This is a genomic window from Pedobacter sp. MR2016-19, assembly GCF_014947265.1.
Lineage (GTDB): Bacteria > Bacteroidota > Bacteroidia > Sphingobacteriales > Sphingobacteriaceae > Pedobacter.
In genome coordinates, this window is the sequence record NZ_JADCNK010000003.1 from 230,686 (window position 1) to 346,028 (window position 115,343).

Sequence of the window (115,343 nt, forward strand, 5' to 3'; positions counted from 1 at the left end):
CGTTTTCTTTAGCAAAGCAAAACCTGATAATTTTATGATCGGTTGCTTTTTGGTAAAATGCAGAAACCGGAATGGTGGCCACTCCAAATTCCTTAATCAGCCGCATACTAAAATCGGTGTCTTTTTCATCGCTAATGTCACTGTAGCTTGCGCATTGAAAATAAGAGCCGTTACACGGCAAAAGTTTAAAACGACTTTCGGCCAGAAGATTTCTGAAATAATTTCTCTTCTGTTGAAAGAAACTGCCTATTTCACTATAATTTTTTGGCTCTTTAATATATTCTGCAATAGCTTGCTGCATGGGACTATTAACGCTGAAAACATTAAATTGGTGTACCTTCCTAAATTCTTTGGTTAATGTCTCAGGTGCTAAACAATAGCCCAGCTTCCAGCCGGTAGCATGCAAAAGTTTGCCAAATGAAGCTACAATAAAACTTCTTTGCTTTAATTCCGGATAGAGCATTACACTTTGGTGCTTTTGTTCATCGTAAATTAAATGTTCATAAACTTCATCGCTCAAGATTAAAATGTCGGTACCTGTAATCAATTTAATAAGCGATTGCATATCATCTGATGATAAAATACTACCAGTTGGATTTTGTGGCGTATTTAAGATGATCATTCTGGTTTTGGCTGTAAACAACTTCTTAACCATATCCCAGTCAATGGCATAAGCAGGTGGCGCAAGCTCGTAGGTTTTAACCAGGCCTCCTAAAAGTTTAACGGTAGGTGCGTAACTATCGTAAGCCGGTTCGAAAATAATAACTTCATCACCTGCATTGATAATGGCTGCTAATGCGGTAAAAATAGCTTGTGTTCCACCAGCTGTAACCGTAATTTCTGTTTCAGGATTATACTTGATGTGATATAGTTTTTCAACTTTCTCTGCAATGGTTTCTTTTAAAAAAGCAGAACCCGGCATTGGTGCATATTGATTAAAACCATCTTTCATAGCTTTATTTACCAATTCAATTAGTTTTGGATCGCAGGCATAATCAGGAAATCCCTGAGAAAGATTAATGGCATTGTGTTCTGTGGCAAGTTTACTCATCACCGAAAAAATGGTGGTACTTACGCCAGGAAGTTTAGATTGTATATGAAGCATCTTATAAGCGAAAATAGGAAAAAAAGCTTAAAGCGTAAAAAGCTATGCCAAAGGCCTTGCTCATGTTCCGTGCCATTGCGGTTGTGCATCAAGAAATAACTTTTAGCAATCATTGAATCCTCTGGTTAATAACCATTTAATAAAAACAGCGGGTTATCAATGAATTTTAACCTGCATTTTGTATTATTTCAAATATAATGCTGCTTATTTAAAATTATTCCAAATAAACTCTTTTCTTTGCAATGAAATCTCAATGATCCATTAAATATGAAGTTTAAACACTTAACCGCTGCCTTTTTATTGGTAATAAGTGCATCTGCATTTGTTAATCCTAAAAAAGTCCTGAGAACATTTGTTTCCAATTATGAAAATGTATTGGGCACATCATTAGAATTAAAATTTAAAACAGTTAGCCAGGCCGATGCAGATTTAGCTGAAACGCGTGCATTAAATGAGATCGATAGGCTTGATGATATTTTAAGTGCATATAAAGCGAACAGCGAGTTTAGTAAATGGATGAGCAATGGTAAACAAACCACTAAAGTTTCGGCAGATTTGTTTGAGGTTCTAAAACAGTTTGAAAACTATAAAATATTAACCAATGGTGCACTTGATGCATCAGCTAAAGTAATAGGAGATGTTTGGAAAAAGGCAGCTGCCGAAAACCATTTACCATCAGCTGCAGCATTACAAAATGCTCTTACCTTGGTTAAACAAAAACATTACATCTTAAATGAGCAGGATAAAACCGTAACGCGTTTAGATGATGTACCATTGGCATTAAATTCTTTTGCAAAAAGTTATATCATTAATAAAGCTGCCGAAAAAGCTGTTCAAAGCCCCGGAATTGAAAACGTGGTGGTGAATATTGGTGGCGATATGGTTATCAAAGGAAATCAGCCGGAAGCTATTGAAATAGCAAACCCTAAAGCTGATGCTGAAAACGATGTTGCGTTAACAACCATTAAAGTATCGAATATGGCTGTGGCAACCAGTGGTAATTACCGCAGAGGTTTTAAGGTAAACGGCAAATGGTACTCGCATATTGTTGATCCTCGTACAGGAAAACCTGCTTCAGAAATAATTAGCGCAACGGTTATTGGCCCTGATGCCAGTGAAGCAGGGGCTTTGGCTACTTCTTTTAATGTACTTTCCCTAGCCGAGATTGAAGCATTAACTTCAACAAGAAATGATATTGCATATTTGTTAATCACGAAAGATGGCACAGAAATCAGAAGCAAAAAATGGGCTGATTACGAGGTTGCTTTAAATAAGCCAGTTGCTGTTTTAGAAAAAGTGAGCAAAGCTGATAAACTTTGGAATCCTAAATATGAGTTGGTTGTAAATTTGGAAATTGCCAATATCGAATCTACTGATGGTAAACGTATTCGTCGCCCGTTTGTGGCCGTTTGGATAGAAGATGCCGCTAAAACACCTATGCGCAATCTGGCTATTTGGTATAATAAACCACGTTGGTTGCCTGATTTAAAATCGTGGAATCGTGCCAATGGCGATGAGTTTAAAAAAGGAGCAGAAGGAAAACTAAGCTCAACGAGTTCTGCTACACGCGGTCCTGGTAAATATAGCTTATCATGGGATGGGAAAGACGATAGCGGGAAATTGGTTAAAGCAGGTAGTTACACCGTTTTTATTGAAGTAGCCCGCGAGCATGGAACCTACCAGGTAATTGCTCAGGAAATGAAATTTACCGGCTCAGCAAAAAAAATAGAATTAACGCCAAATACAGAACTAACCTCAGCATCTCTTGACTACAGAAAAATCGGAACCGCAAAAAAATAAGATAACGGCTGCACCCGGTGGCCTCGGAAAAAAGCGGGTTAAAAATGATAGCGGAAAGGGCAAGGGTAAAAAGCGGTTAGCTGGTTTATCACGCTGGTTGCACATTTATTTATCGATGGTGAGTTTTACAATCCTGCTATTCTTTGCAGTATCAGGCTTAACCCTAAACCATGCAGATTGGTTTACTTCCGGTAAGGAAGTGGTTACCAAAGATTCTGGATCAGTAAACTTAAAGTGGGTAAACCAACCCGATACCAATAAGATCAATAAGTTACAGCTTGTTGAGTTTTTTAGGAGCAAACATGAGGTTAAAGGTGCATTGAGCGATTTCAGAATGGATGACAGAGAATTGAGCTTAACCTTTAGCGGACCTGGTTACCTGGCCGATTCTTTTATAGATCGCGAAACCGGGAAATACGAATTAACCACAACCAAGTTTGGTGCTGTAGCTGTGATTAACGATTTACACAAAGGAAGGGATTCTGGTAAGGCCTGGTCGTGGATTATCGATATTTCGGCAGTGTTGATGACATTGGTGTCCATCTCCGGAATTATCTTAATCTGTTTTATTAAAAAGAAACGATTAAGCGGTTTCATCATCGCAGCAGTAGGTACAATTGTTTGCTATTTGATTTACAGGTTATTTGTACCATAGTTTTGCCACCAAGAAACGGAGACCGTATCATATTTGTGATTCCATTCGAACTTGTCAGGTTGAGCTTATCGAAATGCTTTGCAAGGTATTTAAAGAGATTCTTCGACAGGCTAATATTGATAGACTCGAATAGAATGGTCGTCATTGCGAGGCACGAAGCAATCTTAAAGCGCTCGCTACTAGCGATAGTTGTAAGATTGCTTTGTCGGCTGAAAAGGCCTCCTCGCAATGACGATTCCTGGCCGGCACATAGCACTAAAAATCCTCTGTCACTAATATTCATCTTCTACTATAAATTAACCCTCAGGATGAGATTTTATATTTATGATACCCCCTTTGTGTCTTTGTAGTATAATACTAGTGCGCTGCAACAGCAGCATCAGGCGATGCCTCCACTTCAGTTGTAATAAACCTTCTGCCAATCAATAAACAACACAAAGCAATAAAGGCCGCGGCAGTCATTACTAAAGGCATCGGTACAACCGAGTGTTCACTAAATAAACTTACCATAACCGAAGCCAAAGCACCCAATCCCATTTGTAAGGCACCCATTAACGCCGATGCACTACCCGCATTTTTGGTAAATGGTGCGAGCGACAAGGCAGCAGCATTTGGATTTATTAAACCTAAGCAAGCCAAAAACAAGGCAATAAAGCCTATCGTAGAATATAAACCCAGCCAATTGTTTAACGCAAAAACCAAAAAGATTAAACTGAAAATACATTGAGCAATAAGTGCATAGGTGACAATCTTTTTACTGGTAAACCATCTAAGTAATAAGCTATTTACCTGACTTGATCCAATAAACGATACCGATAACAGGGCGAAAATCCATCCGTAGCCAGTCTTACTTACTTCGTAAATTTTCATAAATACCTGAGGCGAGGACGATACGTAGGCGAATAATCCCGAAAAGGTAATTGAACTAATTAAAGCATAAGTATAAAATTGAGGTTCTTTTAAAACGGTAAAGAAATTGGTTAAAATTGGCTTTGGTTTTAAAGAGTAATTGGGATCAGGCTTATAACTTTCGGGCAGTTTGAAAATGGAAGCCAGGAGCATTAAAATCGCCATCAGTCCTAAAAACACAAATACATATTTCCAACCTAATGCAGCAATTAAGTAACCACCTGCAGTTGGGGCAAGCATGGGCGAAACCGCGATAACCAGCATTAAGGAAGCAAATACTTTCGGACTTTCCTCTACAGAGAACAAATCCCTAACCATTGCTACAGAAGCTACTGCAGTAGCGCAACTCCCGATGGCCTGAACAAAACGTAAAACAATCAATTGATTTACATCAGTTACAGCCAAACATAAAAAAGAAGCAAAAATATATAGCGCTAAACCGAAATATAAAGGTTTTTTTCTTCCAAATTTGTCCAACAGTGGCCCATATAATAACTGGCCGGCAGAAATCCCGATAAAAAAACTCGAAAGTGAAAGGGCTACAGTTGATTCGTTACTTCTCAAATCCTTTGCAATATCAACAAAACCAGGAAGGTACATGTCGATGGAGAAAGGACCAAGCGCCGCCAGCGAACCTAAAATAAGTATGAGATAGAAATGTTGTTTTTTAGCCATGAAGATTACCGGATTTTGATGGCGCAAAGATTGGGAGATTTAAGTTGTTAACCTATTTTTACAGTCGAACGATTGTAAAAATCAAATTTTTATATTGAACGATTGAAACAGGTGGCTACGTAATCTTTGTGCATCTGTGTTAAAAATATGATGATTGTTATACTAAATCTGCTATTTATTTATAGATTTATAGTCTATGACTTTTAAGACAAAAGAAAGCCGTTTACTACTCATTCTGGGTAGCTTTTTCGTGGCAAACGCTATATTATCAGAGTTTATTGGAGTTAAGCTATTCAGTGTCGAAGAAACGCTGGGTTTTAAAAAGTTCGATATTAATTTACTGGGGGTTCCGCATCTTTCCTTTGTCATGTCGGCAGGGGTATTAACCTGGCCGATCATTTTCATCATGACGGATATTATAAATGAATATTTTGGTGTAAAGCAAGTCCGTTTTTTATCTATCCTCACTTCAATTTTAATCGCATTTGCCTTTCTGGTAGTTTGGGGCTCTATGCATTTAAGCGCTGCCGATTTTTGGGTACACCAAAAAATTAATGGTGAAGACTTAAATATGAACAATGCATTTGCAGGGATTTTTGGTCAGGGCATGTGGATTATTGTAGGTTCAATTACGGCTTTTATTATAGGACAGCTATCCGATGTTTTGATTTTTCACCGGATTAAAAAGATAACGGGCGAACGCGCGTTATGGCTGCGTGCTACGGGCTCAACGCTGGTATCGCAATTGATTGATAGTTTTGTGGTCATCTTTATTGCCTTTTATTTAAACCCTCAGTATCACTACAGCTGGCAAATGGTTGCCGCAATAGGTTTGGTGAATTATACTTATAAATTCGCGGTGGCTATTTTAATGACACCAATTTTATATGGAGTACATGCCATTATTGATGGATACCTGGGTAAAGATCTTGCCCACAAACTAATTAAAATGGCGGGCAGAGGGTAATATTAAAATAACCAAATAATAAATTTATGAGAAATATTTTAGTGCTACTCGTAATACTTTCACTATTTTCTTGTACTGGTATAAACGCAAATGATCAGGAGCTTAATATTCAGGGCACATGGCAGTTACTATCGGCTACAACCATCGAAAATGGAAAAAGTAAAACCACAGATTATTCGGGTAAACTGAAAATGATCAAGATCCTCAATCACAGCCATTTTGCATTTTTAAGGCACAGCCTTGATGTTAAAGATAGCACAAACTTTGATGCTGGTGGTGGAACTTTTGTTTTAGATAAAGATGATTATACCGAGCATCTGGAATATTATAAGGATAAAAACTGGGAGGGTAAGACTTTTAAGTTCAAACTCACCATCCACAACGATACTTTGATTCAGAAAGGTGTAGAGGAGGTGGAAGCAGCAGGGGTAGACCGGGTGATTATTGAGAAATACATTAAGGTAAAGTAATAGATATTTTTTCACTTTGCATTTGTAAAAGTTTGAAGAGTAACATCAGAGCAATTTATCCAGGGAATAATTGTTGTTCTTAAATCTATCAATTCTTTGTTTTGTTTTAAAACATATTATATATTTGTAATATGGGAAACGAATTATCAAAAAAGCAAATTGGCGAGCGAATAGCTAACCTACGTTTAAGTAAAGGTTTATCGCAAGAAGATTTAGCAAAAAGTATTGCGATTTCAAGACCATCTTTAACCCAAATGGAGTTGGGAAATCGGGTTGTGAGTCTAAGTGAAATGCAAAAACTATCAATAGTTCTGGGTTTTTCTCTCGATGATTTTATGACCAAAGATTTTCTGGCCAATCAAAGCTTAACATTACCTGATGAAACAAATGAAGAGCTTATAGAAGAACGCATTTCTGTTCCAATTTTAAATATCAATAAGTTTAAAAACGTTTTGCTTTACATTTTAGAGCACTGCGCTGGCAAACCTAACGTTGGTGAAACCGTACTGTATAAACTCCTTTATTTTTCTGATTTTAATTATTACGAATTATATGAAGAGCATTTAACAGGTGCGAAGTATAAAAAGTTGCCGTATGGCCCTGTTCCCCAAAAGTTAGATGCGATTATCAATCAAATGATAGATGCGAATCAGCTTCAACGGATAAAAACAGAATTTAAAGGTTATCCACAAAAGCGCTATCTGCCACTCGAAAAAGCTGATTTAACCTTACTCAAGGCAAGCGAAAAAGATGTTATAGATAAAGTGATCGAACAAATGAGCGATTGGTCGGCTACCGCTATAAGTGATTATTCGCATAAAGATTTACCTTGGGAAGTTACAGAAGAAGGTAAGTATATTAGCTACGAACTCGCATTCTATAGAGAGTTGCCGTATTCTGTAAGGGTGTATGACGAAGATGATAATTAATGTATGCATTTCGATTCACTCACCGAATTTAATAGGGATTTGAAATTTCTATTAAAAAAGTATCGAACATTAAATGACGACTTGGAAATGGTAAAGACAATTATAAATGTTAGGCCAAGTCAACAGCCACCCTTTAGCTTTACAATAGATAACTTAGGTATTAGTACCTGTGTGATTAAAATAAAAAAGATGGCCTGCAAATCTTTAAAAGGCCGCGGGGTAAACTCTGGTTTGAGATTAATCTATGCTTATTTCGAAGAAGAAAAAAAGATAGTTTTTATTGAGCTTTATCATAAAAACGATAAGGAAAATGAAGACAGGCAACGTATTTTAGAAAATTTTAAGTAACGCAAAAGGCCGGACTCGCTCCGGCCTTTGTACTTAACAACAAAACAAATAAAAAAATAACCTTAAAAATAAGTTATAGGCTTGCCAGTTCCTCGGCAAAAACATTTTCACTCAATTGCTCTTGCTTGTAAATCTGTCTGCCGGTGTAGGCCACAAAAACAGATTCATCCAATAGTAAGTCGCGGTTTTTAATCAAACTTTCTAGCTTAACCGTTCCAACTACATATTTATAGCTGCTGGCCGCATAACGTTCGCTAATGTTATCAAATTCCAATAGGGAAATCAGATCTTCATCTGCATAACGCAAATAAACCTCTAAAAGAATTTCTTCTGTATGTTTCACTCCGTTTTCCGAATGGTATTTTTTATATTCGTAACGGTAATCGTAACGCAAGGCTGCAATATCAGATAGTACAGCTGCACCAGTAGGGTGACCACCCGCACCTTTACCATAGAAAAACTGTTTATCAGCAAAAGCCGCCTGAACTGCAACTGCATTGTATTCGTTTTCTACGTTGTAAAGAAAATCATCCTTAGCTACCAATTTAGGGAGTACATAAGTCACAATATCTTTTGTATTTACCTTACGTGCAGTAGGAACCAACTTAATTTTAAAGTTTTTCTCACGGGCATATTTAATGTCGTGCTGAGAAAGGTTTTGGATACCAATATTCAAAATGGCATCAGGATTTACAAATAAACCATAAGCATGTGCAGTAGCAATGGCCAGTTTATATTTAGGGTCGTAACCTCCCACGTCTAAAATCGGATCGGTTTCTGCGAAACCTAAATCCTGTGCTTCTTTTAATGCCGAATCGTAACTTTGTCCTTCGTTGAATATTTTTGATAAAATATAATTAGATGAGCCATTAAAAATCCCACTCAAAGCATGGAATAATTCATTGTCGTAATATTCTTCTAAATTGCGGATAATTGGAATACTGCCACAAACCGCACCTTCGTACAATAGGGAAGTGCCATATTCCTGTTGTAAATCTACCAGCTCTTTTAAGTGTGTGGCGATCATTTTTTTATTGGCCGAGACTACATTTTTGCCGTTTTTTAATGCAGTAGTTACAATTTCGTAAGCAGCATCAGCATCATTGATTAATTCTACGATCGTGTTGATCTCTGTATTGTTCAATATTTCGTTGCGATCAGTAGTAAACAGATCCTTGTTGAGGCTACGTTTCTTTCTTGGGTCTTTTATTGCGATTTTTATGATCTCTAAGTTCAGATTCTGGCTTTGGATGATATCCAATAAACCTTGTCCTACAACTCCGAAACCAAATAAACCGATTTTTAAATTCTTACTCATTGTTATAAAGTGATTACACAGATGGGTGGATTACACCGATATAGCTGTTCTTATTTTTTTAAATTTTTTCTGGTATCGAGTTTTTACCTTCTACCTTTATACCTTCAACCCTCTACCTCTTTAGGCAGTATGCTGTAATTTGATGATTTTTTTATTACGGCTTTCCTTCATAAAGTTTCCGATTACGTTAGTCAAAGCATCTGTTTCGATTAAAAAACCGTCATGTCCATAATCAGAATGCAAGGCGCAAAATTCTGCCCCAGGGATATGATCTGCCAGATATTTCTGCTCCGATAATGGAAACAAAACATCATTTTCTATCCCGATTACTAAAGTATTTGCCGTAATTAGTTTTAGTGCATCTGCAATACTTTTGCGGTTACGGCCCACATTGTGGCTATCCATTGCCTTGGTTAAATAATAATAACTGTAAGCGTTAAAGCGGTTGATCAGCTTTTCTCCCTGATAGTTCTGATAAGAAGAAGATCTGAAATTGTCTGTCTTGTCGTTTACACTTTCTAACTGTGTACTGCCGTAAGCACTATAAGTTCTATAGCTTAAAAGTGCAATGCTACGGGCGGTTTTTAAACCTTTGCTACCACCGTTTGGTTGGTTGGCATAAAAAGTTCTGTCTGTGGTAATGGCCAAACGCTGACTTTCATTAAACGCGATGCCCCATGGAGAATGCGCTGCATTAGTCGCAATTAAAATCAGGTTTTCAATTTTATTAGGTTCCGAAATGCTCCATTCTACAGCTTGTTGCCCACCTAAAGAGCCACCGATTAATAATTTAATATAATCAATACCTAAATGTGCAGCTAATAACTGGTGGGCCGATACTAAATCCCGGATCGTAAACTGCGGAAACGAAAGGTAATAAGGCAAGCCCGTTACCGGATTGGTACTTAATGGATTGGTACTGCCGTAATGCGAGCCTAAAACATTGGCACAAACGATATAATGCTCTTCCGGGTTGAACAAAGCATTTTGGCCGAACAAACCTTCCCACCATTCAAAAACATCAGCATTGGCAGTCAGTGCGTGGCAAACCCAAATTACATTATCTTTATTTGCATTTAATTTGCCATAAGTTTGATAAGCAATTTGCAGGTTGCGGATTTTCTTTCCGCTCTCTAATTTGAACTGTTTATTGTAATTATACGTTGATGCTGTACTCATTGTTTTATTGTATTCGGAAAATGAACGGGCTTAGGCTGATAAACTCTCTGTAGGGATCTGAACATTTATAGATGCAAAAGCCTGCTCGAAATCGGCCTTAATATCATCGATATGCTCAATACCGACTGAAACCCGTAATGCGTTTGGTTTTACACCTGCGGCTAATTGCTCATCTTCACTCAATTGTTGATGTGTGGTTGCCGATGGCTGGATAATCAACGTTTTTGCATCGCCAACGTTTGCGAGGTGAGAAACCAGTTTTAAATTATCTATAACCTGTGTGGCATTTTCTTTACTTCCTTTTAATTCGAAAGATAAAACTGCGCCAAAACCGTTACTTAAATATTTTTTTGCCAGGCTATTGTATTTGCTGCTCGCTAATCCTGGATATTGTACTTCCTGAACCAATGGATGGTTTTCTAACCAGGTAGCCAGTTCAAGGGCATTGTCAACGTGGCGTTGTACACGGAGCGATAAGGTTTCTAAGCCCTGCAATAAAAGGAAAGAATTAAAAGGGGATAGGGCAGGACCAAGATCTCTTAATCCCTCCACACGTGCACGGATGATAAACTGGATGTTGCCAAATGGCCCACCGATGCCGAAAACATCGCTGAAAACCAAACCATGATAACCTGCTGATGGTTCAGAGAATTGAGGGAATTTACCATTACCCCAGTTATAGTTTCCGCCATCAATGATCACACCACCAATGCTTGTTCCATGTCCGCCAATCCATTTTGTTGCAGATTCTACCACAATGTTTGCTCCATGTTCTAAAGGCTTAAATAAATAACCTCCTGCGCCGAAAGTATTGTCAACAACTAAAGGTAGATCGTATTTCTTTGCAATTGCAGCGATTTTCTCAAAATCAGGAACACTAAATGCCGGGTTGCCGATGGTTTCCAGATAAATGGCTTTGGTTTTATCTGTTATTTTAGCTTCAAATTCCTCAGGCACATCTGGATTCGCAAAATCGACATGGATACCCAGACGTTTAAAAGCAACTTTGAACTGGTTATAAGTTCCACCGTAAATGTGCGAAGAAGAAACGATACTATCGCCGGCTTCTAAAATGTTATTCAATGCAATAAACTGTGCGGCCTGTCCTGAAGCTACCGCCAAAGCAGCTACACCACCTTCTAAAGCTGCAATACGTTTTTCGAAAACATCATTAGTCGGATTCATGATCCTGGTGTAAATGTTGCCAAACTCTTTTAAAGCAAATAAGTTGGCGCCATGCTCAGCGTTTTTAAATCCGTAAGAAGTAGTTTGGTAAATCGGCACAGCCCTCGAGCCTGTTGTTGGATCTATTTCCTGGCCAGCGTGTAATTGTAAAGTTTCAAATTTATATGATGTTGACATGATTTCTGTTTTATTTATTGATGAGACGTAGTGATTTAGGTTGATTCTAAAACCTAGCAGGGCGTATCCCGATGTTTCGGGACCTTCCAGTTTGAAAGAAACAAAAAAGGAAGATTTTTTAGATTACTGTATGCAACAGCACATACAAGTAATTGCACAACTATTGAAAAAAGTAGAAATAGAAGTTTGTTCTAAATTTTTAAGGTTTGCACTGGGTTCGCTTAGCGATTGAAGATTTAATGTTTTCATCAGTTCTAATTTATATCTCCAGATAACACCATGTTATCCGGTCAGGAATTGGCACCTTCTCTTTCTGAGGGTTGCCAGTGGGTCATCGAGCCAGTCTCTCGCCACTTCTTTATAAATCAACCTGTGAAGATTGACTTTTATTTAGCTTTCTACCAAATAATATTTCAAATGTCTGAATTTAATTTTAATACACAAAATAAAATTTTGAATTTTTGTTAATCGTTTGGGAATGAGTAATGTATTTTATTGTATTGCGGCAAATTAAAACTTTTAATATAAAAATTAACACTTAAAATTCTAAGTTTGTGTGACCTATCTAAATATAATTATGATGAAAAATATAACAGTTCTAGGCTTAGGCCTGCTATTCACGGGGATGTGTTTAACTAATGCAAACGCCCAATTCGGAGGCTTAAAAGATAAATTATTAAAAGTCGGCACTGCGCAGGGTGCTAAAGCTTTAGGTGTAGACAGGTTTTTAAAGCAGCCAGCTGCCATTACCACCAGTTTTGAAGATGTAAACAGGGAAGGCGAAAAAATGCCCGACTTTGTTAATCCTTCAAAATTAATAGCACAGCCTTTATATTTATTGCCGAAAAATCCTGAGGGTGGTTTTGTTCTTTGCGAAGGATTGTACGAAATGACGAATAAAAGTTACTGTTTAAAAGCCGGAACTTTCGCGCCATCAAAGGGCGATGGTTACATGTTTGCCCCCGTTTTGGGCTCGAAAGAAGAAATTGTAGTTGCGATATTGAAAAGTGCAGAGAAACATCCGGAAGTAGAACAGCATGATATCCAGGCCTTACTTTGGACCATTATTGCCAGAACAAAATTTGCCGATTTTAACGGACAAGTGAAAGTAACTGCAATGAAATTGTTAACGACAAAACAACTTACCCAATTGGAAGGTGGCGCTTTAGGCATTTTACCTTTCGATGTAATGGAAAAAGCTAAGGACCAGTTACCTTCAGGTGTGAGGGCTGTTTTTGAAGCAGAAAATAATATCCGTCAACTGGTGTCGTCTGGGAATTATACTTATGCCGACATGGAAAGATATGCTATTATAGCGGGGATGGCTCCACCAAGAAGTGATGTGCCAAGTGGCATCTGGACGAAACACCCTGATGGTTATTATGTACGTTATTTTCCTTCTGGTTATTCAATTACCAAAGTGCAGGTTTATGTACCAAAAGGATTATTAGCAGATGGAAATAAATTGGTTTATGATGCAGCAGGGGATATTGCTTGTCCTGCCAATACCGGTTCTCAACGTTTAGCGCAAACTAACGAACCACTGGAGGCTAACTATTCGTTAAAGTTGACCACGATTTGTAATCCTAAGTAAGTTTTGGAAAATTAGGGTACTGTAGTCCTTAGGAGATTGCAGTCCCGCTTTACGCTTTATCTTTTTGGCTACCCTTCGACTTCGCTCAGGGTGACAGCCAAAAAGGATATCGCTGCAATCGGGTTTAGCAACAAAGGTTCGAAATAACTAGAAACCTATAAGGTCTTAAAGACCTCATAGGTTTTATACTTTAACCTAACGCCTGCGCTAAATCGGCGATAATATCGTCTACATGCTCTAATCCTACTGAAATACGGAGTAAATTTTTTGGCGTTTTACTATCCGGTCCTTCTACTGAATAACGGTGTTCTATCAAACTCTCTACACCACCTAAACTGGTAGCCTGTGCAAATAGCTGAACTTTATTTGCCACTTTATGAGCAGCTTCAGCATCGCCCTTAACTAAAAACGACATCATCCCGCCAAAATCTTTCATCTGTTTTTTTGCAATTTCGTGCTGTGGGTGACTTTCCAACCCAGGATAAAAAACGGCTTCAACATTCGGATGTCCGTTTAAATAGTCGGCTACTTTTTTGCCGTTTTCGCAATGGCCTTTCATGCGGTAAGCCAGGGTTTTAATGCTACGGGTTAATAAAAAGCAATCAAAAGGAGAGGGTACGGCACCACCGGTTTGTTGTATGTTTTTGATGCGCTCCCATAATTCATCTTTTTTGGCCGTAATTAAAATCCCACCAAGCACATCACTATGGCCTCCTAAATATTTGGTACTGCTGTGCATTACTATATCGGCACCCAATAATATTGGATTCTGTAAAATTGGAGAGGCAAAGGTGCTGTCGCAAACCAGGGTGATATTTTTTGCTTTAGCAATTCTGGCAATTTCTTCAATATCTGTAACCTTTAGTAATGGATTAGAAGGGGTTTCGATCCAGATCAGTTTAGTATTGGGCTTAATGCTTGATTGTATCAGATTTAAATCCGTTTGATCAACAAAATCAAATTCCAAACTATCGTTAAAAATAGTAAGTAATTGTTTTTTTATGCCCCAATACATATCATCTGGTGCTATAATGTGGCTACCTGGTTTTAAAGCCTGAAACATGGCTAATCCGCAGGTATTACCCGAAGAAAAAGCAGCAGCATCTTCGCCATATTCTAATTTTGCTATAGTGTTTTCTAAAGCAGACCGGTTTGGATTACTTACCCTGCTATACATGTGCCCACCGGGATAACCACCATCTTCGCCACGAAAAAAAGTGGTAGATAGATTAATCGGGGGCGTAACATCGCCTGTAGTACTTTTTACAAGATTAGAAGCGTGAATAGCAAGGGTTTCGGGTTTCATAATAATTAATTTTAATCGAAATGATATCGGGAGCAATTTAATAATTTGGCGCTAATTTAAGGTTCGTAATGGTTTTGGCAAGATTTATGTAACAAGTTTGTCGAAATTTAATTAAACAAAAAATGAAAAGATTATTTATAGCTATCGCAATAGCATGTTCTACTTTAGTAATGTTACAAAGTTGTAATACTGCAAAAAGAGTAACTGCAGGAGTAACAGGTAGCAGAGGTACAGTTGTTCGCGAATGGGTAGTGAGTAATGTAGCTTTAGAAGGATTGCCTGATGGCGCTGTTCAAGGATTATTTGGAGAGAAATCTTACAAATGTTTCCAGGGAAGTACATGGAATTTAACCAATAGTGGTAATGGTTCTTACACTTTACCAGCATCAAGCACTTGTGGTTCGGTAATGCAGACTATATTCTGGTCGGCTGCACCTAAAGACCAGACTTTCCAGTTCAAAAAAATATTTGAAGGTGATAAAGCTAAAAACGTAACAGAAGGTTATCGTTTAGTGTTAACTGATCTTTCAAGCACACAAATGATCTTAAAATCGCCAATCGAATTTGGTGGTAAAACTGCAAATATCGTATTAACCTTTACGCCTGCAGCGAGATAATTAGATTTACCTGTGAAAAAACATAATAAGAGCACTTCTGAAAAGAGGTGCTTTTTTTGTAACCGTTACTGATCTATCTTTATAGTTTCCTCTAAAGCGTCGTCATTTCGAGCGAAGTGCAACGAAGTCGAGAAATCTATAAAGATAGATCTCTCCATTCCACTGCGTTCCAGTCGAGATGACGATGCCAAGAGATTTTACAAAATAAAAGCAATCAATATCTGCGTTTATCCGTGTTCATCTGTGGTTAATTATTAAGATTGACATTCAAAAATCACGGTTTGTTACAAGAAAATGATTTTCAAATCGCCCCATTATTGTATTTTTGTTCAAAATAAATCAGGAATGAATACAACTGAGCAAGTTGAACAAATATTAGCTGATACCAATTTATCAACTGAATTACAAAACATAGCACACAAAGTTCTTCACGGAGAACGGATTACATTTGATGAAGGTGTTTACCTTTATGAACAGGCTGAACTAGGTTACCTCGGTGTCCTCGCCAATTACATCCGTGAGAAAAAACACGGCGATAAAACTTATTTTAACCGAAACTTTCACTTGGAACCAACCAATCTTTGCGTTTACGACTGCAAATTTTGCTCGTACTCTCGTTTAATTAAACAAAAAGAAGAAGGCTGGGCTTTAACGATGGAGCAAATGCTCGATATCGTTAAAAAATACGATGGTGAACCGGTAACGGAGGTGCATATTGTAGGAGGGGTGCTTCCACAATACGATGTGGCATTTTATTCGGCTTTGTTCACAGCCATTAAACAGCATCGTCCTGATCTGCATGTTAAAGCATTAACGCCTGTTGAGTACCACTATATTTTCAAAAAAGCTAAAATCGATTATGCAACAGGCATGCGTTTGATGAAAGAAGCTGGGTTGGAATCAATACCAGGTGGAGGGGCAGAGATTTTTCACCCTGAAATCAGAGAACAGATTGCCAAAGATAAATGTACCGGCCAGCAATGGCTCGATATACATGAAGAATGGCACAAACTGGGCATGCGCAGTAATGCGACCATGCTTTATGGACATATCGAAAAATACTGGCACCGTGTAGATCACATGGAGAAACTCCGTGAACTGCAGGATCGCACAGGTGGCTTCCAGACATTTATTCCATTAAAATTCAGAAATCAAAATAACCAGATGAGCAATGTACCCGAATCGTCGGTAATTGAAGATTTAAGAAATTATGCCATTGCCCGTATCTATATGGATAACTTCGATCATATTAAAGCTTATTGGGCGATGATCAGTCGCGAAACTGCTCAGTTATCTTTAAATTACGGTGTGGATGATATCGACGGTACTTTGGATGATACTACAAAAATATATTCCATGGCCGGCGCAGAAGAACAAACGCCTGCAATGAGCACTAAAGAGCTGGTTAATCTGATCAAGCAGGTAGGCAGAAAAGCAATAGAGCGCGATACTCTATATAATGTGGTTACGGATTTCGAGCAGGTTGTTTTCGAAGAAGAGAAGAAACCGCAATATTATAAATTACCAGTAGTGAATTAGAATTGTTATGATGACAGGGTTTTAAGATCTTTTCGCGAGGTTCAAAAAATATAATAAATAAAAAACGTTAATCCTGCAATCTTATAATCCAAAAAATCCCATTTAATGGTTAAAGAAATATACATCATACGCCACGGCGAAACGGAATTGAACAGACAAGGCATAGTACAGGGCAGAGGTGTAAATTCTGACTTAAATGATTTGGGAAGGGCACAGGCAGAGGCTTTTTATCAAAAATATAAGGATATTCCTTTTGATAAGATTTACACTTCTGATTTAAAACGTACCTGGCAAACTGTTCAAAAATTTATAGATGCTAAATTACCCTGGGAAAAGCTTTCGGGACTAGATGAGTTGGCCTGGGGTGTTTGGGAGGGAAAACCGAATACTGAAGATGCGCGTGATGCTTTCCGTGAGATGTTACAGAGCTGGGAGAATGGAGATTATACTGCTCATTTTGAAGGTGGCGAAAGCGTTCAGGATGTTTATGAACGTTTAAAACAACCGATGGATGTTCTAATGACCCGGCCTGAAGAAAAAACGGTTTTACTTTGCATGCATGGTAGAGCAATGCGTGTTTTCCTCTGCTTATTATTAGGCAAACCATTAAGCCTGATGACAGAATTCCCACACCAGAATACCGTACTTTATAAAATGGGATTCGAAGATGGAAAATTTACCGTACTCGAATTTAACAGCGCCGTACATTTAGATAGTTTAGTAATTGGGGAATAAACGGCCCCGTTTCGTGTCTCCACGAAACGAAATAAGCAATTGTTCGTGAGGACACGAACCATGGCGGAGGCCGTCCATTTAGACGGTTTAGTAATTGAATAATACGCTTAACGCCAAACGCGAAGCGCAAAACATAACACTTTGAATAAGATTAAAATATCGGCTGTTGCTTATACCAACACTAAAGCTTTTATATACGGACTAGAGCATTCGGACATTATAAATAAAATTGATTTAAGTTTAGATATCCCTTCTGATTGTGCAGCTAAAGTAATTAACGGTCAGGCTGATATCGGCTTAATGCCGGTTGCAGCTATTCCTCTGGTTCCAAATGCCAATATTGTGGCTGATTATTGTATCGGAAGTGATGGAGGTGTAAACTCTGTATTCATCTTTAGTGAAGTTCCTGCCCAGGAAATTAAAACGGTGAGGCTGGATGCCCATTCCCGTACATCAAACAATTTAGCCAAAGTTTTACTGAAATTCTACTGGAAAAAAGAAGTGGAATTTACGACTGATCCAACTGCAAAAACAGATGCCTTTGTTTTAATAGGAGACAGGACATTTGGTAAAAAAGAAGATTTTGCTTACGCTTATGATATGGGTGAGGAGTGGAAAAACTTTACCGGATTACCCTTTATGTATGCAGCCTGGGTGGCCAACAAAGAGATTTCGCAGGACTTTAAAGATGAATTTAATGCCGCTTTAAAATTTGGCCTTGATCATAGAAAAGAAGTTTTGCAAGAGTTACCGGAGGTATTGAATTTCGATCTGGAAGATTACCTTTACCATAAACTTCAATTTGAGGTTACCGATGACAGAAAGAAAGCGCTTAATCTGTTTTTGGGGTATATTGAGCAGCTAGTTTAAAAAACAGCTATAAGGTGATTAAAAAGATTAAAAGGAAGGAATGTCTTGCGAAATATCCAATATTTCCGCAGAGGAATTTTAATGAAAAAATTGAAGATTATGATTATTTCTATCCGGAAACCTTCGCCAATTATATTTTAACGATAGCATCAAAAACTAATAAAAAACATATTCAAGCACTAGGGGAAGAACTCAATCATCTTTTAGAGGGGATAAAATCAGACTGTTTTATATTCTTGGGAGATGAGAAGTTAGCATGGAGATTTCGGGAAGAAAAATATAAAAACTTTAAAAAGGGGATGGAATTTCTCAAAAATGAAGATATAGGTAAGGATTTTAAAGGGAGGCTTAATCCTAAATAAGCAAAATATGATTCAGTTTGTTAAGTACCTTTCGGATTTGATAAGTACAAATGGTATTGTTCAATATGTTTATTCTACTGATGAATCTCAAAGTATGCTCGGTTTAATTTGCAAAGAAGGTAATATTCATATAAGCACGGTTGACAAGGAAAATGATGCCATGTTTAGGAATGCTGTAGCGGGTACTAAATTTGAATTTCTAAAAGGCAAATGTTAAACTCTGTTTAACAATAAAGGCAAAAGGCTAACAGCCTGCTTAAAAATTAAACAAATTATTTCCTATGTCAGTATGAGCGCGGAGTCTAAGAACATTTCGACGCATTAATAAAAAGCAATCCATTATGCGCAGCGTGACAGCAAAAGGATATGTGATTTTTATAGCAAACTTTTTCGGAATAAGCTTTATCCGTCGCTTACATTATAAATTACGTGCCATTTATCAGGTATTTGCTCTCAAGAAGTTATTGAACTCGTACTATACATCTGTAACATTATTATTGAACGAAATTTAGCTATTTATCGTAGATAAGTATCTCAAATATTTGTACCTTGCTTTGAATTAACCTCAATCCATCACAAACAAATGACCAACCTGTTTTTTTTAAGTACCTGATATCTGCGGATAGCCGGCAGACCATGTATTTTATCAGTTAAACCGCATTCGCGGGCTTTTTATTTCAGTGCTGCCCCCAATTTATATTTTTACAGCAACCTCTAAACCAACATATACCTAAAGCCTATGACCAATAAAAAAATGAAAAATATTACAGGATAATTTTACTAACATCAAATTACATTCAACGGGCTGGCCGCAAAACGAAGGCGGCTAGCAATTGATCCTTTACATCAAAAAATATAACAATCAAAAAAAATGGACAAGATTTATAAAGATCACATAAACGAAAATGAGATAAAATCGCTTAACAAGTGCATTAAGGATACAAAAATCAGCCTTAAGGAAGCAAAAGAACGCGTAAGGCGATGGTTGCAAGCGATTAGCCTCATCCCTCAATTTAAAGATGAGCCTGAAACGATGCCAAGGGCAATATTCATCTCAATAAACGACATCGACCAATTGAAAAAAGATTATCCTAACACACTCGGAATAAGGTTGTATTTTGGCCTGAAAGGAGAAGGGCAGGCCACCGTTAACGATTTAAGCGGACTTTTAGTTCCGGTATTTTACAAAGGCGAAGCAATAGACCCGATTGAAAATGATACTACCAAAAAAGACCTCTTTGTATACGACTTTACTACCCCTTGTCCGCCGGTTTGCGATCGGACAAGTGAGCTACATATCCCTTTTTCTACATCCGACTGACCTTGCTGATCAATATTTATGCAGCTATTTTATATTGCTATAATAGTACCGGCACTGGTATTGCTACCCATAGTTGCCGGTGTGATAATGAAAGTTTATAAGACCAAAAGTTTTAAAATAATATTATTTTATGTGGTTTTTAGCGGTATAACTAATGTTGCTGAGCGGCTGCTGGGCATGCGGCATATCAATAATTTGCCATTATTGCACGTTTATACCATCATTGAATTTTTATTTATCATGCGATTTTTTCAATTAGCATTAAATCACCCGGCGGCGGTCAGGCTTGCCGGGTGGTTAATGGTTATTTTCTCCGTTTTTGGTATCATTAATTTTATCTTTATACAAGATATTTATCGGTTTAACTCGTACCCGCGGCCAGTTGCCGCATTAATTATTATTGCATTCTGTTTGTTTTATTTTTTTAAATACAGTGAAACCGAAAAACAAAAATCATGGGTACATTATCCGCTCACCTGGATCGTAAGCGGCTTGCTGGTTTATTTTGGCAGTTCTCTTTTTTATTTTGCATTTCTGAATGTACTCATCGATAAGGTGAGCTCTGCTGTGGCTTATCTTTTTGTTACCATACACGCTACCCTTGTGATGGTGATGTACCTTTTATTTACCGCCGGCTTTTTATATGCAAAAAACGAGCGATAATATTTTTATACTGTTGCTGCTAAGCATCGGCGGGGTATTCATGCTGGTTGTTTCATTTGTTCTGATTTTCATCAGGCACCAAAAAAAGCTGCTTCGGCAGCAAAGGCAAATGCAACAGGCCGAAATTGCCCATCAAAAAGAACTGCTGCAAACGGTTATCGAATCAGGGGAGACTGAGCGCAAACGAATAGGACAGGATCTGCACGACGATGTGGGCACCGCACTCTCTAATCTGCGAATCACTATCGAAATGTTTAACCGCAGCACATCTGCAGACCTCGGCAGTTTTAAAGACTCCTGTAAATCTATTATTGATAAGGTGATTTTGGATGTGCGTCATATTTCGCACAACCTGTCCCCGGCAGGTATCTTGCTTTATGGTTTTATTGGCGCGCTTGAAGAATTAAGCGAATTTGTAACATTAAACAGCGGTTTACAGGTAAGTATCAGCAATAAAGCCGAAGACCTCCCTGATCGCCTTAATGAAGCTACAGCTATTTCATTGTACAGGGTAATGGAAGAGTTGCTAAATAATACGATTAAACACGCAAGGGCTAACCGGGCATACATCAGCTTTGAAACCGAGGGCGGTTATATGGGCGTGAACTACCTGGATGATGGGCGCGGAATGTCAGGTAATACCAAAACAAAAAAGGGGATTGGTCTGCAGAATATTGAAAGCAGGCTCGGAATTATAGGCGCTGATTTTACTATGGATCACAACCAGCTTAGCGGGTTTAGTATGTCGATTAAAATAAAAATAATACCTGGCATTTAATATGGAAAATATCAGAATAGCCATTGTGGATGATCAAAATATTTTCAGGCAGAGTTTGGGAATGCTGATTAATAGTATACCTGGCTTTGAATTGGTTACCGATGCGCATAGTGGTCAGGACTTTCTGGAAAAATTAAAGGGTATGCGCATACTGCCCGATATCGCCCTGATAGATATGAGCATGCCAGGGATGAATGGTATTGAGCTGAATGAAATGTTACAGAAACAATATCCGCAAATAAAGATTGTGGTATTATCAGTTCTGGTACAGGAAAGGCTTATCTCAAAAATGATAGCCGCCGGTGCCGATGCCTATCTTGAAAAAAACTGCAATAAGGACGAATTAATAACTGCTATCAATACAGTGCACACGACCGGATTTTACATCAATCAGCAAACCATGGAGGCTATACAGCATACAGCAAATTTCAAAAATAAAAAAAATAGGGAATTGGCTGATATAACAGCAGATATTACAAAGCGTGAAAGGGAAGTACTTGAGATGATATGCAATGAACTAAGCGCTGCTGAAATTGCCGGAAAATTATGTTTAAGCGTACGTACGGTTGAAGGGCACCGCAATAACCTTCTTCTTAAAACCGGGTGTCGCAATACCGCCGGCCTTGTGTTGTTTGCTGTAAAAGCAGGTATATTTAGCCTGGGTATATAATTATTGCAAAACAAAAGTTTTCAATAATTATAAAAGGATAAGTTTGAATTCAGATTAGGGTACGCCATCGAAAATATTTAATGCTGATATAGCTACTTCAAGGTAAATTTGCGTACTGAGATGGTTTTGACGCAAATCGCTTTGAAAAAACAATAATTGTTTTCATTCATTTGCCTGAAATTGCGATTAAACAGTTGCTGTTTCAAGTTTCCGCACAGAACCTTCTCAAATAAAAACAGCAATTTTCTACCTGAAAATTGCTGTTTGAATTATAGTTTTTACTTTCGATACAGTCTCTTTGTTTTATCATAATGCAGTCCTGATTCTTATCGATCAGCATCTATTTATTCTCTAGTGACTTTTCATTTTTCCAGCCACTTTTTCCAGAGCACTTTTCAGCTTGGTTAAAGCGCCTGTAATGGCCAAATCGTAGGTATTGCCCATATTGGTAACGGCTAAAGGTTCTTTTCCAGTTATTCTGGCCTCCAACAAACATCTTTTATCGTCTAAACCATCTTTACTGCCGTTTTCATCAGATAGATGAACTTCTAAACGTGTAATTAAATCGCTGTATCTGCTCAAGCCTTCATTTAACTGGGTTTGGATTTTTTCATCATATTCCTGATGAATAGTTAAATTTTTGTCGGTATTCAGTTGGATCGTCATAATTAAAATATTAGGTTAAATTATATAAACGTAACACACAACTATAAGAAACGTTTTTAATTAGTGTTGATTTATACAATTGGGTTATAACGGACCATTGTACCTAAACCTGGTAGGAGCGAACACGAGTATAACGATTAAAGCGGATAACAGGACTGTATAACCCGAAATGCGCAGAACCCTTGATTTCCAAATGATGGTTAACTGTTTAAATTGTATAAACTGGTTAACTGTTGAAAACAGAAAACTATTATACAACTGGTTTATAACAGGCCATTGTACCTAAACCTGGTAGAAGCGAACACGAGTGTAACGATTAAAGCGGATAACAGGACTGTTTAACCCGAAATGCACAGAACCCTTCATTTACAAATCATGATTAACTGTAAATTGGTCAATTGTTGATGAAGTAAAATAATATACAACTGGGTTATAGCATTTATATATAAATTGGTTAACTGTAAAATCCTACGATTAACCGGTTAAACAACCAATTTTTTTTTAACTTTTCAACAAAACAGTTGTAAAATGCTTATTCGTGTTATCTTTATGGCTTTTGTAAATTAATTTCAGTTTTGGCTAAAGACACGAATAAAGAAACCCCGTTAATGCAGCAATACAACGCAATTAAAGCGAAGTATCCGGGCGCACTTTTACTATTTAGGGTTGGCGATTTTTATGAAACCTTTGGCGAAGATGCCATTAAAACGGCACAGATTTTAGGCATTGTACTCACCAGAAGGGGTACAGGACCCAATGGCGGTGCATTGGAACTGGCTGGTTTTCCACACCACTCGTTAGATAATTACCTTTCTAAACTGGTTAGGGCTGGTCAGCGTGTTGCGATATGCGATCAGCTTGAGGATCCTAAAACCACAAAAACCATTGTTAAACGTGGTGTAACCGAGTTGGTTACCCCTGGTGTAGCTTATGGCGATAATATTGTAAACCAAAAATCGAATAATTTCCTTGCCTGCGTTTTCTTTGATAAAACACAATTGGGCGTTTCATTTTTAGATATTTCAACAGGTGAATTCTTAATCGCTCAAGGTAACAGCGATTATATTGATAAACTTTTACAAGGCTTTAAACCGACAGAGGTTATTTTTCAGAAATCTAAAAGACAGGTTTTTACCGAAAACTTCGGCGACCATTTTTACACTTTTGGTTTAGATGAATGGCCTTTTACTACTGATTTCGGGAACGAAACCCTGATGAAACACTTTGAGGTTGCATCATTAAAAGGTTTTGGGGTGGAGCGTTTGCAGAGCGGAATCGTTGCCGCTGGTGTGATTTTACACTATCTGGGCGAGACTGAACACCGGAATCTACAACATATCAGTTCGATTGGCCGTATCGAGGAAGACCGCTACATGTGGTTAGATCGTTTTACCATTCGTAACCTGGAATTGGTGAACTCACCTAATGATAATGCGGTAACCCTTTTCGATATTCTGGATCATACCTGTACACCAATGGGTGCGCGTTTGTTGCAGAAATGGATCATTATGCCGTTAAAAGAATTGAAGCCAATCCAGGAACGACTTGGAATGGTGGAATATTTTGTAAAACATGAGGAACTACAAGGCGAATTTCTAAACAACATTAAACAGATTGGCGATTTAGAACGACTCATTTCTAAAGTGGGCCTGCAACGTGTTGGTCCAAGAGAACTGGTTGCCTTAAAACGTGCACTTTACCATATTGAAGCGGTTAAAAAACTGGCCGCTGATTCTAAAAACCCTTTCCTGATTAAAATAGCAGATCAGTTAAATCCGTGTTTGGCCATCCGCGAAAGGATCGAAAGGGAATTACAGCCCGAGCCACCTGCATTGCTGATTAAAGGAAATGTAATTGCGGACGGTATTGACGAAGACTTAGACCGTTTGCGTAAAATTGCCTTTGGTGGTAAAGATTACCTTGTGCAGATCCAGAAGCGTGAAGCAGAGGCAACAGGTATTCCATCCTTAAAAATTGCCTTTAATAATGTTTTTGGTTACTATTTAGAAGTTACCCATACCCATAAAGATAAAGTACCAGAAGGCTGGATCCGTAAACAAACACTTGTTAATGCGGAGCGATACATTACACCGGAGCTTAAAGAATACGAAGATCAGATTTTAGGTGCGGAAGAAAAGATACAGGCTATAGAAATCCGTTTATATAACGAACTGATGTACGAAACAGCCAGTTACATTAAACCGATCCAACTTGATTCATTTTTAATTGCACAGCTTGATTGTTTATTGTGTTTCGCACAGCTGGCTGTTAAAAACCACTATAACAAACCCAAAGTTACCGAGAATAAGGTGCTTGATATTAAGGGAGGCCGTCACCCGGTAATTGAAAAACAATTGCCTGTGGGGCAGGAATACATTACGAATGATGTATACCTCGATACCGAGAGTCAGCAGATTATTATGATTACAGGTCCCAACATGGCGGGTAAGTCGGCCATTTTAAGGCAAACCGCGCTGATTGTACTGATGGCGCAAATGGGTTCCTTCGTTCCTGCCAAGGATGCAGAAGTGGGTATTGTAGATAAAATTTTTACCCGGGTAGGGGCATCTGATAATATCTCTTCAGGAGAAAGTACATTCATGGTCGAAATGAATGAAACGGCCAGTATCCTGAACAATATTTCGGATGATAGTTTGATCTTACTTGATGAAATTGGCCGCGGAACGAGTACCTATGATGGTATTTCAATTGCCTGGGCAATTGCTGAGTTTTTGCATCAGCACCCAACAGCGCGACCAAAAACCTTATTTGCTACGCACTACCATGAACTAAACGAATTGGCCAATACCATGCCGCGCATTAAAAACTTTAATGTATCGGTAAAAGAAATGACCAATAAGGTGATCTTTTTAAGGAAACTGATTCCTGGTGGCAGTGAACATAGTTTTGGGATACACGTGGCAAAAATGGCCGGTATGCCAACAAAATTAATCGGTCGGGCCAATGAGATCCTGAAGAAACTGGAAATAGACAGGACCGAAGGGCAAAGTATAAAAGACAGCATTAAAAAAGTACAGAACCAGGCTTACCAGTTACAGATGTTCGCGATTGATGATCCTGTTCTGGTGAAAATCCGCGATACACTCAATAATTTGGATGTAAATGCGTTAACACCTGTTGAGGCGCTGTTAAAATTAGATGAAATACAGCGGTTAATAAAAAATTAGGAAAGGTTAGAGGTTTAGGGTGTAAGGTTTAAGGACAAAACATCTTTAATCTCTAATACATTAATATATTATTTATGCAGCTTACCTTAAACCTTATACCTTTTAACTTCCACCTGAAAAGGAATATATTATTTTTAATAGCAATCATATTTTTTCTTTCGTCATGCGGTACCCGAAAGTATACTGTTAAAAGTGACACCAAAGCTTCTAAGGCTGCTGATGCTATGGCGAATTTAAAAAGCAAACCACTTTATCGTTTCATCACCGATTGGACAGGGGTGAGGTACCGATTTGGCGGATTGGATAAAAATGGTGTTGATTGTTCTGGTTTTGCTTTTTTATTGGAGAAAGAAATATATGGGGTTACACTTCCCCGTATTTCACGCGAGCAGGCCAATGTGGTGAAGCGTAAAAATATAGATAATTTAAAGGAAGGAGATTTGGTGTTTTTCTCATTTGGCGGAAATGATGTAGATCATGTTGGGGTTTACCTCAATAATGGTTTTTTTGTGCACGCCAGTACTACCAGGGGAATAGTTGTTGATGATATAACTCTTCCTGCTTATCAGAAGGTATTGGTTAAATCGGGATCGGTTAATTAATTCTTACTGTCATTCTGAATGCAATGAAGAATCTTTAACAGATGAGCACTAACCAGTGATTTGTGATACTACAATAAAGATTCTTCGCTTTGCTCAGAATGACAATCTGTTATTAAAACAAACTTTATTATCTAATGTGAAATCGACTTTATGATACACTCTCTTTGTTTAAACATACCTTAACCACCACTGTTTGTGCTTTTCTTTGTATCGTTTAAACCATTTACATGGTAAATACAAGGCTGCTACTACACAAAACCATATTAAATACACTATTGGTAAACTAAAACCAAATGTAGCCGGCCTAAACCAGAACGGAATTTGTACAATCTCCTTACTTGTGTACCCTGAGGCAAAAAATACAATTACAAGTAGGGTATGAAGCAGATAAAAGTGTAGTATATAATAGAAGAAAGGTACAGCACCATACACAGCAGTTATCCTGGTAAACCAGTTATTCAGGTTTTCGGTGAAAGCCAAAAATAACATGGCCGGACCTAAAGTCATGGCGGTATACTGTAACGATGGTGGATATTTGCTCACATTAAAAAAAGCAAGCAAATTCTTAAACAGGTCGTGATATTCTTTTCGCGGAACAGGGTCGCCATATATATTGATCAATCTCAAAGAGATAAACACAAATATAGTGAGCAAACCTACAATTAATAAATTGCGCTTTCTGCGCTCGGCAGCGTAGCCTTTTTTATACCATGCACCAACTCCATAACCCACAAACATCACACCTGTCCAAGGCAGGATGGCATAAAATACACCAACAAGATGAGTACTTGAAACCGGCAAAATAGTTCCCGACGCCGTGAAAAATATTTTCAAGATCAAGCCACCATTTGTGTCTGTAGGCGCAGGAAATAAATCGAAAAGGTTATGTCCGAAAACCAATATTAAACCAATTATGAGCACAGTTTTATAAGAAATGCGGCTGAATAGCGCTAAAAAAATCATGCTAAAGCCAATTGCCCATATTACCTGAAGGATGATGAAATTGTAAAATGGGTTAAAGGTTAAACCGAGTGTAATTAATGTAATTTCAATTACAATTAACCATAAACCTCTTTTCAGCAGAAAAGAACTCGCCTGAGCAGGAGTTTTGCGCTGTGCAGATAAATAAGCCGATAATCCAGACAAAAAAACAAAGGTTGGTGCACAGAAATGGGTAATCCAACGGGTAAAAAATAACATTCCCGTAGTGGTTTCAGGATTTAGCGGATCGCCTGTCATGGCACTGATATGAAAGAAATCTCTCGTATGATCAAGCGCCATAATGATCATCACTAACCCACGTAATATATCGATGGATAAAATTCGCTTTGATAGGGTCATGTGATCAGCATTCATAACAATAGGTTTGGTTGTTTAAATATAGGCATTCAGAATTATTTTTACAGATATACTTGATTATCTTAGGACATTAGAATGTGAACTGAATCTATTTCAATATACTGTATAAGAAAATCGATTTAGGAATGGTTTAATTGACCATCATGATTTTGATGTTCGAAAAATTATCATAATATTTGTTAAGGACTAACCGAATAATATGCTATCATTACCATTTATAGGATTGATAATAGAATGCGTTCCGTTCCATAAAAATTAAACCAAAATATCATAATACATCATAATGAAAAGAAGAACATTTATACAAAACACAGGCTTGTTAGGGGCAGGAGTTGTTGCATCGAAATTTTCTTTTGCTGCCGATCTTGCACCAGAATTTCCTGTGGTACGTGTAGCTGCCGCAAAACGACATTTTCAAAGTAAAGCTGTAGATACTGCCATTAAAACTTTCCAGGCAAATGTTAAAAATCCTGAATTGGCCTGGCTGTTCGAAAACTGTTTCCCGAATACGTTAGATACAACGGTTTATCATTCAGAAAAAAATGGCAGACCAGATACTTATGTAATTACTGGCGACATCGATGCCATGTGGCTACGAGATAGTTCTGCTCAGGTTTGGCCTTACCTTCAATTTGTAAATGAAGACGAGCCGCTAAAAAAACTGATTGCCGGTGTAATTATCCACCAGACTAAATGTATTTTAAAAGATCCTTATGCAAATGCATTTTATGGCGATGCCAACAAAGTTGGTGAGTGGAAAACTGATGAAACCGCTATGCAGCCGGGTGTACACGAACGCAAGTGGGAAATCGACTCATTGTGTTATCCTATCCGTTTAGCTTACCATTACTGGAAAAAAACAGGTGATAAAACACCATTCGATGCCGACTGGAAAAAAGGAATTGAGGCCACTTTAAAAACTTTTAAAGAGCAACAGCGCAAAGCTGATAAAGGCCCATACCATTTCCAAAGGGAAACCACAAAACCTACAGATTCGTTACCAATGGCGGGTTATGGTTTTCCTGTAAATCCGGTTGGATTGATCTGTTCGGCCTTTCGTCCGAGTGATGACGCCACCATTTTTCCATTCCTGATTCCTTCTAATTTCTTTGCCGTATCAAGCTTAAAGCAGGCAGCAGAAATGATTAAGGCCCTAAACAGCGATAAAACATTAGAAAGTAACTTATTAAATCTTGCGGATGAGGTAAATGCTGCACTTCAAAAACATGCTGTTGTAAATCACCCGAAATACGGCAAAATTTACGCCTTCGAAGTTGATGGTTTTGGTAGTTCGTATTTAATGGACGATTCGAACGTGCCAAGTTTATTGGGTTTACCTTATCTGGGTGCCATGAAAATTGAAGATCCGATTTATCAAAATACAAGAAAATTTGCGCTTTCAAAAGATAATCCTTACTTCTTTAAAGGTACTGCTGGAGAAGGCATTGGTGGTCCGCATGTTGGTCAGGACATGATCTGGCCGATGAGCATTACCATGCGCGCCTTAACATCTAAAGATGATGCAGAGATTAAATATTGTATAGATACTTTGCGTAAAACGCATGCTGGCAAAGGTTTCATGCACGAAGCCTTTAATAAAGACAATCCTGCAAACTTTACCAGGGCCTGGTTTGCCTGGTCTAACACCTTATTTGGTGAGCTGCTTTGGAAAACTTATCATGAGAAACCAGCTTTATTAAAAGCTTAATATAATCAACCGTATTGATTGGTGTTATTGACTGAGTTTGATATTCTGTTCAATTCTAATCAATACGGTTTTGTTTTATCTTTAAATTTGATATTAATCCTGGACTTTATACGCAAATTAGGAATAAAGCATTCAATCTATGTAAAAGCTGTGTTAAAACACCGGTTACTGTTTTTTGCATCACGTAAATATTTGTAAATTGCTTGAAAATTATAGCCTTTAGTATTGCAAAATTCTAGTAAAACCATCCTTAACGATATCGAATCTATAAGTAAGATTCCTGCAGTTGCACATATTTTAGAAATTGTTTGTAGAACCACAGGAATGGGCTTTTCGGCAGTGGCCAGGGTAACATCAGATACATGGACTATTTGTGCTGTTCGTGATGAAATAAATTTCGGGTTAGCTGTGGGAGGTGAACTTAAACTTGAAACGACCATCTGTAACGAGATCAGGCAGCATAAACAGGCCGTTATCATTGACCACGTGGCAGAAGATCCCGATTTTGCACATCACCATACGCCGTTAATGTATGGTTTTCAGAGTTACATTTCAGTACCCATCAAGTTAAAAAATGGTATGTTTTTCGGCACACTTTGTGCCATTGATCCTAAACCTGCTAAACTGAAAAATCCAACGGTTACAGGTATGTTTACCATGTTTGCCGACTTAATTGCTTTTCATTTAGACGCACTGGAAGAACTTGCGAAAACAGAGAGAGAATTAAAAAAAGAACAAGAGATAGCTGTTTTAAGAGATCAGTTTATTGCTATTTTGGGTCACGATTTACGAAATCCACTAAACGCAATTTCAAACAGTGCACAGCTTTTATCGCGTTTGAATGTAGATGAACGCAGTGGCCGTATCACTAAAATTATAAAAGATTCTTCTTTTAGGATGAATGGTTTGATTGAGAACATGCTCGATTTTGCCAGCGGAAGATTAGGCGAGGGTATTACGATTACTAAAACACCAGACGAAGATTTAGAAAAGTTGCTGCTCCAGGTGGTCGAAGAGTTACAGGCCATTTGGCCATCAAGAGCTATTAAGGTAAACTTTAATTTTGATCATCCTGTTCATGCGGACGGGAAACGACTAGCACAGCTTTTTTCTAATTTGCTTGCAAACGCTTTAAATTATTCCCCATCAGATTCTACCGTAGAAATTACCGCATTTAGCAATACCGAAGAGTTTAATCTTTGCGTAGCGAATAAGGGCAAACAAATACCAGCCGCTGCTATGGAGCGCCTATTTCAGCCTTTTTCGAGAGGTGAGGTAGAACCCAATCAAAAAGGCCTGGGTTTAGGTCTTTACATTGCCTCAGAAATTGCCAATGCGCATGATGGTACCCTTGATGTATCTTCCACGCCTGAACAAACCTGTTTTACTTTGCGCTTACCTTCACAAAAATGATAACTGTTAATGATAGTTTGCCAACATCAACCCTTTTAGAAATTAAGGTGGGAGAGGTTATAACGGATGAAAAGATCCAATCTGGCACCGTTAAAAGTATTGAAATCAGTGAAACGGATGAGTTTTTAATGTTTCTTTTTCAATTGGAAGATAGCCACATTATTATTAAAAAGCTTAAGCAGGTTTGTTAACGCTTGTTACAATCGGTCATCTCGATTCGATAGCTATCGGATGTAGCGAAGCGAAATGGAGAGAGCTTTGTACCGCCTTATTGATATCAAGTTTAAAAGATTTCTCCACTGCGGTCGAAATGACGATACGGTCATATTGATTTTATAAAATAAATTATCCCTCTGTATGACAGTTACATAGATTAATTAATCTTATAAAATTGGTCTTGGATCAAATATTACCTGGAACGATTTAATCTTCTCGTCTTCGAGTTTGTACCAGCCGCTTGAAAAGATTGTTTTTTCACCCATGTTGATATCGTACCAAAGGCAAACTTCTTCCTGATCTACAAATACCTTTTTAACATCGTATTTGAATTTCATTTTCTTCATGTCTTCGATGTAAATATCAGCGCCATTTCTTTCTCCCATCACACCTTTAAAAGTCATATCATCCTGCAATTGTGCTCTGGCCATTTCAAAGTTTTCGGCGTTTAAGGCATTGATAAAATCAAGTACCACAGCTTTGGCATTGTGTTCGGTTATTATCTTATTGGATGTACTCATGGATTTCTTTTATGATAAAACGGAAATTTGCAAAGGAATGTTTGGGATGAAGAGACTTAATGATTAACTAAGCAGATTTTAATAGATTCTGCGCAGGCGCTATCGTGTGGACACATTTCTGTTAGCTGCATTTATTTTTTATAGTACATATTCCTAAGGCGATCGTCATGCTGAATTTATTTAGCATCTTTCCCGCCATTAACAGGTACTGATTTCTTAAGAAGCAATAGTTTTGGGAACAAATGTTGATTTTTTCCGCTCTTTGCCGCGGGGGCATGGTACTTTGGAGCGCCAAAGTACCCAAAGCGCTTTGTCAATCCAGCAATGTGGCTTCTCACTGCCCACGCTCATCAAAAAAATAGTGGCACTTCGTTTTGTGTTCAATTTATATTAAATTTTGAATTCAATGCGAATGAACACAAAACCACTGCGTTTCAGGTTTGGCAATGCTATTTGGACCATTATGCACCTATTTTTTTGATTCTCCTGCCACTTGGGATTGACGACGTCCTTCGATAAAGACTGTGGTCTATAAAAGCCAGCTAGCATGATGCCCAAAACCATTCTTAAAAAAGATGTGTTCACACGGTGGGCTCAGGTGGGGATCTTAATACAAGTGCTTTAAGATCCCCAATCGAATTGAGGATGACGATCTCCCGCGAACCTGGTATTCGCAAAAAAAAATGCCATTAAAATTAATTCAATCCTATAAATCATCACCAGATCTCCATACTATCCTTCAAAACGATACACTTTCCCAACCTGCGTTTTAAAACTGTATGTAAAGTCCTTTCCCGATTTTTCTTCATCGATACCCTTAACTGTATGTTTTAACGCATTGGGAGACCTCACAATACAATTCTCGCCCGATAAGGATTTGATTGATAGTTTAACAACTTTACCATCCTTCCATTGCAAATTGGTAATTTCGAAATTACCGCGGGCCCTTAAACCCTGAATACTTCCTGCTGCTGCCCACTGATCAGGTAAAGCTGGTAAAAACTGTAATTCGCCAGTTTGGCTTTGCAGCAACATTTCCGAAATACCTGCAGTATAGCCAAAGTTTCCATCAATTTGAAAGGGTGGATGTGCGCAGAACAGATTGGTATAAATGCCACCGCCTTTGTTATAATCGGTACCTGAACCACCAACCGGTGTGATAAAGTTTTGTAAGATTTTATAAGCATGGTTTCCATCCTGTAAACGTGCCCAGAAATTCATTTTCCAGGCCATCGACCAGCCTGTTGATTCATCCCCCCGGGCAGTTAAAGTTACCCGCGCTGCTTTTGCGAGTTCGGGCGTTTTAATGGTACTGATCTCTCTCCCCGGATGTAAACCAAAAAGATGGGAGATATGTCTGTGCTGATCCTTTGGATCATCGCGGTCGGTTTCCCATTCCTGCAGCTGACCCCATTTTCCGATTTTAGGTTTTAATAGATGTGCTTTAAGGTCTGCAATGTAAGTTTTGTAATCTTGATCAATACCTAATATTTCGGCTGCTTCGATATAGTTGGTGAATAAATCGTACACAATCTGTTGATCATGTGTTACCCCGTCTTCCGTTGGTCCATGTTCCGGCGACCAGCCCAATGGCGAAACCAAAGTACCGTCAGGTCTTCTTTTTAAATGATCGTCCCAAAATTCAGCGATTTCTTTTATAATTGGGTAAGCAAAATTCTTTAAATAATTTTTGTCTTTTGTAAAGGCATAATGCTCCCACAGTGCTTGTGCATACCAGGCACTTCCGGGGGTGTTCCATAGAAAACTCATGCCGCCAAAAATATTGTTCTCTGTTTTTACCGTCCAGCCCCTCGTATTGGGATATTGCTTGCGGGTGGCCATAGCACTAACTTCTCTCATGCTATTAATATAATCCAGGTACGGAATCTGGCACTCAGAAAGATTGGTCGGCTCAGCCAGCCAATAATTCATCTGGATGTTGATGTTCGAGTGGTAATCGCTGCCCCATGGTGGGGTATTACTTTCGTTCCAGAGACCTTGCAAATTAGCCGGTAAGCCACCTGGTCTTGACGAACTGATTAACAGATACCGGCCATATTGAAAAATTAAAGCTTCAAGTGCAGGGTCGGCTACCTTTTTATAATTGATCAGCCGCTGATAGTTAGGTAGCTTTTGGGTGTCGGCATTACTCGTTCCAAGATTTATAGCCAGACGGTTATATAAATGGTCGTAATCCTGGGTATGATTTTTTAAAAGTTTATTGTAACTTTTGGTTTTAACCGCATTTAATACGCGTACAATTTTAGGCGCAGGTTCTTCACCTTTCCAGTTTTGCTCACGTTTGTTGATGTAATTGGTGGCTGCAGTAAAAATCAGGGTAATCGCATCTGCATTGGTTATTTTTAATTTTTCGCTGTCACCATCTTTAACAGCCTCAAGTTTCCCATTTTCTACTTTAACTACAGCAGTAGCCTGGTAAGTCATGCCGTTTGGTAGTTTACCCCTGATTTGAATGGTATTTCCGCTGGCCGTTATCGTACCGTCATGCGCATCTTTTAAACTAATGATGGCAGAGTAAGCTTTCTTTTGGTTAGCGGTGAAATGGAACACCATCACTTTATCCGGAAAGCTGCAAAAATACTCACGTTTAAATTGGGTGTCGTTTTGTGTGTAATTAATAGTATGTACTGCATGATCAATATCCAGTTTGCGGCTGTAGCTGGTAAATGGCTGGTCTTTATTATTGAAATCAATAAACAGATCGCCAAAGGCCTGATACATGCCCCGGTCATTTTCGTCACCGGTCCACAATGTGTTATCGTTAAACTGAATGTGTTCCTGATCAACACCGCCAAAAATCATCCCGCCAATGCGGCCGTTGCCAATAGGATAAGCCTCGGTCATCCATTTTTGTGCTGGTTTATTATCCCACATTGTAAAAGCAGCATTTTCTTTGTTTTGGGCCAATAGCCTGTTAGTGAAGCAGAGGAGTAGTAAGCACGATAATACTGTGCAAACCATATATTGCCTGTAATTTAAAAGCATGTTGGTTATTTGATTAGTGTGTAAATCAAAGATATATAAAATAGAATAGGAGGCACGGAAAGCCAGGTAATAAAGCATCCCGATATTTGGCAAATTATTCAACTATTTAAGCATCTTATATTGCTGCGTTTCTTAACTTAAATTGGTAACTATTATGATATTTTGTGGATAGGACTGATAGATTTTATATATTTGATATTATACTAAAACGTTTTATTTAAATGAAGTTGCTAACCAAATCCTTAACCATTCTCCTAATGGTAGTTGTTGTGAGCCTGCACCAATCTCATGCCCAAACCAAATTAACCCAATACGTAAACACTTTTATTGGCACGGCGCCTTTAACCGATCCGAAAATTTTAGGCTATGAATTACCAGAGGGCTGGCGATCGTGGGCAGGTTTAACTTTTCCGGGTAGCTCGTTGCCTAATGCGATGGTACAATTAAGTCCGGTTACGGAATTTGGCTCTGGCGCCGGCTACGAGTACGAAGACGATACCATTTATGGCTTTGCACACACCAATAAAGGGCACTGGAACCTGTGTAATATTCCTGTTTTACCGCTATCAAACCCACAAGGTAAATTTGGATCAAAGTTTTCGCACAAAAAGGAAAGTGCTGCACCAGGGTTTTATCAGGTTTATTTGGATGATTACCAGGTAAACGTCAGGCTTACTTCAACCTTAAGATGTGGTTTTCATGAATATACCTACAAAAACAATTCCGACAAACAAATCCTATTGAGTATGGGTAAAGCCAATAGCAGCGTTAATACCTGGAATATCGCACAAGATGGTCCATCGGCCATACAAGGTTTTCAAGGGGGCGAAAACGTATACTTTTATGCAGTGGTGAACGGAAAGATAGATAAACTTGATATTACCGATGCCGGCAAACGCTCAGGTTATGCCATTCTTCATCTTGCAGATGGAAATAAAGGACCTGTAGAACTTAAGATCGGCTTATCGTTTGTGAGTATAGCCAATGCTAAGGAAAATCTGGCAAAAGAAATCGGCAATAAAACATTTACGCAGATCCGCCGTGAGGCTACAGAGAAATGGGAGGCGCTTTTATCAAACATTCAGGTTAAGGGTGGAACTGAGAAACAAAAACAAATGTTATACTCTTGCTTGTACCGGTCTTTTTTATGGCCAGCTTTAAGGAGTGATGTTAATGGTGAATTCAGAGATGCAAAGCACAATGTGGTAAAAGGAAATTTCAATTATTATACTGAACCATCGCTTTGGGATACCTACCGCAATAAAGATGTGCTTTTAGGTCTGATTACACCTAAAGTAACCTTGGATGTAATTAAATCAATGAAAGATGTTGGCGATAAAACGGGTTTTATTCCGACTTTTTTTCATGGCGACCATGGGGCGTCTTCTATTGCGGGAGCGTATTTGAGGGGAATAGATGATTTCGATATCAAAGGGACCTACCAGATTTTGTTGCGTAATGCCAATGTGGATGGTGGTGCCCGCCCGTTCGTGAAAGAATATATCGAGAAAGGGTATATTTCAGACCCTGATGTTAAAAATCCACATGTAGAAACCAAAGCCAGGGCAGGGGTTTCTAAAACGCTGGAATATGCCTATGATGATTATTCGCTGGCCCAAATCGCTAAAAAATTAGGCGATAGCAGTAATTATCATGTCCTGATGAGGAGATCGAAAAATTATAAAAATGTGTTCGATCCGGCTACGCGCTTTATGAGGGGCAGATTGGAAAATGGTGATTGGATTAAACCTTTTAATCCGCAATATCCTTATTACGAATATATGTACAGAGAAGCCAATGCCTGGCAGGTTTCGTTTTATGCTCCCCATGATATGAAAGGTTTAATTGAGTTATATGGTGGTGCAAAAGGCTTCGAATCCAAACTGGATTCCTTATTTACTGTACCCTGGAACCCAAAATATATTGCCCGTAATGTTGAAACCATGATTGGTCAGTACTGTCAGGGCAACCAGCCAGATCATGAAGCTCCTTTTGCTTACACCTTTATCGGCAAGCCGGAAAAATCACAAAAAATTATTGATAAAATACTAAATGAACTATATGGCATAGGAAGCGATGGTTTGGCGCTTTCGGGAATGGATGATGCCGGCGAAATGTCTGCCTGGTATGTGTTTTCTTCGTTGGGATTATATCCATTCTCAGCAACCGATCCAACTTACGTCGTTACTGCGCCGCTTTTTGACGAGGTAAAATGGAAAACCAGTAGTGGTAAAGTATTAACCATCAGCAAGCCTGGTAAAGGAAGGGGCATTACAGAGATTAAAGTAGATGGAAAAATAAACCAGGGTTATTTTATTTCTCACGATCTGTTTAAAAATGGGGGTAGGGTAGAAATCGGTACTAAATAAAGCCTGAATACTAATAGGAAATGAAAAAAGACGGGTAATTTAGAAGAATAATGTGCTAATTTATACTGTTCATTAAGGTCAAAAGATAGGGATTAAGCCAAGTTTTAGCGTTTATTTTTGAGGTGATATCTAATGCTTCAACTGCTTTTACCCTTAATTGCTACACCTTAAACATTTTATCAATTACGTTGTTCTACCTGATAATAACTTCTTGATTGATATTAAATACATTAAGAAATGCGCTATTTTTTCGTCTCTTACTCCATAACCTAAAAAATGAAACTAAGTATTAATAAGCGTGTCGGAAAAACGGCATTCATTGTTTTATTAATTTTTATCATAACATTTTCGATATCTATTCTTTTTTCAGAAACCAGGGGGCCGGATAGTAATGTAATATATAATAAAGGACAGAAAATAGGTGGGATATTTACCCTGTATCAGAAACAGGTATATGCATCTGTGCCTAGTAATGGAGACTATTTAGTTAAGGAAGCTGATGCCAATAGTTTCAGACTGGTTGATGACAGCTACCAAAATCGACAGTTTGGCATAGATAAAAATCATGCATACTGCGGCAACCTGATTGTTAAAGATTTCAATCCGGCTACAGCCAGGGCAATCGGCAATGATTATTTTACCGATGGAAAGCAAACCTGTTACTGTGCTTCAATGAGTGTGAGAAATGAGGATTTATCATTTTTCTCAGAATTAGGTCAGATGAGTTTATATGGGCTTGGGATAGGAGACAAGCCCCAGACCTATATTTACCCGCTCACTACACTTAAAACCAGCTCAGTTCCTTATCGTGCCATCCTGAAAACGGAAGTTGCGACTAACGGAAACTTAGCTTACTACCAGGGTAAAATTCTTCCTCAGGCACATGCTACGGGCCTCAGACAAATCTCAGAATGGTACAATGATGGAGATATTCGTGAAAATAAAAACTATCTGGCAGATGGCCAATATGTGTATTACAAAAATACCCGATTGCCACTTCAAGACCATCCTGATTTATATGCCATAGTGATTGACGCCCAAAACCAGGAGGATTATCTTGTAGATCCTAAACAAGGTATGGTTTATGTTAATGATATAGCCTTCGACAAGCAGCACAGCCCTTATCGGGTATTGTCTCTAAATGGGGCGCATGTTTATCATTCTTTATTCCTAAGCAAGGATGGGATTTTTTACTTTGATAAGAAAGAAAAGAAAGTTTTGAGAACCAGGGATAATCCCTTCAATAAAGGCAATTTCAAAGAAATTGCACCGCTGATTTTCTCAGATGGTCATCAAATTCTTTACACTGAGGCCAGTCAAGTCTGGGGCAGAAATAAAAGTCCTGGACTTAAATCCGAGTCAACCCATATTTACAGGTTGGATGAACCCACTAAAGGAAGCTGGCAAAAAATAGGCATGGTTGGCGGCAGTTATGGCTCCGTATGGAAAAATGAAAACACTTATTATTACTTCGACCAGCTTGGTGATTCTCAACTGATCCCTCAGACCATTTACCGTATTAATGATCAGTCTACAGTTGCCGCCCTGTTTGCCCCGCAAATCCGCACAGACGACATTCGTAATCTTATTGATACGGATCACATGATTAAAGTGAAACGCACAGAATTGGTTGAAATTAAGACGAAATTTTCAAGCAGGTTTGGAGGGATATTATGGATTATTGTAGCTTCTTTTATCGGTATTCAACTATTATTATGGGTACTTAGGAAATTGGGTGTAAATATGAAGCCTCTTAGTATCAAAAATCAGGAATTAAAGGAGGGAGAGAGGTACTTTATATAAAAACCTAATCCGGCCTGGTAAGGGCAGGGGATTAATTTATAAGCTTATAGTTTTATCTTCAAGGCCGTCAGGGTGGCTGGGGCTGCCTGGTTATAGCGCAGACAATCTAAGTTTAGCTCTGGTTAGCAGGCCAGGTAGCTACTAAAGACTAAGTTTCCCCGGTATGTGCTATCGTGTGGACACATTTCTATTAGCTTCATTTGTTTTTTATAGCACATATTCTTAAGGCTATCGTCATGCTGAATTCATTTCAGCATCTTTTCCGCCATTAACTGGTCCTCATTCCTTAAGGAGCAATAGTTTTGGGGATAAATGTTGATTTTTTCCGCTCTTTGCCGCTGGGGCATGGTAGTTTTTCGCAGTTAATGTTGTTTTAGCTGTACTCAAGAATGCTGCGCATTTTGGAGCGCCAAAGTACCCAAAGCGCTTTGTCAATCCAGCAATGTGGCTTCTCACCGCCCACGCTCATCAAAAAACAGTGGCACTTCGTTTAATCAGTTTTTGTTTGTGTTTTCTTTGGGCTGATTGAGCCCTTCGGGGTTTGTGTTCAATTTATATTAAATTTTGAATTCAATACCTAATGAACACAAAACCACTGCGTTTCAGGTTTGGCAATGCTATTTTGGGCCATTGTGCACCTGTTTTTTTGATTCTCCCGCCACTTGGGATTGACGGCGTCCTTCGGTAAAGACTGTGGTTTATTAAAGTCAGCTAGCATGATGCCCAAACCATTCTTAAAAAAGATGTGTCCACACGATAGGGTATGGGAGATGCTATGTTTGCCAGTATCTGTTTTTTTGACTTTCCGGTTTAGGGCAATTGCCCATTTTCCATCTTTCCAATTTAAACCCTGCACAAAAATGGTATTCATTCATTTTAGCAACCAAGTAGTTCTACCTGTTTTTACTTTCACGTATTTTCCCGGTTAAACCGATGTTTTTTATCGTGTTAATTTGAAAAGTCAAGCAGAGGACGAATCGGCTTAATAAAAAACGTGATGAAAAAATCTAAAATCTAACATTTAATAATCTTCAAAAATATTTCACAATGGCTAACAAAATTATCATTATCGAACCTGATGGAACACCTAAGTCACCGTCAATGAACCAGCGAGAGGCAGAAATTTATTTGGGTGGGTTTATATATGCTAACAGAATACCCTATCTCAAGCAATCATTAAACGATGTGACAAACGGAAAAAAGAAGGCGACAGGAAAATACACTTTTAATGGCCAACCTGTGTTACATGCATCTTCAGGCAAGCTTAACGTAATTAGCCTCTCTCTGTTTTTCTATAAAAAAGAAGACGATTACTACATTTTTGCCATGGGTGAACATATTAAACACACTAAAACTGACTATAAACTAAGCGATTATGGTCAGCGAACCGGGGAATTTAAGAAAAACGCGACCATCTCTATCTAACGCTAACATCAAATTACATACATATTCATCCAAACAAACTAAAACAACAAATTTATGACAACCACAGACACCAAAATGCTCAGAGAGCAGATTGAACAATCAAAGCCGAAGGATCTAATCTTGCGATCTTTCAATGCATTTAATCCTATCATTGCAAAGAACCCGGATTTATTACTCAGCCAGCTTCATGATCATTTACGTACGCCATTAAGTGATAGTGATATAAACAATCAAACGGCTCAGGAGATGTACTCTTCCACATTCAAAGAATATCAATCTTCCCAATCTTCCAATAGCGAATTTGCTGTGTCATTGGGTATTGAAGGTAGTTATGGTTTTTACAGCGGTTCAGTAAAAGCAAGTCAGCACTCTGAAACCTACAAGGCTTCTACTTTTTTTAGCAGCAGCTATAATGCTTTCATTAACTGCGGAACCGTAAGTTTAAATCAATCATCAGGCGATTACAAAGCAATAAGAGCATACTTGAGTATAGAACTTTGCAAGAGACTTGATAATATTACCTCACTTAAAGAAGCAGTCGATTTTATACAAGAATATGGTACACATCTTGTACTTGGTATAAACCTTGGCGGCTGCATCCGATTTAAAACGGAATCGCAAACAACGGATTATAAAAGCAAACAAGAAACGACCCTCGAAGTAGAAGCTGCGTATAAAGGCGTTAGCAATATAAGTGTAGCAGCCAAGGTTTCTCAAAAATTATCAACAGCGTCATCTTCGTCAAGCCTTATGCAGACCATTGAAGCTTCTGGTGGAAAGAGTAGCTTAGTGGCAGTGTTAGACCCAAATAAGCCGGAAACTAGTGTGGAATGGGCTAATAGTTGTACCAGCGAAACTTGTTATGGTATTACAAGTTCTTTAGAAATATGGAGACTTGCGGAAAATGATATAGCAAAAGACAAGCTGAAAGAATATATTTATCTCATAATATTGGCACAAAGCATCAATTACCCAACAATATTCACAGCAGAAACAGCATTAAGCCCTTATAATTTGGTATCTGTAACTGCTGTAACAGGTGATTCCCACTTCAGGATTATTGGTGGTGGTGCCTCTGTGGAAAAAGACAAAAGCAGTTTTTTAGTAAACTCCTACCCCCAGACAGATACAACGGGCAAACATATAAACGGATGGATAGCAGGATCGCATGATATTGCACAACCGGCCTCAAATGATGAATATTTAACCTCTTATGCTATTGCTATATACGACCCAAGTTATGTTGCAGGCAGCGAAAAAAATTTATTGGAAGTACAACTGCAAACCAAGCAAGGCGGTAACCCAAATATAGGGGCCGATGCCGCTGTTGCCAGGATAGATCAAGACTACTTAATTTCAGGCGGTGGTATTCAATCATATACATCAAGAGCTATACAAAAATTCATCATGCGTAGTTATCCATCTAGGGAAGGTACGTGGACTGCCTACAATCGCGATTATCAAACTGCAGCATCCGATGTAACGTTAACAGCTTATGCAATTGGCATCAGGAGTAAAAGAACTGAACTAACTATTCATCAAGAATTTGTCAATCCCCCCGGAGTCCGTGCTGAATATGGTGAGCAAATCGCAACTCTGGGTGATGGTTTTGCTATTGCTGGCGGTGGTGTATCTGTAAAGGATGCCACCGAAGAGGGTAACCTTGTGCAACAAAGTTTTCCGGCATCTTACAATAGCTGGAAAGAATATAATAAAGACCATGATGGTCGTGTATCATCTGCAGTTAGTGCCGCTTATGCGATAGGATTTAAAGCTTCGCTTGATTTCAGCAAATAAAAAAACTTTATACAAGAAATGCTCCCTGACGAAATGTTTGGGGCATTTCTTATTTGTATTGAACTTTACGATAACTCCTTAAGCCTTCTCTTATGTTTCAAGTCAGATTATATAATTAAAGAATGCTTTAGAATAGTCATTGATTCATATATCAATTGGTAGAATTGTTGGACGTGTGTTACATTTTTGCCCAAAAGGGTTGAAAAGATAAATAGAACTTTTTAATAGTGGCCAGATCACATTTATTTAAAACTAGACGATTATTTAGGAAATGAATTATATGCCAGTCATATTGCAACGTTGCTACTTATTGGAGGTACTATCTTAAAAAGATTCATTTTTTATAACTCTTAGCGAGAATATCTATTCACAAAGCGGCTTCATAAATGGGGAGCCGCTTTTTTGTTAATTTTAATTTCGCATTGATAAAGAATTATTATAGTAAATTCAAGATATACTGCAACACAAAGAAGCAGATACCCCCTTGTTTTTATTGAGATAGCTGGCATCTCGATATTTTCGGCTTATTGGCTGTGTAAACAGTATGGCTGGGATTGGATTATGGGCATTGCTATTTTCCTGACTTGTATTGTCGCTATTGGGATGCTGTTTTTTCGGTTCAGAATTTTCCGTTACATTTTTTCGATTGTGTTTTCATTGGCCTGGGGGTTTTTGGCTTTTACATTCGCTTCCAGTGCAAGCAAGTCTAACTTGAGCCATTGGATAGCCCTTATCTTAGTGTTCATTATAAGCCTTTTTATCCATCGTAGCTATTTTTATATCGAAACCAACAGTAAAAGGATAGACTTTAGGGCTTAATTAAAAATACACTCAGGATTTTAAGAATTAAGCGGGCAAGGATATTAAATCAATTCATAAAATATATTTATTTTGATGTTGAATCGCTAAACTTCCTTTTCAGATGATAATACCGAAATAACAGGCGGTCATACCATAGGGCAACCAGCAGCATTACAACAGGCAGTAATAATATTTTTAGCTGAAAATGCTGATATCCCAATCCACCCAACATTCCGCCTAAAAAAAATCCGCTTATGATCATGGTTTTAAGGAAAATACTCATGCGTATTGATTTATGCACAGCGTTTTCTTTATAAAACAATAATTGAGAAAGTTCTATACCTAAATCTGTGAAAAGTCCCGTCAGGTGGGTGGTTCTCACAACAGACTGCGAAACTTTGGTCACCAATGCATTTTGCAGTCCCATCGAAAATAATAAGGCCGAAGCGATAACAGATGGATACGTCTGATCCCATGTAGGAGCTAAAAAGCAGGTCAAACTTATGGAAAGCATGATGCCGATTTCCACAGAGATGGGGATAATATAAGAATTGTGCGATCTGTATTTTGATGCCCATTCCATAATCAGCCCTGATACAAACGCACCGGATAAAAAAAGCAGTATATAATACAGATAGGTAAGAGCCATATTATAGTTCTTCAGGAAAAGCTGTTCAGAGAAAAACGCAAAATGTCCGGTTACATTCGTTGTTAAGGTATGTACCGACAAAACCCCGGAGATATTCACAATCCCCGCCACAGCAGATAAGATCGAGGCTAGTTTTAGATTATGGGAATAGGTGCGGCCTTTCCCTTTGTGTCTGAACATCTGTAGATTCTTTACCCGCTAATTTACAAAATTCAATTGCAATCCCATTTAATAATGGTCTCCGTTTATATTTTGTATGCAGGAATCCGGATTCTGTGAAAAACTTAAGATACTACACATTTAAACATCTTGGCAAACAAATGCTGATAAAATGAACAGTATTGAAATTCGATATGCTGTTTTTAATTTTCCATTAAGCTTTGCATATTTACATATATCAATTATTCACACTAATTTTTAAATTATGATTAGATTCTGTTCAATACTTACCCTAATATTTTTCATGAGTTGTGGAAACGCCCAGGAAAATTTGATTCTCAAAAAAAAGTGGCGCATGGTAAAAGAGGTTGTTATTACCCAGGATAAAAACAAAACCAATATCACTGAGAAAGTCAAAAATTTTAGCTTGATAGACAATCTGTATTTTAATGATGCTTCTAAGCTCTCTATTTCCAGTCATGGAGCTACTGTTCAATACCCATATGAAATAATAGACAGTGCCCTTTCTTATGGGGTGAATGAGGCGTCGAAAAAACTAAATGAATACCGCATAAAGGTTTCAACAAAAGACAGTTTAGTACTCAAACGCGCCGAGACATGGGGTAAAGAAAGTCCGGTAAAAATTACCGTAATTTATCACCTTGCGGCCATAGATAAATAATATGCAAGATTAATGATAATAAGGATAATCCTTTACTAAAGGTCAGTTTGAAAATTTTAATGTATCGACTATTCTGTTATTTAAGGTTAATTAAATTTACTTATATTTACGAAGAGAATGGATGCTTTCTTATTGTTTTTCTGCTATCCACATTATATCTGATTTTCTAAATTTAAGCCATCCGGTTATTCATTACCGATAACATGATAATAAACGCAGACGAACCTCAATATTCAATTACTAATCCTTACCCATGGTATAAATGGGTTCAACAGGAAAAACCCGTTTATAGGACGCCAGAAGGTATGTGGATGATCACAGGCTATGAGGATTCAATGATGTTATTAAGCGATCCCCGTTGTTCGCATTGGGGGCAGGACAGCAGAACTTTTCAGTATTTGAGTCCGGTTGAAAAAGCCATTGCGCAAACATTACATGCGCTGGCACCTGGTAGTACACCCGCATTTCGCAAGCAGATCATGCACCAGCTTGCTGCCAGAACGCTCCAGGTTGATGAAGATGACATGAAGCGACAGGCAGATGAAATTTTAGATGGGCTTCGTTTTTCCTCCCGTATGGAATTTATGAATGATTATGCCCACCCATTTACATTCGGAACGATTTGCCGGGTTATGGGGGTGCCGCAAGAAGAGGTGGATGCATTTTCCAAAATAGTGAGTCGCTTACAAGGGGGATACCTGAGTTTTATTGATGAAAAATCATGGGCAAATGGTGAGGACGAACAAAAAAAAATATTCATCGATACGCTGCGAAGGCTGATTGGGTTGAAACGGCAAACACCTGGTAATGATTTGTGTAGTGCTATCCTCGCCGTTGTGCCAGCTGATAACCAGAATGATTCTTTTGTAATTTCACTAATGGTATTGCTTTTTTATGCCGGCCATCAGAATATGATGAATTTTATGGGAAATGCTTTGGTGGCATTACAAGACAGAACTGAAGACCAGTTAATGCTTCGCGAAAGCCTTCCGTTTGCGATCGCTAGCGTGGATGAGTTGATCCGTTATGATTCTCCGCTGCAATCCGTTTTGCTCATTACTCAGGAACCGATAAATCTTCACGGCACTACTATTTCTGCCGGTAGCCAATTGCTCATTAGTATAGGTGCGGCAAACAGGGATCCTGCAAAATTCGACAACCCGGATCAATTAATATTAGCGAGAAGGCCAAACCACCTTGGTTTTGGCGCGGGTGCTTTCAGGTGTATAGGCGCAAGACTTGCACAAATTCAGGGCGGTATTGGCTTGCATCGTTTTTTTGCGCATGTGAGCAATTACGCTCCTGTTGCTGATCATATAAGCTGGAGTCATTTCAGCGTTCAAAGAGGACCGTCTTCTATTTTATTGGATATAAACTGGAATCATGGAAAATGAATTGGCCACTGCGGGTGGTTTTATTGAGAGGTACGATCACATGATCCTGTCTGAAGCCATGAAAGCCATGTATGGCAATTCAGGTTTTTATAATGTAGGCGATTGGACCAACAATCCTGCAACCCTGGAAGCTGCATGCGAGGCGCTCGTCATAAAACATCTCGATCAGGTAGCAATGCAGCCGGATCCCATTAGGATATTGGATGCGGGATGCGGACTGGGAACGGGCTCTGGTGTCATTGCCCAACGATTTGGCAACGCGCACGTTGTTGGTATCAATATTTCTGAAAAGCAGATTTCGTTTGCACAGGAAGTTCATGCTGGTATTGATTTCCGGGTGATGGATGCTACACGAATGGAATTCCCGGACGAATATTTTGATTTAATCGTCAGTGTTGAAGCTGCATTTCATTTTGATACCCGAAAAGATTTTCTTGATTGCGCCTACCGAAAACTTCGTCCAGGCGGTCAGCTTATTTTTTCGGACATGTTGTTGAACAATACCGATTGGGTTGGAAACTGGTCTGTGCCGGCTGCAAACCTGATTACTGATATAAATAATTATACGAAACTATGCACCGACACCGGCTTTCAGCTACTCCAATGCATTGATATCAAGCATTTTTCCATAAAGGGATTTTGCAATTATCTCCGTACTTCAATGCAGCTGACAGATCTCGCCAATGGGCTTGAAAACTCGGTTATTGCCTACCTGCTAACGAGTTTGAAGAAACAATAATCATAAAAAATGATGGTCGTTTATAGGTACAATTAAAAGACCAATAGTTTGATATTCCGGCCACGCATTCATCAACCGGGATACCAAACTATTTAAGAATGTCTGGCTGCCTGGGTTATCTAAGCATAGCCCGTACATAGTCGTTCAGGAAGAGATTGTTGGGGTCCTGTTTGGCCCTAAAGCTTTCGAATGCGTTTACCCGGTCATTTTGTTGGTTTCTGCGCTTTGCGAGCGCCTTCAGAAAGCCAGCGTTGAATGGGGGAGAGTAAGACCCCGCGCCCGCAGCCGGATCATAAAATCCAAACATCTTTCCATTATGTGTGATACCGCCCATCGCTACCCATTCACGTTCAATACCGGCAAAAAACTGTAACATTGGAGTGGGATAGGCAGACGCTACTGTAGGTTCAATAAAGGCTATAAGATCAAGGTTCACAAACGTCGAATTTGGATTGTCGGTATAAGTTCCTGCCAATGCTGCATTCCCTCCTTTTATAAACCGGAACTCCATAGGTGCAACGACCAGGAAATCCTTTGATTTTTTCAAATGGTCCGTCACTACATTCAGGCCTTTCCACACCAATTGCATGCCTGCATCACTGAGATCCGGCAATTCCACAAAATAAGACATAAACATTACCCTTGCTGCTTTACTGAGCCAAAGGTCGGAGTATTTTGCTGCCGCAGCGTCAAAGAGTTTTTCTATTTCACCATAGGCGAGATCCATCACTACTGATGCCGCAAATGTACTTCCGGAAGCCTGAGCCAATAACCCAGCAGCCTGTCCAAAAGGTTCGGCTATACCTTCCAGCGGTGCGCCATACTCATCACTTTTGGCCATTTCACAGGCATTGGGAACTGTAGATGAAATGTTTGGCGTTTTTGTAACAGGATTCGAATCTACATCCCACCTTAAAGACAGATACTTGCTGGAGTAGGGGTTGTAAAAAGTCTCCATGCGTGTATGCTGCGCTACCAGTGCCTTGAATTTTGTAACAAACGAATTCTGATCGCTGACTACGAATGTTTCCCTTTCAGGTTTTATGGTAGTGGCCCATGGGCGATCCATCACATCTACTGTAACTGATGTAACAATACCCAATGCGCCCATAGAAACTCTGGCGAATTGTATGGGCTGCCAGCCGTTAATCGCCGGGGTATCTGAATCGATAGTGGTCACACTACCATCCGCGGCCATAATGGTAAAAGCTGAAGTTGTTTCCGAAAAGATGGGGGCGGCTATGGTAGCGCCATGTACATCTACAGCTGTCATCCCTCCCAGACTGAAAAAACCTCCGGCAGTGGCAGTAATCAGCATTTTGTTATTTGATGTAAGAAATGCATCAAGTTCATCTTCGCGGACACCAGTGTTTAGCGTCACCTTCTGGCCAGATGGGTCCATCATGATATGCTGGCTGCCTGCCGGACCAAGATCGGCATAGCAGGACATGTCGATCAGCCAGCTTACTTTATTGGAAGTATTACCGTTTCGGTTGTCGTCTGTAACAAGCGGTGGCTGCGAGTGCCGCTGGCCGGAAACGCGCACCTGGACACCTTGAGTAGAAGCACTCTGCACAATGGCCTGCAAATCGGTACGGTTTTTTGGGTAATAATAAGTCTCCGAATTTGCAGGAGCATTGTATACAATATTCCTGCTCCAGTTATGCCAAGGAAGTAATACAAGAACCGGATCCCAGGCGACGCTGCTTACATTGTACCTTACATTCAGGCTATTGCCTTTCTGGTACTGAAATATTTGCGGCGCTTCGATATCCTTGCCCCACATTACGTATACATACAGCTGCACTGTGGCGCCATCCGGTACCCCTAACTGCGCAGGATCTACCGTTTTTGAAGTAAGCCCGGTGATATCGCCGGTTTGGATGGATAATTTTTTGGGGTCGCTTCCAATCTGGTACCTGATCTGGATTCTTGCAACGAATGCCCCCGAGTTTTCCAGGGTGATCATTCCGATTTTTTGTAGTGACATAACAGTTGTTTTTGCGTGTTTTTAATGTTTACAAACACCTTATTGCTTAATAAGATATTTTTGTGAAATGGCTATACGATGATAATGTTGAAACTTAGCGCAATGCGCTCGCTTGATGAAAGATTCTGGCCTACTGAATGCGGAACTTTGCTGTTAAACAAAATAAGACGCCGATCCTTCGGTACATACCTTACCGTATTGAAGTTTTCGGGCTTTGTACGGGCTGATGCCCATAAATTGTCAGATAGCTCTTCAAATGAAAGATCACCACAACCCGGGGCCGTCCTGATGTAATAAACACCACTGATGTAAGATCCGTCATGTGTGTGCATACGTTCATAATTTCCAGGGGAGGAAATACTGACCCATGAATCAGAGATGGCGTACTTGTTGCCCGGCCGGGTTTCCAGGATATCAAGATATTGGCTGATCTCATTAATCAGTGCATGGTGCAAAACATCAAATTCGCTGCGCGCAAAAATGTCTGGGACAGATCCGTATGTAGTGTACAGGTTGGACCTTGTAGACAATGGAAACTCCCGCCTTAGCGAATGAGCGGCTTCGACCAGCCGCTCGTTCGCTTCGTTACTAATGAGGTCATCCTTATAATAAAATGCTTTTGGAAAGAAATATTCTACAGGCATATACCAGCCGATTAAATTATTGGTTCATTGATAAAAAATAGCGTCATGCCACCTGTTAAATCTTCAAAGGCAGCTTTCAATAATGTGCTCAATATCTGATCCGGTTTGAAACCTGTAATCCTCCAATTGATCCGCTGAGCGCCGAGCTAAATACAACCTGGCTAAGACCAGCATCCCAGTTATTGCCAAGTGCCAGGTTCTTGCCCGTATTGATGGAAATTCCAATTGCCTCGCTCTTGATGATCCCTGTTCCAATTCCCTTGGCCAAAGCTCCCCATCCGGATGCTACAGGCCCGTTTACAGCCAAGCCTGCAAGCGCTGCGCCTTTCTCGGTAACCCATGCTCCTGCTTTTAAAGCTGTGGCTGTTCCAGTCTGACCGAAAACTTCTAGTACTCCTGAAACAGCGCGCGCTGTAGCCGTAAATTCTGTAAGTGCTACCTGGGCTGATTTTGCTGCCATACTCAAACCAGCTCCAAAACCTCCGCTTAATGCGCCGGTAAGCGCACCAATGCCCATCTGGATACCATAATCTTTCCAGCTAAAATCATCGAAGTGAAAAGCCGAATAAGTAATCGAACTCACACCGGCTCCGTAGAAAACGCCGGAAAGTGCCGCCATTCCAATTGACACGGGTGTGCCCAATCCAACGGTAAGTACATCGATAACTGCAGCCACCACGTCGATAACAACACCGATCAGGATTTCTACAGCACCTATAAATATTCCTCCGATGGCACTGAAGAAACTACCGATAGAGAACATGCCGGTTGGATCAATAAACAACACCGGATTGTTGGATGCGTAGATATAAGGGCTGAAATACTGGCGACCAGGGTCGGTTGCGATAAACCTTCCGATGGCAGCACTGTAGAAACGGGCCCTGTAGTTGTACAATCCTATTTCCGAATCAAATTCCTGACCGGTGTACAGGTAAGGCAGGAACCCGGAACTCGGCTCATTGACATTCGACAAAGCGCCAAATGTGAGGTATTCGTATGAGGCAACCACATTTCCAGTGAGATCGATAACCGCCCGCGCAGACCCAAGATGATCTTTTAGGATATGATACAGATCAAGAGTAGCACCGTCAAACTTTCGCATAGCGATAAGTCCACCCGGACCATAGACATAGTTCACAGAGGACCTTGTTTTTCCATCTGCACTGATAAAGATCTCCTGTAGCGGCATTGCGCTCGTACCCCGGACGTATAATTTTGTACCGGCAGGCGTAGATCCTCCCGTAACGGTTTTTAGCAATCGTTCGTTACGGCAGCCGTAAGTAAAATTCAGCGTGGCACCACCTGGTGTGGTATCTGTAATATTTACAGCCAGCATAGAAGCAGGGTCGTAAGTAAAGCCCAGGGCAAATGGTTTGCTGATCTTTGAATCAGCTGTGTTCATGGAAATGGCGTTCCCGTTGTGGTTATAGCCAAACTGTGCGACCACCTGTGCGCTATTGATGTCACTAATGGTGTTTACCTGTTGGCTACCCTGGTTATAGGCGTAGGCACACGAGATACTGCTGCCAGAAAAGTTCTGTATATTACCGTTTGGATCATAATTCACATCCGGTGCCGCTCCCGGGCCGGCTGGTGGGTTTGTAGGGGCTTTCGCGTTCTGTAGCTGGCCAATGGAGTCGTAGGCATACTGTAACTCGTCATTGGCCTGGCCACTAACCTGGGCTGCAGAAGAGGCAATGGTGCCATCAAAATATGCTGCGCCGCCATAGCCTCCTGATGTATAAGTAAGGTTTTCCTGGAAAAGGCTTGAGCCGGCCTGGTTCTGATTGTTGATGTTCAGCAACCAATTTGGTGCATTGAAACCATAGGTCTGTTTAATAGTTGCATTTGTGAGCACCAGATGATTTTTCAATGGTGTACCCGCTGCATCATAGCTAAAATTTCCGATCGTACTGGTTCCCGATTGGCCCGGTATCTGGGATGATATCTCGTCTGTAATGCCGGTAATCTGGTTCAATGAATTTAGCTGATAAAATATAGAGTAGTCATAGGTTTCATTCGGATATTGAATTTGGGTAATGGTGCCAAAATCATTGTATTCGTAATTAACAACCCGGTCGTTACCGCTATCAAAAGAATTCACGGCCAGGGTATCGGAAATTGCATTGCCAAAAATATCGTAAGTGAGGCTTTCTGTTACATCTGCGGTTCCGGTAGTACCATTATTGGCTTGCATGGAAGAAATCCTGCCGATTGCATTTGAACCGGTACCACCTCCATCATACACGTTCTTTTGTCTCCACGTAGGCGTATTCTGTGGCCAGAGTGGGTTAGTATCGGCATATTGCTGCAACTGCTGCTGGTTCCAGGTCCCCGCGATATAGCCGGTTTCAACCGGGCGTGAGAGGAGATCATATTTTATATAAATGAAGTTTCCGTCTGCTGCCCCCTGCGGATCCTGTTTGAAGCGAATATTCCCAGCCTGGTCATAGATAAATGTAGCTGGTGCATTCGTCCCTTGCTTCAGTGTGAGCAGCTGGTTTAAATAATCAAAAGTCTGTAGTGTTACCCAATCGTTCTGCACAGAATTGGCAGGCGGGTTGAAATAGTTTGGAGAGCGGACGATTGTTGGGTTGCCGGCATCATCAAAGCCGGTTTCATTTCTGATTTCGGTGCCGTTGGCAGACACATTTTGGATCACCTGATCCAGCAATGTGCTTACCTCGTAAAAGACGTTGCCATTGGGATTCGTTGTTGTTTTTTTCGAATAAACCATAACTCCCGGCTGGCCGGCTACAGCACTATAACCCGTATAGGTGCATTTGCCACCATTTACCCTGAAATCTTCGCCAGGCACACTTTCCTGTACTACCCGGGCAAGTGGCGATGTTTCAAATGTTTGCCTTGCAAATGGATAACCATGATCAGCAGGGTAGGCCGTGCTCACCAGACCTGTCATGGTTCCCGCAGTCCAGTTCATGGCGGCAAAATCACTGCAGTAGCTAAACATCGGGTTTTGTTGAGGAGAAATGTATGCTTGTTTTGTTCTTACTGCCATTCTGCCCAGATTGTCGGATACCAGCTGACCAACCACCATTTGTGAGCCGGCATATTGCTGCGCCTGGATATTCATGCCATTTGCATCGTCGAATGAGATGGCAGCCATTGGTGTTACTGCTGTAGCAATTTGTGAAATGGCTACCTTGTTGCCAAAGAAAATGGTGGGTACACCAGAAAAATTAGCAGATGCGGTATAGCTGAAGATCATTTTTCCATCTGCCCAGAAAACAGCGGTTGACTGGCCGGCAAGTAATGTCCACTGCCTGTTCATGGTATACACTGCTATGTTAGCCCCATCCAGTTTCAGCGCATAGCGATAAGCGTTGTCTGGACTGGTAATCGTCCAGCCTTTGCCCGTGGCAGCGCCTGTGCTGATGGTAGATGTTGCAGGAAGCAGGAAGCCGGCATTATTAAATGCACTGCAAAGAGCGGCGGACAAGGTACCTGCATCAAGCTGGGCTGCAAACGGATTCTGGGGAAGGTTAAATGCACGTGCATCTACAGCAGGCAACACGTTTGCTCCGGTCGAATCCAGCAATTGCCAGGAAGTTAATTGCGGATTCCAAAGAATGGTAAGTGCTGATCCCAGTTGGATTCCCAATGGCGCAGCAGGCGTTTCGAGCAGATTGAATTCAACATCCAATGTATAATCTGAGTTCAAATTACCGTCGGCATAAGTGAGCGAGCCTGCTGTGCCAGCAGATTGCTGCGTAAGGACGGTACCCGTTACACTCCAGTTGCCGGCTCCTTGCTGCCATACAGATGACCACTCTGAGCCACGTGTAAATTCGGTGAGCGCACCGCCATTGGTCCCGGTAATAGTAAGTGAAGAATTAGGGTTTGTGGGCGCAAATGCCCCCAGGTTTCCACTACGGGACAAGTAACCATTTTGAATTTTCGAAGTCCTGTCTGCCGCATTGGTGGATAAAATTTCCTGCTGGAAACTGTCCAATACTTTACGGCTTGTTTCACCATTAGCGCCAAGTACGGCTGTAGGCTGTTCTAAAGTGTCATTATAGCTGTAAGCCTCGAGGATACATGCCAATGGTGTGAACCGCAGATTATCTATAAGCACGTTGCAGGAGGTGTTCGCATTTTCACATGTTATTGTAATCTGCGCAGTGCCCTCAGGGTTGGGAAGATCAATTAATTGAGATACGTATACCCACTGACCAACGGTATCAGGGAAGTTGAGAACAGAAGGGGTTCCGCCGGCAACCGATAGTTGCCAGGAGGCATTACCGGCGCTATTGTTAAATGTTGAAGGTTTTTTAACCCAGGCAGAAAATATATATTGCTGATCCTGACGGATCGGGGTAAATGAGCCTTGCACGCCTGCTGCGCCGTGGCTGCCTGCTGCAATGCTTAGGCTGTTAGTGCCTGTATGGGCATCCACCGCGGTATTTTGGCTATTAGGAACAATAGTTCCACCAGATCCGATTACCCAGCCAACTGGCGTTTCGTAAGTTTCAAAACCATAATAGCTCACTTCATTGCCCGATAAACTTCCATTTGGAAATTTGGCAACTAATGACTGCTGGTTTTTATCGTAAATAAATGACGAAACAAGTCCATTGCCATCTGCCTGCTCTGTTATGAGGTTGCCGGTACCCGATCTGGAAATGATTTTAGTCTTTAATTGCCAAGCAGCTGTCGGAGTGTCGGATGGAAATTGTGGTGCCACAGTGCCCGGCGTCGTCCAGTCAAAAATTTGATAAGCAGCCAGCCTGCACAAACCGGTACCGGTACAATCGGTATTCACTGTATTGTTCGCCCAGTTACGGAAAATGGTGGCCTGGCTCTTCACATAATTCCTGGAACTATTATCTGCCGGCGCTACACTTTGCGTTGTCATGGCCACTGTAGAGAACATATGCAGCTTGTTGAACGAAGCAGCATATGCCGGAACCTGGTAAGCGTATAAGGTTTCTACGCGGAGATTTTTCTGGACACCGTCTGCATCATAATAAGATTTCTCCTGAGATAATAATACGCCAGTTGTTTTGTCATAAGTGCCTGTTGACCATTGTACGATGCCATCTTTCATATTGGCCGTCTTTTCGCAACGTGCATATCCGCCTAAAAGATATTTACCCGATATATCTTTTGAATAGACCGTCCAGTAATTCAGCTGCGACGATACGAGGCTGCCGTCGTTTGCAAAATCTTTTTGGCCCAGTTGAATTCCATTAAGAATATTCTGAAAATTCTGGAGCCCACCGGAAGGATAAAGCGTCGATTGCTGAGCCAGTCCGTTGGAATAGTAAAACTGACTGCTTCCTTCTGGTGTGGATGTTGGCAAGGCAGCTTTCTCTTTAACGCCGGGAACCACAATTACCTGTGGATACTGCGCCACGCCCATTAAGGCATTGTAGACAATCTGCGATTCGGGGGAGTTAGCATAATAGTAGGATTGTGTAAAACTTTGTGTGGTGTCGTACTGATCCTCAATCACAAGGTATGCCACAGGTGTATCCGTCACCGACTGGTTGAAATTAACTTCATCCAGGTTCCATAAATCCATTGTCGGGCTCGCATCGAAAGAAGCGGCAGACGAAGGGTAAGTAACCAGGAAGCGGCCGGCAACCAACATTGTTCCGGCGGTGCCATTGGGTACGTATGATTTTACATTATTAAGCTTCTGCGGCACTTGGGTAGTCCCGTTTTTTAAGGCTGCGACGTAAGTGGAAGCGGTGTTGTCGCCGGCATCCTGGTAGCTAATAAATCTCGGGCCCCGGTTTTGGAGACTTTGGGGATAATTGAAACTGCCGAGTTGTGTTGGCAATGCCCGCCATGTGCCGTCTGTGCCGCGGAAATAAATGGTTTTTCCAACCGTCATATAATTCCCCGAAATACTCGGGTTATTTCCGGAGGGTGCATTTGATAATACAGACCAGGAGCCGACATTGGGATTGAACGCTGCCCATTGATTTGCTGCAGAACCACTGGCAGGAGAAAGCATGGATATATCCTCACCAGTGGCCATGTTCAGACCAATTGTAGCGCCGGGAGACGAAAAGCTTTTCTGATTCCAAACTGAGCCATAACGCTGATCGCCGCCGGCATCCCGCAACAGTGCGAGATTATTATTTACGGTGGATCCAACAATGGATGTCTGGAATATTTTATAGAGTAGATTTCCGCTTACTATTGGAGAAGACAAATCAACAGCGCCTGGTGATGAGGTGTTCAGGACAAAGAAATTCTCATCCCAGTTAAATAATCTAAGGCTATAATTAATAGCCGTATTGGTAGTAGTTGTAGCAAATGTAAGTACCAATGAGCTTGGCGTAGGGCTTACGGCGAGGTAGGCCATATTGGTTGGCTGATCCACTACTACATCGATATTGTTTAAAGTCCACGTGCTGCCGGCTTTCCATGTGCCATCTAAAGCGCGGTAAAACAGATAATTTTTCAGTTGCCGGGAACCCGGGAGATAACAGGACACGGCATAAAAATTCTGAGCTGCGGTAATGGCAGCCAGTACACAATCAGAAGAATTTGGCAACAGCGGAGATCCGTTCCCGTTCCACATTCCATCCTGCCAGTTATACGAGAATCCTTGTACCCGGTTGGTGGTATAATCGGTGTTATAAGCCATTACAAAACTGTCTCCTGCAACAAAAACGGACTGAGCTTTTGAATTGGCCTTTACGGTAAGCACGAAAGGCTGGTTATTGTACATCACCCAGTTTCCGAATTTTAAGTCCTGTCCTGCGTCATCGTTACGGAACAGGTACAATTCATCATTGCCGGTGGAACTATTGCGGAGGGAAAGCGCGAAGAAATTCTCTGTTGTTTGTACCATCAGGCTACCGGTTGCTACTGTCTTGCTAATGCTGACGGTTTGGTTAACCCACTGTCCGTTCCACGACTGTATTTTTACCTGTACCTGGTTGCTGCTCTGGTAAGTGAATACAACGTAATTGGAACCAAACCAAACCCGGGGAATACTGCCGGTGATCGGATTTTGTAGCTGTACTTTTTTTGATGAATTAGCAGATGTTATAGTTTGTGCCTTGTATTGAAAGGACGCTTTGCCGCCTTCGGGATATATAACTGCACTTAGGGCGCCAGGGTTGATGCTGGACGAATTTGTTGGGAAATATTCAAAATTCATTGCCGGAAGCGTTTCGCCGTTATGGGTGTACTGAAACACCGACTGGAGACACCGTTTGTACATCAACGAATAATTGCTGTCTGATGGTGCAGCATTATTCATGAATTCGTAGGTGAACTTCATACCCGAGAGTGGGTTACCATCTGCATCTGCCACGTCAACAGCATCTAAAAAATAGGTTTCATACCTGTCCTGATAGGCGTTGGGAGAGGGGGGCGCTATTTGGGTGTGCAGTGGCTGGTATTCAATGATCGGAGTGCCATCACTTGCACTGCCGGGATTAAGGATACCAAATTTCTTTCCATAATTCAAGGTAATGACCCGGCCATAACTGTCAATTACCTTTCCAAGGTAAGATGCCTGGGTATACGCAAGTCCGGAGGAAATTAATTTCTGTGCTACATTGATGTATTGATAGTTAACTGAACTGCCCATTGGGGTTACAATGGATGCGAGATTCCAGGATGTGGGATAGCGCACCTGCGTTGCACCCACATTACTGGAACCGATCCAGTTTCCCCAGCTTATACCCCATTGGGTTGCATTGGAAGCAGTATCGTTTCCCTCGCCATAAGTGTAGGTGAACCCGTCTTCTTTTATGATGATCCAAACCTTTAGTGCAGGATTATACTGTACTGACCAAAACTGGAAATTCCGCAGTTGAAATATCCAGTTGCCGCTTACGGTTTCCCCGGTTTTTACCATTGGGTTGGCGCTACCCCCGGAAATCAGGTAGTAGGTGTCAGACGTTACCGATGCACTTCCTCCTTTGTCTACTGTAATCATTTCAATAGGCATTTGCCAGCCCAACCCAAGAATGCTTGTAGGAGCCTCTGTATTCCAGGTATTTAAATTGTTTTTTATATTGCTGGAATAAAGAACAGATAGCTTTACATCAAGGCCTTCGAGCCCCGGTAAAGTCATCAGGTCCAATGGCATAGATACACAGCCACGAAATTTGTTGACACTACTCTTAATGTTGCCTATTGCCGTTTTATCAAACTCAAAAGAGTGTAATGCAGGTACTTCAGATTGCGCAGCACCGCTGCCATTATTTGATGGTTTAGTAGACATAACAGGATGGGTTTTATTTGAGAACTTTTAGTGATTGAAGTTGGAGATGCGTTATTTGGCTAAAAAATGTAGGCTTAGTATTTTAATTCAAAACAGTAAACTGTTTCTCTATCTTTTCTGGGGAAAGTTGTTCTATTTGTCTTGGAAGGGTTTTAAAACAGGTTCCTTCTTTAGGAAGGGTAGTCATTATATGCCTCAGATAGAAGTCATCAGGAACATGGAATACACTTGTTTGTGCAGGTTCTGCCTCTTCATCTACATGGCAGCAAAGCAGTGGTAAATGGGCTGGTATGGCTACACCTGCAGCAACGGGTCTCATAGCCGTGCTTAAATTGGGCGGTGAACCATGTATTGCTCTCGTATTCATGAATAACACTTGTCCAGCCTTCATAGGAATATAATGCATGTGTCCGGCTTCAATAGTGTCTACCCATTCGGGATAAGGCAGCATGGTAGGTGGACGGTAAAGATTTTTTAAGCGATGGCTTCCAGGCAAAATGCCAAGGCAGCCATTGGTTTTATCCACGTCAACGAGCGGGCACCAGATACTAAGCCCAATGTGGTTTTCTTCTTCTACAAAAGTGGGGTCCTGATGCAGCGGGAACTTACCATATTCTGAGTCTGCGCGCTTGGCCACGAAACTCCCTAAAACAAATTTATATTCATTTAGTGCAGGTAGCAGGCTCCGTTCAAAAACCGGTAAGATGTTTTGATGGATGAAACGCCGCATTTCAATATCCTGAAGTACCACCGAAGCGACAATATCGAACGTATGTTGCGCCTCCACAGCTGTAAAAACTGACTTTAATTCTGCTATATCTTTTGTGCTAAGAAGGTCCATAACCAAATATCCCTGCTCCTGGAAAGTTGCATCATATTTTTGGTCAGCGAATACGTTTTGTGCCATAATTTGTTGAATTAAAAAAAATGGAAATCACATCCAGTTATACATAATATCGCTGTTGTGTGGTGCTTTTGAGGAAATAATTTTTGAAAGTACCCGCATGATAGTTGCAGTCGTAATGATGGATTTTTTGTCTTCGTAGTATTTTCCCGAAGGGTTGTTCCAGGGCTCGTAACAGAAGTTATCTGTCACACGGAGATTTGCCGAACCATACCACTGCCCATTCCCCGCCTGCCAGTTGAGTAAGGCCCGGAGATGTGCACCTATTTTTTCATCAGCATAACCTCTGATGCATTCAATGCCGATATAACAGGCAAGATCAAAAGCATTGTCGATCTGGATGGAGGATGTATCATATTCATAAGTATCCAGCGGTTCCTGTAGGCCCAAACGGTCCAGTACTTCCAGTGTAATAAATGTGCTGTAATAGGGATTTCGCCACCAGTAAGAGCGCCAAAAGCCGTTGTCCATCCGGTGGGTGTGTAAAGCCTTTTGAAACGGATCAAGAAATGTGGTCCTGTCTTCTGTCGACATGCCGTGATAACCCCAGGGAGTAACATCCCAATGACCTTTTGCCCATGCATCAGGTTCGGTATAGGTGGCAATACAATCATCTTCCCGCCAGTGTTCCCTGAAAAATAAACGATCAGCTGCATCAACAGGCATGCCAAGTTCATCGAATAATGCAACAGCCATTGCGGTTGAGTCTGCATCAGGTCCTGTTCTGTTATTGAATCCCCATCCTGAATGATAACTTCGTTGTTCTGTCAGCCAGCTGGCAGCTTTGGTTGCCGCATCAATAGCTTCGTTATTGCCGCTTTTTTTGCCATACTGCGCCAACGCCTGTGCTGCGTATGCAGTAACCCATTGGTCTGATGTACCTACAGGCAAGTGATAATCGTCCCAGCTGCCATTTTCGTTTTGAACCGATAGGAGGTACCGCATCGAATCTTTGAGCGCTCCCCATATTTCATCTGATTCCGGCATGCCGTTTTGTACATCATGCTTAAGGTATAGATTGAGCCTTGGTTTTTGATCCGTGGTTAGTCCAAACCCAATGAAAGCTATCTGGTATTCCTGACAGTTGAGCATCATGCCGGTATCTACAGGCGTAAGTGAAAATCGCGTTGTTAATTGGCTAATAATCGAGGACCATTCTTGAGAAGTATATCTGAGGCAATGGCCACACAAGTCTGCTTTTACATCGGCATGCGCTCCGGTTTGGAGATTAAAGCCAATACTCATCACCAACCCATTCAAATCTGTTTTATATTTTTCTGTTGCAATGGCCAGGAAATCTTTCATTTCCTGAGATGAAAACAGTTCGATTCCTAAATGCTGAAAGTCTGTAGTCTCGCGCATCCGGAAGTAGATCTTCGCCCTTGAATTTTCAAGCGTGCTCCCTTCCAATCCCGCACTTGCAACAATACAGTGTTCCTTTAATTTATTTATTATGGTTATTGCATCATTGGCCGAAGGTAAAATTGCTTTAAGCCAGTTGGTTACCGTATTCCATCCTTTTTCTTGGCTAAGGGGTGCCATTTCCAGGTAGAAAGCAATTCCAGCCTGTTGCGGGCTCGTGCCAATCCATACAAATCCTTGTTTGTAAATGTTGCGGTCATCCTTGTTTTTTGGTAACAGCATTTCAATCGTCTTTTCAGCAACTGCTTTCAGGTCACTGCTTCCGCTGCTGTCAATAGCATGCCGAAGTGTTTTGATAGATGAATGATAACGTGATTCAGTGGCAGTATGAAATGCGCCTGGATCGCCAATAACGCGGAGTGATGTTCCCTTGGCGGAAGTTGTAAGACAAAGCTGCAATGGTGAACCGTCGTTGTTCAGGCATGAAGCGCCGGTAATAAAATCTTCAGAACAAGAATCAGAATCAAGAAGCTGGTAACAGCTATCTGTTAAAGAGTTAGCCGTAGGTTGGAGCCGCTCAGCAAGCGAAATAAGCCGTTGAACTTTTTGGCCGAGGCGTACACTACGAATCATATCAGTATTAAGGTTGAGCGGACAGGATAAATTAGATTTTGGTTTAGGAGCTTATAAACCCCACGGTTGATTTGAACATCAGCCGCGGGGCTTGAATAGTTTAAATTGCGATTGCAATCGAAGAATGTTACAATCGTAAATTATGCATTAACTACCTGGTTGAATATTGATCTGTGGAGTCTGACCCGTATTGCTGCCTGTTGAACCGGATGTGCCATTTGAACCAGTATTTCCTGGTGTTCCGTTTGCGCCACCTGATGAGCCGCCAGCACCCGCTGTGCCGCCTGTACCGCCAACACCGCCGCTGCCTCCATTACCAGGAAGACCAGCTATAGGATGGCCAATAAGCTGAGAGCCAGCATCCAGACTTCCGTAAGTGATATTGATCACATTACCATTGCCACCATTGCCACCATTGGCTCCGCTGCCTCCCGCTCCGCCGTTGCCACCGTTACCGCCGCTATAGCCATTACGGGAATAAGCTCCTGAACTGTCGCCGTTGCCACCTTTACCACCATTACCACCGTTACCGCCATTACCGCCGATACCGCCATCGCCACCATTGCCGCCTCCGCCTACAACAGAGAAAGTACCGGTAACTTTGCCAATGTACATGGTAGTAGCGGGAGAATCGCCGCCGTTGCCGCCACTACTGGCATTACCACCATTACCAGCAATGGCACCACTGGTACCATTGGAACCGTCATTACATCCGGAAGCCCAGTTGCAACTTGCGTTCTGACCAGCAACGCCATTCTGGCCGTTTCCACCTGCCTGGCCATTTGTGCCTGCCTTACCTGGCGCACCAAGAATGTTGATATCTCCGGTGGCTTGTTGTGCGGCTAATACTTTCGCAGCGTTAGCAGTTGATTTGATTAGGGCAGCAATAGAAATTTTACCTGTTGTCTGGACAAAAATTTGTCCGCCAGGTAAAACGGTTACTGTTCCGAACTGATTGTTAGTATCCGTGATGTACAGCGGATTTGACGGACTTACTGTCACGTCTACTGGTGTAGAATTTGATGAGGTTGACATAGAAGGTTTTTTAGAGGGTTAAAAATTTAGTAGAAAAGAATTGTAAGATAATATTTGAAAAAAAAGTAATATTAATGTATATACGAATTGTATTCCTAGAATTATTTGGTTGTATAAAATTAATGTATTTATATTTTAATTTCCTAATATTTAATTGTTTTTTTTTAATTAAGGCTGACGATTTCGATGATAATTAGTGAAAACAGCCCATTAAACGAATCCTGGGCAGTATTTCTATGAAAAATAATTATCGATTTTTCTTTCCATCAACCTTTTGTGGGTAGATTTTGTTAAACTATATTCTCTTTCCTTCGGGCGTTAGCTCTTGCTAACCTGTTAATGGTAAGGATTATATAACTTGAACTCGATTAATCATTAGCGCTATTCTTTAGGTATTTTAGTATTAGTGTCGTCAACCTGACCTGTAGCGTAGCGGAAAGCTACGAAGTAAACCGAGCCTTAAGCAATTTCACCGATGGTAATTCATTTCAGGGGCTTAATAGCAGGAAAGATGCTGACCACGTAGTAGTTATTAGATCTTTAAAATAATGAAAACTGCTAATAAAATAAATCCGATAGCTATCGGTTCAGCATGACGATCGCGTGAGGTAAAGCAGCTGTAAACACTCACTATTCTTCGGGCCTTTATATATCTGTTCAAAAGTTGATTTTCTGTTATTGAACGACAATTCTTAGCATATTAATCATAGAAATGTCATTGTGGCCGGGGATTTGCAGGGTGACAGCTGAATTAATAATCTTCCTGATATGATCAAAAATGTCCTGTTTATGCTTCTAACCATCTCCCTCACATCAACAATTTTCATTTCCTGTACAAAGTCAGTTGACGAAAAGCTGGAAGATCTCAAAAAAGAAAAGCTTGCTTTTGAAAAGAAAGTAGCGGCAATTAAAAACGATAGTCTTAGACAACAAGCCAAAAAATTTGGAGGAATGCTTTTCTGGCTCCAGGAGATTGACCTTGAGAACGAACGTCCGCCAAAGGATACGGTATATGACGAAAATCCATTCGTCATTCTAAACGATTATGGATCTACAAGCGACCTGGCAAATAATTATTTAGATGGCATAGTAGTAGAAAAGGACGAATCTCGTGGCGATAAGATTGAACTCAAACTTCATTATCCCTACGCGCTTCCATTTGCCCAAAAGGCATCCTGGAAAAGTGTGAAATTTAATGACAATTCCAGCACAGACATTATTGAGGATGAAAATGACTCCCTCATCAACAGACAAGTGGTAAGAACCAATTGGAATAACGAGGAAGGATTCGACATCCTTTATCCCGATGAAAAATCCTATTCAGCAAAACCAGCTTTCCTAAACGGTTCTGTTGAAGCACAAGTCCCTAAAGCCGTCTTAAAGTTTACTTTCGCAAGCAATGAAACAGGTGACACCAAAGAACAGAATGGCATTAAAGTGAAACTAGCAAAAGTTAAAGGGCATGCGGTAAGTATAGAGGTTGAAAATCCTAATAAAACAGACCCTGCGGTAGATACCGAGAAAATGGATTTAGTAACCATTTTGGCAACTGACGAAACGAAAAAGTTTTTGCACCAAAGCGGATCTTCCAGCGGTTCAGGCGAAATGTTTGATTTTTACAAAAAACTTTTAAATGAGGTTGTAGAAAATCCTGAAAGGGTAACGAATTTAGAAAAGGATCTGGACAAAGAGCAACATAAGTATGATGAAAAGCACAAAAATATGTCGTACTATTCCGCTTACTTTAAAGGCACGGTAGATGATGTGGTAGTTTATGTGATGGATTATTCAAAAGCTACCATTCGGAAAAAGAACTTTTCGTTGCCGGTCTATTCATTTAAGGCAGAGGAAAGAGCTTACAACAGCACCGCACCTTACCAGGAAGTATTTGATATTCCTATTTTTGCCACAGCTTACGACCCTGCAGTGAGCAAGCTTTTAAGTGCTAAAATGGAGTTGTCTGCTGGTGAACTCCCTGGTAAAATCAAGATTGATCAAACTTCCATAACATCTTCCTCATCAACAGGTGATAAAGAAAAATGGCAGGTAAGTTTTGAATATCCGGAGATGATCAGCTCCCTTTTTATTGATAATATGTTCCGGTATGATGGGGTTAAAGAGGCCGCCTTTTTTGAGGAGAAGGACGGAAAACAGATAGCTGTTCCTAAAGACTCTATCGACTACAATAATGGCGAGTTTAATGGCACCAACCCAATAGTTGACTTTGGCAGTTCCAGCGTAAATTATGATCCTGCCCGTTTGCCTGCCAAAGCGAAATATTTAAAGGGATTGATCCGGGTTAATCTTGCAGATATCACCAGGTCAAGTTATCCGGTTAATAAACTTCCTGCGGGCATCACTGTTTCCGGAAACAAAGTGATGGTAAACGAAGCGATTGTGAAAGATAAGATCTTTGTGTTTGCTAAGAATGCAGCTGGAAAGTATCTAAAAAAAATCACCTCGGTGAGTTTTAAAAGAGATGACAATCCGGGACGGGAAATCAATGTAGACTATTATTATGGAAAACCGTATTTAATAGAATGTTATACAAAAAAAGGAGATCACCTGGCTGATTATAAATTTGAAGTGAAACTAACCTATGATGAACATCAAAAAGAGGAAAAAGCAAAAGCAAAATAATGATAAGTGGCTAGATGAGCAGGCTAGCCACTATTATTGCAACTGCAAGTCCTGAATCTTTACTGAAATGCTCCTTTAAGAACTTGCTGGCCTGGAATAAGTGACTGTTTATCGTTTTTGGACCAATGCCCATAATCTGCTCTACTTCTTTGTAGGATTTACCTTCCAGTTTGCATAAAGTGAATACTTGTCGGCGCTGTGGTGGCATCATTGCCACAGCTGCCCTGAGCAAGTCAGAATTTTCTTTAATCAGCAAATCTTCTTCAATATAAGAATAGAGTTCTGTGCTGGTTTGGATGATATTGAGCTGCATTTTGGTATCCCGGGCTGCTTTACGGTAATAATCGTAGACCATGTGCTCGGCGATACGGAAGAGATAGGCCCGAAATGATTTTTCCGGATCAATTTTTTCACGGTTTTCCCATATTTTCAGGAAAAGATCCTGAAGTAGATCTAAAGTGAGTGCTTCTGATTTGAGTAATTTGAATAAATTAGCAGTGAGTGGCTTTTTGTAGCGTTCATAAAGCTGAGCAAAGGCATTTTTGTCTCCTTTCTTTAATAAAAGACTGAGATCTCCCTCTGTAAGCTCATTGTTTGTCATTTTCGTTGCCTTTTTTTATCATTATGACGTCTTAATAATCGCCTTAGAGGATAATGGTTCTTCAATTATAGGGATTAAAAATTAATTATTGATTTTTTTTCATTTCAGACTAAGTACTTTTTCCTTTTCAGACGTATTGGTTAAAAAGAGATCTTGAAAAATTTTAACCATATCACCAAACTTTATCAAAAATACCTTGACAATGCCTGTAACCCGCAGGAGTTGCAGGAATTGTTGCATCATTTTGAGGATGATGAGCCAAATGCGGAATTGGTTCAAATGATCAGAACTGAACTTGAAATAGATGATGAACGTTATGTCGCTCTTCCTCAGGTACAGGCCATCCTTTCGAAGTTAGATGAATCGATGCAGGTAAATGTAATCAATCCAATAGCAAAGCGCAGATCTTTGTTTACCACCAGCATGCGGTATTGGTCGGCTGCGGCCTTACTGTTCCTGTCGCTACTGTTGTATTACGGCAATGAGCGCCTGAATTTTTTCGGTACTTATACTTCAACCTATAAAAATGATATCCCGGCTGGAGGCGATAAAGCCTACTTAATCCTGGCCGATGGTAAACGAATTGCATTAACAGATTCGATGGTAGGTACGATCACCCCGGCGCCAGGATTTCGCATCAGCAAGACTGCAAAAGGTCAATTGCGTTATGAACTCGCTAAAGGTGCTTCAGGTAATGGCTATAACACCATTACTACACCTAAAGGTGGCAAATACGAGGTCATCCTTGCCGATGGTACGCATGTTTATTTGAATGCGGCTTCATCACTTCGCTTTCCGGCTAGTTTTACTGGTGTTGCTGAACGGCGGGTGACTTTGACCGGCGAAGGTTACTTTGAGGTATCCCATCGTAATGGGCAGCCTTTTTATGTGCAGAGCGGCAAGCAATTGTTGCGTGTATTGGGTACGCATTTTAACCTCAAAGCTTATCCCGATGAACAGTCGGTAAAGACCACCTTGCTACAGGGGTCAGTTGAAGTTAGCAGTTCCGAAGGCAGCAATGCCGTGTTAAAACCTGGTCAGCAATCTCAGCTGGACCAGGGGAAGCTGAAACTGGCGGAAGTAGATGTTATGGCTGCTACCGATTGGCAGCGTGCTGAAATAAATTTGAAAGCTGAAGACTTTCAGTCGACCATGAGAAAGATTGCGCGCTGGTATGATGTGGAAATTGTTTTTGATGAAACCGCACCCAGCGACCTGACCCTTGGCGGTTTGGTATCACGCGATAAAAGCCTTGTCGCAGTTTTAAAAGTAATGGAATTAACAGGTAAGGTCCATTTTAAAGTGGAAGGGAGGAGGGTGACTGTGATGAGATAACTACTTCTTTCACAGGCCTTAATTGAAAAGGCCAGAAGTGCGCTAACACCTCTGGCTTAATTATTATGGTCTGCCTTTGCCAACAAATTTCTGAACATATCAACTGAACAAACCACAAACAAATGTATAAATTTTATACCACACGAACCGGTATGCATTCCGGTTGGATACATAAATTTCTGCTGATTATGCGAATAACCACCGTATTATTAATCACTGCCATTATGCAGGTTAGCGCAGCTACCTACGCCCAACGGATTACACTGAACCAAAATAACGTTCCTCTCGAACGTGTATTTATAGAGATACGAAAGCAGAGTGGCTACGATTTCGTATTCGATATTAAACTGATGAAAAAGGCAAATCCGGTGAACATTCGCGTGAGCAATGCCTCCATAGACCAAACGCTAAAACTCTGTTTTGCAGACCAGCCTTTTGAATATACCCTGAATGAAAAGACCATCATTGTGAAGGAAAAAGAGAGATCTGCAATAGACAAGATCGCCGCTTTTTTCAATACCATAACAGTGACAGGTCAGGTAACCGACACTTACGGAAATGTCCTGCCCGGTGTGACGGTCCGGGTGAAGGGTACCGATAAGGCCACCAGCACCAACCGGGTCGGAAGTTTTATCCTGCCCAACCTGGATGAAAATGCAACGCTCATATTCAGTTATCTTACCAAGGAAACCTTTGAGTTGAAATTGAACGGAAAAACCAACGTCAAGGTTGTGATGAAAGAGAAAACTGTGGAGTTGCAGGAGGTGGTAGTTAATACCGGTTACCAGATCTTAAAGAAAAATAGCATGACCGGGGCATCAAGTTCAATAAATGCAAAAGATTTGTACCTGAATGGTTTTACCACTATAGAACAGGCGCTTCAAGGCAAGCTTCCCGGTGTCGTTGTTACCAATACAAGCGGATTGATCGGAGCACGCCAGAAAACCAGGGTTCGCGGTACTTCTACGCTTTTGGGTACGCAGGAGCCGGTATGGGTAGTTGACGGCGTGATACAGGAAGACCCGCTACCCTTCAAAGCCGATGTGCTGAATAGCGTTGGTACAATTACCAGGGATAATTTCGATTACATCCGCGACTTTGTTGGAAATTCGATTTCCTGGTTAAACCCGAGCGATATTGAAGACATTACGGTATTAAAAGATGCGGCTGCAACGGCTATTTATGGCGTACGTGCAGCAAATGGAGTAATCGTAATCACGACCAAGAAAGGACAAAATGCGCCAGCTACCATCAGCTATTCATTCGGCTTAAATGTAGCTGACCGCGTAGATTATCAAACCTTAGAACTTATGAATTCCAGTCAAAGGGTCGATGTTTCAAGAGAAATCTTCAACCGTGGACTCACAGGGGCTTATGTGAACTCAGAAATAGGTTATGCCGGTGCAATGTCACAATACCTGAACAAAAGTATTAGTTATGAAGCGTTTAATTCCAGGGTGCATGCTATGGAAACCCAGAACACCGATTGGTTCGACCTTTTGTTTAGGAAACCACTAAGCACCAATCATGCCTTAAGTGTATCAGGTGGCAATACAGATACAAGGTATTATGCCTCCTTTGGCTATAATGCTACTAACGGAACTGCCATAGGAAATGATGGTAAAGGATATACTGGTAATATGAGTGTGAGCTTCAAAGTCGGTCCTAAACTAAGTATCTCGGCAAGGCTTTCAGGGTCTCAAAAGACCACGAATGGTTTTTACCTGGTGAATCCTTATGGATATGCTTCAACTGCGAGTAGGGTAATTCCTGCCTACAATCAGGATGGAAGTCCGTTCTTTTATCAAAATCCAAAGAGTAGCTATTTGTACAATATGATTAATGAGCGCGACCAGACGGGTTTGATCAGCAAAGTACTTAGTGCAAACACGAGTATTGATGCCAATTACGATATCCTGAAAGGACTGAGGTTCCAGACGATTTTCAGTTACAATACAAGCAGTACTACGGGTACTTCGTACGCTACTGACCAAACGGAATACATTACCCGGAATTTCAGGTTTTTCGAATATGGAACGGCGAAGCCGAATTCTGCTGCTTACCTGAATGCTAAATTGCCTCTGGGTGGAGAATATAATGAAGACAACAATAGGAATGAGAACTGGAGCTGGAGGAATAGTATCTCGTACAATACTTTACTAAATAATAAGCATGCCATTTCTGCCATGTTTGGTCAGGATCTGAATAGTACGAAGTATGTGGGTTTCTCTTCTACTAATTATGGTTATATGAAAGGCCGGGGCAATACTTTCGCCCCAATACCCCTAACCTACGGTTCGCAATTTCCTACTCCAAACGTATTGTTAACGGAGAATCAAAGACGCAATATCATTGATAGGACGACAAATACCATGGGCTTGTACCTTACCGGAAGCTATTCTTATGATAACAAGTATGTGGCTAGTTTTAGCGTTCGTACAGATGCGTCCAACCGGTTCGGTCAATTCAGTAATGAGCGTTTCAATCCGGTTTGGGCTGGGGGCCTCCGCTGGAATATGGCCAGGGAAAAATGGTTTGAAAAAAGTTATTGGATGTCTGAAATCAGTTTCAGGCTTTCTTATGGTTACCAGCGGAACATCCTCACGAGTGTAAGTCCGGAATTGATACTCAAAATACCGAGTGGAAGACAAACAGCGTCTGTAGATGAGTTAACTGGTGAGGAAATTCTGGCCATCAGTTCCTTGCCCTATGCAGATCTGAGGTGGGAAAAAAACTCCAGTATCAATGCAGGCGTTGATATGAGCCTTTTTGACGGAAAAATTCAGGCTTCATTTGATTATTACGACAAACGAGGGAAGGATTTGATTTCCTTATTAGACGTACCTGCCGAATATGGAATCCCATCTATGCCGGTAAATGGCGGATCAATGAGAAACAATGGATGGGAGATTTCTACGAGCTTCGTACCTGTCCGCACGAAGAATTTCACTTTTTCTATGTCCTTAAGTTCAGCGAAGAACTATAATAAAGTAACTAAGACGGGTATTCAGAATGTGAGCTGGCAAACCGCTGCCGGAGGCACATTGACGAAAGCGGGGTACCCTGTCTCTGCCTTCTGGGTTTTTGATTTTCAGGGAATTAACCAAAGTAATGGCTATCCTATTATTGGTCTGAATGTGGCTGAAGGAACAGATCCATCTGCTGACCCGACTGCATATATGAAGTATATGGGGAAGCTGGATCCGGATTTTACCGGGAGTATGGGACTGAATTTCCGTTACAAAAAGTTAACCCTGAATACTTCTGTATACCTGCAATTGGGAGGAAAGAAATTCCTGTCTCCGGCATATCCGCTTTCTGCTACGCTGCCTACCGAGTATGAGAATCTGTCGGCAGAATTATTGAACAGGTGGGTTCCGGGCAGTACCGGTGCTTTATTACCTGGCTTGCCAGATAGCCGGGTACCGATCATCTCATTACCGAGTTCAGATGTAAACAGTTCAGGTAACCAACGTTATGTTTCCCTTTACGAGATGTATAATTATAGCAGTGACAGGGTGGTGAGTGCCTCAACGTTGCGTATGAACAATCTTTCCGTTAATTATTCTTTACCAGATCAATTGGCTAAAGCAATAGGTTGCAGAACAATTAACGCCGGTGCAAGTGCGTCCAACATCTTTTCTGTCAATAGTAAGGGTTTTAGAGGACGTGATGCCGAGGTAGCAACGGGTGCGCAGCCACGCACAAGGGCTTATACGCTAAATATTAACGTGAGTTTTTAATCTTAAATCATAGAAACATGATAAAATATACGATATATGGATTGCTTCTTTTGCTCAGCTCCCTGACTTTTTCCTCCTGTAAAAAGTTTCTGGAAGAAAGAAGCCCGGATGAAATTAAGCCAGAGACGGTTGCCGATCTGCAATCCCTGATGAATGGAGAAGCTTATCCTTATCAGATTGTAACAGACACCTATGTTGATTTACTGACAGATGATATACAATCGAATGGATTGGGAAGAACTTTTGATGGGAATCCGGATGATGTTTATCTTCCTTACCTGCAGAACGGTACACGTGTATTTAAATGGGATGCCAGGATGTTCGATGGCGACCCCATACTTTCGTTGGGTACTGATTCCTGGAGTATTTACTACACTAAAATCAAAGGTTGTAATACGGTTATTGACAACCTCGTGAAAGTTTCCGGCTCAACAGAGCAAAAGAACGCACTGTTAGGGCAGGTACTTTTCTTACGTGCTTACTATTATCTGAAACTGGTAACGTTATATGGACAACCTTATAGTGGTGCAGGCATTGATCCTAATGTGAGCCTCGGCGTTCCTCTGATCCTGAATAGTGTGGTTACCGACCAATACCCCGTACGGAATACGTTGAAAGAAGTATACGGACAGATTGAAAAAGATCTGCTGGAGGCAGCAGGCTTACTGAAAGCCAATTTTACAGAAGCCTCGACTTTTCGTGTGGGACATATCGCTGCTTATAGTCTTTTAACCAGGCTCTATCTTTATATGGGAAGGGCGGAAGATATGGATAAAGTAATTCAGTACGCAAATCTGGTACTGACTGAAAGACCCGTTCTAACGCAAATGAAATCATTTTTTGATGCAGGTGGTTTTTCAGGCGGAAAAATATACGATGTTACGGTAAGTCCGGAGGTAGTATGGGTGTACGGAATTAATCCAAATGCCCCAAATGGTTATTTCCCGGAACAACGGAATGATCGTCCTCCATATACCGTATCCGGATCTCTTGCTGCACTTTATGAAACCAGTACAGCGAGTGATGACAGGAAAGACCTGAGGTATCCTGGATATTTCAGAATGGGATTTGTCAACAACGCAGGTTATCTGCTGGGCAACGGGAAAATTGGCTCTATACCTAAATACGGCACTGATGGGATCAGAATTGCGGAAGTTTACCTCAACAGAGCGGAGGCTTATGCGAAGAAATTTCTGAATGGAGATGTGAGTTCGGCAGCGAAAGCAAACGCAGATCTGAATACCTTGCGCGCCAGTAGGTATGATACACGAAATGTCGCCTATCAACCGGTTAACTATAGCAACGCAAATGACCTTTTTAAATTTTGCCAGGATGAGCGCCGTCGTGAGCTTTGTTTGGAAAGCGGACACCGCTGGATGGACATCAAAAGGTGGGGATTGAGCATTAGCCATCGTTTCATTGATGCTGACGGTACTACGACTGACTACACATTGCGTTCAGGTAGTTTAATTTATGCCCTGCCTATTCCATTTACCGCGACATTGAAAAATGGCAGGCTGGCTCAAAATCCACGATAATCAAACCAAAACGAAGAGAACCATGAAAAGATATTTGATATATGCCATAAGCCTGCTTTTACTGTCGGTGATTTGGTCTGGCTGCAGTAAAAAGGAGGCTCCTTTGTTGCCAACAGAAGGAAATGAAGGATATACGCTGCCACAGGGTAATCATGATTATGATACCAGAATTCTGAATTATTATAAGAAGTACGGCACCTATTTTTTATACCAATTTTCAGAAAAGGATGCTTACTGGACCCCAACAGGCTACAAAAATGCGATAAAGCAAGGACAATATTGGTCAGACGGATTTGAAATGAAGGCTGCAGATCAGACATTCATTAACCAGCAGCTGGATCTTTTTGAAAGCCAGTGCCTGAATTTCTATTCTGAAAAATTCCTGAAAGCATTTTTGCCTTCGAAGATCTTACTGTGCAGTGAAGTGGATTCTATTTATAATGAATTTGACTTTTCTACTAGTCCGGCTACAGTAGTGAAGGGTGTAAGATCCGTGGCTGCCTGGTACAACTATAACAATTTACTGCTAAACTACGGGAATGCTAATGTTTTAACCATTACACCAGAGGAGAAAAGAACATATCTGGCTAAGGTGAACTTAAATTTGATCAACAGCATTACGGAAGCAAAAAAAACAGCTCCTACAACTGCATTTTCAGGTTCAGCAAATTATACCATCGCTCCTACAAGTGATGCTGATGCTTATGCGAAAGGGATGTTGACACCCTATTACAATGGACCTACTGCTACTTCAGATTGGTACCTCTATATACAAGCCATGGTCAGCTTTTCCGAAGACAACCTGAACAGGCTGCCTGATAGCTGGGATACATCTTTTACGGGAATACTGAATCCGGCTAAGGACAGCAATGGCATAATCAAACGAAGATATGATCTGGTAAGGAACTACTTCAAAGAGAATTATAATGTAGACCTGCAACTCATAGGTAATGCAGCACAAGCAAACTGATACAAAAGATAATTAAACAAACAATTATGAAATTCATTTTTCCGATTCTGCTTTTGATGCTGTTTTCCTCAGTATCAAAAGCACAGGATCAGCACGCAACAACCATTAAAAAATTCATTAAGGCAGAAGCGAAAATGCAAAAAGGCATGTTCAACGTGTATGTTCAGGATGATAAATACCTGTTGGAGATACCAGACAGGTTGTTGGGAAGAGACATCTTAACCAGTATCAGCATCATTAGAGGCTCTGCCCAGCGTAAACGAAATCCATCGATGCGTTATGGTTTCGCTGGCGATGCGATCAACGACCGGGTAATTCGATTCAACAAAGGGATAAATGGCAAGATCAACATTGTGGATCCGGATTTTGTACAAGCTACAGATACCACCAGTTATTATTTTAACAGCTATAGGTTACAATTGAAACCCGCTTTATTGGCTTTTGATATTGTGGCTACCGGCGATTCGAGTTCCTTAATTGATGTCACTAATCTGTTTAATGGTGACAGTGATCTGTTTTCCTTAAAAGGAGCGGCAACCGAGTTGAAGCTCGGTGCCTTTGAGCCGGAGAAATCAAAGATTCTGGGCGTAAGTGCCTACGATAATAACCTGGTATTCCGCTCTGTAAAAAGTTATGCAGCAGGTGATCCTCCCCAAATGCCACCTGCTGATCCGACCTCAGCGCCTGTAAAGGCACCCGAGATGAACCCCACTATGTGGGAGGTTGGTGCATCGTGGTTTTTGCTGCCAGAGGTACCTATGGCGCAACGCTATGCCGACACCAGAGTGGGTTACTTTTCTACAGGGCTAAGGAACTATGATAATCCTGAGAAAAGCGAGTTCACGGTTATGGCCAACAGGTGGCGCGTGGAACCAAAACCTGAGGATTTGGAAAAGTACCTGAAGGGAGAACTGGTAGAGCCAGCTAAGCCTATCGTCTTTTATATCGACCGGAATACTCCAGCCTTTCTGGTTCCATACATCATTGACGGGGTAAATGCCTGGAGAAAAAGCTTTGAAAAAATTGGCTTTAAGAATGCCATTACAGGTAAACTATCGCCGACGAAAGAAGAGGATCCTGACTACAGTATGGAGGATGCCAGGTATGCTTATATTTCTTACAAGCCTTCAGAGGTTCCAAATGCCTATGGTCCACAAGTGGTAGACCCACGTTCGGGAGAAATTCTGACCTCTCATATCGCCGTGTTTCACAACATCATGGAGCTCTTGCAACGCTGGTATTTTTCAATGTCTGCGGCCAATGATCCCGCTGCGAGAAAGTTCCCTGTTAATACCGCATTAATGGGTACTTTACTGAGAAATGTGATTACCCATGAGGTAGGACACACGCTGGGATTGCGTCATAATTTTGCGGGAAGTTCTTCCTATTCAGTAGATAGCATCCGTAACCGCGATTACGTACGGGCGCATGGTTTTGGGCCATCTGTAATGGACTATATGCGTTTTAATTATGCTGCCCAGCCTCAGGACAAAATGGATCCGAAGGATTTGCTGCCAGTGGTTGGGGTTTACGATGATTATGCCATAGAATGGGGGTATCGTTATTTTCCACTGTCTAAAGATGCCAGTGTTATAGCAGATCAGTTGAAACAATGGGTATCTGAAAAAAGAAAAGACCCTAAATATTTTTATTCTGACGAAGCTGATATGTACGATCCAAGGGTACAGAGTGAGGATGTGGGCGACAATAATATGAAAGCAAATGCACTTGGGGTAGAGAACCTGAAAAAGATCATGGCGAACATCGAACAGTGGAGCTCCGTTGATGATGGATATGGAACGTTGCGGTCGATGTACAGAGCTGTCGAAGGTCGTTACCACAACTATCTCCAGCACGTAGTGAAAAATATAGGGAGCGTTTTCAGCGATAAACCATTGCGTGAGGAGCAGAAGTCAAGCTATGTTCCGGTGAGCCGGGCGCAGCAGAAAGAAGCGATGGATTATCTGTCAAAGTTCATGTTTACTGAACCGAAATGGCTCTATCCTGAAGACGTGATGGCCAGGACCGGATTCAGTTTCGACACAGATGTAGAAGATACTTATGGCGACCTGATGGGTCGTTTGATGGGGAAATATTATGCTATGGCTAACATAGAGAATATTTCCGGCAATGCAACTTACCCGGCGGCTGAGTTTTTAACTGACCTGGAGCACATCGTCTTCAAAGATCTGGATCGGCCGATTTCCCGGTATAACCGCATGTTTCAGCGCAAGTTTATCACCAGCCTTTTGATGAATGCTGATAGCCGGGAAGTTTTAAATAATGACGTATGGTTCACCATGAACAAAATGGTGTTGCGTATTGAAGAACAAAGCAGGGCTGCAGCCGAAAAGCAAAAGGACTTTATTTCCAAAACCCATTTAATGGCGATTGCGGATATGGTTGAAATGTGGCGTACAGATAATGATGCAGCTTACCTGAGTAGATAATTTAGTATAAATAATTAAACATAGAAATGAAGTATATCTTATCAATCTTTTTTGCAGTAGTGCTGAGCCTTCAGGCGAAGGCGCTACCGCTGGATGAACCAACACCTTTTGAAAAATTCTATAAAAAACAGATGAAAGTGACGCCTGGTTTATTTACCGTATACCAGGATGGTTCCAATTATTTCCTGGAGATCCCAGCCAGCACTTTAAATACCGATCTTCTGGTCATTGGCGACATCGCCCGTGGTTTTGCCAACAATATTGCCCAGTCATCTGGCGTAATCCGTTTTGGTGTGGGAAACGGAAATGTGCTCAATGTAACTAAAGAAGTATATAAAGAAGAAACCTCAGCCGACTTCAATCAGGGTTTTGAAGAGCTGGTGCAAAAATCTAACCTTACTCCGGTAAGTTATGTAATTCCCGTAGTGGCCAGAGGGAAAGACAAGAAAAGTTATATTATTGAGCTGACCCGCGAATTGATAGAAGGTGGCAATTTATTTTCTTTCAAGGATTTTAGTGACTTGAGTAGTTCTGATCCTGCCCGCTCCGGTGTACAGGAAGTAAAAGCTTCGGGAGAAGGTGTGGTATTTTCCGTGTTACGTACGCAAACTGTTCCGGGAAACAGCGTAAATGGGAACAAAGCCGTAGATAAGGCTGTAGCTTTTGTACTCAATCTGGGGCTCCAGCGCCTTCCTGTCTCAAAAATGAAAGTCCGGGAGTCTGATCCAAGAATAGGATTTGCTACAGTGGCCTACAATGATTTTGGAAAGTATCCATACGGGGTGAGAAACGTTAAGGTAATTACCAAATGGAACCTTAATGTACGCCCGGCAGACCAGCAAAAGTACAATGCGGGTGTATTGGTTACGCCGGCAAAGGCAATTACAGTTTATATTGACAAGAATACCCCCGCTTTATTTCTGCCTTATGTGAAACAAGGCATTGCCCAGTGGAATGCTGCCTTCGAAAAAGCGGGATTTAAGGATGTGTTGGTGATTGCCAAAGCTGAGAATGAGAACTGGCTATCTGCAGGAAAGATCCAGATCAAATGGGGAGGAGGCGCTAGTGATGTGCCGGTAAATTTGCTGAGCGACCCACGCACCGGGGAAATTTATACGGCCAAGATGAGCATTTCAGACCAGGTGGTGAATGATCTGCTTCCCTCTTATTTTACCAAGTGCAGTATGAAAGACCCCAGGGTTTTGAAAGACTTGTATAACCCTGAAGTGCGTGGGGAAATGATGCGGTGGAAAGTTGCCCAGGCCATGGGAGAGGTTTTGGGAATGGTGCCCAACCTGCATGGAAGTGCGGCTTATACGCCTGCTCAACTCCGTTCTGGTAATTGGTTAAAGCAACATAGTTTCTCTTCGTCTGTAACTGATGATACACAGTTTAACTTTCTGGTTCAGCCTGAAGATGATGTTGCGGTAACAGATTTAATGCCCAGGGTTTCCGCTTATGACGAGCTGGCAATTGGTTGGGCTTACCGCGTATTTGCCGATCGCAATGCCGAAAAGAAAAGCCTGGCTTCCCTGAAACCTTCCAACGCTGCACTAATGTTTCTGGAGGAGAATAAAAGTGATCCCTTTACCCGTAAAGGCGATGTTTCTGCTGATCAGCTGGAAGCTGCAGAACTGGCAATGAATAACTTAATGCGCTACTATCCGCAAGTAGAAAAGGTTTCTGAGGAGATGAAAGGAGGCGATGATGACTGGAGAAAATTCAAATTGCTTTCTTCCGCCTATCAGAAAAATTTCCAACTCTATACAGACAACGTGGCGAGCTATATCGGAGGGATATCCTTACGGCCGGTATTGCGGAATTATAATGAGGTACCTGTAATATATACCACTAAGAAAGAACAGAAAAAGGCAATGGCCTTATTGAATAACTGGTTTTTCAGCGGAGTTCCTTCCTGGATGCAGAACAAAAGAATGAACCTGGAGAACAATGAGTCTGAGGATACCAAAATGCAAAACAGCATGCAGGATTTATTGCGCAAATTAATTAGTCCCGAAGTATTGAACAATCTGATTACAGCAGAGCATGAGATGGGAAATCAGGCCTATACCAGTCTTGATCTTTTTGAAGACCTGGATCGTTATGTGTTCAAAGATTTTGATTCGGTGAATCCATTGAATGAACATACCAGGCTGATGCAGAGCAAGTTTATATTCGACCTGGCTGATGCAACAGTAAAAAACAATTTTGCTGCGGGCTTGAGTGATTCAAGTGAAGTTATTCATTTTTATTTCGTCAGGACCATGAAACATATTAAGGAACTGTCAGAACAACACCAGGACCCAAAAGCGAAAGCGCTTTATCAGATGCTCAGGGAAAAAGTTGAAAAAGGAATGAACCAAAAGAAAAGCTAGAGATGAAAAAAATATTCTTATTCCTTTTGTTCCTGACAGGTGCATCAGTCTATGCGCAAAACAGAGAGATTACTTTTGAAAAAGGAAGTCTGCAGTTGGCTCTTAACAAAGCAAAGGCAGGTAATAAATTGGTTTTTGTCGATTGCTTTACCGAGTGGTGCGTACCCTGTAAACACATGGCGAAGAACATTTTTACAATTGATTCTGTGGCCGACTTTTTCAATCAGAATTTCGTAAATGTGGGTCTGGATATGGAAAAGGGAGATGGTATTCCTGCTTTGAAAACCTATAAAGTGGGTGCATTTCCCTCGTTTTTGCTCCTGAATGGTAACGGTGATCTGGTTTATAAGTTTGTGGGTGCAATGGATGCAGATGAATTCATATCAAAGGTGAAAGAGGGGATGAATCCTGAAAACAAAATAGCCAGGATGAACCGGGAATATGCAGCCGGCAACAGGGATCATGCCTTCATTAGGGATTACATCAAAGAGAAGATCAATATGATGGAGATCAATCCCGCGAAGGAAATTGCCACTACTTATTTCAACAGTCTTACAGACCAGGAGAAAGTGATGCCCGAAAACTGGTTTCTTTTCGGCGCCAACCGGTATGACATGTACTTGTCTAATGTACACAGCAAAAACTTTGATTATCTGGCAAGCAACTGGAAGGCCTTTGTGAAACACAATGGGAAGGATACGGTAGAAAAGCGAATGGGAGATATGTTCAGAAAGGTAGCCGGTTATGCGTTAAACGGTTTTTATTTTCAAGAACATCCTTATGTTAAAACTGAATTTGCACATTACCGCAAGCAGCTCATCGCAACAAATCTGAAAGACAAAGATCAGTTGATCCTGATGATGAACATGGCCGAAGCTGCGGGAGAAAAAAACTGGCTGAAGGTATCCAATATCCTGGCCGATCACATTCAGGATTTCAGTCCGCAAAACCAGCGGATCGCTTATGATTTTTGGTCGGGATATGGCGTGTCCAAACGGGAGAAGCTGCCAAGGATGAAAGAGATTTCCGAAAAGATTATCCGTACTTCGAAAGACCCATTTATCATTTCTACTGCAAAAATGTATGAGAATTACTAAGGTAAATATGTTCCGGTTTAAGAAATATGTATTTATTGCGCTCTGCAGTGTCTCCATCTGTCTGCCAGCCTTTGCTCAACAAAAGCTGGCAGATACGGCGGGGCATTTTAGTCCAGCTAATTTGCTAAAACAGGTAGGGACAATGCAGGTGATTCCGTTTTTTATCAAAGGCACCGGGAAATTCTGGATGATCGACAATCCTCCGGAGGGAGAAAACCAGTCAGTCAGCAACTACTACCTGGTTGATCCTGCCAAAAAAACGAAGCAGCCCTTATTTGACAAAGCGAATATTGAGAAAAGCCTGTACAGTATACTTAAACAGCAAGTAGAGGCATCAAAAATCCAGTATCAGACTAATTTTTCAGCTGATGGACGGACGGTTGAAGTCGGTTATCATGATCAAATCTATGATTATAATTACCTGACAAAAAAGCTAAATAAACGCGCTACAACAAAGCTGGAAACGCCTGTATACCATATTGGAGATCTTTCGCCTGATAAACAATGGTTATTATATGCGAGGCACCACAATCTTTACCTGAAAAGAATAGCCGACAGTACAGAAAAGGTATTGACGACTGATGGCGCGGAGAATTTCTCTTTCTCGATTAATGGAACGGACAATTTTGCGGAGACCAATACGCCCACTGATGCGTATTGGCTGCCCGATTCGAAGCATTTCTATGTATTGCGTAAGGATAACAGAAAGGTAGGGACAATGACGGTGACCAATTCCCTGATGTCGCCCAGGCCTTATGTAAATACGTATGTTTACGAACTGCCAGGAGATAAAGAGGTGGCGCAATATGATTTTTTTATTGGCGATGTAGCGGAGCAGCGCTTGCAAAAAATAGACATAGCCCTATGGCCCGATCAGGAAGTTTCCGTGGTGAGGGCAAGTGGTTTAAAGGACGAAGTTTTTCTCCTGCGCCGGAAGCGGACGCGGGATGAGCTGGATTTGTGTGCGGTTAACCTGCATACCGGGAAAGTTCGTTCTATTATCCATGAGGTGAGTAAGCCATTTATAAATGAAGATCTTTTTAATGTAAGTATTCTTCAAGCGGGAAAAAACATCATTTGGTGGTCTGACCGTTCCGGTTGGGGGCATTATTACCTTTACAACGGTGCTGGTGAGCTGCAACATGCCATAACCAGTGGCAACTGGACTGCTGGGAAAGTCGTGGCGACAGACACGCTGAAGCAGGAGCTGTATTTCTATGGCTACGGCAAAGAGAAAGACCGGAACCCGTATTATGCTTTTTTGTATAAGGCAGATTTTGGGGGCAAAAAGCAGTTGTTATTAAGCCCCGAAAATGCAACGCATCAGGTATTTATGTCTCCGGATCTTCAGTATTTTGTCGACAATTATTCAAGGATTGATCTAAAGCCTAAAGCTGTGGTGAGGGACAATGAAGGCAAGAAAATGCTCGAGGTTTTGGATCCGGACCTAACCAAGCTTTACGCTTACGGTTGGAAGCCGGCTGAACCTTTTACCGTAAAGGCTAAAGATGGCGTGACGAATCTCTATGGCCTGATGTGGAAACCCTTTAATTTTGATCCGAACAAAAAGTATCCGGTGATCTCTCAGGTTTATCCCGGCCCTTTTACAGAAACGGTATGGACACAGTTTACACTAGTAGATCGTTATAACAATACCGAACTGGCGCAGGATGGCTTTGTGGTAGTGGTGATGGGGCACCGTGGGGGTTCGCCTTATCGCAATGCAGCTTATTACAAGTATGGTTATGGGAATATCCGAGATTATGCGCTGGAGGATGATAAGTATGGTTTGGAACAATTAGGCAAACGCTATGCTTTTATGGACATGGACAAGATTGGTATCTATGGACATTCTGGCGGCGGTATGATGGCTGTAGCTGCATTGGGAACTTATCCTGATTTTTATAAAGCCGCAGTTTCATCTTCAGGTAATCACGACAACACCTTATACAACCGCACCTGGGGAGAAAGTTATCAGGGTTTTGATAAGCCCTATGATTTAAATCAAAGCCTTGCAAAGAACATCAAAGGGCCTTTGCTGCTTGTTGCAGCAGAGTCTGATGAAAATGTGAACCCGGCAGCGACGATGCGTATGGTTAATGCATTGATTCTGGCAGATAAAAATTTTGAACTTCTGATGCTTCCAGGGCAGCACCATACGTATGAAGAGCCATATAAAACTTATTATGAGAAAAGGACGCGACAATTTTTTTCAAAGTGCTTTTTTCATGCTTATTGAAAAAGATGAGGTTGTCTCGAAAGTAAAATCTTGCTTTAAGGTCAGAATTTTATTTCGTTTCCCGTCATCCGATAGCTATCGGATCTCGCGCAGGCCTATCGTGTGGACATATATTTTTTAAGGTTTTTTAGGCGTTTTGCTAACCAACTTTAATAAAGCACGGATTTTAACCAAGGACGCTGTCAATCCCAAGAGCCGGGGAAATCAAAAAAACAGGTGCACAACAGTAAAAATGGCACTAACAAACCTGAAACGCAGTGGTTTTGTGTTCATAACCGATGATTTAATTTTAAAAAATATTGAACACAAAACGAAGTGTCACTGTTTTTTTGATGCGCGTGAGATTGCGCAAAAGGCTCATTGCTGGATTGACAAAGCGCTTTGGGTACTTTGGCGCTCCAAAGTACCATGCCTCGCGGCATAGAGCGATAGAAGAATGTTATAATTAATTGTGTCCACACGATAGGCGCAGGCGGGAACCACGAAGTGCTCAGCGAAGCGGTATGTCTCCTTTAAAATTCAGATCGCTTAACCGGAAGTAAAAAAACGGCACTTGTAGTTAGGGAGTCTGTTGTCATTTGATTTAAAGAGAAACCATTTTCCGATTTGTTTAAAATAGCTGAATTTTAACTTTTCAAATACCCACTGTTTTTTTGGGTACTTGAAAAGTTTTGAAATCTAAGAAAATGGCAAATATATCCCATCGTTTAATAACAAATTGTGCGGAAAGGGCAAAACAATATTGTCGTGGAAAATAGGCGTAATACTTAAATAAAGTAGCTGGTATCCACAACATTTTTCTCCACTGTGATTATTTTTTACTGAGTAAGTTCCATTTTAAAGAACAAAAATTACTTACTATATAGGTTTCTTAAAAAATCTGGCAAACTGGTTGTAGCCCTGCCCAGTAGTTGTTTTACATCACTTTTATTAGTATCGAATTCTCCTCTGGCTATCGCTCCGGCGAACCTTGACAGATACGCTGCATCATCTTCAGAAACCCCTTGCTGAACAAGTTGCCCAACATAGACCATTACCTCCGTTGGGTTATAAGTTATCGTTGTCCCTGTGATCTCTGATAGTATGTCAGCAATCTCAGCGAAGGAGAAAGCGGCCTCTGCAGCAATAACATATTCCTTATTTTCGTGGCCCGGAGTAGTCAGTACAACAGCTAAAGCTTCAGCCATTTCTGTTATTGGTAAAAAAGGCACTTTGCCAGCTCCTGCCGGGATGGAGATACCATTCTCCAAAATATTTTTTCCAGAAATTATCGGAATCATATCGGCATAGAGTGTATTATTCATCAATGTATAAGGAACGGCCATTTGTTTTAAATAATCAGTTGTGTATGCATGGTATTGAACATCTTCAGCCATTGAGCTTTGCTGTAAATCTTTCATATCAAAACCCGTGTAGACGATATGGCTGACACCAGCTTCACCGGCTGCATCAATCACATTTTTGTGCTGGTTGAACCTGTTTACGATAGCTGATGAAGAAGATATTAGCAACAGCTTGTCTACACCCTCGAATGCAATCTTCAATGACTCAAAATCCTGATAGTCGCCAGGCTTCACCTGAATTCCATTCGATTTAAATGCTGTCGCCTTAGTTTCATCTCTTACCAATGCAGCAATGTCTTTTGCATCTGTACCATTGTTTAAGAGCGAATTAATGGTGGCTTTACCTAAATTGCCTGTTGCACCAGTTACTAAAATCATAATTTTTGTTTTAAGATTAATAATCAATTACTTTTGTCAGGCAAAGGAAGTAATATTGATTCTGAAAGTAACGCTTGTGATCTGATATCAGAACAAATAGTGGTAACCTTAACGTAACTAATGGAAAATAACTTAGATCATGCTGGATGTCCTGCTATGGAAACCATAGCGCTTATTGGAGGACGGTGGAAAGTGATTATTTTGCACGTGCTTTCCAAGCATGCCAGGCGTTTTGGGGAAATCAATGTCCGGATACCCGCTATATCAAGAAAAGTATTAACTGAACAACTGAGAGAACTTGAAGCGGATGGCTTAATTAGCAGGAAGCAGTACAAGGAGCTTCCACCTAAGGTGGAGTATGCACTCACAGATTTTGGAAGAAGCCTTTGCCCTCTGTTGACCTATATATCAGCCTGGAATAAAAAAGAGGAGGGCAATTCATCTCAAGAGATCATACAACTCCCTGATTGAAAAAATTTTAAATTCAAAATCACATCCCGCCTGGATAACAACCTATTGTCGCAAGCGATAAAAAAGAGCAAGTGTAACTAATAAATCAATATCATCACTAATGGCCAAATCCTGTCGTTAACTGTAACCTGGAGGTGATGATCGACCTTATTTGCCAGTTGGCCGGAAATACCAGTCATGTTGGAATTGGTTCTGATCTGGATGATGCTTTTGGAAAAGAATAATGTCCTTACGACCTGGAGACTATTGCAGACTTACAAAAAATACCGGCTTTATTTAAGAAGAGAGGTTACATCGATACCCGATGTCGAAAACCTGATGCATGGCAAACGGTTAGGTTTTCTAAGAAAGGCCCAGGCATAAATACAACCGCATAAAAAAATAAGCAAAATAAGATTTGTAAAATAACGTCAATGGTAGACGTTAGAATTTTTCAAATACATCGGAGTGTTGATGGCAGGTTTTGGCGGTTCGTCATTCCCAACTTGATTGGGAATCGTAATGCAAGCGCTTTAAGATTCCCGCCTGCGCGGGAAAGACGACCACTCTGTTGATTCTGTCATTGATAGCGTTATCGAAGGGACCTTAATTTCGTATTTGTAAAAAAAAAACAAAATCCAGTTTGCCTATTAATTTTGATCATTCCATTCCGGCTAGCCATAAATTTTGTATCTTAGCATAACCAAAAGGGCTAATCACCCAATTTAATCCATCTGATTAAAAAATCCCCAAAAAAATATCCAAAATTCCACCTTCACGCCACATTTACCCCACGTTTCGGCCGCCTTCCGGCCAGGTTAGCGTATGGCTTGCTTGCACACTACTTCACCCTTACTTCGGTTGAGTTGTAGCCTTGTTGTAGATCAGGTAGGTCAAAGATTTACCTCGCTTTGGGTTGGAGGGTAAACAATAACTCAATAAGAGGTAAGGAGAAAGTTACCGTAAGGTATTATTGGTGTATAGCTGTGTCGGAGTAGCCTGCACAAAAGGGCGATAAACGGCTGTTCGGGATTTTAGCATAGTGAAATCCTTTTTAAATAAAAATCCTCCAACGAAAGTAGGAGGATTTCTGTGACCCGCTGGGATAACATCTGAATATTCCAATCGGTACTAAATGAGTAAGTTATAAATAATAGTTACTGATCATTTTATAGTGGGCACTCGTTACTTTAACATGATTTAACTTCTTTTGTAAGAACAATTTTTTTGCATAACGAAATATAAGTTATTGATTTGATATTTAATAACTTATATTTTTTTTCTGATTTTCAATTAAATTCAGGACAGGTAGCTAGTTTGCCCGGAAACAGAGAGGGAACTTTCACAGTTCTTCGTCACTTTTGGTGAAGGGCGCATATCCCACTTTAAAAAGAATAATTTTTTCAAGCTCAAAAAAGTTCATTGTGCTGCTAAGAATCTATCACATAGAGTATCATTTATAGGTTTTCACTAAAAGTGACGAAGAACACTTTCAACGAAATACACGTCCTTGTAGATCTAACTTAACTAACCAAGCCCATCAATTGCCTGTTTCTATTGTAAAATAGGAGGTAATTATCCTGACTGGAAACCTTACAGGATAAGTGTAAAACTAAATAAGTGAATCGGGAAATAGATGATAAGGCAGCCCAATGAAAATGTCAAATCTTACCGAATTTTTTCTAAATCGTCAATAATATCTATACCTTGTGTAATTCTAAATTACGCAATTACTAATGAGAAAACTCTTTTATCTATTTCCATTGCTCCTTCTACTAGGGTGCAAGGATTCCGCGTTTTATAATGTTGACAAACTATCGCCTGATGGAATTTTGATAAATAAATGGCGGGTCGTAGGCCCTTTCAAAAATGACACTTTAGCCAACAATTTTGAAACCCGCCATTTAGAAAAACTTGGATATGATGAATCTACCCTAGATTATAATGATTTTGAGGATATGAATTCTAAAAGTGACACAAGCTTTAAGAATATTATCGCTATCTCTCCCGATCACAAAATCGATTTTAATAAGATATTCAATAAACCGAAATCGCATCAAATAAAAGGAGTAGCTTATGCCGGGTGTTTAATAAAATCTACTGATAAGCAAAATCTTAAGCTAAATTTTTCAAGCAATGAAGGCATAAAAATATGGTTAAATAATAAATTGGTTTTTTCAGACGAAAAAGGAGAAGCATTGAGGATTTATGAGAATTATATTGACTTAAATTTAAATAAAGGCTCTAATTTTCTGCTTATTCGGGTAAGTAATTTACAAAATCCATGTGAAGTGTTCGCGGCCATCGAAAAAGGGAGCAAGGAAGGACTCATGCGTCATGAACAAAATTTCCTTCTGGATTTTGGTAATAGTTTTTTATATAGAAATGTGATAGAGAACGATAGTATTAAACTCATTTGGGAGATGCCAAAAGGAAAATATAAATTGGATCTTGCTGGTCCTGAAAAAGCATCTTACGAAATAAAAACAGATGAATTTATTAACATCAGTCACTTACCGGACGGTCTTTATACAACAAAATTTTATGCTCATGGCAATACATTCGACAGTCGCTTCTATAAAGGTGATATTATAAGTAAGATAGATCAGCTTATTAAAAGCATCAAGGTGCACCCTTTATATAAAAAGGATAATACCATAAATGCATTGGAATTTCGGTTTAAGCATTTAACGAAGCCAGAGAACATTGGTAAAGAAAGTTACGAAAAACGTGCTTGGGGTAAAAAAATGACATCTTTGCTCATAAACCTAAACATACAATACAATGTATTAAATAAAAGAATTAAGCCTGGTGAAGCCGTCGGAGGATTATTAAGGTCCTACGTTTCTGAAATTGACGATGGAATTCAATATTATCAATTACATGTGCCGGTTAATTACAATCCTGAAAAACCAACTGCAATGGTAATTGAACTTCCTAAATTTATGAAACGGTTTGAATCTCCTTTACAATCATTTCGATTTGCTAATATTGACTTATTTGAACAATTTACAGATTTGGCTAATAAATATAACATGATTGTCCTTGATCCAGGGAGCAGAATTATAGACAAGCAAAATCATAACGGTATTGATGAGGCTGATCTTTGGGAAGCTATAAAAGATGTGAGAAAAGACTTTAATATAGATACTAACAGATTATATTTAAGAGGTGCGTGTTTATCAAGTCATAGTGCTTTAAATTTAGCGGTCCGTTATCCGGATAAATTTGCGGCGATTTCAACTATTGCACCTCAATTTAGCATCCCCGTTGAAAACAATATTTGGCTGCAACAAAATCTTCCATTAAATTTTCTATGTAATATTACCAATCTTCCATTTTATAACATTCATAGCGAAATTGATCCTCACAGCCCAATTAAAGTAAGTAAACAACTGAACATGGATGCGAAAAAAGCTGGATTAACAGGATATCATTATAAAAGATTACCTATGGAGTTTAAAACTTTTTACTCTGAAGAGCATTTGGATGATATTTTTCGGTTCTTTAGCAGCATAAGATCACCTCAGGCCCCGAAAAGTATAAATTTTGCAACTAACCAGTTAAAATATAATAAATCATTTTGGATTACTTTAAATGCAATTTACAATGGTAAAAAGGCATTAATTAACGCACGCATTCAAAATAATGTACTCAAAATTCATAGAGAAAATATAATAAGTTACTCTGTTGATTTAAAAAAACTTCCTTACAATAAAAAAGCCCAACTGACAATTATAGATAATGACACTGTCCTCAAAGTAAGTAGCAATAATTCTGCGAAAATGTTTACTGTAGGTAAAGACCTTTCCGGTAATAGAAAGTTTAAAAATAAGGAGATTGAAGGTCCCTTTGCTCATGTTTTTACAACATCTTTTATTGTGGTACCTGGTACTTCTGGCAATAAAGAAGAAACAGCTAAAATTAAATCCGTTGTGGATTCCTTAAATAGTCAATGGACAGATCGTTATTATACAGGTTTCCATATCAAGTCAGATAAGGATCTAACTGTGGATGATATAAAAAGGTCAAATATCATATTAATAGGGTCACCAAAATCAAACTCAGCATTTAAAAGCCTTCTTAGTAGACTTCCTTTAAAAGTTGATGTTAATTCTGTCATAATTGGCAATAAAAAATTGACGGGAAATAGGTTAAACTATTATTTTGTATACCCCAATCCAAATAACCCGAAAAAATATGTCGCCATTATGGGATATAATAATCATGCTGGATTCTCACTTGCGGCTGAGGGCAACCTAAGCAAGGCGTTTAATGATATTTCAGATTACGGTTGGTATGATTATAAAATTTGGGTTCCTAATTCAACAGGAAAAAATATTCACGGATACTTTAATTATAATTGGAAATAGGTGGTTAATCTAACCAATTAGGTAAAAATTCATTCAAATTAATAAAAATAAAGAAATCACTTCAAAATGAGTCCATTTGTTAATAAATACATATTATACCCTTTTTTAGTACTGATTTGTCTTGTCAGTTGCAAATCGCAAAATACCGATACAGACCTTGAAAAGGCACTCGGTATAGCGGGAGACAATAGAGTTCAACTGGAAAAAGTGCTAAAAAGGTATTCCAAATCTTCCTCTGATAGCCTTAAATACAAAGCTGCTGTATTCTTAATTAAGAATATGCCCGGCTACATATCCTATTCAGGCAAAAATTTAGTTGACTACACATCTTATTTTCGAGCATTGCGGCAAAGTAAAACCGAGCCTGTTAAGATTTTAGATTCTATTAATGCTGTATATGGAGGCTTCAAAAATAACCTAAACCTTACTTTAACGGATATTGAAACACTAGATTCCGCCTACCTCTGCGAAAATATCGATTATGCCTTTAAAGCGTGGACAATTTTCCCTTGGTCGAAAAAATATGATTTTGAGCAATTTTGTGAATATATACTACCTTACAGAACAGATGATGAAATGACTACAAGCTGGCGTCGTACAATTTTCGAAAAATATCTTCCGTTAGTTCGTAACATAAAAACTACCGATGCTATCGAAGTTGCAACCATACTTAGAGATAGTTTGATAAATAGAACAGGTAAACCCATATTTACGATGACACGCCCCAGAGACTATCCTGCACTTGACGCACTCACATCTCAATATTTAGCCGGCTCATGTGATGACCTGGTGCAGTTTACACTCAGTCTTTTCAGAACATTTGGAATTGCATGTTCCAAAGACTACATACCCCTTCAGGGAGCAGAAAATGTTGGTCATAGTTGGGTTTCCTTGACTAACGATGACGGAGATTACCATCTTATTGACTTCTTTGGAGAGATCGTATATGTATCTGAAATGATCGGTAATAGAACAATAATGAAAACGAAAGTTTATAGAAGAAAATTCTCAAAAAACAAAGAAGACTATGAAAGGCTCTTAAGCTTCGGAGAAAGTATTCCCTATGAGTTTTCTGAAAATCGGTACCGCTTTGTAGATGTAACCGGCCTTTACTCAAACAATTTAACAGATTTGACGATAACTAAAAAACACACTTACGAAGGATTTCCTCATGATCGAGCAGTTTTCCTGTGTGCACCCTCTTGGTTAAGTTGGATTCCAATGGACTGGAGTACTTTTGACGAAAATAGTAATATTCATTTCAAAAACATTGACGCTGGCAGCATCTTAAGGCTGGCATACTTTGATGGACAATACATCAAATTCATCACCTCACCTTTTATCGTAAACAAACAGAGCCGACTTCCAATTTTTATTCAGGACACAGGTAAAAGAAATGACCTCACATTATTCAATAAATTCAACGTCGACAAAGATATTTTTTTTAGCAATCGTATGATTGGCGGCATTTTTGAAGCATCAAACAATACCGATTTTAGAGACGCTGATACATTATATAAAATTACAAACAGCCCTAAACGACTTTTTACTGAAATAAACATTACATCCTCAAAAAAATACTGTTTTTTTCGCTACAAAGGCGGAAAGAATAGCTATTGCAACATCGCTGAAGTTGAGTTTATACCTAATAATTCGATGTTAAAAGGGGTCAAAATAGGAAGTTTAGGATCGTACGACAATAATAAACAGTATACTTACCAAGCTGCGACCGATGGGCTGACCGAAACTTCCTTTGACCACTCTAGTTCTGACTCTGGATGGGTAGGGATAAAGTTTGAAAAGCCTTTAGCTCTTAAAAAAATAAGATACACTCCTCGGAACTATGATAACTATGTGAAACCAGGGAATGATTATGAATTGTTCATCTCCTCCGATAAGGGATGGAAAACTCTTGGACGGAAAAAAGCTACGTCCGACTCTCTATTCTATAAAAATGTGCCGATTAACGGATTATTCTATCTTAAAAATCATTCGGCAGGTCAAAACGAAAGGATTTTCACCATTAAAAAAGGTAAAGCTGTTTTTAAATGATTTATTTTGCCTACGGCTTATTTCAAAATTTAACTTTGGATTTATAATATTATACACTTGGCTCAACAAAGAGCAATTTGCCTGTTCTTTAGGAAGCATTTAAGTCGCTGAAATAAGAAAAAATATTGTCGTAAAAAGAAATATGTCAATTTTAATGTTTTAATTTCATTACGCGGAAGCCTATCGCTATTAACGTTATAACCTCACTGCCATAAATCTATCAATAAATCCATGGCTTAGGTGGTGAACCTTTATTTCTATTCAGGAGCTCTGAAGTCACTTAATTAAATTTACTTCAGCCACTTATAAACTTTATACTTACTAGCACTACTATCAAACTTTAGCAAGTCGCCACCATAGTTTACGCTATAAACGTTGATTTGAGAATTGTTTTGATAAGTAGTGGCGACGGCATTAATAATACATTATTTTAACCTTTGAATAATTTAAAAACGTAATCGCTTTTTTAATTTATTTTTTTAAAAAACTTTTATTATTGAAAATAAAATATAGCTTTATAGAAATAAATTAAATGCTATGAAAAATAACAAAAAAGCGATCTTAGGATTTGCATTCTCAATGCTGGCGTCGCTAGCTTTCCTTCAAGGTATGGAAATGAGTGCAAAAAATCCGTCAACAAACCAAGTAGGTGGAGCTGTTGCAGGCTACATGGCTACCGGTGAAGCAAGTGGTGCGGCATTAGGTGCGGTTGCTGGTGCAGCTACCGCAGGAAGCGGATTACTAACTGGTGCTGCATTCGGGGCTGTAATTTGTCCTTGGTGTGCTGTTGGTGCAGTTGCATTAGGCGCTTAAACTGTAAATGAGCCGATTACGGCTCATTTACACCATTTGATTCATGAGAACTTTCAGCATCTTTTTCATTTCATCCATATTGTTATGGTTGATACCTTTCGGTCTCCGTTTCGCATTTCGTGAAAACTTCAGAGTTAAAAATGATAGTCCTAAGAACTTTGTGAACACCCACGATAAGATTGCGGATGCAATTAAAGCAAAAGATTTAGACGCCACTTTTCATTCAATTTTATCTAATAATTTAAAAGTTGGCTTCATCAATATGGCAGGTGCTGTGATTTTTGGAATACCGACCTGTATTAACTTAATGTATAATGGGTTTTCTTTGGCTGATACGGTTATAATTGCTTTAGATAGTGGTATTCCTTTGAAATTTCTATTTCGGTCTTTGCTCGCACCCCATATCATTGAGTTAATTGGAATTTGGTTAACTGCCTCTATGGGTCTTTTTGGTGCTGTAACTTTTATTCGATTCATCGTGTGGGAAAAGGTACCAGAAAGAGGAAAAATTATTTCTTTTATATATTGTGGGGCTGGAGGATTGATTATCATTGCCATTGCAGCATGGCTTGAAACCTACATTACGATAAAAAATTTTTTATAATTAACTTAACGCTTTTATGAACACATCTCTCGTTTCTGGTGTTAAACCAGAAACAACATCAAATATCTTCCCATTTCTGCTAGTCTTAGCATGTGCAATAATGGAACCAATGCTGATCAACAACTTAATGAGCCGGCTAAATTTTGAAAATACTCCGATGTTTATCTGGCTTTCCCACATCATTATCGGACTATGGATCATTGTTATTTGGGTATTACTTGCAATAATACCACATCTATTTTCGTTGCTCTATGACGCTGAAGGAAAATTTAAACTATTTTTATTTAATGTAGGATATGGATTTATACCGATGATTATAGGAATAGGAATTTCTTACTATATTATGAATCATCATCCACTGCCTAACACTACTGACTTGGTGCAATTGAAGAAAGACCCCACTATTAAGCTTATTTCAATGGTTAATATGATTTCAATGACATTAACTATCCCATGGGTTATATATACGATTTATCTATTCAAACGTTTGACATTCGTTCAATCGCTAGTTTGTGTACTGCTACCATTCTCAATACTTTATTTATTGAGTAACCTTATTGCTAGTCTTTTAAGCTGATTAGAGTAGTTAATTTTTCCTCTTCATTGGTAAGACTGAAAAAATGGTTAGAACTATTGATCCCAAAACACATACAAATCCACCGATAGCCAATAAAAAATTTGGCGTACTTGCATTTTTAAGTAAAAAATACAACGATATACAAAACAATGGAAGTGTTACGAGTATAATAGGAAGTATTACAGCGGATTTATTTTTCATAATTTTATAATTTTAACTAAGTTATAAATAAATGTTGACATTTTTTTACCGGACTGACAAAATATGTGACAACATTTTATATGCTGTTTTTACAATTCCCTTTATTGCATATTTTTTAGACGTAGATAAAATTTCCTATTATCTATTTTCAATTATAATGTTCTCAATAGCTCTTATTTGGTCGTCAAATATCTTTAATGCCAAGGAGAACAGATTTCACATGGATTGGGTGACGATTTCCTTGTTAATCCTATTAATTTATATAGCAATTCGAATGTCAATAATCTTACCCCCCTTCAGAATTTGCCAATATATATTGATAGGGATGTCTATATTTGTATTCTTTTTAAGGACTCGTATTCATCAGAACCCAGGTTCTATAGTTCTTGCGATTTTAGTCGCCGGGTTGCTGCAGCAGGCAATAGGATTACTACAGATGATAGGTGTTTTGAATAACGGTCATCCATACTTTAGAATAACAGGTACCTTTGGAAACCCTGGTGTTTTTGCAGGTTATCTGGTATCTCTCCTGCCGTTAGCCTGTTACGTAGTTAAAAGACATATTTTCGAATGGGGGCTACCATTTCCAAACTTTGCCCGATATGGGTGCTATATGTATCTGATTCTTTGTTTTTTTTTACTTCCACTACTTGACTCCAGAGCATCTTGGATTTCAGGGTGTCTGGCAATATTTATAGTTTATAGGAGCGAGATATGGCGTGTGCTTACAACGTTTTTAAATAAAAGGTGGAAAAAGTCTATTTTTTCGATCCTTACAGCTATACTATTCTTAGTAGCCATTTATATAATTCATTTGCATAAAGAGGATTCCTCTTTAGGGCGAGTCCTTGTTTGGAAAATCACTATAGGCATTTTTTCGAAAAATCCAATTTTTGGGATAGGTTTCTCAAATATTCTGAATCATTACAATGACTATCAACAAAATTATTTTGCGACACAGACTTCGGCAACGGCATTAGAGAAGTTGAATGCCGACAATGTGTATGTTTCATTTAATGAAATTATAGAATTCCTGACTGAGGAAGGGCTAGCGGGGATGCTATTGCTGGCTGCATTTGTTTTCGCTGTTTTTAATAGTGCTAAACACTTTTCAACACTTCGGTCAATGTTTGTTGCATGCCTTGCTGTGATCCTTCTATTCGCTTGCTTTTCTTACCCTTTCCATGATCCCGCTATTCTAATAAATATCTGCATTTTTTGCGCTTTGATCGTTGGAAGACCAGTAGTTTTCTATTGCAAGTCTATTTCGTTTGCTTGGATTACTGCCGTACGTGTAACAATATTTGCAGGTATGTTGACCTGCCTTATTGCCTTGTTTTATGTTCTTCCTGATGTTATAAGGTTAAGACAAATTGCTAAAACGGTAAATGTAACCGATCCGGATTTCTCCAGAAGTAATCTGAACAGAATTTCATTGTTACTCAGTCATGACCCAGAATATCAAACCTCTAAAGCCATTATTTTGTACCGGAAAGGTTTATTTGGTGAAAGCTTGGATCTGTTAAACGCTGTTTGCAAAAGTTCCAGTAATAGTGATTTATATCTACTTAAAGGGCAAAATCTTGAAGCATTAAAACAATATCATCTTGCAGAAGCTGCATACTATTATGCCTTAAATATAGTTCCAAATCGCTTGTTACCGAGGTATATGCTGTTTAAACTATATCTTAAACAAGGGGATTTTAATTCTGCTGCATTTGTTTCTTCTCAGGCGGTGAGGCTTAAAGAAAAAGTGCCCTCAACCACTACTAATGCTATCAAATATGAGATGAGTAGTTTTTTAAATAAGTTAAAAAAAAGTCGCTGATCAAAGTATGTTATACGAAATTTTTCATTCTATATATAGTAATAAGACAAGATCTTTACTTACCGGCCTGGGGATAATTTGGGGTATCTTTATTTTAATTATTCTTGTTGGTGTTGGAAAAGGCTTTCAAGATGGGGTTTTGGAACAATTTGATGGCTTTTCAAAAAAAACCCTTTACGTTTTTAGTACACATACTACGGGTTCAGAAATTGACGAAACTGCAAACCGTGAGATATACTTCAATGAAAAAGATGTAGCTAACCTCCATCGTCTTTTGCCGCCGATATCAAATATTTCCCCACAGATCCAGCAGAATCTGACATTGGTTTCTGGAAAGCTACGCGCTTCCTTCGATGTAAAGGCAGTATATCCAACTTTTTTTAGCATCAATATGCTACAAGTAAGTGAAGGCAGGTTGCTCAATCAAAATGATTTTTCATTCAAAAGAAAAGTAGTTTTATTAGGTAAAGATGTTGCTGAGGTGCTGTTTGGGAAATCGAAAACCTGTATAGGTAAATCTGTGAGAATAAGTAATGAATATTTCACAGTAGTAGGAGTAATTAAAACCAACCTGCTAACGGCGCTTGAAAGCCGATCGGTTTATCTACCGTTCTCTAGTTTCAATACATTTATTAACAGTAGCGCAAAAATAAAGTTGTTAATTATTTCATTGTTTCCTGGTACTAGTACAACTGCAGTCGAATCCAAGATCCGACTTTATATGGCGGATCATTATAATTTTCATGCTGGGGATAAAAATGCTTTTATTTTCAATAGTGTGGAGGAGCAGGTTAAGGCATTTAATAGTTTTTTTTCCAGTTTGAAGGGGTTTCTTTGGTTTATTGGAATAAGTTCTCTTTTAAGCGGCATAATAGGAGTTGGAAATATAATGTATACGGTTGCGAAAGAGCGAACTAAAGAAATTGGAATAAGAAAAGCAGTCGGAGCGAGAAATATTCAAATTATGTGGTTATTCATTTCTGAATCGATCATAATTACATCAGTGTCCGGTCTCTTAGGCTTAGGAATGGGAACATTAGTTCTTAAGATGATTAAGTTGGCCATGAATGAGGGAGACGGGCAGGGAACTAATCAGATCTTTAAAAATCCTAGCATTGACTACCCAATTATCATATCTGCTTTAATAATACTTATTATATCAGGAACTTTGGCTGGAATAATCCCGGCTACCTTTGCCGCAAGATTAAAACCAGTAGACGCTTTAAAACAGGAATAGTGAAAAAGAAATTAAATAATATCGTAATATCGCTACTGATTGCAGTGATCGTTTTCGTGGTATATAGCGAATATGCCGCTACCCCACGTGTAAATTATAAGCATACTTTGCCCACAAAGAGAAATATCAGCAAAAAAATTATTGTCCCAGGAAAAATTCGGGCCGCAAGAAATATAGAAGTAAAGTCTATAATTGCAGGAGTAATAGAAAAAGTTTTTGTTCAGGTAGGTGCCCATGTACGAAAAGGTGATCCAATAATTCAAATCCGAACAATTGCGGATCCTGTCGAATTCCAACGTTTAACAAAAAGGATGGAAGCAGCAGCCGCGCAGTTGGAAAATACCACAAAAACTTTCAACGCCTATAAAACATTGTTTGAAAAACAAGTGATTGCGCGTTCAGAATACAATGAAGTAACAAAACAATTAAAGATACATCAGGCAGAATTTCAGTCACTTAAATCCGAATTATCAATCATAAATGGCAGCGCATTAAACAGTGATGGCAATATTATTAGAGCTACCGCAGATGGAACAATATTGAACTTACCAATAAAGATAGGTGGATCTGTCATGGCGAGGGGTGCATTTAGTGAAGGGACAACCATCGCATCCGTTGGAAACCTAGATGAATTAAATTTTGTTGGAACTATCTCAGAAATTGAAGTTGCAAATTTAAATGAGAATATGATTATTAATTTGGCCTTGGTTGCATTGCCCAAAAGGCGCATCACGGCAAAGATTACCATAATTTCTCCAACTGGAACGTCTAATGATGGGGTCACAAATTTCGAAATCACAGCATCATTATTAATTCCCAAGGATTTGCGAAATACTATCCGGGATAGTTATAGTGCTAACGCAGAGATCTTAGTAGATCGAAGGATACAAGTATTGGCCATTGAAGAGGGAAATCTTCAGTTCTCCAACGATTCCATATTTGTAAATGTGTTAACGGATAAAAATGTTGTCGAAAAAAAGCTTGTAAAATCAGGACTATCAGACGGTATATATACTGAAATTGTATCTGGAATTTCGATGAAAACCAAAATAATAAAACCAAACTATAATGAGAAACAATAAAAGCATGTCATTAATGTTGCAATTCTGCTATCGCAGAATTGCCTTACTTACCACCCTATTATTAATAGGAACGTTTTATAGCTTTGCGCAAAAAAAGTATGTAAGTGCTAATCATTATTCATTTTCTTATCCACTTACTTGGAAAGTTATCGATCCACAGGTATTAAATGCTACTGTTAAATCCAATGAATTACAGAATGCAAATTATGAAGTAGGTTTTAAGCTAAGTAACGATACGTCTCAAAAAATTCACTATCCATATTTTCTTATCCAACATCAAGTTGCAAATATTGACTTTGAAAAATTATCTTTTACTGCTACGGCAAATCTTGTTAAAAAGAAATTCGAAAACGAAGTTTTGAGTTATCGCTCATCAGAAGTGGATACAAGTAAGGTTAAATTAGTGAAGTTTGATTCAGTCAAAATAGATTCACTTAATAAAGCTGTTTCTCAGACATTACATATTCGCGTTTCAGGCACAAGAGAAATTATTTATATCAAACATGCGTTTATCGGTAGATTTGGGATCACGGTTCTAAATTATTACCTAGACAATGACAAGGGAAGAACACTAATTCCTGAGCTTGTAAAAATTAATAGTTCGTTCGTTTATGACAAAGGATATGAACCAATTACCCTTATAAAGCCACCAAAAAAACATGGTTTGATTAACTTACTTATTGCAGTTGCTATTGGAACGGTGGTCTTTTTTGCAATAAGATATTTTTCAAAAGGAAAAGCCTAGCTAATATTTTTTAAATTTTATTCCGAGAATACCTCAAGTCTTGCCTCGGGGGTCAAAGCGGAAAGTTTGAAAACGAAGTGTTTTCAAATACATTGGCATGGTGGATGAACATATTTATAAACGTCACAATGAGACCCTTTTGTTATACCATCTGGTATTTCCTCTGAAATATAGACGGGAGCACTTTAATTATATGCTACTGATCAAGGAATAAATCAGTTTTACATTAAGCTGGTAACGCATCTCTCGTTCTAACTTATAGTCCTGTAAAACTACTTCTAGTAAGTCGCTCAATATCAGCAAACCTATAAGTTCCTTGTTTTTATAAACTGGAAGGCTGGATGCTTTTGATTATAGGAAGAGATTTAGTGCATAGTAAACCGTGTCAAGGCGGCACTTTATTGACTATCAATTCGGCAGAGAGTTTTCAACTACAAGGGACTGCGTAACGCAATATTTTCAATAAAATCTTTACTACCAATAGCTCATTGATAAGTTGGCTTAGTGTAAATGTAGGTATATTAAAATTTAGCTTTTATACGCGTTGGTGATCTTTAGGATATTTCAAGTTTTGCACAAAGTAAAATGTGTGCCTTGTAAAACTTTATCTTAGCTAAAAATTAACCTTGAAATATAAATTCAATACCGCTCCCTATATCGGCACGGCCATATTGCTGGCGATACTTTTACTGTTTAAAAATCCTATTGACAAATTGCTGGATGCAATCATTGTCAAACCCTTGTTCGCTTCATTTGAAGCTAGTGTTTTGATCGATTCGGTAGTAATTCTTTGCTTGGCTTTTCTAGTGGCCTGGACGGTTAGGGGGCGTGCCTGTAAATCCGTGCTCAGGTTTGTGCTATTTGCCCTTGCCTTTTACGGTTTTGAAAGGTTGAATGCTCATTGGAATTTTACACCGATGGCGAGTATCCCGAAATTGGCCTATTGGGATTTGGTCGCTATTGCACTTCTTCTCTTGATACCGCTTTGTTTTCTGTTAGCACCTAAGTCAGAGGTTAGTAGTGCCCAGTCATCAAGAAATGGCTTCGTTGAGGATAATACAGTGACCGGTTATGAAGATGATCATTTCAAGCGTAAGGTCGCCGCAACAGAGATTGCCCGTCTAGTATTGGACACGTCCAATAAAAAATCGTTCGCCATTGGTATCCTGGGACAGTACGGAAGCGGTAAGACCTCTTTTCTCAACTTGATCAATCTAGCCCTTGGCGGGGAAAAGGTGCTGAAGGTATCCTTTGACCCCTGGAGTGCCACCAATCCAGAAATGATCCGCAGGGAGTTTTTTGACCTCTTGGCTGATAAGGTGGCCGGAGTGGACATGAAAATGTCTTCGCTTATCTACAGTTATGGACGCAAACTGGCTAGCTTTGATGGAAGGTCACAATCATGGTTTAACTGGTTGGGATTTTTAAGGAGCCACGGCTCCGTGCAAAGTTCTGGTGAATATCAGCAGATTAACAACATGCTTGGAGCGACTGGCCATAAGCTGATTGTGACCATTGATGACCTTGACCGGCTTTATCCTGCCGAAATCATCGAGGTGCTGAAGCTGATCAGAAATACGGCCAGTTTTTCAAACATAGTATATCTTGTTGGTTATGATAGGGAATATGTACAGTCCGCAATAGGGACATTGAACGGCGCTGCTGCGGATTTTTTGGATAAAATCTTTCAACTGGAAATCCCACTGCCCAAACGTGAGCAGGATGATCTTTTGTTCAGTTTGAAAAGTAACTTAAAGGAATTGGTATCTGAAGCGCATTATGCAGTTTTTGAAAATGAAATGATCCCGAACGGTTTTCGAAGTCGTTATGAGAAGGCCTATAGTGGCATACTCAGGCAGGGACGGGATGTGGTACGTTTTCTGAATACCTTCAAGATCGCCTATAATCTGATCGCTGAGGAAGTTGACTTTGAATGCCTGCTGCTGCTGGAACTTATCAAGTTCCGGTTTCCAGCCATCTATGATCTGATCTACACCAAGCGCGATATGTTCCTATATGAAACCCCGCTTCGCGCTACACATGAACAATATTTTTCCCCACGTCTTGCTAAACAGAAGGACTTTAAGAACCATACTGATGAAATCTCGGTATTCAGGACGCACCTCGAAAAACTTGGGCTGAGCACGGAAGACGTTTCGCTGTTGGATGGCCTTTTTATGACCCTTTTCAGGGGCAGCCAGTATCATAGGCCGGATTCTAAGAACTCGATTTCTTACCCGCTATATTTTGAAATCTATTTCCGTTACCGTTTGTCCCAGACTGACCTGTCGGATAAGGATTACCAGGCTGCAAAGTCTTCGGGGAAAATGAGGGAATATATGGAGTACTGCGCCACGCAGGGATTACACAAAGAGTTGATGACACGTTTCATGCAGGAAGATATTACTAAAGACCAGCGCCATTTTGAGCAGGTAATCCGCTGGATTTTTTCTTTCGGACGGACGGTTGTGGAAAAGGATGGCATGTTACACTTTGATTACGAATCACTGGTAAATAAGATAGATAATTACGGCAACAATATTACTGATAAACTCTATCCGAAAAATGTGCATTCCTATAAAGACTTTATCAACCATCTGTTCAGTGTTTCAATGGCGCCTTTTTTGTTCGATAACGAACTGATTTATCATTTGAAGAAAAAAGGCGACGATTTTGTGGTTCCGGTGATAGAACTTACAGCACATCAATATTCCTATTTTACGCAAATGGCCACCAGCGGACATGGCCTGAGTGAAGACACGCTCTGGCTATTTTGGGGTGCAAGGGAACATTACCGAACGCCGGCAGATGAGATGGGCGCATATTATGAACACTGGCGATTCGAGCCTGAAATGGCTGAAAGAATGAAGCTTTACCTGGCAAGTAAGGATCCAACGGAATTTTTGAAATTTAGCATCAAGCGTGACATGCGTGAACGGTCGCGTGCCTTTATCTATCAGCAGGTATTAGATATGTTCGATGATAGGAATGATTATCGTAAACTAGTAGCTGATAACCCTGCTCTGGATGAATTGGTCAGGGCAGAGTACCTTGAACTCTTCGACAAGATAGCTGCTACGGATTTCAAGCAATATGTTGAAATGGAGTTCAAGTCAATACTTTACAAGCCGGAAACATCGTAATTTATCTTTGGTTCAGATAGCTGCCTGTCCTAGAAAATTCTGACCTAACTTGTTTATAATTATGGGAATCAGTAAAAAATATAATTGCTTATGAAAGCAAGCTACTTCAAGCCGCCCAAACTATTCTGATTTGCCGTAAATCAATATGATATAGGAACGTTCATCGGTCTATTGCACGGCCCTGCTGTTTTTTCTCTGGTGTCTACGGAAAAGGTTTGGCGGTTGCCTTACTTTTCCGTTAGGCCGTTCGCTTGGTCGAGACGGAAAATAAAATTTTAATTGCCATCTTTTACGCGCTCACTAATCAGCCATGTAGCTTCGAACAGTTTGACCAATTGTTCGTAAACTGTGATTACTTCAGATTTGGAAAGGCTTTCTTCTATGAAGGAGCTGCTTAGTGCATTGTGAAGCCATGTGTTCAGGATTTTTTTATACCCGTCCAGTTTATAGGTCCTGAACATTTTCTTTAGTACAGATGAAGGCTTTACGATCTCCCGAATACTCAGATTTTCAGGATAGTCCCGTAGCTTTTTCCTTTCCGTTTTGATGTACCATTTTGCGATATCACTTTCCTGTTTGTCATCGAAGTCAAGTCTGCCAAGCTTGTGGCGCTTTAAGAGCCAGGCAGCCTCTATCAGCTTTATGGTTAGTTCGTAATGATAAACAAGGTAGTCCGGGCTACATTTTTTCGATTCTTCGGATTCAAGCGCAGCATCGTTTCGCCAGCGTTTCAACATCTTTAAATGATTGGGCAACCATGAGTGACTAAAAAAATCGTGTACCACTTTTATCGGATCTGTTATTTCATCATGGTCAAGATAAACGATCCTGTTATCTGCTGTTTTTTTTGTTTGCTTTTTCATTGGTATATAATTTGTTTTTTATCGGTAATGAAGCTATCATGAGCAATATTCGTTTCTGTTTGCGAGCGTTTGCTCATGATGGTTTCATAGCCTTACATATTAGTCTGTAAAATTCCTTCAATCTGTACATCATCGGCATTTTTTAAGACTGCGTAATCTGATGCCGATTTGGCCAGCAGTTCTATTTTTTCGCTGCACATCTCCTTGGCCAACAAAAGAAAAGATGCGACCCGTTGATAAAGACGCTCCGCATCCTGCCGGGAAACCATAAAATCATCTTTATAACGCGAACCAGAATAACTCTTTGCCATTATTTCAAATAAGCGCTCATCTTCGGGAGTAGAAAGGAAAAGCTGAAAAGGCTTTTCAGAAAAGCAAGTACACAAACGGAGCAGGCGGTAAAGGTTGTGGAACTCCGAACGGTAGGCGATATGAACCCTCACCAGACAGATACAAGTCTGTTCTACGGCCTGATGGAGCATAAAGGTACAAATCCCGAACTGTTCCTTCTCCAGACATTCGGATGCGCACATCAGAAATCCGTCAGCCAACGGTATGCGATGTTCATAATGTTTGAGCGCCTTGATTGCGCCCTTTGTGGGGATAAACGCAGCTATTGGATCATTGTCTAACAGTCCATCATTACTGTAGAGCAGTTTTCCAGAGGTAAGCACCCCGATAAAAAAGCGGCTGTTTTGCTGTACCGCGTCGATAACGGATTGCCTGCCATGGGAGATCACCGTAATCGTTCCATGCTGATAATAGCTGTTGGCAAAATCCTGCATTTCATAATCTATTCGGGTTGCCGTTTCGGTAACTGCCAATAGGCAATAGTCGCAATTAAAATGACTTTGATTGTCATTAAAGCAGCCCTGGGAATGATGAGTGGAGCTGTTCTGCGAAAAGCTGAAGATCTGGAGTGGTTCGAACTTCTGGGCGAGCCGTTGGATAAACTCCCTGAAATGGACAGCGTGTTCGGCTTCTGGTGATAATTTGGGTTCCATATTGATCTCATTTAAATTTCTTTCAAATGAGTCTTAGGATGAGCAGAATCATAAATGTGGGATCTGCCAACCATGGTTACATAAAAGTTTCTGAAGCCTTACGTCAACATGGATTTACAGCAGATCCCACATCTATGCGGATATACAAATATAGCACATCCAGCCATAGATATGGTATTTTTCTGCTGTCTTGCGTTGACGGCTTCAGATTTTGTAACCGCAAGACTCTTATAATTACTATTGTTATTTCGATACTAATATAAACAAAAAACAATTACCATGCTATGGCACGGCAAATATTTTTTATTTATTCCTTACTTAGCTATTAAATGGCGCAACTTACCGAAATAGAACAATATGTTATTGATAGAGTCAAGGAGAAAAGAATTCAAGCTGGATTAACGCAAGCTGTACTGTCGGTAGCCATGGATCTAAATCCTAAGTTTGTGGGTAACGTCGAACGTTCTAAGACTGATGATAAATATAACATCAACCACTTAAAAAAGATTGCGGAAATTTTGGGCTGTTCAATGAGGGAATTCTTTCCAGAGTAAATTGAATATCCATATAAGAAAAGTGCTACATCAGAATTCAACTAAATTAATCATCTCATAATGATGAAGTATTTCAAAAAAGCACTAGATAACATAATAATAAATGGAGACACGGATATTTTCCCATTTCCATTTGGACGATATCTTTTTGATTCCGAAATTAACTATTTAATGTCTCCCAAAGAGGCGTAAGACTTTAATTAAAAAAACTAATGCTTTCAAAACCAAGTAAACTAACCATTGCGATACTACTAGCATTTTCATTTGTACAGAATGCTTGTTCTCAAGCCAAGGTAACACAAACACTAAACCTAGATTTCGAACAGCACCGAAATGGTTTCCCTTCACAATGGACAACATTTGGAGATAAAGAATATAAATTTTACGTAGACTCGGTGCACAAAAAAAGCGGAAAGTTTTCTGCTGTTGTTGAGAATACTGGTAGCAAAAAGAATTACGGAGCGCTGTCGATAACCCTTCCCGCTAACTATGAGGGCAAATCTATTCGCTTATCTGGTTTCATAAAAACAGAAAACGTAACTGAGGGATATGCTGGCTTATGGATTCGTATAGATCCACAGATCGGTTTTGATAATATGTCTAACAGAGGTGTTACAGGGACTACAGATTGGGCTCCTTTTGAAATAAATTTGCCACTTAATCCAAAAGAAACCAAACAAATAGTTATCGGCGGTCTATTGGTAGGTAAAGGAAAAATGTGGCTAGACGATCTAAAGATAACAATCGATGGAACAGAGTTAGGCGATCCAAAAATAAAGACCTTCCAAAAAGAAATATTTGCTGCCCAAGCAGATAAAGCTTTTGATGATGGTTCGAAAGTTACTTTTCCTACATTAAATCAAGATTTAATTCATAACCTTGAGCTTTTGGGAAAAGTTTGGGGACTAATGAAGTATCATCATCCAGAAATTGCAAAAGGCAAATATAACTGGGACTACGAACTTTTTAGGTTCCTGCCAGATTACATAAAAGTAAAAGACAAACAACAACGAGATAACCTTCTTGCAAACTGGATTAAAAATTATGGTGTGCTGTCGGCGTGTAAAACCTGCAAAGCCACTCCATCCGATGCCGTGTTAAAACCGGACCTATCTTGGATTAATGATGCTGGTTTATCAGCTAACTTAAAAAGCCAACTTACTGATCTATACAATAACCGAAACCAAGGCAAGAACTATTATATAGCACTTGAACCTGGAGTACGAAATCCGAACTTCTCTAATGAGAGACCTTATTTAGAAATGACCAATCCAGATGCTGGCTTTAGGTTATTATCTCTCTATCGATACTGGAACATGATCAATTATTTTTTCCCGTACAGGCATCTTACAGATAAAAAATGGGATACCGTATTGGAGGAGTATATTCCAAAATTCCTGAATGCCCAAGATAAACTCGCGTATGAACTTACCGCCGCACAGCTGATAGGAGAGGTGAACGACACCCACGCAAACTTATGGGGAGGACGCGAGAAAAGCAATGCGCTGAGAGGAACCAAATTTGCAGCCTTCAAGGCAGAATTTGTGGAGAACCAATTGGTGGTTGTAGATTACTTTAATCCAGAATTTTCAGGATTGGCAAAAGTGAAAATCGGTGATGTAATTACACATGTTAATGGAAAGACGATTAATTCACTAGTTGATAGTTTAAAACCTTATTATCCTGCTTCTAATAGCGCGGCCAGGTTTAGAGATATGTCTATTGACCTTTTACGTAGTCCAAACAATACGATTGCTTTGAATTACCTGTCTGAGGGTCAGAAACGACAAGTTAATGTGCCAACCTATGAGCGGAAGGATCTGCGCATGTACCATTGGTACAAAGTAGATAGCAGCCAAAAATGTTATAAGTTATTGCCTGGAAATATTGGCTATATCACACTTGCCAATATTAAACAAGAAGACATTCCAGAAATAAAGAAGGCTTTTAAAGAAACAAAAGGTATTATCATCGACATCCGTAATTATCCAAATACATTCGTTCCATTTTCCCTTGGTTCTTATTTTGTTACCAAACCGACTTCATTTGTAAAATTTACAACTGGAAATCCAGACAATCCTGGAGAATTTGTGTTTCTGGAAGGGCCGAAAATTACCAGCGACAATAACAAATATAAGGGGAAGCTTGTTGTACTTGTCAATGAGAATTCGCAAAGTCAAGCGGAATATACGGCAATGGCTTTTCATTCGGTAAAAAATTCAACCATAGTAGGAAGTACTACAGCAGGCGCCGATGGTAACGTTTCATCTATCTTTTTACCTGGTGGACTTAGAACCATGATCTCTGGCATCGGTGTATACTATCCGAACGGAAAGGAAACACAACGCGTTGGTATCGTTCCTGAAATCGTGGTAAAGCCAACTATAAAAGGGATTCTAAATGGAAAAGACGAAGTGCTTGAACGAGCAATTAAAGTTATCAGCCAATAGTTGTTAAGATCGACATTTGGGTATTTCTGGCAGTAATAATCCAATATTTCATTCAAAGGCATTTCTTTTAGCAGGTAATGCATATCGATACCGTTTTGCCTTAACACCGAATCCCCCTCTGTCCGTAAAGTTAAGCATAGCGTCTCTACGGATATTAGAATAGAATTTAACTTATAAACTCAAATAAAAGCGAGTCACAGACTCTTTTCTATTTACTAATCCGTAAGAGCCCTGCGGAACTCTACGGACAGGCATGGCTTTGGTGATTTTGATAGCAGCTATGCCTTAAACGCTTCTTGTACCGTCTGCGAATGCTTGAGTATCTATCAGATAAAGATAAGAGTCATATTTTTAATATCAGTACTTATATGACTGATACAATAGATTTCAAGTTGGGTGAAGCCGATGCAAATTTGACAAATGAAGAACTAGAGAACCATTCGGATTTAATTAGAGAATGGAAGTATCAACTCAAGCTATTAGAAACTGCCTAATAACCTGAGTTCGATTAATGTTTAAAAATTAATGTACTTTATTAGGACGAATTGCCTAGCCGTTTCGTCATGCTGATCCGATAGCTATCGGATTTATTTCAGCATCTTTCCTGTTAAACCGCCTTGCTATAAAGACCCTGAAACAAGTTCAGGGTGACGACCGTTCATGCAAGGCGCCAAATAACCCAAATGAAAGCACATTATTAATCGAACTCAGGTTAATATAACATTTTTAGACAGTTGGAAAATTTTGTAAGTTGCACAGACATTTTAATCTCAACTATTAATGCTCTCATTATGACTGAAGACACTTACGGAGAAAGACCGAAACTTTATAATCAGGCAACAATCGTAATTTTTTCAATTTTACTTTCAACTATCTTTGGCGGCATCATTTATTCCCAAAATCTTTCGGAAATAGATAATCGAAAGCAAATTGCACCTGTATTAGGGTTCTGTGTAATCTGGAATATTGTTCTTTTTAAATTAGCACATAGATATACTGACAATTTTGTTCTCACATTTCTTCTCCCGAACATGATAGGTGGTCTCGTACTCTCGATTTTTTTCTGGAAACATCATTTTGGAGATCTGAACTTTAATGCTAGAAATGTATGGATTCCGCTGACTATCTTGTTGCTCATATACGGGCTTTTTGCGGGACTTCGTTTTTTGGGTAATTGAAATTTTTAAAGATGAAATACTATCAGTATCTACTCATTTCAATGCTATTCTTACTTTTTCAGAGTTGTGCAGAAAAAGATAATTTACAGGAATATGATTTGGAGACGCTAAGAGCAACCATCAAACTACCTAATACATACAGTCCGGTGAATAAAGAAAGCCTAAATAGAATACTAAACCGTAAAGAAGATCAAGGGTTTAAAGATGAATTATTAGGTCTAATCCAGAGAAAGAAAAATGTTAAAATGCTGATTGATACCATAAATCCATATAAGTATATTCTCATCACAGAAAAGGTTTCGTATGTAAAGATAGATACTATTTTGATGTACATTCAAATTGATGATGAACGAAAAAAATCAAACTCACGAGCTGACGTAAATGATTCCACTTATTTTGTCGGTTCGAGGTTGGACAGCATTGGAAGTTTTAGGTTTATAGAATGCAAATATACAAGGAAGTCTGGAAACAGGCGGCGCATCGGTCATACCTTTATGATTTCAGATGATGCCCATACAAGTGGGATTAGTTTTTTTAGTTCAGAAGAGCAGGACGCCAGAAAATATGTTAAGACGATTTTTAAAAATTAGGCAATCTATAAACCGTATCATTCAGATCTATATTTAAGCCAACAGGAGGTAACGTTGGTAAAGGGATTGTTGATTATTATCATGGAAGATAGATGAAGGCTATGGAAACTTACTTAAATATTATACATTTTTGTTTTTATAAGGCGCATTATAAAATGCATTTACTGGCTAATAAAATAAATCCGTTTCGCCTTATTCATAAGTTGCCGTTTCAGAAAAAAAGATATGAGAAATTGGGCATAGATATTAATAAGGAGATAGACCGGTCCTTTGGAGATAAAAAATTTGGGCTGAGTACAATGGCAGCTGGAGGAATACTCTGGGGAGTTTTGGGTATTTTCTTTTTCTCTCTTCTTATCCTATCTAACTTAATAAGTTATGCAGCCATGCCACATATTGTTATTTGTAGTGTACTGTCGGGTATTGTTTGCTATTTTTTTGTATTTAAAAACGACAAGTATCTTAAATATTTTGATGAATTTGAAAAGTGCTCAAAACTGGAAAAGTGGAAATACGGTTGGCTCACTTTAGGGTCTATTGTTGCCCTCTCTCTCCTTTTTTATATAGGCCTTATCACTTGAAATAATCCCTAAGCTGTTGTAAGTATAGCCAGAATGCTAGTTCGAGTTCTGTTATTCGGAAGAGAATGAACTTATCGAACAATTTTTAAGAAAAGTTAGTCTGGCAGAAAACAGATTGGTAAATTCACTTACGAAATAGATTTTGACCCGAAGTGGAAGCAAGTTAATACGTTGCTTAACATATAACCTATTTTGGTTTTATTGAAGATATCAATAATTGAGCTCGAGTACCTGAAAAGAGGGATCATACTATGAAAAACGAAATCGACATTTTATCTGATAGAGAAGTAGAAATTTGGGATTATGCCGAGTCTCAAAATGGAACGATGGACTTTGTAACCGAAAAACTTTCCGCGGAAGGAATATTTGACCAATATCGGAATATCCATAAATCTTATCTTCAACTCTATTTTCGCATTGATGACGAAGCAGCAAAGCTTGAGATCTTAAAGCGCATGATATTTTTAAATTGGTACGCTCTGGTTGAGCCGAGTTGTTATACAGGAATTGAAGATCTCGACAATGCAACCGTATCTGAATCGTATTCCATTTTAAATCAATATTTAATCGATGGAAAAATCGATACAGAATTTAAGTGGATGTTGTCTTTTTATTCCAGTTGGGACTACACGATACTTCCATTTTCAGAAAATAAACTTGAAGCCTTAACTGCATTTGTAAAAGGGGTAGATACTTCCATTTTAAGCTGTCCTAAAAATCAGTTGCCAAAGGGCGTAATGGATAACAGGGGACAGATGGGGATTTATTGGATAAGTATGTCAGTTGAAAAGAAAAATTAACGAATAGGCAATCCCCTAAAAGTAAAAACCCTGCGAATCGTGCGATTGCAGGGGTTTATATATTTGATAGTCTTTGATGTGATCCCGGAGGGATTTGCACCTAGTGCTAAAATCAGCGTTTAAATAGTATTTGGGGCTGTTTTGTAATTCCACTCATTGAATTACTCACGTTTTTTAGAGCGAAAGATCCGATTTGATTAATGATTTGGAATTACACAAAATATATCTAAAAATACGGAAAAATAATTCTTTATTAACAATAGCTATGCTACTATTAAACTTACCAATGGGGACATTGGCGCAGGCATGTCAGCGTCTTATGCAACCTTGATAAAGAATCGAATCCATCACAGCATTGCTTAGTCAGCGAATTTTAGTATAAAACTTCATGCAAAAACTTAATCTCATCCCCCCGAGAGGTTTTCAATAACAAATAATTGATTTATAATTATTATGTAAAAAACCGGCCAATAACAAGCAATTTAGACCACCGCAATTTGAACTATAGTGCTATATAATTGTCAATTTGCGATAACCTGACTTCTTAAACACTTCTATTTTTGTCTCCAACCATTTATATAAACCGAGTTCAGAAAGATTGAGTAGGAATTAATCAATGACTAATTGCCTTACTTCGAAACCGACTTTTTAAATTTTTTAAAGGCCTTTCATCCGCTGCATTAATCGGTTGGCAAACTGGCCGGGTATGTTTGTAGCCGTACCCGTTTTGAAAGGGTTAGGCAAAGGCGATCTGTGGTACAATAGAAGTGGTTAAATATAAAATCCAATGTTTTACACTTTTAACACAAATGCCTATGTAAATTATCCATGAGACTAAAGCGGATAACTGCGAGAATCCAGCTTGATAAAATGACCACTTTAAAATTAATAGCAAGTTGTTGAAATAGCGACCTGCTACTATTCACCCTAAAACAAAAATTATGAAATTTTATATATTTCCCAGGAATGCGGGGGCTAAATATCACCTATTTAGGCAGCCGATAACCATGGTATTTACCATACTAAACATATTTTTTTTTAACGCCACCGCATTTGCGGATATCCTTTCACCTAAATTACGGGCAGCAAAAAAAATATCCCGGGTCTTTAGCGAAATCGTTATAGAAGCCCGGGAAAATGCGCGATTCGCTGATTGGAATAACGGCATCCACAACACGCAGCTAAAAGCTACCGGAACGGTGCTTAATGAAACGGGGCAGCCGCTTCCAGGCGCTACCGTTAATGTTAAAGGAACGCAAACCAGCACGGTAACAGACAAAAATGGGCGCTTTACCTTAGAGGCGCCTGATAATGCAATATTGATTGTAAAATTTTTAGGATATGTAGCTCAAGAGGTTGCTGTTACGGCCCAGCCTATGACAATACAATTGAAAGCTGCAGGAACTGATTTGGGCGACATTGTTGTAGTGGGTTACGGAACGCAAAAGAAAGTTGACCTGACTTCAGCAATATCAACTGTGAATACCAAGGATCTTGTTAAAGTTCCGGGTGGTTTTCAGGCTGCGTTGCAAGGCACTGTACCCGGTGTGCAGGTTACAAATGGTACCATTCGTATAAGAGGCGTGGGTTCTATCAACAGTACCGATCCGCTATACGTTGTTGATGGTATGATCGGCGGGGCAGTTCCTGATGATAACAACATCGCCAGCATACAAATACTTAAAGACGCTGCATCAGCTGCCATTTACGGTTCAAGGGGGGCTAACGGTGTAATTTTAATTACCACTAAACGCGGGCAAGATGGTCCGGTTAAAATAGACTATTACGGCTTTGCAGGGTTAAAGGATCTCACCCATAAAATTGATGTGCTTAACGGGCAGCAGTTGGCAGAACTAATTAACGAGGAAATGTATAATCAGAACCCTGCCCGTACCGATTATCTTCCGGCTTTATCAAACCCGGCAGCAATAGGCGAGGGGTATAATATGATGGATGCTGTTATGCGTAGAGGTGGCTATCAAAGGCATAACCTTTCTGTTAGCGGTGGGTCGCAAAATGCCAATTTCCGTTTAAACGGCATTTATGGCACAGACAGACCGGTTATTATTAGAGACGGTTCAAAAAACTACGGCTTACAATTTTTATCTGATTTTACAAAAGGCAAGTTAAAGGTTGGCGAAAGCATGAGTCTTAACCTTTCTACACGCAACTGGAGTGACAAGAATGTAATAGATGCGCAGCGCTGGTCATCAACTTTGCCCTTATACGATCCTAACAGCGCTACAGGTTTTGCTGGCGCAGGTAACGGCACAGACGGTGCAAGCCCATTGGCCAACGCTTATCTTAACGAGAATAATAACGAGTCGCTATCCCTTAACGGTAACGTATGGGCATCATACGAATTTATACCTGGATTAAGGTATAAAATCAACGTCGGTATTGATTTGAACAGAACTCGCACGCAAAACTACAACTCTGCCTATTCTGTTGGTCAGTATCAAAATCATGATCCTGATGAGTTAAACATATCATCTACCCAAAATAATCGCTGGTTAATTGAGCACACGGTAAATTACGACAAATCATTAGGTAAGCATAATTTCAGCGCTGTAGCTGGTGTAACCTCAGAAGAATCAAAATATAAAGCACTGAATGCAGGCGCCAGGGCTTTGCCAAGCCCAGACGTTTTGATCCTTGGCTTAACTACATCTCCAAATTCTAAAGTAATAGGCTCGGGAATAGGTCAATCGGCAATGTACTCTATATTGGGCCGTATCAATTACAGTTACGACAGCAAGTACCTTTTAACGTTCAACTTCCGCCGCGATGGTTCAGCCAACTTTAGCGAAAAGTACAGGTATGGCAATTTCCCATCTGTATCAGCCGGATGGAGACTAAGCCAGGAAGACTTTATGAAAGATGTATCTTTTATAAGCGATTTAAAGCTAAGGGCCAGTTATGGTGCATTAGGTAATTCTGATATCGCGCAATACCAGTACCAGAGAACAGTAAGTTTTGATCACGTATGGTATTATTTAAATGGCGTAAAAGTAACGGGGGCATTACCGCTTACCCCATCAAACCCGAGTGTTAAATGGGAGAGCCAATACTCAACGGATTTTGGTTTTGACCTTGCTATGTTTGATAATAAACTCTCATTGACTGTTGATTATTATAACAAGAAAACCGAAGATATGCTGGTAAATGTACCTATCTCCTATACAACAGGTTATATAGATAACTTTCCGGTTTTAAATTCGGGCAGCATACAAAACCGGGGTGTAGATGTATTATTAGGTTACAAAAACAGCTCAGGCAAATTTACCTACGGAGCATCGGCTAACTTCTCGGTGGTAAAAAACAAAGTATTAAGCCTTGGTAACAATAACGAAATTTTGTGGGGCAATGTAAACCCTAGTGGTTCAAACGTTTCAAGAACAGCAGTTGGGCATTCTATAGGTGAATTTTGGGGTTATACAACCGATGGACTTTATAAAACAAGCCAGCAATTAGACGCCGATAAATCATTTGCTCCAAATGCACGTTTAGGAGACATACGCTTTAGGGATATTAATGGCGATAAAGCCTTGAATGATCAGGATAAGGCATTTATTGGTAGCCCTATACCATCTTTTAGCTATGGTTTCAATTTTGATGTTAGCTATGCTGCTTCATTCGGTACGCTTGATATGTCTATGATGTGGCAAGGGGTTCAGGGCAACGAGATCTATAACAATAGTAAATATTGGGGTGAGGGTATGTATCACTACTATAATAACTTTGCTTCAACCCTTAACAGGTTCCGCGAAGCGGATTTAACTTTCGTAAACCCGGTATCAGGAGTAACAACCTTTTATCCTAAAAACACCGAAACCAATATTCCAAGAGCTGTGTTGGGTGATCCTAACCAAAATTTAAGAGCTTCTGACCGTTTTATAGAAAATGGATCTTACCTCCGTTTAAAAACCTTAAATATAGGTTATACCTTGCCTGCAAACACGCTGCAAAGATTAAAAATAGATCGCTTGCGGGTATTTATTGGTGGCAAAAACCTGCTGACATTTACTAAATACAAAGGTTTTGATCCCGAAGTTGGATCAGGCGATAACAGATATAACCTTAGCCGCGGTATTGACGCAATTACACCATGGGGCCTAACATTCTCTAACACCAGGGAAATATTTATAGGAACACAGATCACATTTTAATAGCAACTGAAATAATTATGAAAAATATATTTAAAATAGGGACACTATTCATTGCTACTTTGATAGCGGTGCACTCTTGCAAGCCTGATTTAAATCTGGTAAATCCGCAAGAATTATCAACCGAAACATATTACAAAACAGCAGACCAGTTAGAGGGTGCAATAATACCCGCTTATGAGGCATTAATAGGAAGAGTACAAGGCGGATATGCACGATCATTCTACTATGAATTACTTGCGCCGGGTGATGACTTTAATCATACATTTAAGTGGGAGCCGATGTACTATGATACTTATAACACGCCTTCCAGCGATGGCTTGCTATCAGGAACATGGAAAGACATGTGGAACGGTGTATTTGCATCAAACCTGGCTATTTCTAAAATAAGCGAGTTTACCGGACCAATAGACCCTGCCCGGAAAAGCAGGATGCTAGGCGAAGCTTATTTTTTACGTGGTGTTTTTTATCTGCACCTGGGCATGATGTTTGGCGAAACCATCCCGCTTATTGATAAACCGGTTACTTCTGATGCTGATTACTATTCCAGCAATTCACAAAAAGGCCAGATATATGCTTTGATAACAAGCGATTTAGCTAAAGCAGCAGATTTGCTGCCCCTTAGAAGTGCATTGTATGCTAACGCTGCTTTTAAAGGACGCGCTACAAAGGGCTCTGCTCAGGCTTATTTGGCCAAGGCATACCTATACAGGCCAATACTTGAATTAGGCCAGCCTGCTAATTTTGCCGGTGCTGAAGCTGAATTGAAAAAAGTAATTGATAGCAAAGAATATCAATTGGTAAGTGCTTATAAAGACAATTTTTCTGAAGCGACAGAAAACAATGCTGAATCTGTTTTCGAGGTACAGATGTTTAACGGCCCCGGGTGGTTGGGCGACGATTTGTCATGCTCATGGCGCTGGCAAGAAATAGGCATGTTTGACGGTACTGGTGGAGCATGGTGGAACCTTGCGCCGAACAAAAAAACTTATGATGAGTTTGAGACAGGTGACCCGCGCAAGTTTATGACCCTTTGGTGCGATAACGGTGCTAAGTTTACGCAAATTGATGGTACAGTTACAGATTACGCTTACTGGATGAGCAAACTGGCCACCAACAAAGATCTGTACGGAACACGTAAATACTGCCCTGATGTGCAGGTTTCTGATTTTGATAATGGCATAAACGACAGGTTAATCAGATATGCTGATGTATTGTTGATGTATGCTGAATGTTTGAACGAAAAGAGCGATATAGCCGGCGCAAAACAGTATATAAACATGGTTAGATCACGTGCCAACAACGTGGTGCCATCAGAACAGCCGAGCTTATGGTACCAGCATTCTCCTGGCACCATACCTGATGTTGATGGACTATTGGCGCAAAATATTACTAAAAACGGCGTGCCACTAAACAATATCAAAAGCATAATAGCGCACGAGCGTTTTGTTGAGTTAGCCGGTGAATATCTTCGTTACTTTGACCTTTTACGCTGGGGTATGGCTGATGCAAAATGGCTTGAGCCGCTTAAGACGATAGGTTGGACGCAGCGTGCAATGTACTATCCTTTCCCACAAGCGGAGTTGGATAACAACAAAAATCTGCGTGGCAATGCCATGAATAATTAGAAATTAATTTAAAGGGTTGTTTTCGTCATAGGGAACAACCCTTTTTGCTTGTGTGCATACCCCCAGTATATTTTTTAATCTATTTCTAAATTCTTTAGCAGCATCTACTGTTTTTTGTAAGCTGCTCTTTTATTTTGTTAAATTCAGAAAATGCTGTTTGTTTTGGGTTACTCCATTCATTTAATACGTTTTTAGCGCCTGCTTTAACATCGTTAATATTTGCATCCCTACTATTGGTTCCTGCTTTTATACCTCCCATAATTAAATCCATGGCTATATCGTTACTCATGGCCATCCAATCAGTTAGACTTAGAAATGTTTGAATTATATCTTTATTGGACTTCTTGAACCATCTTTTAATGCGAGCTTAACGCACATTCGTTCTTTTGTTCAAATCAGAATTTCAGTATTCAAATTATATTACCCTCTGTCCTTAAGCGTAGCGTCTTTACGGATACAAGAATAAAATTGAGCTTATAAACTCAATACGAAGGGAGTCAAAGACGCTGTTCTTAACTAATTCGTAGCGTACTTCGGAACTCCATAAACAGGTTTAAAATATCTGCTCTCGGCAAAATCGCCTTTTGTAATCGACTGTATGCCATCAATAATAGACTTAACCGCTTGGTAACTATCTTCTTTACCAAAGTTAGCTAATATTCCTAACATCTTAACCTCCGGATTGTTGGATCTGAGGAATAATTTGTAGTTGGCTTCTGCGATCCTTATCAGCACAAAATCAAATTTAAGGTGTTCGGTTTCTAATGAGGTCGGCATTATAGGATTTGTATCTGCGTCTTCTACGCATAAAGCAGTATGGGCAGCAGTAACGCCCGCTTTCATTTTGTCGAGATAGGAATTTAAGGTTTTGGCATCTTCTTTTGTGCCGGTCATGTGGCCTGCTTTGGTGTTCCACAATTCCGGCTCACATTTTCTGCTGGCGGACATTTCCACAGGTTTTCCGTCAACGGTAATCCTCAGATAAACAGGAACAGCACTTTTAAGATAGTTTTTTGGTTTCTTCAGGTAGAAGAGCAGACTGAAATTAGTTTTCATAATCGACTGATTTAAAGTTAACAATTTAGCCTTGCAGTCTAATCGTATCAAGTCGTTCAATGATTGAACTTTTTGTAAGTCAATAACTTACGTCGTTTTTAGTGAGTATCCCACTCTGTAAAACTACTCACCGAATCACTCAATTTTTTATGCGATTTATTGCATATTTTGGGTTTTCCGGTAAAACAAAAAAAAGCTTGCAATTATTTGATTTGCAAGCTTTTACGTAGTTTTGATGCTGTCTTATGTGATCCCGGAGGGATCATGTATACCTCCTGATCTGCTTAAACTGTAGTGTTAAACTTTGGGTAAACTGTAACCGTTGTGATACGGGGCCAACAGGTATTTATCGTTGATCTTCGGGTCTGTAAACTGATGTTTGGCATTGTCCCATGATAGTTTTTGTCCGCTTCTGAAGGCAAGGTTTCCCATTTGGGCAACGGTAGCTACATGCGCGGCAGCCTGTATGGAGCAGTTTAGTTCTTCTTTTTTTCTGGATCTGACCACACTAAAGAAATTGACCATATGATTGTCCAGTCCATTATCTGAGGATTTAACAAAAGGCTTGCTCACTTTATTGCCGCTTACCTTTTCTTCAATCACTTCCCAGCCTTGCCTGTTGAGGATCAGCGTGCCGTTGTTACCGATATAGGCAATGCCATGGTTGCGGTTATAAGAGCCGTTATCGATGCCCATGGCAGAATCCCAAACCATGTTAAACTTGTCAAACTCATATAGGGTAGTGAGCGTATCAGGCGTTTCTTCATACAGATCGGGATAGGCGAAGCGGCCACCTAATGCAGATATGGTTTTTGGTACAGGTGAATTCATACCCAGCAAGCCATAATCCAATAAATGCACGCCCCAGTCGGTCATTAAGCCACCGGCATAATCCCAGAACCAGCGGAAATTAAAGTGATACCTGCTGGCGTTGAATGCTCTTTTATTCGCCGGCCCAAGCCACATGGCATAATCAACGCCTGCAGGGGGTAGGGTATCAGGCACTACGGGAGCAGGTTTCATCCAGCCCTGGTAACACCATACTTTTACTGTTCTGATATTTCCTAACTGGCCGCTCTTTACAAAATCAACAGCATCTTTAAAATGTTGCTGACTGCGCTGCCATTGACCTGCCTGCACAACCTTATTGTATTTTTCCTGCGCTTTGACCATGGTACTGCATTCGACAATAGAGTTGCCCACCGGT

At 39.8% G+C, this 115,343-nt stretch carries 81 protein-coding genes and 1 riboswitch (2 of these 82 only partly in view); of the genes, 56 read left to right on the forward strand and 25 right to left on the reverse strand.

The genetic code is table 11. The features are described 5' to 3' along the window. Positions 1-1,105: the 5' portion of a methionine aminotransferase gene (locus tag IM793_RS05770; protein ID WP_193420143.1), read on the reverse strand. Its footprint begins 41 nt before the window's first position; 1,105 of the gene's 1,146 nt are visible here — the first part of the coding sequence; the start codon lies at positions 1,103-1,105; the stop codon falls past the left edge of the window. Between the two features lie 267 nt (positions 1,106-1,372). Between IM793_RS05770 and IM793_RS05775 the strand changes: the two genes are divergently transcribed. Further along, positions 1,373-2,905, forward strand: coding sequence for a DUF2271 domain-containing protein (locus IM793_RS05775; protein WP_193420144.1), 1,533 nt, complete (start codon positions 1,373-1,375; stop codon positions 2,903-2,905). Then, positions 2,871-3,560, forward strand: coding sequence for a PepSY-associated TM helix domain-containing protein (locus IM793_RS05780; RefSeq protein ID WP_227256143.1), 690 nt, complete (start codon positions 2,871-2,873; stop codon positions 3,558-3,560). Before IM793_RS05775 ends, IM793_RS05780 begins: the two co-directional genes overlap by 35 nt. Positions 3,561-3,917: 357 nt before the next feature. On the opposite strand, the gene IM793_RS05785 is transcribed toward IM793_RS05780, so the two are convergent. Further along, the gene (locus IM793_RS05785; protein ID WP_193420145.1) at positions 3,918-5,144 is read right to left on the reverse strand and encodes a multidrug effflux MFS transporter; all 1,227 of its coding nucleotides are present in this window, start codon (positions 5,142-5,144) and stop codon (positions 3,918-3,920) included. A 196-nt stretch (positions 5,145-5,340) separates the two neighbouring features. Here IM793_RS05785 and IM793_RS05790 point away from each other — a divergent pair, with 196 nt between their 5' ends. The 4 genes from IM793_RS05790 to IM793_RS05805 all read left to right on the forward strand — a co-directional run bounded on the left by IM793_RS05790 (position 5,341) and on the right by IM793_RS05805 (position 7,858). Beyond that, positions 5,341-6,111 carry a queuosine precursor transporter gene (locus IM793_RS05790; RefSeq protein WP_121286498.1) on the forward strand — a complete coding sequence of 257 codons (771 nt, stop codon included), beginning with the start codon at positions 5,341-5,343 and terminating at the stop codon, positions 6,109-6,111. A 26-nt stretch (positions 6,112-6,137) separates the two neighbouring features. After that, positions 6,138-6,581, forward strand: a complete 444-nt coding sequence (locus IM793_RS05795) for a hypothetical protein (protein ID WP_193420146.1) — start codon at positions 6,138-6,140, stop codon at positions 6,579-6,581. Between the two features lie 131 nt (positions 6,582-6,712). Then, positions 6,713-7,510, forward strand: coding sequence for a type II toxin-antitoxin system antitoxin SocA domain-containing protein (locus IM793_RS05800; protein ID WP_193420147.1), 798 nt, complete (start codon positions 6,713-6,715; stop codon positions 7,508-7,510). Between the two features lie 39 nt (positions 7,511-7,549). Continuing rightward, complete coding sequence (locus IM793_RS05805) at positions 7,550-7,858, forward strand: hypothetical protein (RefSeq protein ID WP_227256144.1); 309 nt, start codon at positions 7,550-7,552, stop codon at positions 7,856-7,858. 73 nt (positions 7,859-7,931) lie between these two features. Here the strand turns inward: IM793_RS05805 and IM793_RS05810 are convergent, their stop codons facing one another. The 3 genes from IM793_RS05810 to IM793_RS05820 form a co-directional block, all read right to left on the reverse strand. Further along, positions 7,932-9,176 (reverse strand): homoserine dehydrogenase, encoded by a 1,245-nt coding sequence (locus tag IM793_RS05810; RefSeq protein ID WP_193420149.1) that lies wholly within the window; start codon positions 9,174-9,176, stop codon positions 7,932-7,934. Positions 9,177-9,296: 120 nt separating this feature from the next. Next, a complete protein-coding gene (gene metX / locus IM793_RS05815) occupies positions 9,297-10,355 on the reverse strand; it encodes a homoserine O-acetyltransferase (RefSeq protein WP_193420150.1) in 1,059 nt (352 codons plus the stop codon). Between the two features lie 30 nt (positions 10,356-10,385). Next, positions 10,386-11,717 (reverse strand): O-acetylhomoserine aminocarboxypropyltransferase/cysteine synthase family protein, encoded by a 1,332-nt coding sequence (locus tag IM793_RS05820; protein ID WP_193420151.1) that lies wholly within the window; start codon positions 11,715-11,717, stop codon positions 10,386-10,388. Positions 11,718-11,973: 256 nt separating this feature from the next. Continuing rightward, a riboswitch (SAM riboswitch) is annotated at positions 11,974-12,084 on the reverse strand. 213 nt (positions 12,085-12,297) lie between these two features. Between IM793_RS05820 and IM793_RS05825 the strand changes: the two genes are divergently transcribed. Then, positions 12,298-13,311, forward strand: coding sequence for a hypothetical protein (locus IM793_RS05825; protein WP_193420152.1), 1,014 nt, complete (start codon positions 12,298-12,300; stop codon positions 13,309-13,311). Between the two features lie 190 nt (positions 13,312-13,501). On the opposite strand, the gene IM793_RS05830 is transcribed toward IM793_RS05825, so the two are convergent. Further along, the gene (locus IM793_RS05830) at positions 13,502-14,617 is read right to left on the reverse strand and encodes a PLP-dependent aspartate aminotransferase family protein (RefSeq protein WP_193420153.1); all 1,116 of its coding nucleotides are present in this window, start codon (positions 14,615-14,617) and stop codon (positions 13,502-13,504) included. Positions 14,618-14,739: 122 nt separating this feature from the next. On the opposite strand from IM793_RS05830, the gene IM793_RS05835 reads away from it, so the two are divergent. The 10 genes from IM793_RS05835 (at position 14,740) to IM793_RS05880 (ending at position 22,172) form a co-directional block, all read left to right on the forward strand. Beyond that, positions 14,740-15,234 carry a hypothetical protein gene (locus IM793_RS05835; protein ID WP_227256145.1) on the forward strand — a complete coding sequence of 165 codons (495 nt, stop codon included), beginning with the start codon at positions 14,740-14,742 and terminating at the stop codon, positions 15,232-15,234. Between the two features lie 345 nt (positions 15,235-15,579). Further along, positions 15,580-16,773: an aminofutalosine synthase MqnE gene (gene mqnE, locus IM793_RS05840; RefSeq protein ID WP_193420154.1), complete on the forward strand. Its 1,194-nt coding sequence runs from the start codon at positions 15,580-15,582 to the stop codon at positions 16,771-16,773. Between the two features lie 105 nt (positions 16,774-16,878). Beyond that, positions 16,879-17,508: a histidine phosphatase family protein gene (locus tag IM793_RS05845; RefSeq protein ID WP_193420155.1), complete on the forward strand. Its 630-nt coding sequence runs from the start codon at positions 16,879-16,881 to the stop codon at positions 17,506-17,508. A gap of 141 nt (positions 17,509-17,649) precedes the next feature. Further along, complete coding sequence (locus IM793_RS05850; protein WP_193420156.1) at positions 17,650-18,378, forward strand: menaquinone biosynthetic enzyme MqnA/MqnD family protein; 729 nt, start codon at positions 17,650-17,652, stop codon at positions 18,376-18,378. Positions 18,379-18,392: 14 nt separating this feature from the next. Then, a complete protein-coding gene (locus IM793_RS05855; RefSeq protein WP_193420157.1) occupies positions 18,393-18,740 on the forward strand; it encodes a hypothetical protein in 348 nt (115 codons plus the stop codon). A gap of 7 nt (positions 18,741-18,747) precedes the next feature. Continuing rightward, the gene (locus IM793_RS05860) at positions 18,748-18,957 is read left to right on the forward strand and encodes a hypothetical protein (RefSeq protein WP_193420158.1); all 210 of its coding nucleotides are present in this window, start codon (positions 18,748-18,750) and stop codon (positions 18,955-18,957) included. Positions 18,958-19,611: 654 nt separating this feature from the next. Continuing rightward, complete coding sequence (locus IM793_RS05865) at positions 19,612-20,061, forward strand: hypothetical protein (RefSeq protein ID WP_193420159.1); 450 nt, start codon at positions 19,612-19,614, stop codon at positions 20,059-20,061. An 18-nt stretch (positions 20,062-20,079) separates the two neighbouring features. Beyond that, the gene (locus IM793_RS05870; RefSeq protein ID WP_193420160.1) at positions 20,080-20,724 is read left to right on the forward strand and encodes a hypothetical protein; all 645 of its coding nucleotides are present in this window, start codon (positions 20,080-20,082) and stop codon (positions 20,722-20,724) included. Continuing rightward, positions 20,705-21,502: a sensor histidine kinase gene (locus IM793_RS05875; RefSeq protein WP_193420161.1), complete on the forward strand. Its 798-nt coding sequence runs from the start codon at positions 20,705-20,707 to the stop codon at positions 21,500-21,502. The genes IM793_RS05870 and IM793_RS05875 overlap by 20 nt, the downstream gene beginning before the upstream one ends. 1 nt (position 21,503) lies before the next feature. Further along, positions 21,504-22,172 (forward strand): response regulator transcription factor, encoded by a 669-nt coding sequence (locus IM793_RS05880; RefSeq protein ID WP_193420162.1) that lies wholly within the window; start codon positions 21,504-21,506, stop codon positions 22,170-22,172. Positions 22,173-22,523: 351 nt separating this feature from the next. On the opposite strand, the gene IM793_RS05885 is transcribed toward IM793_RS05880, so the two are convergent. Then, positions 22,524-22,838 (reverse strand): HPF/RaiA family ribosome-associated protein, encoded by a 315-nt coding sequence (locus IM793_RS05885; protein ID WP_121286459.1) that lies wholly within the window; start codon positions 22,836-22,838, stop codon positions 22,524-22,526. 608 nt (positions 22,839-23,446) lie between these two features. Between IM793_RS05885 and mutS the strand changes: the two genes are divergently transcribed. Together mutS and IM793_RS05895 are read left to right on the forward strand one after the other, a co-directional pair. Further along, positions 23,447-26,026, forward strand: coding sequence for a DNA mismatch repair protein MutS (mutS, locus tag IM793_RS05890; protein ID WP_193420163.1), 2,580 nt, complete (start codon positions 23,447-23,449; stop codon positions 26,024-26,026). A 74-nt stretch (positions 26,027-26,100) separates the two neighbouring features. Next, complete coding sequence (locus tag IM793_RS05895; RefSeq protein ID WP_193420164.1) at positions 26,101-26,628, forward strand: C40 family peptidase; 528 nt, start codon at positions 26,101-26,103, stop codon at positions 26,626-26,628. Positions 26,629-26,796: 168 nt separating this feature from the next. On the opposite strand, the gene IM793_RS05900 is transcribed toward IM793_RS05895, so the two are convergent. After that, positions 26,797-27,984 carry a DUF1624 domain-containing protein gene (locus IM793_RS05900; RefSeq protein WP_227256147.1) on the reverse strand — a complete coding sequence of 396 codons (1,188 nt, stop codon included), beginning with the start codon at positions 27,982-27,984 and terminating at the stop codon, positions 26,797-26,799. A gap of 286 nt (positions 27,985-28,270) precedes the next feature. Here IM793_RS05900 and IM793_RS05905 point away from each other — a divergent pair, with 286 nt between their 5' ends. From IM793_RS05905 to IM793_RS05915, 3 genes are all read left to right on the forward strand, one after another. Further along, the gene (locus tag IM793_RS05905) at positions 28,271-29,695 is read left to right on the forward strand and encodes a glycoside hydrolase family 125 protein (protein ID WP_193420165.1); all 1,425 of its coding nucleotides are present in this window, start codon (positions 28,271-28,273) and stop codon (positions 29,693-29,695) included. A 225-nt stretch (positions 29,696-29,920) separates the two neighbouring features. Beyond that, entirely contained in the window at positions 29,921-31,108 is a 1,188-nt protein-coding gene (locus tag IM793_RS05910) for a GAF domain-containing sensor histidine kinase (protein WP_193420166.1), read from the forward strand. Continuing rightward, on the forward strand, positions 31,105-31,299 hold the full coding sequence (locus IM793_RS05915) for a hypothetical protein (protein WP_193420167.1): 195 nt from the start codon (positions 31,105-31,107) through the stop codon (positions 31,297-31,299). The genes IM793_RS05910 and IM793_RS05915 overlap by 4 nt, the downstream gene beginning before the upstream one ends. A 192-nt stretch (positions 31,300-31,491) precedes the next feature. On the opposite strand, the gene IM793_RS05920 is transcribed toward IM793_RS05915, so the two are convergent. Together IM793_RS05920 and IM793_RS05925 are read right to left on the reverse strand one after the other, a co-directional pair. Further along, positions 31,492-31,845 carry a nuclear transport factor 2 family protein gene (locus IM793_RS05920; RefSeq protein ID WP_193420168.1) on the reverse strand — a complete coding sequence of 118 codons (354 nt, stop codon included), beginning with the start codon at positions 31,843-31,845 and terminating at the stop codon, positions 31,492-31,494. A gap of 732 nt (positions 31,846-32,577) precedes the next feature. Then, on the reverse strand, positions 32,578-34,953 hold the full coding sequence (locus tag IM793_RS05925) for a glycoside hydrolase N-terminal domain-containing protein (RefSeq protein WP_193420169.1): 2,376 nt from the start codon (positions 34,951-34,953) through the stop codon (positions 32,578-32,580). Between the two features lie 119 nt (positions 34,954-35,072). On the opposite strand from IM793_RS05925, the gene IM793_RS05930 reads away from it, so the two are divergent. Both IM793_RS05930 and IM793_RS05935 read left to right on the forward strand, forming a co-directional pair. Continuing rightward, positions 35,073-37,220: a GH92 family glycosyl hydrolase gene (locus tag IM793_RS05930; RefSeq protein WP_193420170.1), complete on the forward strand. Its 2,148-nt coding sequence runs from the start codon at positions 35,073-35,075 to the stop codon at positions 37,218-37,220. Between the two features lie 276 nt (positions 37,221-37,496). Further along, positions 37,497-39,023, forward strand: coding sequence for a DKNYY domain-containing protein (locus IM793_RS05935; protein ID WP_193420171.1), 1,527 nt, complete (start codon positions 37,497-37,499; stop codon positions 39,021-39,023). Between the two features lie 577 nt (positions 39,024-39,600). On the opposite strand, the gene IM793_RS05940 is transcribed toward IM793_RS05935, so the two are convergent. Continuing rightward, positions 39,601-39,894 (reverse strand): hypothetical protein, encoded by a 294-nt coding sequence (locus IM793_RS05940; protein WP_193420172.1) that lies wholly within the window; start codon positions 39,892-39,894, stop codon positions 39,601-39,603. Between the two features lie 176 nt (positions 39,895-40,070). On the opposite strand from IM793_RS05940, the gene IM793_RS05945 reads away from it, so the two are divergent. Next, positions 40,071-40,448: a hypothetical protein gene (locus IM793_RS05945; RefSeq protein ID WP_193420173.1), complete on the forward strand. Its 378-nt coding sequence runs from the start codon at positions 40,071-40,073 to the stop codon at positions 40,446-40,448. A gap of 54 nt (positions 40,449-40,502) precedes the next feature. Further along, positions 40,503-42,245 (forward strand): MAC/perforin domain-containing protein, encoded by a 1,743-nt coding sequence (locus IM793_RS05950; protein ID WP_193420174.1) that lies wholly within the window; start codon positions 40,503-40,505, stop codon positions 42,243-42,245. 886 nt (positions 42,246-43,131) lie between these two features. Here IM793_RS05950 and IM793_RS05955 read toward each other — a convergent pair. Further along, positions 43,132-43,875 carry a YoaK family protein gene (locus IM793_RS05955; protein WP_193420175.1) on the reverse strand — a complete coding sequence of 248 codons (744 nt, stop codon included), beginning with the start codon at positions 43,873-43,875 and terminating at the stop codon, positions 43,132-43,134. 283 nt (positions 43,876-44,158) lie between these two features. On the opposite strand from IM793_RS05955, the gene IM793_RS05960 reads away from it, so the two are divergent. The 3 genes from IM793_RS05960 (at position 44,159) to IM793_RS05970 (ending at position 46,669) form a co-directional block, all read left to right on the forward strand. Then, positions 44,159-44,536, forward strand: coding sequence for a hypothetical protein (locus IM793_RS05960; RefSeq protein ID WP_193420176.1), 378 nt, complete (start codon positions 44,159-44,161; stop codon positions 44,534-44,536). 203 nt (positions 44,537-44,739) lie between these two features. After that, the gene (locus IM793_RS05965) at positions 44,740-45,930 is read left to right on the forward strand and encodes a cytochrome P450 (RefSeq protein ID WP_193420177.1); all 1,191 of its coding nucleotides are present in this window, start codon (positions 44,740-44,742) and stop codon (positions 45,928-45,930) included. After that, on the forward strand, positions 45,920-46,669 hold the full coding sequence (locus IM793_RS05970; RefSeq protein ID WP_193420178.1) for a cyclopropane-fatty-acyl-phospholipid synthase family protein: 750 nt from the start codon (positions 45,920-45,922) through the stop codon (positions 46,667-46,669). Before IM793_RS05965 ends, IM793_RS05970 begins: the two co-directional genes overlap by 11 nt. 115 nt (positions 46,670-46,784) lie before the next feature. Here IM793_RS05970 and IM793_RS05975 read toward each other — a convergent pair whose 3' ends face one another. The 6 genes from IM793_RS05975 to IM793_RS06000 form a co-directional block, all read right to left on the reverse strand. Continuing rightward, positions 46,785-48,659, reverse strand: coding sequence for an FAD-binding protein (locus IM793_RS05975; RefSeq protein ID WP_193420179.1), 1,875 nt, complete (start codon positions 48,657-48,659; stop codon positions 46,785-46,787). Between the two features lie 71 nt (positions 48,660-48,730). Next, positions 48,731-49,303, reverse strand: a complete 573-nt coding sequence (locus IM793_RS05980) for a TIGR02466 family protein (RefSeq protein ID WP_193420180.1) — start codon at positions 49,301-49,303, stop codon at positions 48,731-48,733. Between the two features lie 88 nt (positions 49,304-49,391). Beyond that, positions 49,392-57,518 carry an RHS repeat domain-containing protein gene (locus tag IM793_RS05985; protein WP_193420181.1) on the reverse strand — a complete coding sequence of 2,709 codons (8,127 nt, stop codon included), beginning with the start codon at positions 57,516-57,518 and terminating at the stop codon, positions 49,392-49,394. 82 nt (positions 57,519-57,600) lie between these two features. Continuing rightward, positions 57,601-58,425: a phytanoyl-CoA dioxygenase family protein gene (locus IM793_RS05990; RefSeq protein ID WP_193420182.1), complete on the reverse strand. Its 825-nt coding sequence runs from the start codon at positions 58,423-58,425 to the stop codon at positions 57,601-57,603. Positions 58,426-58,452: 27 nt separating this feature from the next. Then, on the reverse strand, positions 58,453-60,417 hold the full coding sequence (locus tag IM793_RS05995; RefSeq protein WP_193420183.1) for a hypothetical protein: 1,965 nt from the start codon (positions 60,415-60,417) through the stop codon (positions 58,453-58,455). 147 nt (positions 60,418-60,564) lie between these two features. Beyond that, positions 60,565-61,452, reverse strand: a complete 888-nt coding sequence (locus IM793_RS06000; protein ID WP_193420184.1) for a hypothetical protein — start codon at positions 61,450-61,452, stop codon at positions 60,565-60,567. Positions 61,453-62,220: 768 nt separating this feature from the next. Between IM793_RS06000 and IM793_RS06005 the strand changes: the two genes are divergently transcribed. Then, on the forward strand, positions 62,221-64,092 hold the full coding sequence (locus IM793_RS06005; protein ID WP_193420185.1) for a hypothetical protein: 1,872 nt from the start codon (positions 62,221-62,223) through the stop codon (positions 64,090-64,092). A gap of 10 nt (positions 64,093-64,102) precedes the next feature. Here IM793_RS06005 and IM793_RS06010 read toward each other — a convergent pair whose 3' ends face one another. Continuing rightward, entirely contained in the window at positions 64,103-64,693 is a 591-nt protein-coding gene (locus tag IM793_RS06010; RefSeq protein ID WP_193420186.1) for an RNA polymerase sigma factor, read from the reverse strand. Between the two features lie 153 nt (positions 64,694-64,846). On the opposite strand from IM793_RS06010, the gene IM793_RS06015 reads away from it, so the two are divergent. The 8 genes from IM793_RS06015 to IM793_RS06050 all read left to right on the forward strand — a co-directional run bounded on the left by IM793_RS06015 (position 64,847) and on the right by IM793_RS06050 (position 80,440). Continuing rightward, a complete protein-coding gene (locus IM793_RS06015) occupies positions 64,847-66,028 on the forward strand; it encodes a FecR family protein (protein ID WP_193420187.1) in 1,182 nt (393 codons plus the stop codon). Between the two features lie 188 nt (positions 66,029-66,216). Continuing rightward, the gene (locus tag IM793_RS06020; protein ID WP_227256148.1) at positions 66,217-69,771 is read left to right on the forward strand and encodes a SusC/RagA family TonB-linked outer membrane protein; all 3,555 of its coding nucleotides are present in this window, start codon (positions 66,217-66,219) and stop codon (positions 69,769-69,771) included. A 17-nt stretch (positions 69,772-69,788) separates the two neighbouring features. Continuing rightward, positions 69,789-71,309: a RagB/SusD family nutrient uptake outer membrane protein gene (locus tag IM793_RS06025; protein WP_193420189.1), complete on the forward strand. Its 1,521-nt coding sequence runs from the start codon at positions 69,789-69,791 to the stop codon at positions 71,307-71,309. A gap of 22 nt (positions 71,310-71,331) precedes the next feature. Further along, complete coding sequence (locus tag IM793_RS06030; RefSeq protein WP_193420190.1) at positions 71,332-72,279, forward strand: hypothetical protein; 948 nt, start codon at positions 71,332-71,334, stop codon at positions 72,277-72,279. A gap of 26 nt (positions 72,280-72,305) precedes the next feature. Then, positions 72,306-74,729 carry a zinc-dependent metalloprotease gene (locus IM793_RS06035; RefSeq protein ID WP_193420191.1) on the forward strand — a complete coding sequence of 808 codons (2,424 nt, stop codon included), beginning with the start codon at positions 72,306-72,308 and terminating at the stop codon, positions 74,727-74,729. Between the two features lie 26 nt (positions 74,730-74,755). Then, a complete protein-coding gene (locus tag IM793_RS06040) occupies positions 74,756-77,104 on the forward strand; it encodes a zinc-dependent metalloprotease (RefSeq protein ID WP_193420192.1) in 2,349 nt (782 codons plus the stop codon). A gap of 2 nt (positions 77,105-77,106) precedes the next feature. After that, entirely contained in the window at positions 77,107-78,201 is a 1,095-nt protein-coding gene (locus IM793_RS06045) for a thioredoxin fold domain-containing protein (RefSeq protein WP_193420193.1), read from the forward strand. Next, the gene (locus IM793_RS06050) at positions 78,188-80,440 is read left to right on the forward strand and encodes a DPP IV N-terminal domain-containing protein (protein WP_227256149.1); all 2,253 of its coding nucleotides are present in this window, start codon (positions 78,188-78,190) and stop codon (positions 80,438-80,440) included. The genes IM793_RS06045 and IM793_RS06050 overlap by 14 nt, the downstream gene beginning before the upstream one ends. Before the next feature lie 851 nt (positions 80,441-81,291). On the opposite strand, the gene IM793_RS06055 is transcribed toward IM793_RS06050, so the two are convergent. Next, positions 81,292-82,161 (reverse strand): SDR family oxidoreductase, encoded by an 870-nt coding sequence (locus tag IM793_RS06055; protein WP_193420194.1) that lies wholly within the window; start codon positions 82,159-82,161, stop codon positions 81,292-81,294. A 120-nt stretch (positions 82,162-82,281) separates the two neighbouring features. Here IM793_RS06055 and IM793_RS06060 point away from each other — a divergent pair, with 120 nt between their 5' ends. The 11 genes from IM793_RS06060 to IM793_RS06110 all read left to right on the forward strand — a co-directional run bounded on the left by IM793_RS06060 (position 82,282) and on the right by IM793_RS06110 (position 99,266). Next, positions 82,282-82,632 (forward strand): helix-turn-helix domain-containing protein, encoded by a 351-nt coding sequence (locus IM793_RS06060; RefSeq protein WP_193420195.1) that lies wholly within the window; start codon positions 82,282-82,284, stop codon positions 82,630-82,632. Between the two features lie 1,715 nt (positions 82,633-84,347). Further along, positions 84,348-86,984, forward strand: a complete 2,637-nt coding sequence (locus tag IM793_RS06065) for a hypothetical protein (protein WP_193420196.1) — start codon at positions 84,348-84,350, stop codon at positions 86,982-86,984. Positions 86,985-87,050: 66 nt separating this feature from the next. Beyond that, positions 87,051-89,036, forward strand: coding sequence for a discoidin domain-containing protein (locus IM793_RS06070; RefSeq protein WP_193420197.1), 1,986 nt, complete (start codon positions 87,051-87,053; stop codon positions 89,034-89,036). A 537-nt stretch (positions 89,037-89,573) separates the two neighbouring features. Next, positions 89,574-89,849, forward strand: coding sequence for a hypothetical protein (locus IM793_RS06075; RefSeq protein ID WP_193420198.1), 276 nt, complete (start codon positions 89,574-89,576; stop codon positions 89,847-89,849). A gap of 43 nt (positions 89,850-89,892) precedes the next feature. Continuing rightward, complete coding sequence (locus IM793_RS06080; protein ID WP_193420199.1) at positions 89,893-90,453, forward strand: stage II sporulation protein M; 561 nt, start codon at positions 89,893-89,895, stop codon at positions 90,451-90,453. 16 nt (positions 90,454-90,469) lie between these two features. Next, the gene (locus IM793_RS06085; protein ID WP_193420200.1) at positions 90,470-91,030 is read left to right on the forward strand and encodes a hypothetical protein; all 561 of its coding nucleotides are present in this window, start codon (positions 90,470-90,472) and stop codon (positions 91,028-91,030) included. A 526-nt stretch (positions 91,031-91,556) separates the two neighbouring features. Next, positions 91,557-93,059, forward strand: coding sequence for an O-antigen ligase family protein (locus tag IM793_RS06090; RefSeq protein ID WP_193420201.1), 1,503 nt, complete (start codon positions 91,557-91,559; stop codon positions 93,057-93,059). Between the two features lie 7 nt (positions 93,060-93,066). Further along, positions 93,067-94,296, forward strand: a complete 1,230-nt coding sequence (locus IM793_RS06095) for an ABC transporter permease (RefSeq protein WP_193420202.1) — start codon at positions 93,067-93,069, stop codon at positions 94,294-94,296. Next, entirely contained in the window at positions 94,296-95,378 is a 1,083-nt protein-coding gene (locus tag IM793_RS06100) for an efflux RND transporter periplasmic adaptor subunit (RefSeq protein ID WP_193420203.1), read from the forward strand. The genes IM793_RS06095 and IM793_RS06100 overlap by 1 nt, the downstream gene beginning before the upstream one ends. Further along, positions 95,365-96,123, forward strand: coding sequence for a hypothetical protein (locus IM793_RS06105; RefSeq protein ID WP_193420204.1), 759 nt, complete (start codon positions 95,365-95,367; stop codon positions 96,121-96,123). Before IM793_RS06100 ends, IM793_RS06105 begins: the two co-directional genes overlap by 14 nt. 626 nt (positions 96,124-96,749) lie before the next feature. Further along, entirely contained in the window at positions 96,750-99,266 is a 2,517-nt protein-coding gene (locus IM793_RS06110) for a P-loop NTPase fold protein (protein WP_193420205.1), read from the forward strand. Positions 99,267-99,541: 275 nt separating this feature from the next. On the opposite strand, the gene IM793_RS06115 is transcribed toward IM793_RS06110, so the two are convergent. Then, positions 99,542-100,129: a hypothetical protein gene (locus tag IM793_RS06115; RefSeq protein WP_193420206.1), complete on the reverse strand. Its 588-nt coding sequence runs from the start codon at positions 100,127-100,129 to the stop codon at positions 99,542-99,544. A gap of 92 nt (positions 100,130-100,221) precedes the next feature. Further along, positions 100,222-101,133 (reverse strand): HEPN domain-containing protein, encoded by a 912-nt coding sequence (locus IM793_RS06120; RefSeq protein WP_193420207.1) that lies wholly within the window; start codon positions 101,131-101,133, stop codon positions 100,222-100,224. A gap of 329 nt (positions 101,134-101,462) precedes the next feature. On the opposite strand from IM793_RS06120, the gene IM793_RS06125 reads away from it, so the two are divergent. The 7 genes from IM793_RS06125 to IM793_RS06155 all read left to right on the forward strand — a co-directional run bounded on the left by IM793_RS06125 (position 101,463) and on the right by IM793_RS06155 (position 113,080). Further along, a complete protein-coding gene (locus tag IM793_RS06125; RefSeq protein ID WP_193420208.1) occupies positions 101,463-101,687 on the forward strand; it encodes a helix-turn-helix domain-containing protein in 225 nt (74 codons plus the stop codon). A gap of 212 nt (positions 101,688-101,899) precedes the next feature. Next, a complete protein-coding gene (locus tag IM793_RS06130) occupies positions 101,900-104,137 on the forward strand; it encodes a S41 family peptidase (protein WP_193420209.1) in 2,238 nt (745 codons plus the stop codon). Between the two features lie 1,189 nt (positions 104,138-105,326). Further along, a complete protein-coding gene (locus IM793_RS06135) occupies positions 105,327-105,905 on the forward strand; it encodes a hypothetical protein (protein ID WP_193420210.1) in 579 nt (192 codons plus the stop codon). 101 nt (positions 105,906-106,006) lie between these two features. Next, on the forward strand, positions 106,007-106,486 hold the full coding sequence (locus IM793_RS06140; protein WP_227256150.1) for a chloride channel protein: 480 nt from the start codon (positions 106,007-106,009) through the stop codon (positions 106,484-106,486). Positions 106,487-106,737: 251 nt separating this feature from the next. Next, positions 106,738-107,286, forward strand: coding sequence for a hypothetical protein (locus IM793_RS06145; RefSeq protein WP_193420212.1), 549 nt, complete (start codon positions 106,738-106,740; stop codon positions 107,284-107,286). Positions 107,287-108,227: 941 nt separating this feature from the next. Then, a complete protein-coding gene (locus IM793_RS06150; protein WP_227256151.1) occupies positions 108,228-111,455 on the forward strand; it encodes a TonB-dependent receptor in 3,228 nt (1,075 codons plus the stop codon). A gap of 17 nt (positions 111,456-111,472) precedes the next feature. After that, positions 111,473-113,080 carry a RagB/SusD family nutrient uptake outer membrane protein gene (locus IM793_RS06155; RefSeq protein ID WP_193420213.1) on the forward strand — a complete coding sequence of 536 codons (1,608 nt, stop codon included), beginning with the start codon at positions 111,473-111,475 and terminating at the stop codon, positions 113,078-113,080. A gap of 94 nt (positions 113,081-113,174) precedes the next feature. Here IM793_RS06155 and IM793_RS06160 read toward each other — a convergent pair whose 3' ends face one another. The 3 genes from IM793_RS06160 to IM793_RS06170 all read right to left on the reverse strand — a co-directional run. Then, on the reverse strand, positions 113,175-113,369 hold the full coding sequence (locus tag IM793_RS06160) for a hypothetical protein (protein ID WP_134380798.1): 195 nt from the start codon (positions 113,367-113,369) through the stop codon (positions 113,175-113,177). A gap of 227 nt (positions 113,370-113,596) precedes the next feature. Next, positions 113,597-114,136: an Arm DNA-binding domain-containing protein gene (locus IM793_RS24765; RefSeq protein WP_227256152.1), complete on the reverse strand. Its 540-nt coding sequence runs from the start codon at positions 114,134-114,136 to the stop codon at positions 113,597-113,599. A gap of 297 nt (positions 114,137-114,433) precedes the next feature. Then, positions 114,434-115,343 carry the 3' portion of a Gfo/Idh/MocA family protein gene (locus IM793_RS06170; RefSeq protein ID WP_193420214.1) on the reverse strand. It continues 422 nt past the right edge of the window, so only the last 910 of its 1,332 coding nucleotides appear in the window; its start codon lies beyond the right edge, outside the window; the stop codon is at positions 114,434-114,436.

Excerpts from the sequence above, each read along its gene's own strand:
- IM793_RS05775 (WP_193420144.1), top strand. The coding sequence starts at position 1,373 with ATGAAGTTTAAACACTTAACCGCTGCCTTTTTATTGGTAATAAGTGCA.
- IM793_RS05785 (WP_193420145.1), bottom strand. The coding sequence starts at position 5,144 with ATGGCTAAAAAACAACATTTCTATCTCATACTTATTTTAGGTTCGCTG.
- IM793_RS05790 (WP_121286498.1), top strand. The coding sequence starts at position 5,341 with ATGACTTTTAAGACAAAAGAAAGCCGTTTACTACTCATTCTGGGTAGC.
- IM793_RS05795 (WP_193420146.1), top strand. The coding sequence starts at position 6,138 with ATGAGAAATATTTTAGTGCTACTCGTAATACTTTCACTATTTTCTTGT.
- IM793_RS05800 (WP_193420147.1), top strand. The coding sequence starts at position 6,713 with ATGGGAAACGAATTATCAAAAAAGCAAATTGGCGAGCGAATAGCTAAC.
- IM793_RS05810 (WP_193420149.1), bottom strand. The coding sequence starts at position 9,176 with ATGAGTAAGAATTTAAAAATCGGTTTATTTGGTTTCGGAGTTGTAGGA.
- metX (WP_193420150.1), bottom strand. The coding sequence starts at position 10,355 with ATGAGTACAGCATCAACGTATAATTACAATAAACAGTTCAAATTAGAG.
- IM793_RS05820 (WP_193420151.1), bottom strand. The coding sequence starts at position 11,717 with ATGTCAACATCATATAAATTTGAAACTTTACAATTACACGCTGGCCAG.
- IM793_RS05825 (WP_193420152.1), top strand. The coding sequence starts at position 12,298 with ATGAAAAATATAACAGTTCTAGGCTTAGGCCTGCTATTCACGGGGATG.
- IM793_RS05830 (WP_193420153.1), bottom strand. The coding sequence starts at position 14,617 with ATGAAACCCGAAACCCTTGCTATTCACGCTTCTAATCTTGTAAAAAGT.
- IM793_RS05835 (WP_227256145.1), top strand. The coding sequence starts at position 14,740 with ATGAAAAGATTATTTATAGCTATCGCAATAGCATGTTCTACTTTAGTA.
- mqnE (WP_193420154.1), top strand. The coding sequence starts at position 15,580 with ATGAATACAACTGAGCAAGTTGAACAAATATTAGCTGATACCAATTTA.
- IM793_RS05845 (WP_193420155.1), top strand. The coding sequence starts at position 16,879 with ATGGTTAAAGAAATATACATCATACGCCACGGCGAAACGGAATTGAAC.
- IM793_RS05860 (WP_193420158.1), top strand. The coding sequence starts at position 18,748 with ATGATTCAGTTTGTTAAGTACCTTTCGGATTTGATAAGTACAAATGGT.
- IM793_RS05865 (WP_193420159.1), top strand. The coding sequence starts at position 19,612 with ATGGACAAGATTTATAAAGATCACATAAACGAAAATGAGATAAAATCG.
- IM793_RS05870 (WP_193420160.1), top strand. The coding sequence starts at position 20,080 with ATGCAGCTATTTTATATTGCTATAATAGTACCGGCACTGGTATTGCTA.
- IM793_RS05875 (WP_193420161.1), top strand. The coding sequence starts at position 20,705 with ATGCAAAAAACGAGCGATAATATTTTTATACTGTTGCTGCTAAGCATC.
- IM793_RS05880 (WP_193420162.1), top strand. The coding sequence starts at position 21,504 with ATGGAAAATATCAGAATAGCCATTGTGGATGATCAAAATATTTTCAGG.
- IM793_RS05885 (WP_121286459.1), bottom strand. The coding sequence starts at position 22,838 with ATGACGATCCAACTGAATACCGACAAAAATTTAACTATTCATCAGGAA.
- mutS (WP_193420163.1), top strand. The coding sequence starts at position 23,447 with ATGCAGCAATACAACGCAATTAAAGCGAAGTATCCGGGCGCACTTTTA.
- IM793_RS05895 (WP_193420164.1), top strand. The coding sequence starts at position 26,101 with ATGCAGCTTACCTTAAACCTTATACCTTTTAACTTCCACCTGAAAAGG.
- IM793_RS05900 (WP_227256147.1), bottom strand. The coding sequence starts at position 27,984 with ATGAATGCTGATCACATGACCCTATCAAAGCGAATTTTATCCATCGAT.
- IM793_RS05905 (WP_193420165.1), top strand. The coding sequence starts at position 28,271 with ATGAAAAGAAGAACATTTATACAAAACACAGGCTTGTTAGGGGCAGGA.
- IM793_RS05915 (WP_193420167.1), top strand. The coding sequence starts at position 31,105 with ATGATAACTGTTAATGATAGTTTGCCAACATCAACCCTTTTAGAAATT.
- IM793_RS05920 (WP_193420168.1), bottom strand. The coding sequence starts at position 31,845 with ATGAGTACATCCAATAAGATAATAACCGAACACAATGCCAAAGCTGTG.
- IM793_RS05930 (WP_193420170.1), top strand. The coding sequence starts at position 35,073 with ATGAAGTTGCTAACCAAATCCTTAACCATTCTCCTAATGGTAGTTGTT.
- IM793_RS05935 (WP_193420171.1), top strand. The coding sequence starts at position 37,497 with ATGAAACTAAGTATTAATAAGCGTGTCGGAAAAACGGCATTCATTGTT.
- IM793_RS05940 (WP_193420172.1), bottom strand. The coding sequence starts at position 39,894 with ATGAATACCATTTTTGTGCAGGGTTTAAATTGGAAAGATGGAAAATGG.
- IM793_RS05945 (WP_193420173.1), top strand. The coding sequence starts at position 40,071 with ATGGCTAACAAAATTATCATTATCGAACCTGATGGAACACCTAAGTCA.
- IM793_RS05950 (WP_193420174.1), top strand. The coding sequence starts at position 40,503 with ATGACAACCACAGACACCAAAATGCTCAGAGAGCAGATTGAACAATCA.
- IM793_RS05955 (WP_193420175.1), bottom strand. The coding sequence starts at position 43,875 with ATGTTCAGACACAAAGGGAAAGGCCGCACCTATTCCCATAATCTAAAA.
- IM793_RS05960 (WP_193420176.1), top strand. The coding sequence starts at position 44,159 with ATGAGTTGTGGAAACGCCCAGGAAAATTTGATTCTCAAAAAAAAGTGG.
- IM793_RS05965 (WP_193420177.1), top strand. The coding sequence starts at position 44,740 with ATGATAATAAACGCAGACGAACCTCAATATTCAATTACTAATCCTTAC.
- IM793_RS05970 (WP_193420178.1), top strand. The coding sequence starts at position 45,920 with ATGGAAAATGAATTGGCCACTGCGGGTGGTTTTATTGAGAGGTACGAT.
- IM793_RS05975 (WP_193420179.1), bottom strand. The coding sequence starts at position 48,659 with ATGTCACTACAAAAAATCGGAATGATCACCCTGGAAAACTCGGGGGCA.
- IM793_RS05980 (WP_193420180.1), bottom strand. The coding sequence starts at position 49,303 with ATGCCTGTAGAATATTTCTTTCCAAAAGCATTTTATTATAAGGATGAC.
- IM793_RS05985 (WP_193420181.1), bottom strand. The coding sequence starts at position 57,518 with ATGTCTACTAAACCATCAAATAATGGCAGCGGTGCTGCGCAATCTGAA.
- IM793_RS05990 (WP_193420182.1), bottom strand. The coding sequence starts at position 58,425 with ATGGCACAAAACGTATTCGCTGACCAAAAATATGATGCAACTTTCCAG.
- IM793_RS05995 (WP_193420183.1), bottom strand. The coding sequence starts at position 60,417 with ATGATTCGTAGTGTACGCCTCGGCCAAAAAGTTCAACGGCTTATTTCG.
- IM793_RS06000 (WP_193420184.1), bottom strand. The coding sequence starts at position 61,452 with ATGTCAACCTCATCAAATTCTACACCAGTAGACGTGACAGTAAGTCCG.
- IM793_RS06005 (WP_193420185.1), top strand. The coding sequence starts at position 62,221 with ATGATCAAAAATGTCCTGTTTATGCTTCTAACCATCTCCCTCACATCA.
- IM793_RS06010 (WP_193420186.1), bottom strand. The coding sequence starts at position 64,693 with ATGACAAACAATGAGCTTACAGAGGGAGATCTCAGTCTTTTATTAAAG.
- IM793_RS06020 (WP_227256148.1), top strand. The coding sequence starts at position 66,217 with ATGCGAATAACCACCGTATTATTAATCACTGCCATTATGCAGGTTAGC.
- IM793_RS06025 (WP_193420189.1), top strand. The coding sequence starts at position 69,789 with ATGATAAAATATACGATATATGGATTGCTTCTTTTGCTCAGCTCCCTG.
- IM793_RS06030 (WP_193420190.1), top strand. The coding sequence starts at position 71,332 with ATGAAAAGATATTTGATATATGCCATAAGCCTGCTTTTACTGTCGGTG.
- IM793_RS06035 (WP_193420191.1), top strand. The coding sequence starts at position 72,306 with ATGAAATTCATTTTTCCGATTCTGCTTTTGATGCTGTTTTCCTCAGTA.
- IM793_RS06040 (WP_193420192.1), top strand. The coding sequence starts at position 74,756 with ATGAAGTATATCTTATCAATCTTTTTTGCAGTAGTGCTGAGCCTTCAG.
- IM793_RS06045 (WP_193420193.1), top strand. The coding sequence starts at position 77,107 with ATGAAAAAAATATTCTTATTCCTTTTGTTCCTGACAGGTGCATCAGTC.
- IM793_RS06050 (WP_227256149.1), top strand. The coding sequence starts at position 78,188 with ATGAGAATTACTAAGGTAAATATGTTCCGGTTTAAGAAATATGTATTT.
- IM793_RS06055 (WP_193420194.1), bottom strand. The coding sequence starts at position 82,161 with ATGATTTTAGTAACTGGTGCAACAGGCAATTTAGGTAAAGCCACCATT.
- IM793_RS06060 (WP_193420195.1), top strand. The coding sequence starts at position 82,282 with ATGGAAAATAACTTAGATCATGCTGGATGTCCTGCTATGGAAACCATA.
- IM793_RS06065 (WP_193420196.1), top strand. The coding sequence starts at position 84,348 with ATGAGAAAACTCTTTTATCTATTTCCATTGCTCCTTCTACTAGGGTGC.
- IM793_RS06070 (WP_193420197.1), top strand. The coding sequence starts at position 87,051 with ATGAGTCCATTTGTTAATAAATACATATTATACCCTTTTTTAGTACTG.
- IM793_RS06075 (WP_193420198.1), top strand. The coding sequence starts at position 89,574 with ATGAAAAATAACAAAAAAGCGATCTTAGGATTTGCATTCTCAATGCTG.
- IM793_RS06080 (WP_193420199.1), top strand. The coding sequence starts at position 89,893 with ATGAGAACTTTCAGCATCTTTTTCATTTCATCCATATTGTTATGGTTG.
- IM793_RS06085 (WP_193420200.1), top strand. The coding sequence starts at position 90,470 with ATGAACACATCTCTCGTTTCTGGTGTTAAACCAGAAACAACATCAAAT.
- IM793_RS06090 (WP_193420201.1), top strand. The coding sequence starts at position 91,557 with ATGTCTATATTTGTATTCTTTTTAAGGACTCGTATTCATCAGAACCCA.
- IM793_RS06095 (WP_193420202.1), top strand. The coding sequence starts at position 93,067 with ATGTTATACGAAATTTTTCATTCTATATATAGTAATAAGACAAGATCT.
- IM793_RS06105 (WP_193420204.1), top strand. The coding sequence starts at position 95,365 with ATGAGAAACAATAAAAGCATGTCATTAATGTTGCAATTCTGCTATCGC.
- IM793_RS06115 (WP_193420206.1), bottom strand. The coding sequence starts at position 100,129 with ATGAAAAAGCAAACAAAAAAAACAGCAGATAACAGGATCGTTTATCTT.
- IM793_RS06120 (WP_193420207.1), bottom strand. The coding sequence starts at position 101,133 with ATGGAACCCAAATTATCACCAGAAGCCGAACACGCTGTCCATTTCAGG.
- IM793_RS06125 (WP_193420208.1), top strand. The coding sequence starts at position 101,463 with ATGGCGCAACTTACCGAAATAGAACAATATGTTATTGATAGAGTCAAG.
- IM793_RS06130 (WP_193420209.1), top strand. The coding sequence starts at position 101,900 with ATGCTTTCAAAACCAAGTAAACTAACCATTGCGATACTACTAGCATTT.
- IM793_RS06135 (WP_193420210.1), top strand. The coding sequence starts at position 105,327 with ATGAAATACTATCAGTATCTACTCATTTCAATGCTATTCTTACTTTTT.
- IM793_RS06140 (WP_227256150.1), top strand. The coding sequence starts at position 106,007 with ATGGAAACTTACTTAAATATTATACATTTTTGTTTTTATAAGGCGCAT.
- IM793_RS06145 (WP_193420212.1), top strand. The coding sequence starts at position 106,738 with ATGAAAAACGAAATCGACATTTTATCTGATAGAGAAGTAGAAATTTGG.
- IM793_RS06150 (WP_227256151.1), top strand. The coding sequence starts at position 108,228 with ATGAAATTTTATATATTTCCCAGGAATGCGGGGGCTAAATATCACCTA.
- IM793_RS06155 (WP_193420213.1), top strand. The coding sequence starts at position 111,473 with ATGAAAAATATATTTAAAATAGGGACACTATTCATTGCTACTTTGATA.
- IM793_RS06160 (WP_134380798.1), bottom strand. The coding sequence starts at position 113,369 with ATGAGTAACGATATAGCCATGGATTTAATTATGGGAGGTATAAAAGCA.
- IM793_RS24765 (WP_227256152.1), bottom strand. The coding sequence starts at position 114,136 with ATGAAAACTAATTTCAGTCTGCTCTTCTACCTGAAGAAACCAAAAAAC.